This is a genomic window from Proteus sp. Marseille-Q3619, from assembly GCF_965283115.1.
The window spans coordinates 980,418-1,095,760 of the sequence record NZ_CBDIMP010000001.1 but is presented as its reverse complement, the minus strand read 5'-3'; the positions used below and the strand labels follow the sequence as shown (position 1 = coordinate 1,095,760).

Sequence of the window (115,343 nt, the reverse complement as noted above, 5' to 3'; positions counted from 1 at the left end):
TGGTTTAGGATGTTGGCGTATTAATTTACTGTGATGCCAATGAAGTAATAAGCCATAAGCGGGAGACCAATGACGTTGATAGAAAGGATCACAATGAGTGAGCATATTAACAGGGGTTAATACACTGCTTAACCATTCCCTTATTTCAGTCTGTTGGCACTGTTTTGAGCGACTATCATAGAGAAGAAAATAACACCCTTCCTCTTTACGACTTTCTAATGAATCTTTATTGGTATCATCGTCTGTTAAATGAATAGTTGAACAAACCATCTTGTTATTCAGTTCGGGAACTACCCAAATATCAATTTCATCTAATAATGCCCGCAAGCCAAAATAGCGATTAAAGGCCTTGATTTGCAGCTTATGTTTATCATTAGCGATAACTTGATAAGCGCCTGTGCCAATAGGGTGTTGTGCAAAAGAGGGAAGTGATGCCCATTCTTGCGGCAAAATAACAGCTTGTGGACTCCCTAATAACGTTGCAAATTGCTTATCGGCTTCGCTTAAGTAAATGTCGAGCACATAAGGTTGAGGCGAGGAAATTTGTTCTATATGGGCATAAAGAGGATTGCAGTGTTTCATTCTCATTAAAGAAGTGCTGATATCTTCAAGTGTAAGCTCTCGACCATGATGAAAATAGATAGAGGGACGTAAATAAAATCGCCAATGTTGCTCTGTGAGCATTTGCCAATGATGAGCTAATTCCGCTTCTACTTCCCCATTTTCCTCTTTTAGATGCACCAACGAATTGAATATTTGGCTCATTAAATGTAATTCAGAGCGCCTTAATGGTGTTCCTGGTAATAAATTTTTAAAGGGACGGTAGTAAATAATACGTAGTAATTGTTGACCGGGATGAAAGCTTTTTTCAATTTGTGAGAGCACCATTTGGCGTACAGAATCTTTATCACCCATTAGTGCTACAAGCTTTTCAATATCATTATCTTCTATCAGTCTTTCGGCGCGATTTTGTTGGATCTCAAGTGCGTTAGAATGAAAAATAAGCGTGGATTTTTTACCTCGACCGACTTCTGCTTGCCAATTTATCCAACCTATTTCTTGCATTTTATTTAATAAAGAGCGGACATGACGACGTGTGCAATGCAGGGTTTGTGCTAATTCTTGTAACGTTGTTTCGGTTGCTTTTCCCTGAAAGGCTTGCCATAAGCGAATAAATTGTAACTCTAAGCGGGGTGAAGTCATAAAAGAGGAAATCCATTGATAAAGTGATCAATTTTAATTTCCTTATATTAGACCGATAATGCCTGTGTTTAAAGTTAGCTCTCATGTTAGTTATCACAAATTACGAATACTGACAGACTCCCCCATTTGAGCATTCGGTGATTACCGGCCAGTGATACGGATCACTGGCTTTTTTATTTGAGCAAAAAAAAGCCGTAAATGAATTTACGGCAAGAATGACAAAGTAAACATCACAGAAAGTAGAAGAAGGTGAAAAAATTGCTGTAGTTAGCGCATAAAGGTGGGTTGTTTTGCCTCGTAAGCACTAATATCATCTTGGTGTTGCAGCGTTAATCCAATGCTGTCTAATCCTTCAATCATGCAGTGACGGCGAAATGAGTCGATTTCAAAAGAGAAATGTAATTCACCCGCTCTAACCTCTTGTGCCACTAAATCTACGGTAATTGGTGTACCAGCATGTTGTTTTACCCAATCAAATAATTGTGAGATTTCATCGTCACTTAATTTGATGGGCAATAATTGATTATTAAATGAATTTCCGTAAAAAATATCAGCAAAGCTGGGGGCGATAACGGCGTGAAAACCATAATCAGTTAATGCCCAAGGTGCGTGTTCACGAGATGATCCACAACCAAAGTTTTCTCGTGCTAATAAAATAGAAGCACCTTGGTAAATTGGCTGATTTAAAATAAATGTAGGATCAGGCTGAGTGCCTTCGTCATCCAAAAAACGCCAATCATGAAACAGGTGTTTACCAAAACCAGTGCGCGTCACTTTCTGCAAAAATTGCTTAGGAATAATGGCGTCGGTATCCACATTTGCTGCATCTAAAGGAACCGCAATACCCGTGTGTTGAGTAAATTTATTCATTATGTTCTCCTTTAAGATGCCACTGCAAATGTACGAATATCTGCAAAATGACCATTAATAGCAGCCGCCGCCGCCATTGCAGGACTAACTAAGTGTGTTCGACCTCCACGACCTTGGCGGCCTTCAAAGTTACGGTTGCTGGTAGATGCACAGCGTTCGCCTGGATTTAATCGGTCGTTATTCATGGCCAAACACATTGAACAACCCGGTAAGCGCCATTCAAAGCCTGCTTCAATAAAGATTTTATCTAAGCCTTCCGCTTCCGCTTGAGTTTTAACAGGCCCTGAACCCGGAACAACAATCGCTTGAACATGAGAGGCGACTTTATGACCTTTGGCTATTTCAGCGGCAGCACGTAAATCTTCAATACGAGAATTTGTACAAGAGCCAATAAAGACTTTGTCGATAGCGACATCTGTTAAGTTAACGCCTTCACTTAATCCCATATAAGCCAAGGCTTTTTCAGCAGATGCACGTTCAACAGGATCGTTAAAACTGTTTAATAATGGAACAATTTGGTCAATCGCAATGACTTGGCCAGGGTTGGTGCCCCATGTGACTTGTGGCGCGATATCGGCAGCATTGATAGTCACTGTGGCATCAAAGATTGCATCATCATCAGATTTTAAGGTTCTCCAATAAGTGACGGCTTCATCCCATGACTGATCTTTAGGCGCAAATTGACGCCCTTTTAAGTAGTCAAAAGTGGTGTCATCAGGTGCGACTAAGCCTGCTTTAGCTCCCATCTCAATTGCCATGTTACATAAGGTCATTCGACCTTCCATGCTTAATGCTTCAATGGCTTCACCTGCAAATTCAACGATATAGCCTGTACCCCCCGCACTGCCTAATTTGCCGATAATGGCTAATACGATATCTTTTGCCGTGATCCCAATGGCTGTTTTACCCTGAACTTCGATTTTTAATGTTTTAGCACGAGACTGTTTTAAGGTCTGAGTTGCTAAAACATGTTCAACTTCTGAAGTACCAATCCCAAAAGCTAATGAACCAAAAGCGCCATGAGTTGCTGTATGTGAATCACCGCAAACAATAGTCATTCCCGGTAAGGTTATGCCTTGTTCTGGTCCCATTACGTGAACAATTCCTTGATAAGGATGATTTAAGTCATACAACGTGACACCAAATTCTTGGCAGTTTTTCATCAACTCTTGCATTTGAATTCTTGCCATATCACCACAAGCATTAATATCTTTAGTTTGTGTTGATACGTTGTGATCCATCGTTGCAAAGGTTTTATTCGGTTGACGAACAGGGCGACCTTTTGTCCTTAATCCATCAAAGGCTTGAGGCGATGTCACTTCATGCACTAAATGTCGGTCGATATACAGAATGGGTGTTTCATCACTCACTTCTCTGACAACATGTGCATCATAAATTTTTTGATATAATGTTTTACCCATGTTATGCCCCTTCACGAATATATTGAGCGATACGATCACCCATTTCGGCGGTTGTGATTGCGTTACCATCACCCGCTAAATCTGCGGTGCGATAGCCTTTTGCTAATACTTGTGTGATAGCATCTTCAATGGCTTGAGCTGCATTATCTTCATTAAAGCTATAACGTAATAACAGTGCGGCAGACAGAATTTGTGCAATAGGGTTAGCAATGTTTTTACCTGCTATATCAGGAGCTGAACCTCCAGCGGGCTCATATAAGCCAAAGCGTTCTTCGTTAACACTGGCAGATGGCAACATTCCCATAGAGCCAGTGATCATTGCGCATTCATCAGATAAAATATCGCCAAAAATATTGGAGCACAGCAATACATCAAATTGAGAAGGATCTTTAATTAACTGCATTGTTGCGTTATCGATATACATATGCTGAATTTCAACATCTGGGTATTCTTTTGCGATCCCTGTTACCACTTCACGCCATAAAATAGAGCTTTGTAATACGTTAGCTTTATCAATTGAGGTTACTTTATGACGGCGTTTACGTGCTGATTCAAACGCAAAGCGTGCAATACGTTCAATTTCATAACGATGATAAATTTCAGTATCAAAAGCACGCTCTTGTGCACCTTCACCTTCACGACCTTTAGGTTGACCGAAATAGATACCGCCTGTTAATTCACGTACACATAAAATATCAAAACCACGTTGTGCAATATCGGCTCGTAATGGGCAGTAGGCTTCTAAACCTTCATATAAGCGAGCTGGGCGTAAATTGCAGAACAATTTAAAATGTTTACGTAATGGTAATAAAGCACCACGTTCTGGCTGTTCATTTGCAGGTAAATGTTCCCATTTAGGACCACCAACTGAACCAAATAAAATCGCATCAGCTTGTTCACAACCTGCTAAAGTATCTGCGGGTAACGGAGTACCATGATTATCAATGGCAATGCCACCGATATCGTATTCTTTTGTTGTGATATTGAGTGAGAAGCGCTCACTAACAGCCTTCATCACTTTTTGTGCTTGAGCCATGACTTCAGGGCCAATACCATCTCCGGGTAATACTGCAATATGATAATTTTTTGACATAATTAAACCGCTTCTTGTGTTGTGTGTTGTTTGCGTTTTTCTATTTCGACTTGCTCTGAGCGCCAAATGCTATTAATAACGTGGATCATGGCATTTGCTGATGAACCTACGATGTCAGTTTCTAAACCCATTCCATGAAATTTACGTCCTTGATATTCAACGACGATATCAACTTGCCCTAAGGCGTCTCTGCCTTCACCTTTAGCTGTTAATTGGTAAGTGACTAATTTCAACGGATAACCTGTTGCGCGAGAGATGGCTTGATAAACCGCATCGACGGGACCATTACCCGTTGCTGCTTCAGTAATTTCTTTATCACCATGAGTAATGCTGACACTCGCGGTAGCAACGGTTGATGAACCAGATTGAGTATTAAAATAATTCATTACAAACTCATCAGGCTCTTGTTGCTGTTGTCCCATAAATGCTAAAGCTTCCAAATCGTAATCAAAGACTTGGCCTTTTTTATCAGCCAAACGTAAGAAGGCAGAATATAAAGTATCCAAGTTATAATCTGTTTCACGATAACCCATCTCTTCCATACGATGTTTAACTGCCGCACGACCTGAGCGAGAAGTTAAATTCAGCTGCACTTCTTTTAATCCGATTGATTCTGGAGTCATGATTTCGTAGGTTTCGCGGTTCTTCAAAACGCCATCTTGGTGAATACCCGATGAATGCGCGAATGCATTGGAGCCAACAACAGATTTATTAGCATGAATTGGCGTATTACATAATTGGCTGACTAATTGGCTGGTGCGATAAATTTCTTTGTGATTAATCCGTGTCTGAACATTCATCATTTGCTCACGGACTTTTATCGCCATAATGACTTCTTCTAATGCGCAGTTACCTGCACGTTCGCCTAAGCCATTAATTGTCCCTTCGACTTGTCTTGCACCCGCTTGTACTGCGGTAATTGAGTTAGCGACCGCCATGCCCAAATCGTCATGACAGTGAACAGAAATAATAGCTTTATCAATATTGGGAACACGCTCAAACAAGTTGGTGATAATGCCACCAAACTGATAAGGCGTTGTATAGCCCACGGTGTCTGGAATATTAATGGTGGTTGCACCAGCATTAATTGCGCTTTCAACAATTCGACATAAATTATCGATATGAGTACGTCCCGCATCTTCGCAAGAAAATTCCACATCATCGGTATAGCGACGAGCACGTTTTATTGAGTTCACACCCATTTCAATAATATCTTCGAATGATTTCTTCAATTTATGTTCAGCATGCAATGCCGAGGTTGCTAAGAACACGTGGATACGAAAAGCTTCTGCGACTTTTAAAGACTCCGCTGCAACATCAATATCGTTATCAACGCAGCGTGCTAATGCACAAATACGGCTATTTTTGATTTCGCGTGCAATGGTTTGTACGGATTCAAAATCACCGGGAGAAGAAACAGGAAAGCCCGCTTCAATGATATCCACACCTAAACGCTCTAAAGCGTAAGCAATTTGTAACTTCTCTTTTACGCTTAAGCTCGCCTGCAATGCTTGTTCACCATCTCTCAATGTGGTATCAAAAATAATCACGTCATGGCTCATAATCTGTTCCTTTCTCTTTTTATTTGCTGTTTGCGCTCTCCCAGGTATAAAAAAACCCGCGACTAGCGCGGGTTTTCTCTCTAAGGGCTGGTGTGTTTCACTTTTTACCCATAAGCCGACCGCGCATAAAAGTTGCGAGTAGTAGTAGGCTTGATAGTAAAATTGCGTTTGACATGAAACATCCTTAGATAAGTTCTCAATAATCTGTATTTATTGATACCTAATACCAATAAAGATGTCAAGTGTTGGAATTTATTAATTCATTTGTCAGTATTATTTATAAATTTTTTATAGTGATTCTGGCTAATATCTAAATTTTTACTAATGATTATAACTATCAAGCATTCATTGATTGGGTTAATGTTCCATACGTTGTTTGAAAAAGAGTGAAATGAAAAATTAAACAATTGTTTGCTTTTTTTTTAATCAGCCAGTGGGTAGGGAAAAAAGAGGGTGTTAGGGGAGGAATAATTGACAAATGTGAGCAACGTTTTGAATGTAAGAATAAAAATCATTGTATTATAAAAGATAATAGATGTCGGATACCTATTTTAGGAATGAAAGTACATTATTTTATTATGATTTTTATCATACTTTGTTTTATTATTTGCAAGGCAGAAGGTAAAACAGGTTGTAATATATATTTATATAATCATTTTCTATACATGTAATTTTAATTTCAAAATTAATTTCTTATATGAAATATGTTTTTTTATTGATATGAAAATTATATGTTTAGTTATATGCATGGATGATGAATAATAAATTTTAATAAATAGTTTAAGTAATGGTTAAAGCTTATTTATTATTAATAATATATTTGTTAATAATATTTATTTGACTATTATGATAACATAGTGGAGTAAGAAATGACGGATTACACATCAGCAACAGTTACCAGCAGAGAATCAGCAGATATGCATTTACGTAATGTTGATCTTAATTTATTAACGGTATTTGATGCTGTTATGCAAATGCAAAATGTTACCCGTGCTGCACAAGTACTGGGCATGTCACAACCCGCAGTGAGTAATGCTGTATCTCGCCTTAAAGTTATGTTTAATGACGAATTATTTGTTCGCTATGGACGCGGTATTCAACCTACATTAAGAGCTAAACAACTTTTTGGCCCAGTAAGACAAGCCTTACAATTGGTTCATAACGAGCTTCCTGGAGCAGGATTTGAACCAGAACAAAGTGAGCGTATATTTAATTTATCTATTTGTAGTCCTCTAGATATAAAACTAGCACCCAAAATAGTTGAACAAATTAAAAATGAAACACCTAATATTAACGTTAATATTAAGTCTTATTTAAATAGCAATATAGAACACCAATTAAAATATCAAGAAGTTGAGTTCTTTATTAGCTATAAGGAATTTGAAAAAACTGAATTTCATTCACAACCACTATTTAATGACGAAGTTGTTTTAGTCGTTTCTAATAAACATCCTCGTATTAAAGAGAGTGTGACCCAAGAGATGTTATTAAATGAGCAACATTCCATTGTTTCTTTAGATGATATTGGTTCATTTAGTGCGCCTTATTATAAAGATACTCATTTGGAAGATTTAATCACTTATCAAGGAACCGATTTAAATAGTGTATTAAATATTGTATCTAGAACTTATTTAGTCGCTATTGCACCAAGATGGTTAGTTGAAAGTTATTCTGAGCAATTAGATATTAAAGCTGTGTCGTTACCTTGGGAAAAAACAGAGCGTCCTTGTTACTTGATTTGGCATGAGTCAACAGCGCGTGATAAAGGCCACTTATGGATGAAAAATTTATTAAGTGAAGTTTGTCAAAAATAGAGTGTTTTTGCTCATAATTAGTATTTTTTACTAATTATGCAGAAATAGTGGCAGATAACGTTAGCTATTCGGCTAATGACCAAAATGGCGTTTATGCAGTTAGGTAAACTAAATTGGATTGCTGTCACTATTTTTGCCCTTTCTTTGTAATAATGACTCTTATTCGTATTATACTGTGCTAAACCTATTTTTTTTCACTAATATTCTCCTCTCTATATTGTCATTGATTAAGTTATAACAATTACCTATTGTTATTTATCAGCTTTTCTTTTCAGCTTTTCATAAAAAATAAGATCATCATATTTAGTTTTCTCATGGTGATGAGATAGCTTTTTTTGACAAAACTTTTCATAACTCACAATTTTACAAATTTATGTAAAATTGAATTCCTTTATTTTGGTGGATCACTTAGACTTTTATTCGAGTCAGCGAACATGTGTAAGCTGAAATTGTAAGGGAGACATTTTCTCCATTTCGGTTTCATAACACGGTCGCTTTTCCATAAATAGCAGGAAAATTATGATAACTAATAATAATCTTCATGATTATCATATAATTAGAAGATTGCAGATGCAATTTTTGCACAGCGGGAATAAAATTGCTTATCGTCAGTGGGATGCTAAGCGCAATATCGAAATGTCTTGGGAGTTGGTTGAAAAGAAAACACGTGCGCTCTCAAATGCATTGTTAGAAATGGGTGTGGATATTCAAGAAAATATTGGGATCTTTTCTCAAAATACCATTGATTGGTCTTTAGCTGATATTGCTTCTTTGCAGCTACGTGCAGTAACTGTTCCTCTTTATGCAACAAGTAGTGTTGAACAAGCCGCTTACATTTTAAATGATGCGAATATTCGCATTCTTTTTGTTGGCGACCAAAAGCAATACGATATTGTTTCTGAATTATTAGCGTTATGTCCTCAACTTGAACATGTTATTGTGTTTAACTCTGATGTTGTGTTAAACGAAAATATACCTTCATGCTATCTGGAAAATTTAATTAACCAGTCAACATTTCAGCATGATGACGTGTTAAAACAGCGTATTAATGAATGCAATTTAGATGATCTGTTTACTCTGATTTATACATCAGGAACCACAGGTGAACCTAAAGGCGTTATGCTCGACTATACAAGTCTAGCATCACAACTTTATCTACATGATGAGCGTCTCTCGTTATCTGATAAAGATGTTTCTCTCTGTTTTTTACCTCTTTCTCACGTTTTTGAACGCGCATGGAGCTTCTATGTGATGCATACAGGTGCGGTTAACGTGTATTTGACAGACACTCATGCTGTCAGAGAGGCCATGAGTGCGGTTAAACCTACCGTGATGTGCGCCGTTCCTCGCTTTTATGAGAAAGTGTATAGCGCTATTCAAGATAAAGTGTCTCAAGCTTCAGTGTTTCGTCAATTTATCTTTAAATGGGCGATAAAGCAGGGTGAAAAACAGCGTGAAGCACAACTAAATCAACGTCAACAGGGCTTTATTTCCCGCTTATGCTATCGTTTTGCAGATAAAAAAGTGTTAAATCCAGTGCGCCAAATTTTAGGTGGGCGAGTTCGCTTTTTACCCGCGGCAGGAGCGCGTTTAGATGATGCTGTGATCCGCTTCTTCTTGGCTACGGGTATCAATATTAAATATGGCTATGGTATGACAGAAACCTGCGCCACAGTTTCATGCTGGGAAGAGAACAAATATAAATTAGGTTCTATTGGCACCCCATTGCCGGGCGTCGAAGTGCGTATTGGCGCAGAAAACGAAATCCAAGTACGTGGTAGCATTGTCATGAAAGGGTATTTCAATAAGCCTGAAGATACGGCGGATGCCTTTACAGATGATGGATGGTTACGTACTGGTGATGCAGGTGCACTTGATAGTGATGGCATGTTATTTATCACTGAACGTTTAAAAGATTTAATGAAAACGTCAAATGGTAAATACATTGCACCACAAATGATCGAAGGAACATTAGGGCAAGATCGCTTTATTGAGCACATTGCGGTGATCGCAGATACACGTAAATTTGTTTCTGCACTTATCGTACCTTGCTTTGATGCATTAGAAGAACATGCGCGTGCATTAAATCTAAAATATCAAGATCGTATGGAATTATTACGCCATACTAAAATTAAAGAGCTATTTGATGAACGTTTACGTGAAATGCAAAAAAACTTTGCAAGTTTTCATCAAGTTAAGCGCTTTACTCTTCTTGCTGATGGCTTTTCTATGGAATCGGGCGAATTGACACCGACATTGAAACTTCGCCGTAAAATTATTTTTGAACGCTATCGAAATGAAATCGAATTAATGTATCAAGATTAATTTTTATTGATGAAAAAGCACCTAAATGGTGCTTTTTTCTTTTGAAATTACTTATTGATAGATAACGATGATTGAAATAATTGATAAAAGACATAAACGGAAACGTTGACGCATACGGTTTTATCAGTAAATTGTGTTAAAATACAAACTCAGATCAGCATGATGACTGAAATTCATAGCAATATGTAATAAATAACACATTTAATAATTAAAAGAGGCTAATGTGAAACTGGATGAAATCGCCCGCTTGGCTGGTGTTTCACGAACAACAGCAAGTTATGTCATTAATGGTAAAGCGAAACAGTACCGTGTAAGTGACAAGACTGTTGAAAAAGTGATGGCGGTGGTCAGAGAGCATAATTACCACCCGAACGCTGTTGCCGCGGGATTACGTGCTGGTCGTACGCGTTCTATTGGTTTGGTTATTCCTGATTTGGAAAATACCAGTTATACCAGGATCGCAAATTACCTTGAACGACAAGCGCGTCAACGCGGTTATCAATTACTGATTGCCTGTTCAGAAGACCAACCAGACAACGAAATTCGTTGTGTTGAGCACTTACTGCAACGTCAAGTTGATGCCATTATTGTTTCAACAGCATTGCCGCCAGAGCATCCTTTCTATCAGCGTTGGGCAAATCGCTCATTACCGATTATTGCGTTAGACCGAGCATTAGAAAGTGAACATTTTATCAGTGTTGTTGGCGATGACTTAGAAGACGCCAAAATGCTGGCAACAGAATTAAAAGCATTCCCTTCGCAATCTGTACTCTATTTAGGCGCACTTCCTGAACTCTCTGTGAGTTTTTTACGTGAACAAGGTTTCCGTAATGTATGGAAAGATGATCCTAGAGAAATCACCTACCTATATGCAAATAGCTATGAACGAGAAGCTGCTGCGGCTGCTTTTTCTGAATGGTTAAATAACAATCCAATGCCTGATGCGTTATTCACTACCTCTTTCGCTTTATTACAAGGGGTTATGGATGTGACATTACAACGCAGTGGTCGTTTACCAACACAATTGGTTATTGCGACTTTTGGTGATCATGAGTTATTGGATTTCCTTGAATGTCCTGTTTTATCTGTCGCTCAACGACATCGTGATATTGCAGAACGTGTGTTAGAACTTGTTCTTGCGAGTCTTGAAGAAGAACAAAAACCGCAAGCAGGAATTACACGTATTCGTCGTGATTTATGTCGTCGAGGCAGTTTGGGACGTGCGCGTTAATTGATGTCGCTCTGTTGGTAATTATCTGCATTTATACTCATCCCTGTTTTATTAAATTAAAACGGGGATGTTTTATTTGATTTAAGAATGTCGAATTGCTTAGAGAATATTAAATTTGAGATTAATCTTAAGAGTTTTTTTACTATTTCTCTCATTTTACTAAGTTAGTCGATTGAATTTTGACATACCCATAAGTGATATTGCTTAAATTTAATGTGTAATTAATTTTATTTTGGGAAACTTAAGAAAAAAAGAAATAACTATCTTCATGATATTGAATTGTTTTTTTTCGTCTTGATGTTTTTGTTTATATAAAAGCAACCTCAAATTATTATGTTGGCTAAAGGTAAATGAACTGCAATAAATTAGTTTTTTATAATAAAAATCATGATTTACTTATTATGATTTCTTTATCTGGTTTTCTTCCTTGTAATCGCTATAAATAATTACTTTTCGTGATTAAAAATAGAATTTGAAAAATAACCTCTATTAATCATAGTGTTAATATTTCCTTTTTTCTTTTTGTCGATAATTTAAACATTCCAGAGTATCTACCAAATTACTGTAAATATAAATAAAGCTTCCTATATCTGGCTTGACAACGTTTTCATACCATCCGTAAACTCTATTTGTGGGGATTTGTGGGATAATGTGGTGTAAATTACAAAGCTGGGGGTAATGAGGATGTTTCGTGGAGCAACACTCGTTAATCTTGACAGCAAAGGGCGAATAACAGTTCCTTCCCGTTATCGAACAACGCTGAGTGAGATTTCTGAAGGTCAAATGGTTTGTACCATTGATCTCAATCAGCCATGTTTATTGCTTTATACCCTTCCAGAATGGGAAAAGATTGAGTTAAAATTAGCAGCTTTGTCCTCTATGAATCCTGCGGAACGTCGAGTTCAACGTTTGTTATTAGGTCACGCCAGCGAATGCCAAATGGATAGCGCAGGACGTCTTTTGTTAGCTAGCACGCTAAGACAGCATGCGGGGCTAACAAAAGAGGTCATGTTAGTCGGTCAATTCAATAAATTTGAATTGTGGGATGAACAGGTCTGGTACAAACAGATCGAAAAAGACATTGTAGCCGAGCAAACCTCACAGGAACCGTTATCGACACGACTATTGGATTTATCACTTTAAATAATGACAACGAATAATTTTAGTCATACCAGTGTATTACTGGATGAAGCAGTGAATGGCCTGAATATTAAATCTTCAGGTATCTATATCGACGGAACATTTGGTCGCGGAGGGCACTCTCGTCTAATTTTATCGCAATTGGGCGAACAAGGTCGCTTGATTGCGATAGACAGAGATCCACAAGCGATTGCTGTTGCTAATGAAATTGATGATGCTCGTTTTTCTATTGTTCATGGGCCGTTTTCAAATATTGAGCAGTATGTCACTGAGTTAGGTTTAGCAGGGAAAATTGATGGTGTATTACTGGATTTAGGTGTTTCTTCACCTCAACTTGATGATCCAGAACGTGGTTTTTCTTTTATGCGTGATGGACCTCTTGATATGCGTATGGACCCAACATCAGGGCAATCAGCCGCACAATGGCTGATGACAGCAGCAGAAGAAGACATCACATGGGTATTGAAAACTTTTGGTGAAGAACGATTTGCTAAGCGTATTGCTCGCGCCATTGTTGCACGTAACAAAACAGAAGAGCCTTTGACTCGAACCAAACAATTGGCTGATTTAATTAGCGACGCAAGCCCAGTAAAAGAACGACATAAGCACCCAGCAACACGTAGCTTTCAGGCAATTCGTATCTATATCAACAGCGAATTAGATGAAATTGAAAAAGCATTAAAAGGTGCTGTTTCTGTTTTAGCACCAGAAGGACGTTTGTCGGTCATTAGTTTCCATTCATTAGAAGACCGATTGGTGAAGCGTTTTATTCGAGATGAAAGTAAAGGGCCAGTTGTCCCTGCGGGTATTCCTCTAACAGAAGCGCAAATAAAAGAGTTAGGAAGTGCTCGCTTATCGAGTATTCACAAGATGAAACCGACAGGCGTAGAAGTTGAAGAAAATCCACGGGCACGAAGCTCTGTATTGCGTGTAGCACAACGTATTGAGGAATAAATGTCTACTGAACGACACTCATTACCGAGAGTTATAGGGCAGGATTTACTGCGTCATGGCAAATTACCTGTATGTTTACTGATTGCTGTGATTATTTCTGCGGTGTATGTCGTGACAACCGCACATAAGACACGTTTATTAACAGCAGAGAAAGAGCGTTTAGTGCTGGAGAAAAACGTATTGGAGATCGAATGGCGCAATCTCATTCTTGAAGAAAACGCACTGGCTGATCATAGCCGAGTAGAGCGTTTTTCAAGTGATAGTTTGGGAATGATCCATGTTGACCCAACAAAAGAGAACATTGTGGTTACTAAATAATTAAGGCAAGTATGAAATTTTCACGTTCGGCAAAAGCGAAAGCAAAGACAAAGTCAAATGCCAAACTACGCAAGCCTGAAGAAAAAACAGGATTTGTGAGTTGGCGTTTTGCGTTGCTTTGCGGTGGTATTGGTATCGCTTTAGCCGCGCTATTAATCCGTGTTGCCTATTTACAGATTATTAACCCCGATCCCCTTATTCGTGAAGGGGATATGCGTTCTCTACGTGTACAAAAAGTACCGACAGCAAGAGGCATGATCAGCGATAGAATGGGTAGGCCTCTTGCCGTTAGTGTGCCTGTTTTTGCCATTTGGGCAGATCCTAAAGTTGTATTAGATGCTAATCCCGATATGACGGATTCTCGTTGGTTAGCACTTGCTGATGCACTGAAAATGCCAGTGAATCACATCGAGCAAAAAATTGTCGCAACGCCTTCCGCTCGTTTTATCTATTTGGCTCGCCAAGTGAACCCTGAAATTAGTGATTATATTAGTAAACTAAAAATCACTGGGATTAATATGCGCCAAGAATCAAAACGCTATTATCCATCAGGCGAAGTAACTGCTCACATCATCGGTGTAACAAATATTGATGGTGATGGTATTGAAGGTGTTGAAAAAAGCTTTAACCAGTGGCTGACAGGTGCTCCTGGTGAGCGTGTTGTTCGTAAAGATGGTTTTAACCGTGTTATCGAGAATATCGCTCAAACAGACAGCCAAGCTGCTCATAACCTGATGTTAAGTATCGATGAACGTCTGCAATCTGTGGTTTATCGCGAATTAACCAATGCGGTTATTAAGAATAAAGCAGAGTCAGGAACCGCTGTTTTAGTTGATGTAAATACCGGTGAAGTGCTGGCGATGGCTAACAGCCCATCGTACAACCCAAATAATTTAACGGGAACGCCTAAAGATGCGATGCGTAATCGTGCTATCACCGATATTTTTGAACCAGGTTCTACCGTAAAACCGATGGTTGTGATGAGTGCGCTCCACAATCATATTATTAAAGAAAATAGTGTTATTAATACCGTTCCTTATCGTATTAGCGGGCATCAGATAAAAGATGTGGCGTTATATCATGAGCTTTCGATAACAGGAATATTACAGAAATCGAGTAACGTTGGTGTTTCAAGACTGGCGTTAGCGATGCCTGCATCTGAACTTGTGGATGTTTATTCACGATTTGGATTCGGGAAGCCAACTAACTTGGGGCTAGTTGGCGAAAGTAGTGGCATATTTCCAATAAAAAAACAACGGTGGTCCGATCTTGAAAGGGCCACCTTCTCTTTCGGATATGGGCTAATGGTAACGCCGTTACAGTTAGCGCGTGTCTACGCAACGATTGGTAGTTTTGGTATTTACCGTCCTCTTTCTATTACAAAAGTTGACCCTCCAGTACCGGGAACTCGCGTATTCCCTGAACCTGTGATGAGAACCGTCGTTCATATGATGGAAAGCGTTGCATTACCCGGTGGTGGTGGTGTGAGCGCGGCGATTAAAGGTTATCGTGTTGCGATTAAAACAGGGACAGCGAAGAAAGTAGGGCCAGACGGAAAATATATCAATCAATATATCTCTTATGCGGCGGGTGTTGCTCCAGCAAGTCGCCCTCGTTTTGCATTGGTTGTCGTAATCAATGAACCCAAAGCAGGGAAGTACTATGGTGGGGCAGTTTCTGCACCGGTGTTTGGCGCGATCATGGGCGCGGTTTTACGCACAATGAACGTAGAACCTGACGCATTGACGCCAGACGATAAAAATGAATTTGTGATTAAAAAAGAAGAGGATACAAGTGGCCGATCCTAACTTAAGTGACCTATTAGGGGCACTCGGGATACAAGCACCGTCATTGATGCTCAAAGACATGACACTCGATAGCCGAAAAGCGGCGAGCGGTGATCTTTTTATCGCCATCAAAGGTCATGAAACTGATGGTAGACGCTATATTCCTCAAGCAATTGCTCAAGGTGTTTCGGCGGTATTAGCGGAAGCACAAGATGTTGCAACGCATGGTGAAATCCGTGAAAGTCACGGTATTCCAGTTATTTACATTGATAATCTTAATGCGGAATTATCAAAGTTAGCGGGACATTTTTATCATCAACCTGCGGAAAAACTCAAACTGATTGGTGTTACTGGGACTAATGGAAAAACGACAACAACACAATTGTTAGCACAGTGGGCACAAGGTTTAGGTGAAACAAGTGCTGTGATGGGAACAGTAGGTAACGGACTTTTAGGTCATGTTGTTCCTGCGATGAACACCACAGGATCTGCGGTTGATATTCAATTAGAGTTACAGCAATTATTAAATCAAGGCGCGACATTGACCGCTATGGAAGTTTCTTCTCATGGTTTAGTTCAAGGTCGTGTGAGTGCATTGCCTTTTGTGGCGAGTGTATTTACGAATTTAAGTCGTGATCATCTTGATTACCATGGTGATATGGCTAACTACGAAGAAGCAAAATGGTTACTGTTTTCCACTCATTGCAGTGGTGAAAAAATCATCAATGCGGATGATGCCGTTGGTCAAAAATGGTTATCTCGTTTACCTGACGCTGTTGCCGTGACAATGGAAAATAAATTGCCACAAAATTGGCAAGGCCGTTTTGTTAAAACAACCCAGATTAATTATCATGATGCGGGTGCAACCATTCACTTTAGTTCTAGCTGGGGTGATGGTGAAATTGAAAGCCCATTAATGGGGGCATTTAATGTTAGTAATCTTTTATGCGCTTTAGCGACATTATTAGCACTTGAATATCCATTAGATGCGGTTATTAAAGCGTCATCTTCACTCACACCTGTTTGTGGCCGCATGGAAGTATTTAGTGCGGATAATCGCCCTACGGTTATTGTCGATTATGCTCATACTCCAGATGCTTTAGAGAAAGCACTTCAAGCTGCTCGTTTACACTGCACAGGTAAACTATGGTGTGTATTTGGTTGTGGCGGAGATAGAGACAAAGGTAAGCGCCCACTAATGGGAGCAGTCGCAGAAGAGCTGGCTGATAAAGTTGTTATCACCGATGACAACCCTCGTAGCGAAGAGCCACACGCTATCATCCAAGATATTCTTTCTGGTTTAATGGATCCCGGTCGTGCTATTGCCATTGAAGGTCGAGCTGAAGCAGTCACTAACGTGATCATGCAAGCCGATGCAAAGGATATGATTTTAGTCGCAGGTAAAGGGCATGAAGATTATCAATTAGTTGGCTCGCGCCGTCTTGATTATTCAGACAGATTAACCGTTGCTCGGTTGTTGGGGGTGATAGCATGATCCCTCTGTCTTTAGGAAATATTGAACAAATTAGCAAAGGCACATTGAGCCATATCGCTCAAAGCCAAGCGGACCAACTTATCATCAAATCGATTTCAACAGATAGTCGTAAAATTGATGAAGATTGCCTGTTTATTGCATTAGCGGGTGAGCGTTTTGATGCTCATGATTTTATTGCTGATGTAAAAGAAAAAGGCGCTGTTGCGGTGTTAGTTAATCGTGAGATTGATGTTGATTGCCCGCAAATCATTGTGAAAGATACCCATCTAGCAATGGGCGAAATTGCAGCACATATTCGTTCGCTAAGCCACGCCAAGATTGTTGCGTTGACAGGCTCTTCTGGAAAAACCTCCGTTAAAGAGATGACCGCTTCTATTTTGCGTCACTGTGGCGAAACCTTATATACCCATGGCAATTTAAATAACGATATTGGCGTACCTTTAACGCTTTTTCGTTTAACGCCAGAACACCGTTTTGCTGTTATTGAGTTAGGCGCAAACCATATCGGTGAAATTGCGTATACCGTAAATATGGTAAAACCAGATAGTGCATTGGTAAATAATCTCTTTTCTGCACATATTGAGGGATTTGGATCACTGGAAGGGATTGCACAAGCAAAAGGTGAAATCTTTACCCACTTAAAAGAGCAAGGTACAGCCATTATTAATCTGGATAGTAATGACTTACCTTTGTGGAAACACCATTTGAATGCGCGCCAAACGCAATGGTCATTCTCTTTATCAGCACAAGGTAAAGCCGATTTTTATCCATCAGATATCACGGTTAAGCAATTCACAACCAACTTCACGTTACATACCCCCGAAGGTTGTGTTGACGTCACTCTTCCATTACCGGGTCGCCATAATATTGCGAATGCTTTAGCGGCAAGTGCTCTTGCGCTATCTGCTGGGGCAACGCTTGAAGATGTTCGTCTTGGTTTATCGACATTAAAAGCCGTACCGGGAAGATTGTATCCTGTTGAATTAACAGCAGGAAAAATGGTGTTAGATGACACTTACAATGCTAACGATGGTTCGATGATCGCAGGCTTACAGGTTTTATCTCAATTACCGGGATATAAGATTTTTGTTGCAGGTGATATGGCTGAATTAGGTAAAGATTCAGAAAAATGTCACCGTGATGTGGGGCGTTTTGCTCAGAATGCCGGTATTGATAGTGTCTTTACTGTTGGACACCACAGCCATTTTATTAGTGATGAAAATCAAGGTGGTCAGCATTTTGCATTTAAAGCCGACTTACTTGCTCAATTAATTCCATTATTACAGCAGCATGATGTTGTTTCAGTTTTAGTAAAAGGTTCACGAAGCTCCGCGATGGAAGATATCGTGAACGCATTAAAGGAGTGCTTTGAATGTTAGTTTGGCTAGCCGAATATTTGGTTAAATACCATACATTTTTTAATGTGTTTTCTTATCTGACATTCAGGGCGATTGTTGGCTTATTGACGGCATTAATTATTGCGTTGTGGATGGGACCTCATCTGATTGCATGGTTACAAAAAATGCAAATCGGGCAAGTGGTTCGTAGCGAAGGACCTGAGTCTCACTTTAGCAAACGCGGTACGCCAACAATGGGCGGGATTATGATCCTGTTCTCTATCTCCATCTCCACACTACTATGGGCAAGATTAGATAACCCCTATGTTTGGTGTGTATTACTGGTTTTAATTGGTTACGGCGTGATTGGTTTTGTTGATGATTATCGCAAAGTAGTTCGTAAAGACACAAAAGGCTTAATTGCTCGCTGGAAATATTTCTGGCAGTCCGTACTCGCACTTGTTGTGGCATTTAGTATGTACGCAATTGGTAAAGATACGCCAGCAACACAGCTAGTCGTTCCATTCTTTAAAGATGTTATGCCTCAATTAGGTATGCTCTACATTTTACTGGCTTACTTTGTGATTGTGGGTACGAGTAACGCAGTGAATTTAACGGATGGTTTAGATGGTTTAGCCATTATGCCAACGGTATTTGTTGCTGCGGGTTTTGCATTAGTTGCATGGGCAACAGGTAACGTTAATTTCGCCAGTTATTTGAAAATTCCTTACTTAATGCATGCGGGCGAATTGGTGATTGTCTGTACCGCGATAGTCGGCGCTGGTTTAGGTTTTCTTTGGTTTAACACTTACCCAGCACAGGTCTTTATGGGCGATGTTGGTTCGCTTGCATTAGGTGGCGCATTAGGGACTATCGCAGTGTTATTACGCCAAGAGTTTTTATTAGTGATTATGGGGGGGGTGTTTGTTGTTGAAACACTCTCCGTTATTTTACAAGTCGGTTCATTTAAGTTGCGTGGTCAACGTATTTTCCGTATGGCTCCAATTCATCACCATTATGAATTAAAAGGCTGGCCTGAACCTCGTGTTATTGTCCGTTTCTGGATCATCTCACTGATGTTAGTGCTTATTGGTCTGGCGACATTAAAGGTGCGTTAAGATGGCAAATTATCAGGGAAAAAAAGTGGTTGTTGTTGGGCTTGGGATAACAGGCCTTTCTTGCGTTGACTTTTTTATCCGCCAAGGTGTTACACCTAAGGTTATTGATACACGCCAAAAACCAGGAGGCTTAGATAAGCTTCCTGTTGACGTTGAATATCATACAGGTAGTTTTCATCAAGCATGGCTTAACGATGCTGATTTAATTATCTCAAGTCCGGGTATTGCACTTTCGACACCAGAGCTTGTTGAAGCCGCAAATCATGGTGTTGAAATTGTTGGTGATATTGAACTATTTTGCCGTGAAGCCAAAGCGCCTATTGTAGCGATTACGGGCTCTAACGGTAAAAGTACCGTGACAACGCTTGTGGGTGAAATGGCAAGCGCAGATGGTATTCGTGTTGGAGTCGGTGGCAATATTGGTGTTCCAGCACTGACCTTATTAACCGAGCCTTATGATTTATATGTATTAGAGCTATCGAGTTTTCAACTAGAAACGACTCATAGCTTACAAGCCGCTGCTGCAACGGTATTAAATATTAGCGAAGATCATATGAATCGCTATCCGTTAGGATTAGAACAATATCGTGAAGCAAAACTGCGTATTTACGATAATGCTAAAACCTGCGTTTATAACGAAGATGATGCATTAACGCTACCTTTAGCGGGTAAAGATAATCGTTGTGTTAGTTTTGGTGTTGGACAAGGTGATTATCAGCTTGATAACACAAATCGCATTTTAAAAGTGAAGGGGGAAAAAGTCCTTTCAACGGCTGAAATGTACCTTTCAGGGCAGCATAACTATGCCAATGCATTAGCAGCATTAGCACTTGCTGATGCTGTGGGTATTTCTCGTAAAGCTGCAACCGAGGTACTGAAAACGTATCACGGTCTTGCTCACCGTTTTCAATTAGTTTATTTACATCAAAATGTACGTTGGATAAATGACTCGAAAGCCACCAATGTGGGAAGCACTGAAGCGGCATTACGAGGACTTGAAGTTGAGGGCACACTACACCTTTTATTAGGTGGTGATGGGAAATCTGCGGACTTCACTTCTTTATTGCCTTATATCAGTGGAGACAATATTCGTCTGTACTGTTTTGGGCAAGATGGACACGCATTGGCAAATCTAAGACCAGATGTCTCTTTATTAACAGTGACAATGGAAGAAGCCATGCGAGCCTTAGCTCCTTCTGTAAAATCAGGGGATATGGTGTTGCTCTCTCCTGCATGTGCAAGCTTAGATCAGTTTAAATGTTTTGAGCAGCGTGGTGATGAATTTGCACGTTTAGCAAGGGAGCTTGGCTGATGAGCGTATTCGCAATGCGAAGATTAAAACAGTGGCTAGTGGGCAGTTATCAAACTGAGAATACGGCATTTGTGCCGTATGATCGCACTTTGCTCTGGTTTACTTTCGGATTAGCGGTTGTCGGCTTTGTTATGGTGACATCAGCTTCAATGCCTGTTGGTCAACGTCTTGCAGAAGATCCTTTCTTATTTGCTAAACGTGATGGCATCTATATTGTTGTCGCATTTTGTATTGCGTTAGTCACCATGCGCATTCCAATGGCAATTTGGCAACGTTATAGCAGCTTAATGCTGTTTGGTTCGATATTACTTTTATTAGTGGTATTGGTGGTAGGGAGTTCCGTTAATGGTGCTTCACGCTGGATTGCGGTGGGACCATTAAATTTCCAGCCTGCTGAATTATCAAAACTTGCGCTGTTTTGTTATTTATCGAGCTATTTAGTCCGAAAAGTTGAAGAAGTGCGAAATAACTTTTGGGGTTTCTGTAAGCCGATGGGCGTGATGTTAGTACTGGCTGTTTTATTGTTATTACAACCAGACTTAGGAACCGTTGTGGTTTTATTCGTAACAACATTAGCACTGTTATTTTTAGCAGGTGCTAAAATTTGGCAGTTCTTAGCCATTATCGGTTCAGGAATTGCCGCTGTTGTTATGTTGATTATTGTTGAACCTTACCGTGTTCGACGTATCACTTCTTTCTTAGAACCTTGGGAAGATCCATTTGGAAGTGGCTATCAGCTTACACAATCTCTAATGGCATTTGGTCGTGGTGATTTGCTTGGACAAGGTTTAGGAAACTCAGTACAAAAACTAGAATATTTGCCAGAGGCACATACCGACTTTATTTTCTCCATTTTGGCTGAAGAACTTGGTTATATCGGTGTGGTTTTGGTGCTTTTAATGGTATTCTTCATCGCTTTTCGCGCGATGCAAATTGGACGACGTGCGCTGATCCTCGAACAACGTTTTTCAGGCTTTTTAGCTTGCTCTATCGGGATTTGGTTTACATTCCAGTCATTGGTGAATGTAGGCGCTGCAGCAGGCATGTTGCCAACAAAGGGATTAACCCTTCCTCTTATTAGTTACGGTGGTTCGAGTTTGATTATTATGTCAACTGCCATCGTGATGTTATTACGAATTGATTATGAAACACGTCTAGCACAAGCTCAGGCGTTTGTAAGGAGCCCGAAATGAGCGAGCGTAGACGCCGTTTAATGGTTATGGCTGGTGGTACTGGGGGACATGTATTCCCAGGATTAGCTGTTGCTCATTATCTACAATCTCAAGGTTGGGAAATCCGATGGTTAGGAACGGCAGATAGAATGGAAGCCGATTTAGTCCCTAAGCACGGTATCGAAATTGAATTTATTCGTATCTCAGGTTTACGTGGAAAAGGTATTAAAGCATTAATCGCAGCACCTATTCGTATTATTAAAGCGATTTTCCAAGCTCGCGCCATTATGAAGCGCTATCAGCCAGATGCTGTACTTGGTATGGGTGGTTACGTTTCAGGCCCTGGTGGTGTTGCCGCTTGGATGTGCGGGATCCCCGTTATTTTGCATGAGCAAAATGGTATCGCTGGATTAACCAATCGCTGGTTATCGAAAATTGCGAAACGTGTATTACAGGCTTTTCCGGGAGCATTTCCTAAAGCACCAGTTGTTGGAAATCCTGTTCGTGAAGATGTATTGGCACTTGAAGCGCCTTCAGTACGATTAAAAGAGAGAACAGGGCCTATTCGTGTACTGATCATTGGTGGTAGTCAAGGTGCTAGAATTTTAAATCACACCTTACCCGTAGTTGCAGGTTTACTAGGTGAACATGTTACAATCTGGCATCAAGCAGGAAAAGGTGGCGAAAGTGATACAAAAACACGCTATCAGAACGAATTAGCAAAAAATTCAGTTAAATCTGAATATAAAGTTACTGAATTTATTGATGATATAGCGCAAGCTTACCTATGGGCTGATGTTGTTGTGTGTCGTTCAGGTGCATTAACGGTCAGCGAAATTGCCGCAGCGGGATTACCCGCTATTTTTGTTCCTTTCCAGCACAAAGATAGACAGCAATATTGGAATGCACTGCCGTTAGAAAAAGCGGGTGCAGCGCGTATTATTGAGCAAAACGATTTAACACCAGAAGTCATTGCACAAACCCTGAAAAATTGGGATAGAGAAACCTTGTTAGCAATGGCAGAGAAAGCAAAAAGTGTTGCGATTACGGATGCCACAGAGCGCGTAGCGAATGTGATAATCGAAGTGGCAAAAAAATAAACGTAACTTGTAACCATTAACGTAGAGCGAAGAAGTAAATAGTGAATACACAACAACTGGCAAAATTAAGATCATTTGTGCCTGAAATGAGAAAAGTTAGGCATATTCACTTTATTGGCATCGGTGGTGCTGGTATGGGGGGGATTGCCGAAGTGTTGGCTAACGAAGGTTATGAAATCAGCGGTTCTGATTTAGCACCAAACGTAGTCACACAACAGCTCGTTGCCTTAGGCGCGACAGTCTATTTTAATCATCGCCCTGAAAATATTCGTGGCGCAAGTGTTGTTGTGGTTTCGACAGCAATCAGTGCTGAAAATCCTGAGATTATTGCAGCAAGAGAAGCGCGTATCCCTGTTATTCGTCGTGCTGAAATGCTGGCTGAATTGATGCGTTATCGTCATGGTGTTGCGATTGCCGGAACACATGGCAAAACGACAACAACAGCGATGATTTCAAATATTTATGCGCAAGCGGGTTTAGATCCTACTTTTGTTAATGGTGGGCTTGTTAAATCGGCTGGCACTCATGCTCGCTTAGGTTGCAGTCGTTATTTAATTGCTGAAGCTGATGAAAGTGATGCATCGTTTTTACATTTACAACCCATGGTTGCTGTCGTTACGAATATCGAAGCAGACCATATGGACACATATCACGGTAATTTTGACAATCTAAAAGAGACGTTTATTACCTTTTTGCACAATTTACCATTCTATGGTCGTGCAGTGATGTGTCTGGATGACGATGTCATTCGTTCTATTATTCCTAAAGTGGGTCGTTATATTACGACTTATGGCTTTAGTGAAGATGCTGACGTTCGTATTACACACTATGAACAAAAAGGTGCTCAGGGCTTTTTCACTATTTCTCGTGAAGGTATGCCAGATTTACAAGTTGTATTAAATGCACCTGGTCGCCATAACGCACTGAATGCAACAGCTGCGGTTGCTGTCGCCACAGAAGAAGGCATTGCTGACGAACATATTTTAGCCGCATTACTTAACTTCCAAGGTACTGGACGTCGTTTTGATTTCTTAGGTAACTACAGTCTTGAGCATGTTAATGGTCAAGAAGGTGAAGTGATGCTAGTGGATGATTATGGTCATCATCCAACAGAAGTTGATGCAACGATTAAAGCGGCGAGAGCAGGATGGCCAGATAAACGTCTAGTGATGATTTTCCAACCCCATCGCTATACACGTACTCGTGATTTATATGAAGACTTTGCAACTGTTCTCAATCAAGTTGATATTTTATTATTAACAGATGTTTATTCTGCTGGGGAAGCGCCTATTGCTGGTGCCGATAGTCGCTCACTTTGTCGAACAATTCGCCAACGTGGAAAGCTAGATCCTATCTGGGTTTCTGATGTGACTAATATTTCATCAATATTGGCGGGTGTATTAACAGATAATGATCTTGTTTTAGTTCAAGGTGCTGGAAATATTGGTAAAATAGCGCGTCGCTTAGCAGATACGAAATTACAGCCATCTTTCAGCGAGGATTAAGACGGATGTTTGAGCAAGTGAGCATCATTTATGGTGAAATGGTCAATAAAATAACTGTAATGATGGGGTGTTATGAGGAAAATAACACTGTATTAGCGGAAAAAATGATCGAGAATTCGCTTGCTCAAATCTGTGTTGAGAAAAAATTTCAGTTAAAAAGTAAGAAAAACGCAGAAAAATTCGCAATTTCTTCTTTTAAAGTAAATAATTCTCAACAGATTGAACAATTTAGTGATTTAATTATCAAACCTAAAAGTGTTCATAAAGTATATATATGTAGGAAAAGTATTAATCGCTGGAATATCGGACAAAAGGATGGGCGATTCTCTTGTTTAAACGTTGCTCAGGAGTTAGTGGGTTAATATGTCACAAGCAGCGCTAAATATAAAAGAACACAAAGAGAAGCAACATTCTGACAGACCGAGTAATGGTACTTATTTATCAGGATTAATCTTTTTCTTATGTGTGATTGCCACCATCATTTGGGGTGGAATACAAGTGGTTAACTGGATGAAAGACGCAAATCGTCTGCCAATCTCAAAACTTGTATTAACGGGTGAGCGACATTACACAACGAATGATGATGTACGTCAGGCCATTTTGTCTTTAGGACAGCCGGGTACATTTATGACACAGGATGTGAATATTATTCAGCAACAAATTGAACGTATGCCATGGATTAGGCAAGTCACTGTTCGTAAACAGTGGCCTGATGAACTTAAAATCCATCTGGTAGAGTATGTTCCCTTTACCCGTTGGAATGACACTTACTTTCTTGATAAAGAAGGACGTGTTTTCAGTCTGCCAACGCAGTTGGAAACCAAAGGAAGTTATCCTTTGTTATATGGTCCTCAAGGAAGCGAAAAAATGGTGTTGTCAGGTTATGTGGCAATGAGAGATCAGCTTCTTGCAAGTAACCTGAATTTAAAAGCAGCGTCAATGTCTGCCCGTCAGGGATGGCAATTAGTTTTAGACAATGATGTCCGATTGGAGTTAGGTCGTAAGGATAACGAAAAACGGATCGCTCGCTTTATTGAGTTGTATCCGATACTGCAACAACAAACAGATAAACGAGTTGATTACGTGGATCTGCGTTATGACAGTGGTGGTGCAGTCGGATGGGCTCCTTTATTACTTGAGAATGAATAAACAAGACGTGGCAGATGACACGATGAAGGCGAAGGCAGAACAATAATGATCAAAGCGACGGACAGAAAATTAGTAGTTGGTCTTGAGATTGGTACGGCCAAAGTAGCCACCCTTGTCGGTGAGATCCTGCCTGATGGTGTAGTGAATATTATCGGGGTGGGAAGTTGTCCATCTCGGGGCATGGATAAAGGTGGCGTTAATGATCTCGAATCCGTCGTAAAATGTGTACAACGGGCGGTAGATCAGGCTGAGTTGATGGCTGACTGCCAAATATCTTCAGTATATTTGGCGTTATCAGGCAAGCATATCAGTTGCCAAAATGAGATTGGTATGGTGCCAATTTCAGAAGAAGAAGTGACTCAAGATGATGTTGATAGCGTGGTTCATACCGCGAAATCCGTCAAAGTAAAAGATGAACACCGTGTTTTACACGTTATACCGCAAGAGTATGCCATTGATTATCAAGAAGGGATCAAAAACCCAGTTGGATTATCGGGGGTGCGTATGCAGGCTAAAGTTCATTTAATTACCTGCCATAACGATATGGCAAAGAATATTGTAAAAGCAGTTGAACGCTGTGGATTAAAAGTGGATCAACTGATTTTTGCGGGACTGGCTTCAAGTTTTGCTGTATTGACCGAAGATGAACGTGAATTAGGTGTGTGTGTTGTTGATATTGGTGGCGGTACAATGGATATCGCAATTTATACCGGTGGAGCATTAAGACATACTCGCGTTATTCCTTATGCTGGTAATGTAGTAACAAGCGATATCGCTTACGCGTTTGGCACTCCGCCAAATGATGCGGAAGCTATCAAGGTTCGTCATGGTTGTGCATTAGGCTCTTTAGTTGGTAAAGATGAAAATGTCGAAGTTCCAAGTGTCGGAGGCAGACCACCAAGAAGTCTGCAACGACAAACTCTTGCTGAGGTGATTGAGCCTCGTTATACCGAACTGCTCAATCTTGTTAATGAAGAGATTTTAAAAGTTCAAGAACAGTTACGCCAGCAAGGGATTAAGCATCATTTAGCCGCAGGTATTGTGCTAACAGGTGGTGCTGCACAGATTGATGGACTTGTTGAATGTGCTCAACGTGTTTTCCACACGCAAGTACGGATCGGTAAACCGTTAAATATTACCGGGCTAACAGATTATGCGCAGGATCCCTACTACTCAACAGCGGTTGGGCTCTTGCATTACGGTAAAGAATCTCACTTTGGTGAGGAAACTGAAACCGAGAAACGCTCTGCTGTCGGTGGTTTATTTAAAAAACTCACTGGTTGGCTAAAAAGAGAGTTTTAATAATCAGACAAATTTAAAAAGAGGTCGTTTGAGCAAGCGGCCCTGAGAAGGCACAAAACGGAGAGAAATTATGTTTGAACCTATGGAATTAACCAACGATGCGGTGATCAAAGTCATCGGCGTTGGTGGCGGCGGCGGTAATGCGGTTGAGCACATGGTTCGTGAACGTATTGAAGGCGTAGATTTCTTTGCAGTCAATACGGATGCTCAAGCGCTACGTAAAACAGCGGTCGGACAGACTATCCAAATCGGTAATGCCATTACGAAAGGCTTAGGTGCAGGTGCAAATCCTGAAGTAGGCCGTAATGCAGCAGAGGAAGACCGCGAAGGGCTACGTGCAGCACTTGAAGGTGCCGATATGGTCTTTATCGCAGCAGGTATGGGCGGTGGTACTGGTACTGGTGCTGCGCCTGTTGTTGCAGAAGTGGCTAAAGAATTAGGCATTTTGACCGTTGCTGTAGTGACTAAGCCTTTTAATTTTGAAGGCAAAAAACGTATGGCATTTGCGGAACAAGGTATTACTGAGTTATCAAAACATGTTGACTCATTAATCACTATTCCAAATGACAAGTTATTAAAAGTACTTGGTCGTGGAATTTCATTATTAGATGCGTTCGGCGCAGCTAATGATGTATTAAAAGGCGCAGTTCAAGGTATCGCTGAGCTAATCACTCGCCCAGGTTTAATGAACGTTGACTTTGCTGACGTAAGAACTGTGATGTCTGAAATGGGTTATGCCATGATGGGATCGGGTGCTGCGAAAGGCGAAGATCGTGCTGAAGAAGCAGCAGAAATGGCGATTTCAAGTCCATTATTGGAAGACATCGACTTATCTGGCGCGCGTGGTGTGTTAGTCAACATCACAGCAGGTTTTGACTTACGTCTTGATGAATTTGAAACAGTGGGTAATACCATTCGTGCATTTGCATCAGATAATGCGACTGTGGTTATCGGTACATCCCTTGACCCAGAAATGAATGATGAATTGCGTGTGACTGTGGTTGCAACAGGTATTGGTATGGACAAACGTCCAGAAATTACGCTGGTAACTAATAAACAGAATCAGCAAAGCGCAATGGAGAATCGTTACCAGCAAATGCAAAATAGCATGTCTTCTTTCTCTGCCGTAGAAGAAAGCAAGCCTGCCGCAAAAGCCGTTAACGAACAATCTACTCAGGCAAACAAAGAACCAGATTATTTAGATATCCCTGCGTTCCTGAGAAAACAGGCTGATTAATCGCCAAAAAGATTGGCATCTCCGCTTTTTGTGCTAAACTGTCCTGCCAATTATAAGTATAATGATTGGTAGGACGGATAACATTGCGAGATAAAATGATGATCAAACAACGGACATTAAAACGAATTGTACAAGCAACCGGTGTGGGACTTCACACGGGTAAAAAAGTTACGCTTACAATGCGTCCGGCGCCAGCAAATACTGGGGTCATCTACCGTCGTACTGACTTAAATCCACCGGTGGATTTTCCAGCAGACGCAAAATCAGTTCGTGACACTATGTTATGTACTTGCTTAGTCAACGAAGACGATGTGCGTATATCAACCGTTGAGCATTTAAACGCAGCACTGGCTGGTTTAGGCATTGATAATATCGTAATTGAAGTGAATGCACCTGAAATTCCAATTATGGATGGAAGTGCGGCACCTTTTGTTTTCTTGTTACTTGATGCAGGTATCGAAGAGCTTCGTACTGCGAAGAAATTCATTCGCATCAAAGAAACAGTACGTGTAGAAGATGGCGATAAATGGGCAGAGATGCGCCCATACAACGGGTTTAAATTAGATTTTACTATCGATTTTAATCACCCAGCCATTGATGCAAGTACGCAGCGTTATAAATTAGATTTCTCCGCTGAATCTTTTATGAGCCAAATTAGCCGTGCTCGTACATTTGGATTTATGCGTGATATCGAATATCTACAATCTAAAGGATTGTGTTTAGGCGGAAGCTTCGATTGTGCAATCGTAGTTGATGACTATCGTGTTCTCAACGACGATGGCTTACGTTTTGAAGATGAATTTGTTCGTCACAAAATGTTGGATGCAATCGGTGATTTATTTATGTGTGGCTATAACATTATCGGTGAATTCACCGCGTTTAAATCAGGTCATGCACTGAACAATAAATTGCTCCAAGCTGTATTAGCAAAAGAATCTGCGTGGGAATTCGTCACATTTGAAGACGAAGCGCAAATGCCAGTGGCATTCAAAGCTCCCTCAATGGTCTTTGCTTAATTCCTGCGAAGGAAAGCGCGTTAATTATCTCTAATTAACGTTCATCTTTGGCTGTACTTGTACTCTCTCCGGCAAGTGCAGCCAACCGTTCTAATCTCTCTCTTAATTTCTTTGGGCTTTTCTCAGCTAAATACTTCAATGATTGCGCACTTTCTAAACTTAAGTGACGTTTCTTTTTAGGCTCTTGTTCTTTTAATGATGATATTAAAGATCTTTTTTCCTGTTTTACGCCTAAAGACGGATTTATTTTGATGTCTATTGAGGATAAGGATGGTAAAATTTCTTGTCTCAATGCGGAAAGTAATGACGGGGTTTCATAACGTAAACGAGTTAACCAACTTGCGTTTGCAACTTCAATAATTAAAATAGCATTACGATAATTTGCGACACGGCACTTATCTCGTAAAGGAACGGGTAAAAGAGCCATGACGGCACGATTTAATTTTAGTAAAATCGTTGCGCGCTGTTGTATAAGTTGTAGTGTACTCTTGTTGGAACCTTCAAGTTCAATGAAGATTTTTTCCAATGATTGTGGGTAACTATCCCGCATAGATTTTGACTCCACAAAATAAAGATTAATGAGCAACGAAGGTTAATGAGTATTATAAGTTTTTGGCGACAGTTTGGCAGGCGATATTTTTGGTCGCATCTGCTTTTAGGGATGGTAGCAGCAGGTATCGGAATACCTTCGCTGTTGTCTGCTCATGCCGAAAATCCACAGCAAACAGATACTCCTTCTTCTCAAAACCGTCAAAGTCAGGCAATTATTGCGTTTGATAACTTATTCTTACGTCAAAGTGTACAGAATCCTGCTTCATCCTTCACCTTTAATTACTGGCAACAGCATGCAGTAAAAAATGTGATCAAACAGCTCTCTTTTGCATTCACCATTAATTCACCCGAATTGATGGTTAAAGCCAAAGATGAGCCGTTACCTGCTTCTAATGTTGCAGCGGTTATGCTTGATACGCTGTATGCCTTATTAACAGAGACTCCATCATCGGCACTAAGCCTCTTTCCTCTTTCTGGCTATGTTTTAGTACAGAATACAATTTCCTATCATACCGGATTATGGCTTGCACAAATCCGTGGTATTCGCGCAGGACCTTACCTAACAGCTTAATTGAGTCACTTAATCTAATAAGATTATGATTATCTCTGTTTATCAATAAAAACAGAGGCTGTTTTCGGCGTTTTACGCCATAAATGAGAATAAAGATTTATGTTAGGTAAAATTGTAACCAAAATTTTTGGTAGTCGTAATGATCGTTCAATCCGCCGTATGCGCAAGGTTGTTGCTGAAATTAATAAACTAGAGCCAGAATTTGAAAAGCTGACAGATGATGAGCTAAAAGCGAAAACAGATGAATTCCGTGAGCGCTTAAAAAACGGTGAGAAAGAAGAAGATATTTTACCAGAAGCGTTTGCAACAGTGCGTGAAGCCAGTAAACGTGTTTTTGGTATGCGTCACTTCGACGTACAGTTAATCGGTGGTATGGTTCTGAATGAACGTTGTATTGCAGAAATGCGTACAGGTGAAGGTAAAACATTAACCGCAACATTACCTGCGTACTTAAATGCGCTATCAGGTAAAGGCGTTCACGTTGTTACCGTCAATGACTACTTGGCACAGCGTGATGCCGAAAACAACCGTCCTTTATTTGAATTCTTAGGATTAAGCGTTGGTATCAACTTACCAAATATGGCGCCACCAGTAAAACGTGAAGCTTATAATGCTGATATCACTTATGGTACGAACAATGAATTTGGTTTCGACTACCTACGTGACAACATGGCATTTAGTCCACAAGAACGTGTTCAACGCAAATTACACTATGCATTAGTGGATGAGGTTGACTCAATCTTGATCGATGAAGCACGTACACCACTGATCATTTCAGGACCAGCAGAAGACAGTTCTGAACTTTATATCCAAATGAATAAAATCATTCCTCATTTGGTTTCTCAAGAAAAAGAAGACTCAGATACATTCCAAGGTGAAGGCGATTACTCTGTTGATGAAAAAACACGTCAAGTGAACATCACAGAACGCGGTCTGGTTAAAATTGAAGGTTTATTAGCAGATGCTGGCATGATGAAAGAAGGGGAGTCTTTATACTCACCGGCTAATATTATGTTAATGCACCATGTAACAGCGGCATTGCGTGCTCACGCGCTGTTTACCAAAGATGTTGATTACATTGTTAAAGATGGCGAAGTTATCATTGTTGACGAACATACAGGTCGTACAATGCAAGGTCGTCGTTGGTCTGATGGTTTACACCAAGCTGTTGAAGCAAAAGAAGGTGTGAAGATCCAAAATGAAAACCAGACATTAGCGTCAATCACATTCCAAAACTATTTCCGTTTATACGAAAAATTAGCAGGGATGACGGGTACTGCGGATACAGAAGCGTTTGAATTTAACTCTATCTATCGCTTAGAAACAATTGTTATCCCAACTAACCGCCCAATGGTACGTAAAGATCTGCCTGACTTAGTCTATATGAATGAGCAAGGTAAATTTGCAGCCATTATTGAAGATATTCGTGAACGTACTCAAAATGGTCAGCCTGTTCTTGTCGGTACCATTTCAATTGAAAAATCAGAAGAGATTTCTAAAGCGCTGACGAAAGCAAATGTTCACCATAACGTGCTGAATGCGAAATTCCACGCAATGGAAGCGGATATTATTGCTAACGCAGGTTTACCTTCAGCGGTAACTATCGCAACTAACATGGCTGGTCGTGGTACCGATATCGTGTTAGGGGGTAGCTGGCAAACTGAAGTGGCTAAACTGGAAGAGCCAACAGAAGAAAAAATTGAAGAAATCAAAGCCAAATGGAAAGAGCGCCATGATGCAGTATTAGCATCAGGTGGTTTACATATCATTGGTACTGAGCGTCACGAATCTCGCCGTATTGATAACCAGTTACGTGGTCGTGCGGGTCGTCAAGGGGATGAAGGTTCTTCTCGTTTCTATTTGTCTATGGAAGATTCCTTAATGCGTATTTTTGCTTCAGACAAAGTGTCTGGCATGATGCGTAAATTAGGGATGAATGAAACCGAAGCGATTGAGCACCCTTGGGTAACCAAAGCAATTGCAAATGCACAGCGTAAAGTAGAAAACCGCAACTTTGATATTCGTAAGCAACTGCTTGAATATGATGATGTGGCAAATGATCAGCGTCGTGCAATCTATACTCAGCGTAATGAATTACTGGATGTGGCAGACGTAAGTGAAACTATCGATAGTATTCGCCAAGACGTCTTCACTTCGATGATTGATAACTATATTCCACCTCAATCACTAGAAGAAATGTGGGATATTGAAGGCTTAACTGCATGTTTACAAAAAGACTTTGATTTAAATTTACCAATCAAAGAGTGGTTAGATAAAGAGCCAGAATTACACGAAGAAACATTACGTGAGCGTATTTTAGAAAAATCTATCGAAGTCTATAAAGCGAAAGAAGAGATCGTTAGTGCTGAAATGATGCGTAACTTTGAAAAAGGCGTGATGTTACAAACGCTAGACTCACTGTGGAAAGAGCACTTGGCAGCAATGGATTATTTACGTCAAGGTATCCACTTACGTGGTTATGCACAAAAAGATCCAAAACAAGAGTACAAACGTGAATCGTTCGCTATGTTTGCTAACATGTTGGAATCACTGAAATATGAAGTGATCAGCACACTAAGCAAAGTACAAGTTCGTTTACCAGAAGAAGTTGAAGAGTTAGAACGTCGTCGTCGTGAAGAAGCCGAGCGTTTAGCTAAACAACAACAATTAAGCCATGAAGTGACAAAAGAATCTCAAATGTCAGCAATCGATGGTCAAGTTGCTGCAGGTAAAAAAGTGGGTCGTAATGAACCATGTCCTTGTGGATCAGGTAAGAAATTTAAACATTGTCATGGTCAGTTAGGTTAATTTATTTTTCATAATAATAGCTGTGTAATGTACTGATTAAAAAAAGATCCACTTAGCCATAAGTGGGTCTTTTTTATTGATTACTGATCATACTTTACGTTCTATTTTGAAACGAACACATAAAAAAACCCCACTTATTATCCTAATAAGTGGGGTTTGGTTTACAAAAGAATAGGCATTACTCTTTTATAGGGTGTCTATTATTTTTCAGAAATAGACGATTTTGTGTTTACAGTTTCATTAACTTTAACAGGTGATTTTAATGACAAGTCACCACCTGCAAGTTGTTTCACTAAATCAACAGCAGATGATTTCAGATCAAGATCTGCACCTGCTTCATAGTGATGACCTTCAATATTGTTTAATTGAACGTTGCTACCGCTTAAATCAACCTGACCTTGCTCACTTTTAATTTCAGCACCTGTAAGTTTAGTTGTACCACTTACATTTAATGAAATGTCATTTTTGCTTGTTAAGGTTGTGGTTTGGGTAACGGCATCATTATCAATATGAGAAACTTTGATATCCGCATTCGCCGTATGGCCTTCAGCACCTGTTACGATATTTTTGATACCATTGCCTACTGTGCCAACACCTTTGTCGATTTTGGCTTTAGTTTCGCCGCTGATACCAGTTTTATCTGCAATGCTTGAAGAGAGTGAATTGTATTTATCAGAAATGACATCAGTGGCAGATTTAATTCCTGAATCAATAGTCTCTTTGATCGTATTTTCCAATAATGATCCACCTGCTTTGGCTGTTTTATCCACTTTGCTAGATTCAGGATCATTATTGTGGTTGTAACCCACATTTACATCGACATTAACGTGACGATCACTGTCTTTTTGACTAGTCACTGTAAAGTCACCGCCCACATTGCCAGTTACGTTATTTGCAGAAACATTGGCACCAGAAAGAGCGACGTTTTTATCACTATTTACGGTTAATGTGCCTGTTTCTACCGTTGCGTTTTGGTGTGTAGATTTTTGTTGATCTTCAACATTGACCAGTACTTTACCGCCGATATTATGGATAGAAGTGACTGGTTTCTCTTCAGTGACTTCTTTTGGTGTAGTCTTGGTCTGCTTTCCATTTAAGGAAATATCCGTTCCCCAATTGTTTTTGTAATCTGTTGACTGTGCTGACGTGATTGTCGTGTCACCCGATTGAGAGGTTAATTGTGCATCTTTACTATTAACTTGCGTACCTTGCAGATTAACGGAACTACCATTAACTGTTAAGTTACCTTGGTTAGTAATCATTCCACCTTCACGAGATATGGTTTTCTCATCTTGTTTACCAATAGCAAATTCAGCGCCACCTAAGCCATTGACAGAAGATGATTTTTCTCCCGTTTTTTGACCAAAGCCAGCTTGTAATCCACCAGATAAGTTTTTACCTGTTTCAGTACGTTGAGACTCAGTAGCTTGGAAATCAACTTTGTTAGTTGCAGTCAGAGAAACATCTTGTTCACTGGTTAAATGAGTACCTTGTAGAGTCAGATTATGACCTGACGTTAATTCGATACCTTGAGAGCCATTAACTGAACCCACTTGTGCGGTCGTCTGATCTTTTTGATGATTTGCACCACCAGCATTGAAGCCTCCACCATAGTTTTTACTGTCTGGTGTTGTGCCTACTTTGAGGTTTGCGCTGCCATTAACGCTATGTTGGCTTTCATTATGAGTATTAGTGGCTTGTGCCAGTGCTAAATCACCGCCAGCATTGATCACGGTTTTGCCATTTTGAGCATCAAACTGGGCACCTTCATAATGTGCTTCTTCACGTACATTAATGTTGATATTACCTTTTGAGTCAAATTGGCTACCTTTAGCTTGTGTTGTGGTTAAGCTTGTATCTGTGGTTTTACCTTCGCCTTTAATGGCAACGGTAATATCACTACCTGTTTTCGTGCTGACACCAACTTGACCACCACCTGTTGTTTCATGGAAAGACTCTTGGTGTTTGTTTTGAGCCGCTTCACTGGTGTGAGTATTTGCGGTTAGTGATACATCACCTTGTGTTGATTGGTAATGGGTACCTTGGTCACGTAAGTTGTTATTACTGTCAGAATTGATTTTACCCGCAGTAATTGATGTTGAAACCGCTTGGCTATCGCTTTGTGATTTCTGGCTACCGCCACCTTTAATACCGACTTCAACACCGACATTAGGTGCTTCTAAATTACTTAAGTTAGCAAGATTACTAATGGCATCTTTAAAAGTAACTTTTTTATCCATATCGGTATTGTTACCCGGTTTTGTGGTATCAATTCCGTCTTCTACTGCTTTTTTAATCGGTTTAGTAACACCACTGTAATCAAGATTAACACCCACATCGACACCGATATTTAAGGTATCTGTTTTAGATGTTGCACTGTCATTTGCCGCAAGATGATTAATATTTTCGCCTGATTCTTTATATGAACCGTCAACTTTGTGTGATGCACCTTGATGCGTTACATTATTGTTCGCAGTAATGGTTAAATCACCTGCAACTTGAGTTTCGCTACCTTTATTTTTGGTGATCTCAGTTGTTGTATGCTGTTTATCATATTGAAAATCAGCTTTAGAGCCCACTTTATCAACACCACCTGTGTAGCTAAAGCCACCTGAAATGGTTCTATCTGTGCTGTCTGTTTCTTTTTTGTTTTCTGTTGAAACAAAAGCAACATTGTCACCAGAAACAGAGGCATTACCTGCGGTTGTTTTTAAATCAGAACCTGCAAAAGTGACATCTTTATCCGCTTGAACTTTAACACTGCCGCCACTAATAGTAGATCCTACTTGTTCGGTTTCAGTGCTATTGTTTTTATTGGATGTATGAGTGATATGAAAACCTGCGCTATATTGCTTGTCTTCAACTTCTTTAGCATGACCGGTGATCTCTAATGATGTTTTTTCATCATTAATTTTTGTGGTCTGCTGTGCAGATTTAACGTTGATATCACCTAAAGATTCAATGCCTAACTCATCAGCACTTTTAATCAAGCTACCAATAACATTGACATCTTTCCCACTGATCACAGTTAATTGTGCATCAGAAACTAATTCACTGCCGGTTGAAACTTGTTGATTAGTTTCATTTTTATGGGAATTCTTAGTAATATTAAAGGCTGTGCCTGTACGCTCATCAGTTTTAGTGATGGTTTCGCTAATCGCATTATCAATAACAACATCACCTTGGGTTGTGTTAACAAAAGCCCCTTGGTTGCCTTTCACTTGGCTACCCGTGATTTTGACATTGTTATCTGCCGTAAGTAACAGTTGTCCGTCAGCCGTTAATTGTGTTGAATGGCTAACTTCTTGTTTGTTATTATTATTCTTATTATTACCACCACCGATACCACCCCAAACAACATGATTGTTGGTTACTGTTTTATCATTGTTGGTATTTTGAACATTAAGATTGATGTTCTCTTTAGCGTTAACAACAACATTCTCATTAGAATGTAATTTTGCACCTTGAGTGGTAACAGAGCCTTCAGCATTTAAGCCCAGCGTTTTACCTGCGGTCAGTTCACTCGCTTTTAAGGTTTCTGTTTGATGGCTATTGCTCCAGCTACCTGTTTCTAAACGAGAAGTATGGTTACGTTTATAGCCGTTTTCACTGCGACTTTCTTTTTCAATTAATCCATTGATATTAATATCTTTATTGGCATTAATTGCCAGCGTGTTACCTGCATTAACTTTGGCACCTTCAAGTGTTACATCACCTTTAGTTGCTGTTAATGTAGCACTATTTTTGGCATCAATATGGCTACCAACTTGCTGTACTAGCTCTTTTTCTTTAGTGACATCATATTGCCAAGAATAGAACCAACGATTGTCAGTATCTGTGTCTTTTTGTTGTAACTGTTTGCCATCAACAGTTAAATGAGCCCCTTGTAATAAAATATCATCACCCATTAAATCAGAGGCTTTGATTTGGTTTTTATTATCAGCGATTAAAGTGATGTTTTTACCTTTTAACTCTGTTTTTGTCAGAGTCTGGCTTGAACCACTGTTATTAACCGCGATACCACCACGGTAATTTTGATAGTTTTCACTACCATCTTTGTCGTAACTGTCATAACGAACTTGGCTATCCGTTTGAATATTGTCTGCTCTGACACTTAATTCGTTATCAGCAACAAATTTACCTGTTAATTTAACACCACTTCCTTCTGCGGTATTAATGATGCGGATACGACCCGATTGCATACTTCCAAAGAAATAGCTATCTAAGGCAGAAGCGGGTTTTTGTGATGAAAGAATATCAAAACGTTGAGAGAAGGTATTTTGACCCGTTAATGCAGAAATCTCTGCTGCTGTTATTTTACCTCGGCTATCAATGCGAGGTGCAATTAAATCTAAAAGGCCGGGCGCATATAATCCGTTTTTACCAATAGAAAGTAAATTTGTATTATTAAGCGTGCTATAACCTTTTAACTCACCGTTTTCAAACAGTGGGTTACCTACAACTAAAGAAGAGCGGCTGGTATTGATAAAACCACAACCATCACAGGTGATACCATTTGGATTAGAAAGTACATATTCCGCAGCGATACCAAAAACTTCTTGCTGGCCTAATAAGAACGAAGGATTACGACTAACAACTTCATTTAAAATTAAAGAAGCGGCTTGTCCATTTAAGTTACTATTGGCATTTAGCTGTCCAGCAAGCTGTGACTGTCCTGCCTCTAAAGAGTTGTTAAAAACAGCTCCGGGTTTACCTACATTAAAATCTTGATATTGGTTATGAGAGATACCTTCGTTATTTGGTGTAACGATATTAATGACTTGAGTGCCACCATTAACTGATGAAACATTCGGTCCTTGATTGCCCGCATCAGGAACAATACCGCCAGCATATGCATTTAGTGATACGAAAATAATCGCTAAAGATGCAGCAAGCCTACCCGAAGGAGAGAGCTTGAAGTTTTTTGATTTCATAGAGTTTTCTCCGTTTATTGCTATGAGTGTGAATCAAAATAAGTATGAAAATCTAACTAACACTTGAGTAGGGTCTTTGGTTTTATTGGAATTTGTTTGGTTGTAAAGCAAATGCCCCTTGGCAACTTCAATATCGAACTGTGCTTTTTGATATTGGAGGTTTAAGCCCGAACTTAGCCCATAGCCACTACGCCATCCTTCATAGTTACCATGTTGTTGAACACGACCAGCATCAAGACCAATTCGAGGGGTGATTGAAAATGTGTTTATCCGATAAGGATAAGAAAGCGTATTGCGCAAATAGCCGCCGTTATCGCCAGAAAGTGTGCTTTGATCAAAGCCACGGATTGCGTTTTTATCCGTTAAACTAAGCCATTCCACACCTGGTAAGGTGTCGGGGCTATATTGACCAAAGAAGGCGCTATTGAATAAAAATGTAGAATTCGATATAGCAAAACGATGTTGCCAATTGGCAAAAAGCTTAACTTTTGTAAAGCGATAGTCATTACCATTGCCAATAGCAACACGAGGTGACTCATCTGCACCAAACCAACCAATGGCTTTCTCAGCACTTAAATTAACGCTGATAACACCACTTGGAACAATGTGTAAATGGTTGATACCTAGCTCTACCGTTGTAAGAGCAGGGCTACTTAGATCAAGGCGGATTTGGCTGAAATAGTTGCGTATTCGTTTATGCGTTACCTGTATATTTAAGGCATCAATCTGTTTTTGACTACGATAAAAAGCGTAATCGCCCCTTAAACCAACTTGTGTGGTATCACCAGATAAACGTACGGTACGTGTTTGTAATGCTTGATGAAATTCATACTCGGAATAGCTACCAAAAGTACTGAATGTCAATGCACCATAAGGTAAAGAATAGAGTAGGGTGTAAGCACGATTAAAACGTGTATTGGGATTATCAGTGGTAATGCTGGCATTTAAGCTAACAAAATCAGATAACCCTAATGGGCTATCTAAGCTTGCATTCATTCTAACTAACCAGCGTCCTGAGTTTTTTTGCCCATAATTATCACTTGAAATATTTAGGTGCCACGGTGCTTGTCGCTGATTGGTGAGCTGAATAATAGAGCCACCTAATTGCGTACCAGGCAATATATCTAGTTTAACTTTATTCGATTGTAAGCGATTTGCTTGATCGAGCCCTTGATCCAATTTTGAAAGTTTAAGAGGCTCTCCTTCAATATGAGGGAAAAGTAATGCGGTATTAACGCCTCGATCGCCACCTTCTATTTTTTCAATAAAGCCTTCAATAACATACAATCCAAGTTGTTGCTCTTGATTCGGACGTAAAAATTGGACTCTGGCTGTGATATAACCATGTTGAAGATAGCGTTGGGTTAACTCTTTAATTAAACGGTTAACGTCAGCACTTTTTATACATTGCTCTGGTAATGATGTTAAGGAATCAAGATCTTTTTCATTAAGTAAAGTAATTCCTTGAACATAAACCCCATTAATAGGCAAACAATGTTCTGATTCAGTAATAAGTGTGGGGGTAGGTGAAACCTCTAATACATTTTCTTGAAGTTGTTGATAGCGATTTTGTTCAATAAGTTGATTTATTTCACGTTGGCTATCTTGTAATGCGCGCCGCGATTCTCCCATCGAGCCTAAATAACCGGCGTCATTTGCTGTTAATCCACTGGTTGAAAAACCACTTAATAGTGTTAATAAAATAACTTTTTTCTCATTTTACCTCAATATAAAGGTATTAATTCAAATATAAATAATATTGCTTAAATATAGAAAGATAATAATTAATGTTTTTATATTATCGTTAATTTTAGAATAATAAATACCGGCTACTCTCAATATGAAAAGAAATTAAAAATCGACGAAATAAAGATAAATTTTTATTTCTTTCGCTATTAAATAGCGACATAACTAAAATGATTGATATCTAAAATAGCATTACTTAAACAAATGATTCATTTAAATGGTATCTAGTGTATTGATTTTCATGGTTATAATCTTTCATGTTATTTTTTCTTCTTGCCTAAACTACCATCGATTCAGCTATGTTAATTACAATTTTTTCATTTTTTATAAAGAGAAAATAAATAATGAGAGGAGATTCGAAGATATAAAAAAAGCAGAATGCTAATTAGCTTTTCATTTGTTGGTTGGAAGTTTATTAATGTTTTATTCTGGAATAAATATTTCATGAATTATTATTTCATTTTAATGAATAAAATGATTAGCAAGAAAGTAAAAAGATTAGGATTTTATTGTTAAATCATTAATCATGATAAAAAGTATGGTTATTTAAATGCAACTTTCATTCTATGAAAATGCAATGTAAATACATGTATTACCACTTAATATTATCAATAAAAATTTAAGTTATAAAAAATAGTTTATTAAATAATAAAGTAAGTGATAGTGATCACGTTAATGTATCATTAATTATAAATAGTGTGATTTTTGTCCAAAATATACTATTGTTATATTACTAATCGTGTTTAACTGTTATATAAATTAGCGTGTAAATTGTACTATTTCCTGACGATAAGGGTTAAAGTATGTTCTCATCATTTAATGTTTTGATAATATTAAGAGGTTTCTTCAGATTGAAGAAATGGTTTAATATTGATTCTGAACTCGCCTTCTTCTTCCCTGAAAAATAATCCTTTTTTATATCCATCCAAAATAATTTAATACTCTTTTCCGTTTAATTTAAATGGGAAGGCTATTTTATTTATTTTTAATTTTATTATTTAATTTATATTAAAGGTATTATCATGGCTAAAAGAATCGTAGAACCATTCCGTATTAAAATGGTAGAGAAAATCCGTGTTCCTTCAAGAGAAGAACGTGAAGCTGCATTAAAAGAAGCAGGATATAACCCATTCTTATTACCAAGTCATGCTGTCTATATTGATTTATTAACAGACTCTGGTACTAACGCAATGAGTGATCACCAGTGGGCAGCAATGATAACAGGTGATGAAGCTTATGCAGGCTCAAGAAACTATTATGATTTAAAAGATAAAGCCAAAGAGTTGTTTAACTACGATTATATTATTCCTGCTCACCAAGGACGTGGTGCTGAAAATATTCTTTTTCCAGTATTATTAAAATATAAACAAAAAGATGGAAAAGCGAAAAATCCTGTATTTATTTCTAACTTCCATTTTGACACAACAGCAGCGCACGTTGAATTAAATGGCTGTAAAGCAATTAATATTGTGACTGAAAAAGCGTTTGATTCAGAAACCTATGATGATTGGAAAGGCAATTTTGATATTGCTAAATTAAAAGAAAATATTGCTAAACATGGTGCTGATAACGTTGTTGCCATTGTTTCAACAGTGACCTGTAATAGTGCTGGTGGTCAGCCTGTTTCAATGGATAATTTAAGAGAAGTTTACGAAATCGCAAAACAACACGGTATTTTTGTTGTTATGGACTCAGCGCGTTATTGTGAAAATGCGTATTTCATTAAACAGCGTGATCCTAAATATAAAAATGCGACCATCAAAGAAGTTATTTTAGATATGTATAAATATGCTGATGCATTAACAATGTCAGCGAAGAAAGATCCCCTGTTAAATATCGGTGGTTTAGTCTCAATTCGTGATAATGAAGAAGTATTCACATTAGCAAGACAGCGCTGTGTACCAATGGAAGGCTTTGTTACTTATGGTGGTTTAGCGGGTCGTGATATGGCAGCAATGGTACAAGGTTTAGAGGAAGGTACTGAAGAAGAGTATCTACACTATCGTATTGGTCAGGTTCAATATCTGGGTGATCGTCTACGTGAAGCGGGTATTCCAATTCAATATCCTACTGGCGGACATGCTGTTTTCGTTGACTGTAAAAAACTAGTACCGCATATCCCAGGTGATCAATTCCCAGCTCAAGCTGTGATTAACGCACTTTACTTAGAATCTGGTGTTCGTGCTGTTGAAATTGGTTCGTTCTTATTGGGGCGTGATCCTGCAACGGGAGAACAAAAACACGCAGATATGGAATTTATGCGTTTAACCATTGCGCGTCGTGTCTATACCAACGACCATATGGATTATATTGCTGACGCACTTATCGGTTTAAAAGAGAAGTTTAAAACGCTTAAAGGTCTCGAGTTCGAATATGAACCACCTGTATTAAGACACTTTACTGCTAGATTAAAACCTATCAAATAAATAATACTCCACAATAATAATGGCTCTCGTGCAATGCGGGAGCCCTATCCTTATTTCAGTAAGGACTAAAAAATGGAAAATAAGTCGGTAAATAAAGAACCCTCAATTATTGTAGGGGGATTTGTGTTGGGCGGCGCCATGATTGGTGCGGGAATGTTTAGCCTACCAACAATAATGTCTGGTGCTTGGTTTATTAACTCACTCTTTATATTATTTATTGTCTGTTTCTTTATGTTTCATTCGGGAATTTATATTCTTGAATGTATATCGAAATATGGCGCAGGAACAAACTACTTTCATATATCGAAAGAGTTATTACCTAAATGGGCGTGTTATCTCGCAAATGCCTCTTTGATATTTGTATTGTATATATTAATTTATGCTTATATCTCTGCTGCGGGTTCGATCATTTATGAAGCTTCATCATTATATGGCTTTAGTCTAAACCTTAGAGCGATATTCTTTGTATTTACCATAGTACTCGGAGCAACAATATGGTGGGGAGGCGCTTGTGCCAGCCGTTTAACCTCAATATTTTTATTTATTAAGATTGTTCTATTCGTATTAGCATTCTCGGGCTTATTCTTCAAAGCGAGAGGCGATTTATTATTTACTGCTACCTTTGAAGGCAAAAGTCAATTATATCTTTATCCTTTTATTTTTATCATCATTCCTTATGCTATAACCTCTTTTGGTTATCATGGTAATGTTTGTAGCCTTTATAAGCTTTATCATGAAAATGAAAGAAAGGTCGTGAAAAGCTGTATTATTGGTTGTGTGTTAGCACTGGTGATTTATTTGCTCTGGATGATTGGTACTATGGGAAATTTACCTCGTGAGCAATTTATTACCATTATCCAAAAAGGCGGTAACTTAGATGCCTTTATTGATTCTTTATACACTGTATTAAATAGTAAATATATTGAAGGCTTTTTATTATGGTTTTCTATTAGTGCCGTATTCTGTTCATTTTTAGGGGTTGCGATTGGTTTATTCGACTATATTTTAGCATCACTAAAATTTGAAGATAACAAAACAGGGCGCTTGAAATCTGGCGTTTTATGCTTCACTCCGCCTTTACTATTATGTTTACTTTTCCCTAATGGTTTCTTAATTGCAATTGCTTATGCAGGAACCGCGGCATGTGTATGGGCAATTATTTGCCCTGCGGTTATGGCGCTAAAAGCACGCCAGAAATTCCCAAACTCAGGCTTTAAAGTGTGGGGAGGCAATGGATTAATTTATGCTGTTATCGCTTTTGGTGCAGTGGGAATTATTTGCCAAACATTAGCACAGTTCGGTTTATTACCTATATATCGCTAATCAACCAAGATAATCAGGGAAAGAAAACCAGAGTAGCGCTATTGGATATACGTTATAATAACGTTAAGTTGTTATAATAACTGGACTATTCAATAGGTTGTCTATAATGGATAAAAAAAAGCTACATATTGCAGCGGGTATTATTTGTGATCAACACAATAATGTCTTTATCACCCAACGTCCTCTAAAATCGCATATGGGGGGATTTTGGGAATTTCCGGGGGGAAAATTAGAAGATAAAGAAACCCCAGAGCAGGCGCTAGTCCGTGAGTTACAAGAAGAAATCGGTATTGATGTAACACAATGCTCTCTTTTTGAAACGGTAGAGCATGATTTTCCAGATAGACACATTACGTTATCCTTTTTCTTAGTCACACAATGGGATAATGAGCCCTATGGTAAAGAGGGGCAAAAATTCAAGTGGATATCTATTGGATCGTTAAATGCTGATGATTTTCCGCCTGCTAACCGCACTATTGTGGCGTTATTGCAGAAGTAAGTAAAAGTAGAGTCGTGTTAAATAAGCGTTTATAAATAAAATAGCCACTCGATTGAGTGGCTATTTTTATGTTATTAATCAGAGTATTAAAAGTCTTTAGGCTCTTGTTGCGGAGCCTCGCTCCAATCATCACTGTCATTAATATCACTCTGGCTGGGAATACGTTTTGATTCATCCGCCCATTCGCCTAAATCAATAAGTTGGCAACGTTTACTACAAAAAGGACGATAAGGGCTGCTTTCATTCCAAACAACTTCTGTTTGACAGGTTGGGCATTTTACAATTAATTCTTCGCTCATTATCTCTCCTAGATTTCATTGGTGCGATTTATGCTCATATCAATAAACATAATGTTAGCAACAAGCAATCTCAAAAGGTAGCTCTAGAGGTACTGTTCCATTTTCACTATCAAGTGGTAAAAAGCGGATCGCATAGCGATTTTTATGCCCAGAGACTTGAGGATAGATTTGGTGATCAATGGCTATCTTAAGACGTAGCAATTCACCTTCTTCAGCGCTGTCTTGATAAAAACCACGGTGACTGAGCGCGGGCTTAAATGTATCTGATTGGCGAATAAGCATGAGCAAACTATTTAATGCATTTTGTAATGGCAATAAACCCGTTAACCAGCTTTGTAATCTTTCATCACGGGTTGTTTGAGGTAAGCTTAACCACAAATGTAATGCTGGCACATCAAAGTTACAGCATCCGCCAGGAATACTTAGGCGCTGTTTAACTAAACTGATGACTTTATCTTGTTTTAAATGCTGACCAATGCGAGGTGCTTGACTTAATACGGCTGCATTTTCAGCTAATTCATCAATAATTTGAGTGACAATCGCTTTATCAACATTAGGAAATGAAAGCCATTGCTGTAATTTTTTTTGTCTTTTTTCTAATTCTTTAAGTAATTCAGCGCGGATTTCGCCACGATCAAGTACTTCAATAAATTCTGATATCGCACGGAAAAACGAGAGTGCCGTGGGTAATGAATCAATTGCACTAAAACTGTTAATCTGAATCAATGAGTTTTCAATTCTAAGCCATGAACGCATTTTTTCATTGAGGGGATGTTCGAAGATGATTGTTGTGATGTCATCACTCATGGCAATTGTCCTGTAACGCTTGTTGAGCTAATTCTAAGTAATGCTGATGGAGTTGCTTAACTTTTCCAATCATATTTTGGCTATTATCGTGATTTTCAATAATATCATCAGCGACGGCTAATCGTTCCTGTCTTTGAGCTTGAGCTTTTAAAATATTGAGAACTTGCTCTCGACTTACGCCATCTCGTTTCATGGTTCTTTCTATTTGCTCTTCCTGTGTAACATCAACAACAAGAACGCGAGAGGCGAGATGCGTTAATTTATTTTCAATTAATAATGGAACAACCCAAATAAAGTAGGGCGCTGTAATTTGCTGTATCTGTTTTTGAGTCTCTTGCTGTATCAATGGGTGAAGAAGATTGTTAACCCAAGTTTTTTCTTCATTATTTTCAAAAATAATCTGGCGCAGCTGTGCTCGGTTTAACGAGCCATCGGGTAGCAAAATGCAGCCACCAAAATGCTGATGCAATGCATTTAGTCCTAAGGAGTTCGGCTCTACCACTAATCGAGCAATAATATCAGCATCAACAAGAGGTACACCTAATGAGGCAAAAGCATTAGCAACGGTAGTTTTACCGCTGCCTATTCCGCCTGTAAGAGCAACCGTATAAGCCATTTGTGTTTATCTGTTTTTAATGAATTAAAATTTACTATTAGTCCAAGTATTCTAAAGCCTAATTTTGTTTTTATCACAAGATAATAACTGCAATATTTGGGTTTTATTCGGTTATTATGATAGATGATTTTCTGCTACCCTGACACCCTACCTCATAATATGTAATAGAATTGCCATCAATCAATAAGTTAGTGCAATACAGAGTAACAGCATGTTACTCATAAAACTTGTGATTCACTGTATAGTATCACCTAACTGTAATATAGGAAGATACATAGCAATGATTAATGTGCCAATAATCAATGCAATGACCGTCATTAGCATTGGTTCTAACCAAGCACTTATTGTCTTTAATTGCTCATTGAGTTGATGATAAAACCAATCACTCAATTGTTGGCAAAAATAGAGCAACTGTCCTGAGCTTTCAGCACAAATAATAAACTGATAACAAATAGGTGTAAAAAGAGGCTCATTCTTCATAAATAAGCTCAACGATTTACCTTGCATAATGTGATCACTCATTTGAGAAAGGATTCGCTTATAAATAGGGTGTGTAAGTTGTTCTGTTCCTATTTTTAAGCTTTGTAATAAAGGTAATCCTGCTTGTTGTGTAATACTGATTATCTGAAAAATAAGATGTAGCTGCTGATATTTTAAAAGTTTACCTAAATAGGGAAGATGAAGAAAGAGAGCTTGTTCAGCAAAATAAAAGGGTGATAAAGAATAACGAATCAAACGATAAATAAATATTAACCCGATAAAGATAAACACTATCATGCAGATATAATCAGTAAGCCATTGTGAAAAATCAATAAGGGCGAGTGTTAAAAGAGGAAGTTCTGTATTAAAGGCGCTGTATAAAGATTGATATTCAGGTAAAACATAGAGCAACATAATACTGGTAATAAAAACTAATACAGTCAGTAAAAAAATAGGATATTTAAAAGCTTTTTTGATTCTTTTTACAATCTCTCGGTGTTTTTTTAACTGTATTATTTGCAGAGTAATCACTTCATCTAACTTTCCACTTTCTTCACCAATAAAAACAAAACGACTTAGTGAGGTTGGAAAATAAAGTGGATAGCGATTTAATTGTTTAGAAAGTGAGCCTCCTTGCATTAAGTTAAAAATAATATCTTCTAATACACATTGCCAATGTGAGTAACGACATTCATTTTTTAATAGTGTTAATGCAGGAAGAAGTGCTAAACCAGAACGAAGTAATAAAGCTAATTGTTCGAATAATTGAATTCGATATTGTTTATCAGCATCTTGAAATAAAACGATTTTATATAAACGGATTTTTATGGGAACTTTTTGTTGTTGAGTTAAGTTAATAAATGCTTCGTTATTAGAGGACGCCAGTATTTTTCCAGTGCACCATTCTCCTTGATAATTTAATGCATCATAGCGATAAATTAGCTGTAATCTCATTCAATATCTCCTAGCGTTTGATAAACCTCCTCAAGTGTTGTTATGCCTTGTTTAATTAATGAAAAACCTGAATAGAGTAGATGATAAAGGGATGAGTGTGTTTGCTTTGATGGTTCAAAGCATTCATAGATAGCCGTTCTTCCGTTATAGCCTGAACAGCATTGCTGGCAACCAACAGCTTGCCAATTTGGTAATTCGACCTCTTCTTTATTTATACTAATATGCTGTTTATTGGATAAGCATATTTTACAGTGAGGGCACAAACAACGAACTAATCGTTGTGAAATAATTAAACTAACACAGGAATGAATAAGATCTTTTTCAATCCCTAAGTTATATAGACGCATTAATGTGGATGACGCCGAATTAGTATGTAAGGTTGATAATACAAGGTGCCCTGTTTGCGCTGATTTTATTGCCATTTCAGCAGTAGATTGGTCACGTATCTCACCTACCATTATAATGTCAGGATCTTGGCGTAGTAATGCTCGTAATATTGTCGTAAATGAGATCCCTGATTTTTCAGAAATTTGAATTTGATTAATACCTTTTAGAGGTAATTCAATCGGATCTTCAACACTATTTATATTTAGGTTCTCTTTATTTAAATAGTGTAAACAACTATACAAAGTGAGTGTTTTTCCGCTTCCCGTTGGCCCTGTGACTAAAATCATTCCTTGCGGTAAATTTAAATATTTCTTTAATAGCGTTAAATGCGAGGGTTGAAAACCTAGATGATTTAATTCTGGTTGTTGTAAATTATTTATAAGTCGTAAAACAACTTTTTCACCATACAGCGTGGGGAGTGTCGCTATTCGTATTGAATAGTTTTTTTCATTATAAGACCAACTAAATTGCCCATCTTGAGGTAACCGCTTTTCTGCAATATTTAAGTTAGCAAGTACCTTTAATCGAGTGACTATTCCTTCAGAGAATTCATCTGGAGGAGATGATAATAGATATAAGTGATTATCTATTCTGGCGCGAATTCTTACACTGGTTTGTTGAGGCTCTATATGTAAATCAGAGACGCGTTTTAAAATACTTTCACGTAATAAATGCTCAATAAATTCTGTTGCAGAGTGTGTGATATCCATTCTTCACCTCTTTATACTTTTTGATTTATCTGCGTTGTCTTCAATATTTAAAGTGTGTAATAGGAACACTTAATATAAGTGCTCCTTTATATCTAACGCACTAATATGATTTTAAAATCTCACTGCACTGTTTTTGCAACGTAAGATTTGCTGCTGAACATTGTGTTTTCCATACTGGAATAAGGTCGTTAACTCCTTTCTCTGGCGACATTGTGATCGTCAGACCATCAAGTTGTGATTTTCCGGTTGCACTAATCACACCGTTTAACACATTAATATCGGACAAATATCGACTACGAAATTGTTGCGGCATAAAGGTTGAATCAGAATTACAGTGTTGAGGATCGTTTTCATAGCGACATAATTCTATCGCAGAACGATAGGGCGACAGTGTTTGCAATACATCGGTTAATGCTGCTTTTTGGATATAACCTTGATAGGCAGGAATAGCAACAGAGCTTAAAATCGAGATGATAGCAATCACAATCATAAGCTCCATAAGGGTAAAACCATTTTCATTAGAGTGATAATTAAGTACATTCATTTAGCGTCCTCCTTGAGTAATAAACACTAGTAGTATGAAAAAAAAGGACTTTATTGGCGAATAGATAAAATAAAATTTGAGTAAAATATCGAAAAGAAAAAGGAGAGATACATAGTTAATCTTTATTATTGAGGGAAAGTTCGCATTTATTGATGAGTATGCGTTAATAACATTATTGATAATGGCTAAAACAAAATAAAAGAGGGTTGATGTGGAAATTAAACAAGGTTGGCTAATCGATGCTAGACAAGTTCCTTCACCTAATCATGATAAGAGACCCGAAGGTGAGCAGCCTTCTTTATTAATTGTTCATAATATCAGTTTGCCTCCTGGCCAATTTGGTGGACCTTATATTGATCAGCTTTTCACCAATACATTATCAGAGCAAGACCATCCTTTTTTTAGTGAGATTGTTAGCTTAAGAGTGTCGGCTCATTGTCTTATTCGTCGTGATGGAGAAATTGTGCAATATGTGCCTTTTACTGAGAGAGCATGGCATGCTGGTGTTTCTTTATATAAAGGCAGAGAAAAATGTAATGATTTCTCTATTGGTATTGAGCTTGAAGGTACTGATGAATGCGATTTTACCCAGCAGCAATATCAACAATTAGTGAAGATAACTCAATCGCTTATTACTCTTTATCCTGCTATTGAAGAAAACATTACTGGGCATAGTGATGTTGCACCAAATAGAAAAACCGATCCAGGACCTCACTTTGATTGGGCTTATTACCGCAGTTTGTTAACAAAATAACCACCCAAATTGAATTTAAAGCTACTAATTATGAATTTAAATTCAAAATAATATTGCTGTCACGCTTCAGTTTGACTGTTTATGTGTTTAAAAAACGTTAAAAAATTTATTTTTAGCGTTTCTGTGTAATGCGATCTAGTTATCAATTTTGATGAATTTTTAAAATAATTTGTTAAAATTTGCAGGTTTTTATGATTTCGCTCAACAACTGTATGGACAGTTAGTGAATACTTTGTTACTTTATTATTCGTTATATTAAATTGGTATTACCAATTGACAACTCAATCACTAAGGTAATAGTTATCCAATAATGGCTTCCAGCAATATGGCTTATACAAAAATCCGCCAACCTAAGCTTTCTGATGTTATTGAGCAACAGCTTGAACATCTGATTTTAGAAGGTACTCTGCGCCCAGGCGAGAAACTCTTACCTGAGCGTGAACTGGCAAAACAATTTGACGTATCTCGCCCTTCATTGCGTGAAGCAATCCAAAAATTAGAAGCTAAAGGATTTTTACTCCGTCGCCAAGGCGGTGGTACTTTTGTTCAGCATAATCTCTGGCAAAGTTTTAGTGATCCTTTAGCTCAACTGCTTAGCGGGCATCCCGAATCTCAATTTGATCTTTTAGAAACTCGTCATGCACTGGAAGGTATTGCTGCATATTACGCTGCATTACGTGGTACTGATGAAGATCTTGAACGTATCAAAGCTAGCCATGATTGCATTTTGAAAGCCCATGAAGAGGGTGATTTAATCGCTGAGTCTGAAGCTGTATTGCAATATCAATTAATTGTTACGGAAGCTGCTCATAATGTCGTTTTATTGCATCTATTACGATGCATGGTGCCAATGCTTGAGCAAAATATCCGCCAGAATTTTGAGTTTCTTTACACTCGTAAAGAGATGTTAACAGCAGTAAGTGAGCATCGTAGTCAGATTTATCAGGCTATTATTAATAGAGAGCCAGAAGCTGCGCGTGAAGCATCACATCGCCATTTGGCCTTTATTGAAGATGTTTTGTTGGATATGAGTCGTGAACATACTCGCCGTGAGCGCTCTTTGCGCCGGCTACAACAACATCCTGATTTATTTTAGTAGCACAGATCCTGACCGCTGAGTCTGTACTATCTATCGCCCTGTGATTTTCAGGGGAAGCGGTAATAACAGCAGGGCCTATCTTCCCGTCATATCAGATGGGTAGAACGGGAAGATAGGCTCCCATAACCATTAAAAACAGATAACAGATAAGGAATACACCATGTCAGATATGCTGAAAAATGACGTGGATCCGATCGAAACTCGCGACTGGTTACAAGCGATCGACTCGGTCATCCGTGAAGAAGGTGTTGAACGTGCACAGTTCCTGATTGATCAGGTATTAAAACAAGCCCGTAATGGTGGTCTTAATATCGCTTTAGGCGGTTCTGTACACAGTGATTATATCAATACCATTCCTGCTGAAGATGAACCCGCTTACCCTGGCAATCTGGAATTAGAGCGTCGTATTCGTTCTGCTATTCGCTGGAACGCAGTAATGATGGTTCTGCGTGCATCCAAAAAAGATTTGGAACTCGGCGGACACATGGCGTCATTCCAATCTTCTGCAACTTTATATGAAGTGTGCTTTAACCATTTCTTCCGTGCGCAAAATGAAACTGATGGTGGCGACTTGGTTTACTTCCAAGGTCATATCTCCCCAGGTATCTATGCACGTGCATTCTTAGAAGGTCGTTTAACAGAAGATCAATTAAACAACTTCCGTCAAGAAATTGGTGGTAAAGGTTTATCTTCTTATCCGCACCCTAAATTAATGCCTGAATTCTGGCAGTTCCCAACAGTTTCTATGGGTCTGGGGCCACTATCTGCAATCTATCAGGCTAAATTCCTGAAATATTTAAATCATCGTGGCTTGAAGAACACCACTGCACAAACTGTGTATGCGTTCTTAGGTGATGGTGAAATGGACGAACCAGAATCTAAAGGTGCTATCACTATCGCTGTTCGCGAAAAATTAGATAACCTGTGCTTCGTTGTTAACTGTAACTTACAGCGCCTTGATGGCCCTGTGACAGGTAACGGTAAAATTGTTAACGAACTAGAAGGTATCTTCGCAGGTGCTGGCTGGAACGTTATCAAAGTGATGTGGGGCGACCGTTGGGACGAACTGCTGCGTAAAGACACTTCTGGTAAACTCGTTCAATTAATGAACGAAACTCTGGATGGTGACTACCAAACGTTTAAATCTCGTGATGGTGCTTACGTTCGTGAACACTTCTTCAATCGCTACCCAGAAACTGCTGCATTAGTTAAAGACATGACTGATGACGAGATTTGGGCATTAAACCGCGGTGGTCACGATCCGAAGAAAGTCTTTGCTGCATTCCAAAAAGCAAAAGAGACTCAAGGTAAACCAACTGTTATTTTAGCTCAAACCATCAAAGGTTATGGTATGGGTGAAACGGCAGAAGGTAAAAACATCGCTCACCAAGTTAAGAAAATGAACATGGATGGCGTTCACCATTTCCGTGATCGTTTCAATATTCCTGTTGCTGATGAGCAAATCAAAGACCTGCCTTATATTACTTTTGACAAAGAGTCAGAAGAGTACAAATACCTACACGCACGTCGTCAGGATTTAGGCGGTTATCTACCAGCTCGTCGTCCACGTTTTGAAGAAAAACTGGATATCCCAACACTGGAAGATTTCAGCCAATTACTGGAAGAACAATCTAAAGAGATTTCAACAACTATCGCATTCGTTCGTGCTCTGAACGTGATGTTGAAAAACAAATCTATCAAAGATCGTTTAGTTCCAATTATTGCTGACGAAGCACGTACTTTCGGTATGGAAGGTCTGTTCCGTCAAATCGGTATTTATAGCCCGAATGGCCAACAATATACGCCTCAAGACCGTGAGCAAGTTGCTTACTATAAAGAAGACGTTAAAGGTCAGATTCTGCAAGAAGGTATCAACGAGCTGGGTGCTGGCGCATCTTGGTTAGCGGCTGCAACATCTTACAGCACTAACAATCTGCCAATGATCCCATTCTATATCTACTACTCAATGTTTGGTTTCCAACGTATTGGCGACTTATGCTGGGCAGCAGGCGACCAACAAGCACGTGGTTTCTTAGTAGGTGGTACTTCAGGTCGTACAACACTTAACGGTGAAGGCTTACAGCACGAAGATGGTCATAGCCATATTCAATCGCTGACTATCCCTAACTGTATCTCTTATGATCCAGCATTCGCTTATGAAGTTGCTGTTATCGTGCAAGACGGTTTAGAGCGTATGTATGGTGATAAACAAGAAAACGTTTATTACTACATCACTACACTGAACGAAAACTACCATATGCCAGCAATGCCAGCCGGTGTTGAAGAAGGTATCCGTAAAGGTATCTACAAACTGAAATCACACGAAGGTGCGAAAGGTAAAGTTCAGTTACTGGGTTCAGGTTCTATCCTGCGTCACGTTCGTGAAGCAGCAGAAATCCTGTCTGCTGAATACGGTATTGGTTCTGATGTTTATAGCGTAACTTCATTCACTGAATTGGCTCGTGATGGTCAAGATTGTGAACGTTGGAACATGCTGCACCCATCAGAAACACCACGCGTACCTTACATCGCTCAAATTATGAATGATGCGCCAGCTGTTGCGTCTACTGACTACATGAAATTGTTCGCTGAACAAGTTCGTACTTATGTACCAGCAGATGATTACCGCGTATTAGGTACTGATGGTTTCGGTCGTTCTGATAGCCGTGAAAACCTGCGTCACCACTTCGAAGTTGATACTTCTTATGTGATTGTTGCTGCATTAGGTGAATTAGCTAAACGTGGTGAGATTGATGTGAAGGTTGTTGAAGAAGCAATCAAAAAATACAACATCAACCCTGAAAAAGTAAACCCACGTCTGGCGTAAGAGGTAAAGTGAATGTCTATTGAAATTAAAGTCCCAGATATCGGTGCTGATGAAGTTGAAGTCACCGAAGTGATGGTGAAAGTGGGTGACCGTATTGAGGAAGAACAATCCTTAATCACCGTAGAAGGCGATAAAGCGTCTATGGAAGTCCCATCACCACAAGCGGGTATTGTTAAAGAGATCAAAATTTCCGTGGGCGATAAAGTCCAAACGGGTTCTCTTATCATGATTTTTGAAGCAGAAGGTGCCGCGCAAGCAGCACCAGCACCAGCTGCAGCACCTGCAACAGCTGCGCTGAAAGAAGTTCACGTTCCAGATATCGGCGGTGACGAAGTTGAAGTTACTGAAGTAATGGTAAAAGTGGGCGATAGCGTTGCTGAAGAACAATCACTGATTACTGTTGAAGGCGACAAAGCTTCAATGGAAGTGCCAGCACCATTTGCTGGCGTAGTGAAAGAAATTAAAATTGCAACAGGTGATAAAGTGAGCACAGGCTCTCTTATCATGGTATTTGAAGTTACAGGTAGCGCACCTGTTGCTCAAGTGGCACCAGCACAAGCTCCAGCGGCATCTGCACCAGCAGCATCTGCTGTGAAAGAAGTGAATGTTCCAGATATCGGCGGTGATGAAGTTGAAGTTACTGAAGTGATGGTGAAAGTAGGTGATTCCATCTCTGAAGAACAATCTCTGATCACAGTTGAAGGTGACAAAGCTTCAATGGAAGTGCCAGCACCATTTGCAGGTGTGGTTAAAGAGATCAAAATTGCAGTGGGCGACAAAGTGAAAACTGGCTCACTGATCATGACTTTCGAAGTTGCCGGTGCAGCGCCTGTCGCTCAAGCACCAGCAGCAACCGCGCCAGCGCCAGCAAGTTCTGCACCAGCAGCACCGGCTAAAGCACAAGCGACTGCGCCAGCTGCGAAAGAAGAGTTTGTTGAAAATGATGCTTACGTTCATGCAACACCAGTTATTCGTCGCTTAGCGCGCGAATTCGGTGTGAATTTAGCGAAAGTAAAAGGTAGTGGTCGTAAAGGTCGTATCTTACGTGAAGACGTTCAGTCTTACGTGAAAGAATTAATTAAACGTGCTGAATCAGCGCCAGCTAATGCAGGTGGCGGATTACCTGGCATGTTACCTTGGCCGAAAGTTGACTTCAGCAAGTTTGGTGAAATTGAAGAAGTTGAATTAAGCCGTATCCAGAAGATCTCTGGTGCTAACTTAAGCCGTAACTGGGTGATGATCCCTCACGTAAATCTGTTTGATGAAGCAGATATTACTGAGGTTGAAGAATTCCGTAAGCAGCAAAATAAAGAAGCAGAGAAGAAAAAACTGGATGTTAAGATCACGCCATTAGTCTTCGTAATGAAAGCAGCAGCGAAAGCGCTGGCAGATATGCCTCGTTTTAACAGCTCTATCTCTGAAGATGGACAGAAACTGATCCTGAAAAAATACATCAATATCGGTATCGCAGTAGATACACCTAACGGTCTTGTTGTTCCTGTTTTCAAAGATGTTAACAAAAAAGGCATTATCGAACTGTCTTATGAGTTAGCTGAAGTTTCTAAGAAAGCGCGTGCAGGTAAACTGACAGCAGCAGATATGCAAGGCGGATGTTTCACTATTTCTAGCCTTGGTGGTATCGGTACTACCGGTTTTGCACCAATCGTTAACGCACCAGAAGTTGCGATTATGGGACTTTCCCGTTCTTCCATGAAACCTGTATGGAATGGTAAAGAATTCGTACCACGCTTGATTTTACCAATGTCACTATCTTTCGATCACCGTGTGATCGATGGTGCTGACGGTGCTCGATTCATCACTCTGATTAATCAGTACATGAGTGATTTACGTCGTTTGGTAATGTAATTTTAAAACCGGTGCTTAGCGCCGGTTTCTCTGATTACAGTGATGGGTTTTACAGTCATACATCTTAGGTTGTGAGATCCGTCATGTTAGAGCGCTTTTCAGTTTATTAACATTTCTGTAAACTGCATGCGGTATGTAAGTCTCGGTGTTAAATATGGATTATCGTCTGACTCGCCGGACAAATAAATAATGAGGTCACGATGAGTACTGAAATTAAAGCACAGGTAGTGGTTCTCGGTGCAGGCCCTGCGGGATATTCCGCGGCGTTCCGTTGCGCTGACTTAGGTTTAGAAACAGTTTTAGTTGAACGTCACTCTACTTTAGGTGGTGTTTGTCTGAACGTGGGTTGTATCCCTTCTAAAGCGTTACTCCACGTTGCTAAAGTTATCGAAGAAGCGAAAGCATTGTCTGAACACGGTGTTGTATTTGACGCACCAAAAACAGATATCGACAAAATTCGCATCTGGAAAGATAAAGTTATCTCTCAGTTAACGGGTGGCTTAGCGGGCATGGCTAAAGGCCGTAAAGTTACTGTCGTTAATGGCGAAGCACGATTCACTGGTTCTCACACATTGTCTGTTGAAGGTGCTGAAGGTGCAACTACCATCACTTTTGACAATGCAATCGTTGCTGCCGGCTCACGTCCAATCGAATTACCATTCATTCCACATGAAGATCCTCGTGTATGGGACTCAACAGATGCACTGCAACTGAAAACCGTACCAGAGCGTTTACTGGTTATGGGTGGCGGTATCATCGGTCTGGAAATGGGAACGGTTTATCACTCTCTGGGTTCTCAGATTGACGTAGTTGAAATGTTTGATCAGGTTATTCCTGCTGCTGATAAAGACGTGGTTAAAGTATTTACCAAACGTATCAGCAAGAAATTTAACCTGATGCTAGAAACCAAAGTAACTGCGGTTGAAGCAAAAGAAGATGGCATCTACGTAACAATGGAAGGCAAAAAAGCCCCAGCAGAACCACAACGTTACGATGCAGTATTAGTTGCTATCGGTCGTGTACCTAACGGTAAACTGTTAGACGCGGGTAAAGCAGGTATCGAAGTTGATGATCGTGGCTTTATCCATGTTGATAAACAAATGCGTACTAACGTACCTCACATCTTTGCTATCGGTGACATCGTTGGTCAACCAATGCTGGCTCACAAAGGTGTCCATGAAGGTCACGTTGCAGCAGAAGTTATCTCTGGTAAGAAACATTACTTCGATCCTAAAGTTATTCCATCAATCGCTTATACTGAACCAGAAGTTGCATGGGTTGGTATGACTGAAAAAGAAGCGAAAGAGAAAGGTGTTAGCTATGAAGTGGCTTCTTTCCCTTGGGCGGCATCAGGCCGTGCAATCGCATCAGATTGTGCTGATGGTATGACTAAACTGATTTTCGACAAAGAAACTAACCGTGTTATCGGTGGTGCAATTGTTGGTTCTAACGGTGGTGAACTGTTAGGTGAAATCGGTCTGGCAATTGAAATGGGTTGTGATGCTGAAGATATCGCATTAACTATCCACGCTCACCCAACGTTATACGAATCAATTGGTATGGCTGCGGAAGTATTTGAAGGTAGTATCACTGACCTGCCAAATCCAAAAGCGAAAAAGAAAAAATAAGCGACTCGTTTACTGAAAACAGTTTACTAAAGTTGTTTAAATGATAAGGGCTAAGTTCTTTATAGAACTTGGCTCTTTTTTTATGGTTTCTATTTAGAATATGACTGTTTTGTGAAGACTCATATCGATTATTATGTGCATTAGTCGTTTATTTAACCGTTAATTTCACTTTAGTGCTAATTTGGGCATTAAAAAAACTATAAAAAGTGTGGTTATTAACCCAAATCTTGGTTAAAAGTCTCTGTTATATATTTTGTTTAAGTGTTTTAATCTGAATAAGTGGATATTTGAATCTGATTAATGTTACTTTTATGTGAACGAATTAACATCGTGTTGAAGATTTGCTATGCTGATAGCCCTTAGCTGGGCATAATTTTACAATCTCTTATGTTTTATGCGAGCAAAAGATCCTCTGACCTGGCATCCTTCAACAGACAGGGTGCAGACAGCCGGGTTATACAAAATGACAAAGAAGCGAGGAGACAGTCGTGCTAGAAGAATACCGTAAGCACGTAGCAGAGCGTGCAGCTGAAGGTGTCGTTCCAAAACCTCTCGATGCCACACAAACAGCCGCACTTGTTGAGCTATTAAAAAATCCCCCTAAAGGTGAAGAAGAATTTCTTCTTGATTTAATTGTTAACCGCGTTCCACCCGGAGTTGATGAAGCTGCCTATGTTAAGGCGGGCTTTTTAACTGCCCTCGCGAAAGGCGAAACCACATCACCTCTTATCACACCAGAAAAAGCTGTTGAATTATTAGGCACAATGCAAGGTGGCTATAATATCCATGCATTAATTGAGTCTCTGGAAAATGATAAGTTAGCACCAATTGCAGCCAAAGCGCTTTCTCACACATTACTGATGTTTGATAACTTCTATGATGTTGAGGAAAAAGCAAAAGCAGGCAACGTTTATGCTAAGCAAATTATGCAATCTTGGGCTGATGCACAGTGGTTTACTGAGCGCCCTGCATTAGCGGAAAAAATTACTGTTACCGTATTTAAAGTCACTGGTGAAACTAATACCGATGACTTATCTCCAGCACCTGATGCTTGGTCCCGCCCTGATATCCCATTACATGCTTTAGCAATGTTGAAAAATGCGCGCGAAGGCATTGAGCCTGACCAGCCGGGTAGTGTAGGCCCAATTAAACAAATTGAAGCATTAAATAAGAAAGGCTTCCCACTGGCTTATGTTGGTGATGTTGTTGGGACTGGCTCATCACGTAAATCAGCAACTAACTCTGTACTCTGGTTTATGGGAGACGACATTCCGTTCGTTCCTAATAAACGAGGTGGTGGTGTTGTTCTTGGCGGCAAAATCGCGCCTATCTTCTTTAATACTATGGAAGATGCGGGAGCACTCCCAATCGAAGTCGATGTTTCTAAATTAAATATGGGTGATATTATTGATATTTACCCATACAAAGGTGAAATTCGTAACCATGAAACGAATGAGTTACTGGAAACCTTTGAGCTGAAAACTGAAGTATTAATTGATGAAGTGCGTGCTGGTGGTCGTATTCCATTGATCATTGGTCGTGGATTAACGTCAAAAGCGCGTGAATCGCTAGGTTTACCGGTTAGCACATTGTTCCGTCATGCTAAACCTGTTGAAGAAAGCAACCGTGGATTCTCTTTAGCACAGAAAATGGTCGGTCGTGCTTGTGGTCGTACAGGTATTCGCCCTGGCGAATATTGCGAGCCAAAAATGACCTCTGTGGGTTCACAAGATACTACAGGTCCAATGACCCGTGATGAGCTAAAAGACTTGGCGTGTCTTGGTTTCTCTGCTGATTTAGTGATGCAATCATTCTGTCATACCGCGGCCTATCCAAAACCAGTAGATGTTACAACACATCACACCTTACCTGATTTTATTATGAACCGTGGCGGAGTTTCACTGCGTCCTGGTGACGGTATTATCCACTCATGGTTAAACCGCATGTTACTGCCTGATACTGTTGGTACAGGCGGTGACTCACATACTCGTTTCCCTATTGGTATCTCATTTCCAGCAGGTTCAGGCTTAGTGGCTTTTGCTGCGGCAACAGGAGTAATGCCATTAGATATGCCAGAATCTGTTCTGGTACGTTTTAAAGGTGAAATGCAACCGGGTGTGACACTGCGTGATTTAGTTCATGCTATTCCTTATTACGCGATCCAAGACGGTTTACTGACAGTTGAGAAAAAAGGTAAGAAAAATATTTTCTCTGGTCGTATTCTTGAGATTGAAGGCTTACCAGAGCTTAAAGTAGAACAGGCATTTGAGCTTGCTGACGCATCAGCAGAGCGCTCAGCAGCAGGTTGTACGATTAAACTGGATAAAGCGCCTATCATTGAATATCTGCAATCTAATATCATCTTACTGAAATGGATGATTGCTGAAGGTTATGGCGACCGCCGTACTATTGAACGTCGTATTACATCAATGGAAAACTGGCTGAAAGATCCTCAATTACTTGAAGCTGATGCAGATGCAGAATATGCGGCTGTTATCGAAATCGATTTAAATGAGATCAAAGAGCCAATTTTATGTGCGCCGAATGATCCTGATGATGCACGTCTGCTCTCAGAAGTGGCAAACAGCAAAATTGATGAAGTATTTATTGGTTCTTGTATGACCAATATTGGCCACTTCCGTGCTGCGGGTAAACTGCTTGATCAGCATAAAGGTCAATTACCAACACGTTTATGGGTTGCACCACCAACAAAAATGGATGCAGCACAATTAACGGAAGAAGGCTATTACAGCGTCTTTGGTAAGAGTGGTGCGCGTATCGAAGTACCGGGTTGTTCATTGTGTATGGGTAACCAAGCACGCGTTGCTGATGGTGCAACAGTGGTTTCAACATCGACACGTAACTTCCCTAATCGTTTAGGTACAGGTGCGAATGTGTATCTTGCTTCTGCGGAGCTTGCCGCAGTTGCGTCATTATTAGGTCGTTTACCTGAGCCACAAGAGTATCTGGACTTTATGAGTAAAGTGGATGAAACTGCAGAAGATACTTATCGCTATTTAAACTTTGACCAACTAGAGCAATATACAGATAAAGCAGACCAAGTTATTTTCCAAACAACGGTATAACGATTAATTTATTGCTTTAAAGTATTTTATATGAACAAACGGGAGGCAAATGCCTCCCGTTTTTTGTTATTTTTGTCATAATAAGAATAAGATATTTTTTATCAAAAAGTGGCAGCTTAATAAGGGGCGTACACCATGGATTATGAATTTCAGCGAGATCTCACTGGCGGTATACTAGCCCGTTTTTCGATGGATCATGAAGCAATAGGCTATTGGCTGAATGATGAAATTCAGGGCGATATTAGTCTGATAGATCAAATTCTTGAAGAAATGGAAGGTATTAAAGGTAGTGAAAGACAGTGGGAATTAATCGGTAAAGAATACAGCCTTTCTATTGATGACGAAGAAGTAATGGTAAGAGCAAATACATTACATTTTGAAACAGATGAAATGGAAGAGGGCATGAGTTATTACGATAACGAGAGTATTGCTTTTTGTGGGCTAGATGATTTCGCTACTATGCTACAAAAATACCGGTTATTTATTCTGGAAAATAGAAAAAATTAACAAATCCTATATATTTTTGGAATAAATCTGCCACAATATACTATTGAATTACTCTTCTTTTTATTACGTTTTTAAGTTTAAAAGGTGGTCTAATGAATGAATTACCTGCTAGTTTAGATGAAGCAACGGGTTGGTTTGTCGCCAATCAAGATCTCTTTATTCAGTATGCAGTCAATATTGTTGCCGCATTTTTGATCCTATTTATAGGTTTATTTGTGGCAAAAATGATTGGAAAAGGTGTTGCTAGAGTTTTAACGTTACGTCATATCGATGCTACTGTCGTGACATTCTTATCTGTTTTAGTGCGTTATACCGTTGTCGCTTTCACTTTAATTGCAGTATTAGGCCGATTAGGTGTACAAACGGCTTCTGTTATTGCTGTATTAGGTGCGGCTGGTTTAGCGGTTGGTTTAGCTTTACAAGGCTCACTTTCAAACTTTGCTGCTGGTGTGCTTATTGTTATTTTCCGCCCAATTCGTGCAGGCGAATATGTGATTATAGGGGCTGTGGAAGGTACCGTTAGAGATGTCCAAATTTTCTCAACGACTTTGCGCTCAGCAGATGACAGAATTATTGTTATCCCAAATAGTAAGATAATCAGTAGCGAAGTGATTAACTTAACGAGAGAGCCTGATCGCCGCACTCAAATCATTGTTGGTGTAGCGTATGATGCTGACATTGATACGGTAAAAAAAGTATTAGGTGATGTCGTTGCTAAAGACAAACGTATTCAACATGATAAAGGCGTGACTATCCGTTTACATGAAATGGCACCGTCTTCATTAAATTTTGTGGTACGAGTGTGGACAAAAAATGATGATGCGTGGCCTGTCTATTGGGACTTAATGGAAGACTTTAAACGTACATTGGATGCGAATAAAATTGGTATTCCATTCCCACAAATGGATGTCTATATGCATCAAATACAAAGTGCGACGACTAAAGCAGAATAGTCACACTAAAATAGATGATTTAGAGCCACGTTAATAACGTGGCTTTTTTGTATTTATTGCCATTAGTTTTTCTTATTATCAATAAGAATGATTCATTTCCTCTAATATCAAAACCCCTCTATTATTCATCCAATATTAAACGAATAATTATTAGGATATTTTGCATGTTCACAACTTTTTTTCAGGGGTTTTTATTAAGTACAGCAATGATTTTACCAATAGGGGCTCAGAATGCCTTTGTTTTACAACAAGGAAGTAAAAAGCAGTTTCATTTGATGAGTGCATTTTTATGCGCTTTAAGTGATGTTATTTTGATCTCGGCAGGTGTCTTTGGTGGAAGTGCTCTACTTAGCCAATCAGAAATACTTTTATTACTGATCACTTGGGGTGGAGTCGCGTTCTTATTATGGTATGGCTGGAATGCATTTAAAACTGCTTTTTCAAAAGATATTGAATTGTCACAAAGCGAAAATCAGGTAAAAAGCCGTTGGCGTGTGATCGTAACATTAGTTGCCGTAACATGGCTTAATCCTCATGTTTATTTAGATACTTTTGTTGTGATAGGTAGTATTGGCGGGCAATTAACGTCAGAACTTCGTCCTTGGTTTACATTTGGTGCGGTATTTGCCTCTATAAGCTGGTTTTTTGCGTTATCACTCTTGGCAGCTTGGTTTTCCCCAATATTAAGCAAAGCGCGCGCTCAACGTATTATTAATCTGTTTGTAGGATGTATAATGTGGTTTATTGCTATTCAATTAGCTGCACAAGGATGGAAAACACTCTTTTAATCTTAAAGAACTTTACATCAGATATGCTAAGGTGCTTCTTAGCCATAAAAGATGGTCTTAAATTTTATTATGTCGGGGGTTTTTGTGAAATTAAAAGCAATTGTATTAGCATCCGTGTTTACGCTGGGATTACCTTCTTTTGCATTAGCGGCGTCTGAGCCAGAAGGGCCTCATATCACAACATCGGGTAATGCGACAATTAAAGCCGCTCCTGATATGGCAACATTAAATATTCAGGTTAACGAAAGAGCAAAAGATGCAGCTCAGGCTAAGAAACAAGTTGATGAGCGTGTTGCAAAATATTTTGCCTTCTTAAAAGAAAATGGTGTTGTTAAAGAAGATATTGATGCTGCTAATATCCGTACTCAACCAAACTATGAGTACGATAAAAAAGCAGAGCGTTCAGTGATTAATGGTTATACCGCAACACGTACTGTTAATGTTAAAATTAAGAAATTAGAACAGCTTAATACGTTGTTTGATGGCGCATTAGCAGCTGGTTTAAATGAGATTAATAACGTTGAATTTGGTGTCAATAATCCAGAACAATACAAAACAAAAGCACGAGAAGTTGCGATTAAAAATGCAATTGATCAAGCAACGTCAGTAGCAAAAGGTTTCGGTGCAGATTTAGGTGCTGTTTATAGCGTGAGCTATCGTGCGCCAGAAGCCACACCTTATCCAATCGCACAAGTGCGCATGGATGCAATGGCATTAAAAGCACAAGCACCTGCTGCTGTGCAAGAAACCTATGAACAGCAAAGCATTGAGTTTAAAGATTATGTTGATGTGGTTTTTGAATTAAAACGCACTAAATAATCATGTGGTGATAAAAACAAATAGGCTTCAATATGAAGCCTATTTTTTGTGTTAATAAGATGAAATAGCGTATTACTCTTCATCCTGTTTTAAAACTTTACGGCCAAAATCAATGAGTGCGTCTGTCACTTTTCTCATGGTTCTACTTTCTGGCGCAAATCGGTGCCAATAAAGCATACGTCGCTGGCAAAGCCCTGGCGTTAAATCAACCAATTCCCCGCTTTTTAGTTCATTAGCAATTTGCAGATGAGGGATCATACAACAGGTTGAACCTTGTTTAGCTAATTGCACAAAGGCTTCAGATGAGTTCACAATATGACACGGCACACTACCGGGTGATAAGCCGAAATTTTGTTGTAAAAATGCCTGATGCATATCATCAAGATGGTCAAATGCGACTGCTGGCGCTTTTAATAACGAAGATTTTGTTACGCCATTGGAAAAGTAGCGTTGAGCAAAGTCAGGAGAAGCAACGAATAGGTAATCGAGAGCGCCTAATTGATCGACAAGGCAACTTGGCAGTGCTTGTGGCTGAATACTAATTGCACCAACGACTTCGCCTCGTCTTAATCGTTCTTGAGTGCGAGTTTCATCTTCCACTTGAATATTGAGACGAATAGGCAGTTGCGTTAAGACGGGATGTAAAGCGGGCAATAACCATGTTGCTAAACTGTCAGCATTCACCGCCAAAGAGAGTAAAAGAGGCGTAGAACCGCTATTTTCATCACCTAACCATTGTTCTTCAAGTAATTCTACTTGATGCAATAGCGCTAATAATTTTTGTCCTTGCTCAGTGGGTTGAGGTGGAACAGTTCTGACTAATAGCGGTTGCCCGAATAAGTTTTCTAATTGTTTGATACGCTGTGAAACGGCAGATTGTGTAATACATAACTTTTGCGCGGCTCTTTCAAAGCCACGTTCTCGAATGACGGCATCAAGGGCTTGCAATGCTCGATAATCAGGGCGTTTCATTAACAGACTCTCTTCGATTTTATATTCTATTGCTTACTATGCCATATTTTTCGTTGTAATGAGTTAAAATGTTGCTTCTCAGTTTTTGATGTGTCTCGTGCTAGTTTTGAATGCGATATGCTATTCTTAGTCCATTAACGTGATAAATAAGGTTTTTTAAATGACTCAGGATGAATTGAAAAAAGCAGTAGGTTGGGCGGCGCTTGAATATGTAAAACCAGGCACGATTGTGGGTGTCGGTACTGGCTCTACGGCTTCTCACTTTATTGATGCATTAGCAACAATGAAAGGTCAAATCGAAGGCACTGTTTCAAGTTCAGAAGCATCAACTGCAAAATTAAAAAGTTACGGCATTCCTGTTTTTGATTGTAATGAAGTTGACTCTTTAGACATTTATGTTGATGGTGCTGATGAAATTAACCATCACATGCAAATGATCAAAGGTGGCGGAGCAGCATTAACCCGTGAAAAAATTATCGCAGGTGTAGCGAAAACATTTATCTGTATTGTTGATGAATCTAAACAAGTCGACGTATTAGGTAAATTCCCACTACCAGTAGAAGTCATTCCAATGGCGCGCTCTTATGTTGCTCGTGAATTGGTCAAACTGGGTGGTTTACCTGAATATCGTGAAAATGTGGTAACGGATAACGGTAACGTTATTTTAGACGTTCATAACTTAACTATTCTTAATCCTATTGAACTGGAAAACAAAATTAACAGTATTCCAGGTGTTGTAACCGTAGGATTATTTGCTAACCGTGGTGCGAATGTTGTTTTAATGGGTACCTCTGAAGGTGTGAAAACCATTAAGTAATTCTTTTTAAGATAGGTAGCGATGGCTACCTATTTTTTAAATTATTTTAGAAACTGCAAATTCAGTGATATATATCACACGACAGTTATATCTCTCTTTAAAATCCTGCCATTTTCAAAGTCAAAATCATTTTACTCGGTAGAAAATCGCTTTCTTTACCGCTTATTCTGTCATCACAGCAATCGGTTGTATTGCCACAAAATCTATTTTTGTTATGTTGTTGAGACAGGATTTTGTTTTTCATTAAATGTAATAACGATAGGGCAGGGTAAATGGTCAAAGTATCTTTGGAAAAAGAAAAAATAAAGTTTCTACTCCTCGAAGGTGTGCACCAAAGTGCAGTAGAAAATTTAAGAGCTGCGGGTTATACCAATATTGAATATCACAAAGGTGCATTATCGGACGAAGAATTAAAAGAAGCTATCCGTGATGCACGTTTTGTTGGTCTTCGTTCCCGCACTCATTTAACGGAAGAGATTTTTGCTGCGGCTGAAAAATTAGTTGCAGTGGGGTGCTTTTGTATTGGTACCAATCAGGTTGATTTAGAGGCTGCTGCCCGTCGTGGTATTCCTGTTTTCAACGCACCTTTCTCAAACACCCGTTCCGTGGCTGAGATGGTGCTTGGCGAATTACTGTTATTATTGCGTCGTATTCCTGAAGCCAATGCGAAAGCCCATCGTGGTGTTTGGGATAAACAAGCCAAAGGCTGTTTTGAAGCACGAGGTAAAAAACTGGGTATTATTGGTTATGGTCACATTGGCACACAATTAGGTATTTTAGCCGAAAGTGTGGGTTTAGATGTTTATTTCTATGATATTGAAAACAAACTGCCATTAGGTAATGCAACGCAAATTCGTCATCTCTCTGAACTGTTGAATATGTGTGATATTGTCAGCTTACATGTGCCAGAAACACCATCAACCAAGAATATGATTGGACATGAAGAAATTCAGCGCATGAAGCCGGGAGCAATTCTTGTCAACGCTTCTCGTGGTACGGTGGTTGATATTCCTGCATTGGCTCAAGCGTTAGAATCAAAACATTTATCTGGTGCTGCGGTTGACGTATTCCCATCAGAGCCGGGTGCGAATAACGATCCTAACGATCCGTTTGTTTCTGAACTTATCAAATTTGACAATGTGATATTAACACCACATATCGGTGGTTCAACTCAAGAAGCGCAAGAAAACATTGGCTATGAAGTTGCGGGTAAATTAGCGAAATATTCAGATAACGGCTCTACATTATCTGCTGTTAATTTCCCAGAAGTATCACTGCCAAGCCACGGCGACGATGTAAACCGTTTACTGCATATTCATGAAAACCGCCCAGGTATGATGAATAGCATCAACAAAGTGTTTACTGAAGAAAATATCAACGTAGCCGCGCAATATTTACGTACGTCAGGTAACGTGGGTTATGTTGTGATCGATATTACAACACAAACGAAAGCTCAAGCTGAGTTAGTGTTACAAAAAATCAAAGCATTACCGGGAACAATCCGCGCTCGTATGCTTTACTAATTATTAATAAATTATTCGTAATATATTGAAGGCTCGAAATATCGAGCCTTTTTTGTATCTTTTAATCTTTATTTATTGAATTTGTTGCTGCCATAATTGGTAATAGAGTGCTTGGTTTTCTAATAAATGGGAGTGAGAGCCTTCTTCTAATACCTGCCCTTTATCTATTACATAAATATAATCTGAATGCGCTAATGTATTAAGACGGTGTGCAATACTTATTACGGTTCTGTTTTTACAAATTTGAGGTAAATTCGCTAAAATTTGTGCTTCAGACTCATAGTCTAATGCAGATGTTGCTTCATCTAAAATAAGAATACGTGGATTAGTTAATAAGGCTCTAGCAAGTGCAATACGCTGGCGTTGCCCGCCTGATAAATTAGCGCCTCTTTCTCCTACTTGTGTATTAAATCCTAAAGGAAGTTGATTAATAAAATCTAAAGCGCCAGCAAGTCGAGCCGCTTCTGTTATTTCTTCTTCACTCGCATTCGGTTTTGATAAATGAATATTTTCAAAAATAGAGCCACTAAATAAAAAGCTCTCTTGTAAAACGATACTCATGCTTTGGCGTAGAGATAAAGGATCAGCGATAGCTAAATCCATGCCATCAATATAAATTTTTCCTTGTTGGGGCGTATAGAAACGTTGAATTAAGCGAGTAAGAGTACTTTTTCCTGAGCCAGAACGCCCTGTAATACCAATAAATTTCCCTGCTGGAATAGATAAAGAAAGTGACTCAATAACATCAGGTGTCTTGTCTGTGTAACGAAAATAGGCATTTGAAAAAGTAATGCTCCCTGTTATTTTAGGAACGGTAGCTAATCCTTGGTATTGGTGTTCTGTGGGATTACTTAAAATATCACCAATACGGCGCAAAGAAATGGATGTTTGTTGAAAATCTTGCCAACATTGCGCTAAACGTAAAATAGGTTGTGTAATATGGGCGGCAAATAAATTAAACGCGATAAGTTCACCTACGGTCATTTGTGCATTAATAATGAAATTGACGCCTTGCCATAAAATAATTGCAGTAGTGATCTTATGAATAATAAAAATAAATTGCTGAGCGAATAACGCTTTTTTAGCACCTGAAAAACGTTTATTGATGTGATCGGTCAACTTGTATTGCCACTTTTCTATAAAATGATTTTCTGTCGCCGTCACTTTAATGGTTTCTATGCCATTTATCGCTTCTGTCAGTAGACTAATATTATCTGCGTTGGTTTGATATTCTTGCTTTACCCAATAACGAATGATAGGTCCTAGAATAAGCCAAAATATAAAATAAAGAACTAAAGAACTAAAGAACTTAATGTTATCCACGTTAAGGTTGATGAATAAATAAACATCACAAAGATAAACACAGCAATAAAAATAAGATCAAGCACCATCATCAATGCTGAACCAGTAATAAATTGTCTGATATGTGAAAGCTCTTGTATACGAGCAATGATTTGTCCAGATGGGCGTTGAGTAAAAAAATGACTCGGTAAGCGGACGAGATGTTGATACGCTTTTCCTGAAAATTCAGCACTTAATTGACAAGATATAAATGCATATAACTTATCTCGCAAAAAAAGATATATGGGTTCCGTGATAGCAATTAAGACGAATAGACAGCCAAATAGATGTAAATTAGATAAATTTCTCCCCGTTAAAACGGTATCGATAAATTTTTCAAAAATAATGGGATTCACTAGAGCAAAAAGTTGAATGCAACAAGATAAAATAAAAAACAGGAATAATGATTTTTTCTGCTTTAGTATAGAAGGAATAAACCAATTTAGATTAAATTTTGATAATGATGAAGAGGGCTCTTTAGCAATAAGTTGTAATGTATTAAGCTTTTTTCTTTATCAATGATATGTTCGGTTTTTATATTATTTTTAGGATTTATAATAATTAATGTTTTTTCTTTTATTTTTTTTAATATATACCAAGAATCATTTATTTCTATAAGGGTATCTATAATAAGATGCTCATTATAATCGAATAAGCAGAAATCACCTTTTAATTCTAAAAGTTTAATGGCTTCAAGAATATCCCATTTATTAAGATGATCTTCTTTACCCAGAAAATGAATAACTTGCTCTTTTTTTATCTTTCCACTTTGTGTTTTTGAAAAATAAATTAGTCCATCAATAATTGATGAGTGATATTTTTTTCTTTCTCTAAATTAATATTATTCATGATATTCAGCATCTTATTATTTTTCTGTTAGTGCGTTATGACGGTAAACTTCTATTGGGCTTAAGAAATAGTCAATAACACGACGTCTATCGATAATAATTTCAGCGATTAAAGACATTCCTGGAGCAAGGTTATATTGTTGATTATTGCTTTCTATCATTTGCGTATTTAGTTCAATTGTTGCGGGATAAACTAAACCTAGCTGTTCATGTTGAACGGAATCTCTGGCGATATTAGTTATATTTCCTTCTAAGGTGCCATAACGAGTGTAAGGAAAAGCATCTATTTTTATCATTGCTTTTTGCCCTACATGAATAAAACCAATATCTTTATTGAGAATATTAACTTCTGCTATATTGTGCTGATTATCAGGGATTATCGTCATCACTTGTTGTGATGGTTGTAAGATACTGCCAAGTGTGTAATTTGTGATTTGTTGTACAGTACCAGCAACGGGAGAACGGACGATTTTTAGCTGTTGTCGTTTTTGGGCATGATTAAGATTTTGGCTATAAATTAATAGTTCACTTTCATACTGTTTATATTTATCATGCCATTCTAATTTTTTCTGCTTCTCCAAATTATCTAAATTTTCATTTAGTTTTTTCTCTTGACTCTTAATAAGTTGATATTCAGCATTCTTAATTGTAATGACTCGGTTTATTTCTAATAACTCTTTTTCATTTTCTAGATATTCCATTTGGCTAATTATTTTTTTATAAAGAGCTTTTTCTTAAGAATAAAACGTTGTTTAATATTTTCCTTTAATATATTTAATGATAATAGTTCATTATGGATCATGGTTTGATTTTTATTATTAACCTCGATTTCGGCATCAATTAAATTTATATTACTTTCAAATTCATCTTTTTCTTTTTGGTAACTGATAAGAATGGATTTTTTTGTTTTTTCATCTAATTTATTAAAATGATAAAGTTTTTGTGGAGATGTTTCTTGGCTTAATGCTTGATAACGAAGTTTAAGTAACAGCAGGCTATCTATTTTTTTCTGTATTCCCTTAACTTCCTCATCAACACCCAGTATATCGAGTGTTAATAATGCATCACCTTGATTTACTTTTTGTCCCTCTTTTACATGAAGGACAGCAAGGCGGCTATGCTCATAAATTTGAATAACTTGAGAATGCCCTGCAACAATAAGTTTACCTGTTGCAGATGATTGCACATTTAATTTACCTAAATAGGCCCACATAAGAAAAGCGATAACACTGAATGAAATAATTGACGCAATATAACGACTATATGGCGTTAAAGGTTTTTCAATAAGTGCAATATGATTAGGGTAGAAATCATAATTAATATTCTTTTTATTACGATGAAATACTTTAGAAAGTGCAGATTTTATATTTAGGTTCATACTCAACATCCTTGTTGACGTTGCCAAAGTTTTTTGTAGTGGCTATTTTTTGCAATTAATTCCTTATGTGTTCCTTCTTCAATAAGGTTGCCTTTTTCCAACACAATAATACGATGGCAAGTTCTCACCGTTGAAAGTCGATGAGCAATAATGATAACGGTTCTCTCTTTTGCAATAAGAGGAAGGTGCTCTTGGATAATAGCCTGAGATTCATCATCTAATGCGCTGGTGGCTTCATCAAAGATTAAAATTTTAGGCGAAGATAATAAGGCTCTTGCAATCGCAATACGTTGGCGTTGTCCTCCTGATAAGGATTGTCCTCCCTCTGCAATAATAGTGTCATAACCTAATGGTAGTTTTAAAATAAATTCATGAGCACCCGTTAGTTTTGCTACGTAAATAACGTCTTCTAAAGAGGCATTTTGTCGAGTGAGTCGGATATTATCAAACACACTGAGATTAAATAAAAAATTTTGTTGTAGAATAATACCTATTTGCTGGCGTACTCTATTTAAATTAAGTTGTGAAAGAGGAATATTATCAAGTGTGACATGACCTGATTGTGGAATATAAAGACCTGAGATCATGCGTGCTAAAGTACTTTTTCCTGATCCTGATGTTCCAACAATACCAATAATTTCATGTCTTTTTATATGTAATGAAATATTATTTAAAATAGCAGGCGTATGATTTTGATAATGAAAACTGACATTATCAAAGGTAATTCCCCCCTTAATATTTGTTTCTAATATTGAACTATTTTGTTCTTTAGGAAGGTTAAGTATATCTTGTAAGTTGTAGATTGCTGTTTTTGTTTTGATATATTTTCCCCAAACATCAATAGCTGTCGCTAAAGGTTGTAAGCAATAGCCAAGTAGCATCGTAAAAGCAATAAGCTGACCTATTGTCATTGAGAGCGAAATAACTTCACAAGCTCCTACCCATAAGAGTAGTGCAACTGTTGTTTTATTTATAAATGACACAATAAAGCGAGATAAATTATCAATATTTTGAAGCTTTTCGCTTTCACCTGTTAGTTTATGTATTTGTGTATACCATTGTTGTGTAAATCTTGGCTCAAGAGAAAGGCTTTTAATTGTCTCAATACCACCTAAGCTTTCAGTAAGAAAGGCAGTATTGACTGCAACTTTTTGATAAAGATGCTGAACTGCAAATTCTATTTTTGGGGCAAGTAATTTAGCTAAAATAAGATAAAGAGGAATTGTCGAAATAAATATTAATGTTAGCTTTAGCGATAATATTGCCATTGCAAATATAAATAAAAAAATAAAAGAAGAATCAACAAATAACAGTAACAGTGTTTTTGTTATAAATTCTCGTATAATATCTAATTCTTTTATTCGAGCAACAATGGCACCGGTTTGACGTGATTTAAAATAGCCGATAGGAAGTCTAAACAAGTGTTGAGCGAGTTTTAGACTTAACATTATATCAATTTTATTTGCTGTGTGTTGATAAATATATTCTCGAATTCCTTTTAGTGTCCCTTCTAGAATAGCAATAAAAATTAAACCAATAATTAAAACATCTAGTGTTGATAGAGACTGATGGATAATCACTTTATCCATAATAATTTGTATTATAAAAGGCGATGTGAGCATTAATAGTTGAAGAATGAGTGAGTAAAAAAGAATATTTATAAAGATAAGTTTGTATTTCTTTATTACTGTAAAAAACCATGAGAGACTAAAAAATGGATTTTCTTTAAAGCAAAGGTAATAACATTGTGTAATGTTTAATGAATTGAATTGGCTTTGACTTAGATTTTCTGTTTTATCTGTTTGCAGATTATAAATCAGATATGTGTTTTCATTTTTTTTTAATAATATAAATGTGTTGTTTTTATTATCTAAAAAAATAATGTGATGTTCTATTTTTTTAAAATAAATGATTTTTTTGTTTTTTTTAGTTTAAATTGATGTTCATTTTCTAATGAGTTTATAGTAGAGTCTTTTTTTATTTCTATTTCTCTCTTTTTAGTTAGATTGATAATAATACTAATACTTTTTATTAGGTGACTTTCTGTTTTATTATCCATGACAATAAAATACCTTTTGTATAGCTGAAAAATATAAAAAGGTATTTAATATTATTTTTTTTATCAAAAATATAAAAAAACACAGATGATAATTATTAATCTTAATCTAGTACTAATACAAAACTAAAAATGCCAGATCTTTTCTGGTGTAATAATTTCAGGTAATGGCACATCCCAATTTGCAATAGTAAGGTGAGCAACTTGTTGGCAAGTATGCGCTAATCCCATTGGGTAAAATGATTTTTGTTGCCAGTTTTCTAGTGTTCTATCGTAAAAACCGCCCCCCATACCTAATCGTTGACCTTGTTCATCAAAAGCTACTAACGGCGTAAAAATAATATCAATACTAGAGATAGGAATCACCATGTTCACATTTAAAGGCGGCTCTGAAATATTAAAGCGATTTTTTACTAATGTAGTAGACGGTGTGTAGCGTAAAAAAAGGAGGTGATGGCGATGAAAGGGATGCAATACAGGTAAGCAAACTTGTTTATTTAATGCCCATAGCTGGGAGATCAAAGGTGATGTATCAATTTCACCATCAAAAGAAAGAAACAGTGCAATCGTCTGCGCTTGTTTGATTTTAGGGTGAGTAAGAACTTGCTCGCATAGTTTTAGCGCAGCGTCCTGCTGTTGCTCTTGAGTGAGTAAGCGTCTCTTTTGGCGGATAGACTTGCGTATTTCATCTCTTTGCTGAAAAAGTGAGGCTTCTATCATTCATCAACCCATCAGTAAGTCGTTAGTGTTAATGATGAAGTATCATTAACATCAATTTATTACACTTTAGAGGTAAAAAAGAGAAAAGCCAAGATTGGATAAGGGAAAAGGGTATAAAAAAAGTTCTAAACATTAAGCATTTATAAAATACTCAGTGTTTAGAACTTAAATGGAGGTCTCCAAGATGCCGCCGCAAGCTGTAACCCTTGAACCCATGGTCCAAGGTGAACATAGTGTTGCTACCATTAGGCTGCCTGAACGAATCGGGTATGCTCACAAGCAACAGATCACCACGTTCTATGTGTTTCGAATATCGGCTCAGGGGACTGGCCCGCTGGCAAACATCTCAGAGAAATTTGGTGGGTGCGTTAAGCACCTTATCTATGAACTATTGTATTATTTTAATTGTAGAAAGCAACCTATTATCTGTGAATTTCGTGGTGTACGCGTGCTTTCTGAACAAATCTACTTCGCAGTTGAAAAAGTGCGATCATGATGCTTGCCTTGATCGTGTAAAGCTTGTTCAATGGATTGTTGTAGCATTTTTATCTTCTCTTCCATGTTGTAGGCATAGTCTCTGGTTTTTAACTTTTCTTCTGCCAACTCATGACTCATATTTAATGCCACGATAAAAATTAAGTGCTCTGTGTTGGAAACACCACTGCGTTCTTTGAGATCTTGTAATCGTTGTTCCAGTTCAGCAGCAGAAGCCAGTAAAGCATCTCTTTGTTCTGGTGGGCAATTGACACGTAATGAGCGCCCAAAAATTTGAAGATCAACGGGTTGTGCGGACATGATTCCTTCCTGACATAAAATCTGTGCTACGTGTTTAGTAGTGTATACGGTTATAACGCTGTATTAAACGCTATTACTGCAAAAATTCCAATGATTAACATGGCTTAACTGGTACAGCGACTTCTATTGATGGTAGCATATCTTGAACTATTCCCCTAAATGCGACGTTTATTCTTATGTCAAAACAGAACACATTACCGAATTATCAAACTATTGATGCATTATTACAGCAACATACAGTACCTTTAACCGCGGCTGAAATGCATGGTTTGATTACAGGATTTATTTGCGGTGCAGTGCGCGATAACAGTTGGAAAACCTTATTACACGATCTGACTAATGAGGGTTTAGCTTTTCCTAAAACGTTATCAGAGCCACTTGAAGAGCTTTATCACATCACCTATGAACAGCTCGATGACAGTGTGTTCAACTTCTCTATGTTAGTACCTGACGAATCTGAATCTGTTTTTCTAAGAGCCGATGCCCTTGCTGGATGGGTTAATCATTTTCTTTTAGGTCTGGGTGTTGCTCAACCTAAGTTGTCTGATCATAAAGAATTGACCGAAGTGATTACTGATTTGCGTAATATTGGTGCGCTAGGTTATGAAGAAGACGAAAACCAAGAAGAACTTGAAGATGCACTTGAAGAAGTCAGTGAATATGTAAAAGTATCCGTTCAACTTTGTTATATCACTTTTGTCGCACCAAAAGACAAAGGAAATGACAAACAAAATGAGCAACGTGTACTACATTAATTTCATCATTAATTAGATAACCATAAAGATAAATGAAAGACAGGAGTGGGTATGAATAAGCAAGAATTTTTATCCCGTCGTCAGGCATTATTAGCTCAAATGAAGCCTGCGAGTGCAGCTATCTTTTTTGCCGCACCACCAGCGCAACGTAATGCCGATAGTGAGTATCCTTATCGCCAACATAGTGATTTCCTTTATCTAACTGGTTTCAGCGAGCCTGAAGCTATTCTTGTGCTGATTAAAAGTGATGAAACACATAATCACAGTGTGCTTTTTAATCGCGTTAGAGATTTAACCGCTGAAATTTGGTTTGGTCGTCGCCTTGGACAAGAAGCTGCACCTGAAAAATTAGGTGTTGATAAGGCGCTACCTTATGAAGATGTTGGTGAGCAACTGTACCAATTATTAAACGGGTTAGATGTTGTTTATCATGCTCAAGGTGAATATGCGTTTGCTGATGAGATAGTCTTTGGTGCATTAGACACCTTAAGAAAAGGTTCTCGTCGTAACTTAAAAGCACCACAAACTATCATTGATTGGCGTCCAATTGTTCATGAGCAACGCCTATTTAAATCTGATTTTGAACTTGAATTACTGCGTAAAGCCGGAAAAATTACCGCATTAGCACATACGCGTGCGATGCAAAAATGTCAGCCGGGTATGTATGAATATCAACTTCAAGGTGAGATTGAACATGAGTTTACCTCTCATGGTGCGCGTTTCCCTTCGTATAACAGTATTGTCGGCAGTGGTGAAAATGGTTGTATTTTGCACTACACCGAAAACGAAACCAAAATGCGTGATGGGGATTTAGTCCTTATTGATGCAGGCTGTGAATATGAAGGTTATGCCGGTGATATCACCCGTACTTTCCCTGTTAATGGTAAATTTAGCCGTCAACAACGTGAAATTTATGACATAGTCTTAAAATCCATCAATGTTTCTTTGGAATTGTACAAACCTGGTACAAGTATCAAAGAAGTCACTGAGCATGTCGTGTATATCATGGTCGAAGGACTGGTTAAACTGGGCATTATGCACGGTGAAATCGAGCATCTTATTGAGACAAAAGCTTATCAGCGTTTCTTTATGCATAGCTTAAGCCATTGGCTAGGTCTTGATGTTCATGATGTTGGACATTATGGCACGGAGCGTGACCGCATTTTAGAACCGGGCATGGTACTGACCATTGAACCGGGACTTTACATTGCGCCAGATGCAGATGTGCCACAAGAGTATCGTGGCATTGGTATTCGTATTGAAGATGACATTGTTATCACGGAAACAGGCAATGAGAATTTAACGGCATCTGTCGTTAAAGATCCTGATGAAATTGAAGCTCTGATGGCAGGAAAAATTTAAGGCTAAAATCAGCATGAATGTGATTATTGTGGGTGGTGGAATGGCAGGTGCGACATTAGCACTTGCTCTCTGTGCATTAAATAAAGGTAAGATTTCAATTTCGTTAATTGAAGCAAGAGAGCCTGACAATGGGCACCCTGGGTTTGATGCAAGAGCCATCGCATTAGCACATGGAACAGCGAAACGGTTAGAGCAAATCGGGCTTTGGTCAACATTAAAACCTTTTGTCACTCCCATTAATCATGTTCATGTCTCTGATAAAGGTCATTGTGGTTTTGTTAATATTCATGCACAAGACTATGATATCTCAGCACTGGGTTATGTTATTGAATTGCATGATGCTGGGCGTCAGCTTTTTGCTAAGTTAAAAAAACAATCTAATATCACGCTTTATTGCCCCGCTAAAGTTGAACAAGTTCAACGTAATATCGATTCTGTTGAGGTAACACTTGATGATGGTTCGCAATTATCGGGTGATTTACTGATTGCTGCTGATGGTACTCATTCACCTATTGGTCACCAGTGCCATATTCAATGGCAACGAGAGCCTTACCATCAAGTGGCAGTGATCGCTAATGTCAAAACAGAAATTGATCCTCAAGGCAAAGCTTTTGAGCGTTTTACGGAGTTTGGTCCATTAGCCATGTTACCAATGAGTGAAGGGCGTAGCTCATTAGTATGGTGTCATCCTATTGAAAAATTGGATGAAGTTTCACAGTGGGATGATGAAACAACTATCGCACATTTACAGCGTGACTTTGGCTGGCGTTTAGGAAAGATAGAGCATATTGGTAAGCGAAATTGCTACCCTTTAGCGCTACAAAAAGCTAATCAAATTATTGGTCATCGTTTAGCGTTAGTTGGAAATGCCTCGCAAACACTTCATCCTATTGCAGGACAAGGTTTTAACCTTGGTTTACGTGATGTTATGGCTCTCGCCAATACGATCACCCAAGCGATTAATGCCAATACTGATATTGGTAGTTATCGAGTACTCTCTCAATATCAACAACTTCGCCAACAAGATAGAGAAAAAACAATCTCTATTACTGATGGGTTGGTGAAAGTGTTTGCAAATCGTTGTGTGCCACTGATTGTTTCTCGCAACTTAGGGCTAATGACGATGGAATTACTCCCAATGATGAGAGATAAATTGGCGCATCAAACACTTGGCTGGACAGACTAGAGCGTGTTGATCTTTGATGGTCAATTTTTATTCGAATTAAATATAATCGCTTTTTAGGATACTTTTATTATGAAATCATTTGATGTTGTTATTGCTGGTGGTGGAATGGTTGGGCTTGCATTAGCCAGCGGATTACACGGGTGTGGATTACGTATAGCGATAATAGAAAATCACCCAGTAACGACGCTTTTTCACCCACAAGATGATTTTTCATTACGCGTATCTGCTATTAATACAGCCAGTGAAATGCTGCTGAAAAAACTAGGTGTTTGGGAAAATTTGCAAGCATTACGAACAGCACCTTATCAAGGCATGGAAGTTTGGGATCAAGATAGCTTTGGCCGTATTGAGTTTTCAGCACAAAAAGAAGGATTCAGTCACTTAGGCTCTATTATCGAAAATAACCTTATTCGTGAAGTGCTTTGGCAAAAATGTGAAAGCCATAGTGATATTACCTTCTATTCATCAACACAAATTGAGCGTGTAGTGTGGGGGGAAAACGATGCTTTCATTACCCTTAATGATGGCGAAATGTTAACCGCAAGACTTGTTGTGGGCGCTGATGGTGCTAATTCATGGCTACGTAAACATGCTGATATTCCACTGACGTTTTGGGACTATGAACATCACGCATTAGTTGCCACTATTCGTACCGAGCAACCTCATGAAAATGTTGCGCGCCAAGTTTTTCATGGCGAAGGTATTTTGGCATTTCTGCCTCTTTCTGATCCTCATACTTGTTCTATTGTTTGGTCTTTACCAAGCAACCTTGCTGAACGTTATAAAAGCGCAGAAAAAAGCTTATTTGAGCGCACATTGGGTGTGACCTTTGATATGCGTTTAGGTCAATGTGAATTAATAAGTGATCGCATGACCATACCATTAACAGGTCGTTATGCTCGCCAATTTGCCGCTCCTCGCTTAGCGTTACTAGGCGATGCTGCTCATACTATCCACCCTTTAGCTGGACAAGGTGTTAACCTTGGTTTTATGGATGTCGCAGAGTTAATTGGTGAAATTCGCCGCTTAAAAGCTGAAGGTAAAGATTTTGGTGAATATCTCTATTTGAGACGATTTGAACGCCGCCGCAAACATGCAGCCGCGGTGATGTTGGCAAGTATGCAAGGATTTCGTGAACTTTTTGCTGGCAATAACCCTGTTAAAAAACTGGTTCGAGATATCGGTCTTTCGTTAGCGGATAGTTTACCGGGGGTAAAACCTAAGTTACTTGAGCAAGCAATGGGACTTTCTGATTTACCTGAATGGTTAAGTAATAAAAATTTCACTTCAGTTGAAAAAATCTAATTTCTCTCTTATTTCACATTACTTTTATTTATATCTGACTGAAGAAATAGAACTAAAAAAATCTATTTTTTCAGTCTATTCTTTGCACTAATTCCCTTTTTTCAGTAATTCCTCGCTAAAAATGAGCGCTGATACGCATAATTGCAATCATTAGTTCTGCATACCCATATGTCTACATTATGATTAGGAGACACAATACCCTATTTTAACTTATGGTTTATTTTTTCTCACAATGCTAAGTTCAAGGGGATGGTATCGTTTGCGTTGTACGTTAATTGCTCGTATTTGTTAAATCAATGTTTAAAAATAAACTTAAGTTTGAGATTAACACTATGATTTCAAATCAAGTTTAATTTTATATTTAACAAATTACGTTCTCTGAATAATCTAAAGTAAAAGTAGAAAGAGGGAAGAATGGCAAAACAGACTCCGTTGTATGATGAGCACGTAGCCTGCGGTGCTCGTATGGTCGATTTTCATGGTTGGATGATGCCTTTGCATTATGGCTCCCAAATAGATGAACATCATATTGTACGTCGTGATGCAGGTATGTTTGATGTTTCTCATATGACCATTGTTGACTTACATGGCTCACAAGTTAAAGATTTTCTACGTTATTTATTAGCGAATGATATCGCTAAACTCACCGAAAAAGGTAAGGCGCTTTATACCGGTATGCTAAATGCATCAGGTGGTGTAATTGATGATCTTATCGTCTATTACTTTGATGACTCTTTCTATCGTCTCGTTGTGAATTCTGCTACTCGTGAAAAAGATCTCGCGTGGATTGAACAACATGCTTCAGATTATGTGGTTAATATCACTGTTCGTGACGATTTAGCATTAATCGCTGTTCAAGGTCCTCATGCACAAGAAAAAGTACAAAGCTTATTAAGCGAAGCGCAACGCCAAGTTGTTTCTGCTATGAAGCCTTTCTATGGTGTAGAGCTTGGAGACTTATTTATTGCCACAACCGGCTATACCGGTGAGGCTGGCTATGAAATCGCCATGCCAAAAGAGCAAGCCGTCGATTTTTGGAAAAAATTATTAGCTGTGGGAGTTAAACCCGCAGGATTAGGTGCAAGAGACACATTACGCCTAGAAGCGGGAATGAACCTCTATAGCCAAGAGATGGATGAAACGATTAATCCACTTGAAGCAAATATGGGATGGACGATTGCATGGGCACCAGAAGATCGTCAATTTATTGGTCGAGAAGCATTAGAAAAATTACGCGCAACAGGCACAGATAAACTTGTTGGTCTTGTAATGCGAGAGAAAGGTGTGTTGCGTGCTGGCACTGCCGTACACTTTACTGATGATTTAGGTGAGTTAAGAGAAGGTATTATTACAAGTGGTACTTTTTCGCCTACATTAGGCTTTAGTATTGCATTAGCAAGAGTTCCAGCAGGTATAAAAGATAGCGCAATTGTATTAATGCGTAATCGTGAGATGCCAGTAGAAGTGGTAAAACCTGGTTTTGTTCGTTCAGGTAAAGCATTGGTATAACACGTACAATTATTTTAAATGGAGAGTAAGGTCAATGAGTCAAATACCTAGTGAATTAAAATACGCACAATCTCATGAGTGGATCCGTTCAGAAGGCAATGGTGAATACACTATCGGTATTACTGAACATGCACAGGAATTATTAGGTGACATGGTGTTTGTTGATCTACCAGAAGTGGGTAGAGAAGTCGCAGCTGGTGATGATTGTGCGGTAGCGGAATCAGTAAAAGCAGCATCAGATATTTACGCACCATTATCGGGTGAAATTATCGCAGTAAATGAAGAGTTAGATGGTTCTCCAGAACTGGTGAACAGTGCGCCTTACGGAGAAGGTTGGTTATTTCGCATTAAAGCAAATAATGAAAGCGAATTAGATGACTTACTTGATGCCGCCGGTTATCAAGAACTGGTAGATAGCGAAGAGTAAAACGAAGCGCCCCGTCAAATCAATGTCGGGGCGTTTTTATTTGTTAGCTTGTTATCGTAATGCTATCTCAACGCGCTTTAAGCCTTGTGCTATTTACCTATCCATTCATAGTGAATTCAGGAAATTACTTGCAATGACACAGACTTTAAATCAGTTAGAGTATCGCGATGAATTTATTCGTCGCCATATTGGCTCATCACCAGAACAGATTAAAGAGATGCTCAGTGCTGTTGGCGTCTCCTCATTAAATGAATTAACTCAAAAAATTGTTCCAGATAATATTCAATTAGAAACACCACCGAATGTGGGTGCAGGGGCAACAGAGCAAGAAGCCTTGGCTGAATTAAAAGCGATCGCCAGCCAAAATAAACGTTTTACTTCTTACATTGGAATGGGTTACGCACCTTCTGTATTGCCTCCTGTGATTTTGCGTAATTTATTAGAAAATCCAGGTTGGTATACCGCTTATACACCTTATCAGCCAGAAGTTTCTCAAGGTCGTCTAGAATCACTATTGAATTTCCAACAGGTTACAATTGATTATACAGGAATGGATCTCGCTTCTGCATCGTTGCTAGATGAAGCAACGGCCGCAGCTGAAGCAATGGCAATGGCAAAACGTGTAAGCAAACTGAAAAATGCGGATCGTTTCTTTGTCGCTGATGATATTCACCCTCAAACCTTAGATGTTGTCAGAACTCGTGCAGATACTTTTGGTTTTGAGGTTGTTGTTGATAAAGCTGAAAAAGTATTAGAGCTTGAAGGTGTCTTTGGTGTGCTATTACAACAAGTCGGCACAACGGGCGAAGTTCATGATCACAGCAAGTTATTAGCCGCACTAAAAGAGCGCAAAATAATTACTAGTGTTGCCGCTGATTTAATGGCGCTGGTGGTTCTCACTGCGCCAGGTCATCAAGGTGCTGATATCGTATTAGGCTCAGCGCAACGTTTTGGTGTCCCAATGGGTTACGGTGGCCCACATGCGGCATTCTTTGCTTGCCGTGATGAATATAAACGTGCGATGCCGGGTCGTATTATTGGTGTCTCTCGCGATGCTGCGGGTAATCGTGCATTACGTATGGCGATGCAAACGCGTGAACAGCATATTCGTCGTGAAAAAGCGAACTCGAATATTTGTACATCCCAAGTTTTACTTGCCAATATCGCGGCTATGTATGCGGTTTATCATGGGCCAGAAGGGTTAAAAACCATCGCTCAACGTATTCATCGTTTAACGGATATTTTAGCTGCGGGTTTACAACAAAACGGTATGGTATTACGCCATAAAACTTGGTTTGATACATTAACGATTGATACCGCCGATAAAGCCGCTGTATTACAACGCGCTAAAGATGCCGAAATTAACTTACGTACTGATATTGTGGGTGCTGTAGGTGTAACACTAAGCGAAATTACAACGCGTGAAGATGTATTAAAGCTTGTTGAAATTATTAGTGGTAAAGCATTAACTGGTGATATTGATGCACTTGATAAACAAGTTGCCTCCTCATCAGTATCAATTCCTGCTTCTATGCAACGTAAAGACACTGTGCTGACACATGAAAACTTTCATCAGTATCACAGTGAAACAGAAATGATGCGCTATATGCATCGTTTAGAAAATAAAGACTTAGCATTGAATCAAGCGATGATCCCATTAGGATCATGTACGATGAAACTTAATGCTGCCGCTGAAATGATCCCTATTACATGGCCTGAATTTACAGAGCTACATCCATTCTGCCCAGCCTATCAAGCGAAAGGCTATCAAGTGATGATTGGACAACTATCCAATTGGCTTGCTGCATTAACGGGTTATGATGCGATGTGTATGCAACCAAACTCGGGTGCGCAAGGTGAATATGCGGGCTTATTAGCGATTCGTCGTTATCACCAAAGCCGTGGTGAAGGTGCGCGACATATTTGCTTGATCCCAAGTTCAGCACACGGTACTAACCCAGCTTCTGCTCATATGGCAGGCATGACAGTGGTGGTGGTCGGTTGTGATGATAACGGCAATATCGATATTGCAGACTTAAAAGCCAAAGCAGAAAAACATCAAGCTGAACTCTCTTGTGTGATGGTGACATACCCATCAACGCATGGTGTTTATGAAGAAGGTATTCGTGAAGTCTGTGAAATCATTCATCAATATGGCGGACAAGTTTATCTTGATGGTGCCAATATGAATGCACAAGTGGGGATCACAACACCGGGCTTTATTGGTTCTGATGTTTCTCACTTAAACTTACATAAAACCCTCTGTATTCCTCATGGTGGTGGTGGTCCAGGAATGGGGCCTATTGGCGTGAAATCACACTTAGCGCCATTTGTACCAGGTCATTCTGTTGTTGAAATGGAAAATGTCACTACACAAGGTGCTGTTTCTGCGGCTCAATTTGGTAGCGCTTCAATACTACCGATTAGTTGGATGTATATTCGTATGATGGGTGCACAAGGGCTTAAACAAGCAAGCCAAGTGGCAATCTTAAATGCGAACTATATCGCACAACGTTTGAAAAATGATTATGACATTCTTTATGCTGGCGCTGATGGTTATGTCGCACATGAATGTATTATCGATATTCGCCCATTAAAAGCGAATTACGGTATCAGTGAAATGGATGTAGCTAAGCGTTTAATTGACTATGGATTCCACGCTCCAACCATGTCATTCCCTGTTGCGGGTACATTAATGATTGAGCCAACAGAGTCTGAAAGTAAAGTTGAAATTGATCGCTTTATTGAAGCGCTGCTTTCTATTCGTGCTGAAATTGCACAAGTAGATAAAGGCGTATGGCCAATTGATGACAATCCATTAGTTAATGCACCTCACACACAATATGAATTAGTGCAAGAGTGGTCACATAGTTATAGTCGTGAATGTGCGGTGTTCCCAAGTGAAGCAACGAAACAAAGCAAATATTGGCCAGCGGTTAAACGTCTGGATGATGTGTATGGCGACCGCCATTTACATTGTTCATGTGCGCCAATTAGTGACTATGAATAAGCTTTAATCTAGCTATATTCTTAAATTTAAATACCGATGGTTAAGTTAGCCATCGGTATTTTTTATTTAATAAATTCAGCATTGAATCGATTACTTCAGCCAGCCTTTTTTCTGTGCCTCTAATAATTGAGGGTAGAGATATTGCCAAAATTCAGGCCACTGTTTTTCAATAAACAGATTACGCGCTAATACTTGCTCTAAGCGGATATTATTTTCGACCCAGCTTTGACCTTCATTATGTAAATTCATCAGCATTGGCATGGTGCGATCAAGAATATTAGCAAACTGAGATTCTGGTGTTTCAGCCGCATCATATTCCAGCCATAAATTGAGGAAATATTCACTTTGTGGAGAAGGCAATAAAGAGAAAATACGTTTTGCGGCTTTTTGCTCGTGCTCTTTAATCGCTTCTCGAGCGGCAACGTCATAAACCATCACATCGCCAGCATCTATTTCAACGATATCGTGAACAAGGGCTAATTGAATAGCTCGTCCCATATCAATGTCACCCGCGTAAGGCTGAAAACTCATTGCTGCAACGGCAAAGTGCCAACTATGTTCTGCGGTATTTTCGGAACGACTATTGTCTAATACATTATTTTTACGATAAACACGTTTTAGTTTATCTAACTCCATAATAAAGTTAATAGTATCAGAGAAGGGGCCAAATGCCCCTTTTGGTAATTGTGTCATAAAAGTCCGTATTGGTTATGATAAATAAGAATTACTCTTCTTCTAAAGAATAAGGCAGTGGTTTAATGGATAAACGACTGATGTTATCGTCTTGAACTCGAAATACACTATCTAGCTCCATATCGTTATTCATAACAACTTCAGCCAAAATAGTATTATCAGCCATACGTACAGCGCTTAATACCGTTCCTGTTTTACGCCATTTATCTTCGCCTAATTGCCATTCAACGCTACCACCAATCTCAGGCAATTCAGTACCACCACCTGATAACAAATACATAGCACGTTTATTTGCGCCTCTGAATTTCGCACGAGATACCATCTCTTGCCCGGTATAACAGCCTTTTTTAAAGCAGATACTCAGTGGTAATGCTTGCAGATTTGTTGCTTGAGGTAAGAATTGCTCAATATTTGGAGTATCAATAACAGGATATCCAGCCTCAATATCTAAGGCTAACCATTGCTCACTATCACTGGTTTCTGCTTTTAATGTTGTTGCAAGATTTTTTGCCGTTTCTTCGTCTGTTACGATTAAAAAGCGTTCAGTAGGTAAAGGTAATTGCAGAATATAAGTATTATCGTGATTAACCACTTCGTTTGCTTTACGAGGGATATTTGGAAAGTAATCTGCTAATGCAAGAGCAGCACCTTGCCCTGCTAATCCTAATAAAACGCTATCTGTATTTTCAGCTAAGGTTACTTTTGAAAATACAGCATATTTTTTTAATTCAGCAAGTTGTTTTTGTGCGACATTTTTACGCAAAATATAAGCGAAACCGTCTTGCTGGTGGAATAAGCGAAGTGTACTCCACATTTTACCTTTTGCTTCACAGTGTGCAGACAATGTATGTGTTGTTGTTGGAAGTGCTGCAATATCCGTTGTTAGTTGACCTTGTAGATATTTTTCACTGTCAGCACCTGTTGCTGTTATCAGTGACCATTCATCTAAAGAAACCAGTGTTAATGGCAAATTGATTGCTGCATGAGGGCGTTTAGCCTGAGTAGAATTTTGAGTCATGATGTCACCAGCTATTAAATTAATCAGATACATCAGTTATGGTAAAAGAGTGGCAAGACAATGCAAGTCATTATTATTTTTAACGCACAGAAAATGAACTTGATAAATAACAAATGAAAGCGTGTTCAATAGGTTGTCTATGAGACTAAACCTGCAAACTGTGATCATTTTGATGTTAAAAATTTTGCGATAAGACTATTATCAATGCTAGGAAGAAATAGTGGTATTTCTTGATTTGAACAATGTAAAGAGCAGAGTATGACTATCGATATAGAGAATAAAGCACGAATTAACTGGGCATGTCGTCGTGGAATGCGTGAACTGGATATTTCTATCATGCCTTTTTTCGAGAATGAATACGATACGCTATCTGATAACGATAAAGCGCTTTTTGTTCGTTTACTAGAGTGTGCAGATCCTGATTTATTTAACTGGTTAATGAATCATGGACGCCCTGATGATGATGCGCTCTATTATATGGTGAAATTAATCCAAGATCGCAATAAAGCTAGAATGGCGGAGATCGTTGATGAATATTAATAAAATAGATTATCAAATCAGCGATAGATTCAATAGTAATTAAGATTGATTAAGAATGACGCTTTTATTTTCTCATCAAATAAAGGCGTTTTTATTTTTTATATAGAAATTTAATAATATTAATGACACTCTAAAATTTACTGAAATAAAAAATATAGTTGCGTTAAATTTGCGCACTACCTCTAAAAATGATCGCTTAAATCGCCTTTTTTTGATATTTTTCGCTTTATACTTAATAAATCAGGTATGCTGACTTTATTAAAACAGCGATTAAGAAAGAATAGAAATTTCGTACTTATTATTAAGTTATATTTTTTTGAACACATATTAAATCGAAAAAGTAACAATAAATAATTAAGCTAAAATATAAGATAAACTATTTGCAAGGTTAAGGAAGAAGTTACATTATAAATAGGTTGGTCTTTATTATCTTTAACTTATTTATATTCGTATAGAATTATAGCAGGAGTTAATATAACTCGTGATTTTATGGAAATCGCACCTCACAGTATCATGGTTTACTCAACTCTTCTCAACAGTTGCTTATGTTGCCTTTGAGATCGGTTTACTGTTGTATCCATGGCCTCCTGATTTTATTTATGTTTGGGTTCCATTGTTACTTTTCTTGATAGGTAGTTGGTATTTCACACAAAAGAATATTAGTCGTATCAAAGGGGATTTTATTTTACTGAATGGCAACCGAATTCAATGGAAACTGCATGAATGGCAAATAACAAAACGCCCTTGGATCAGCCGTTTTGGTGCTCGAATAACGTTAACCTCTATTCTAAATAAAAAGCAAATCACGTTATGGGTTGCTTTTGATAGTATGACTGAAAATGAGTGGCGTAACTTTTCTCAGTTATTGATGCAATATCCAGATATTTAATATCTGGATATTAAATTTATAAATTTTCTTCTACTTCACGTAGAATTTGCATACACCATTGTGATAAACGTTCATCAGTTTCTTCAAACTGGTTTACGTCATCTAATGCAAGACCAACAAAATGTTTACCATCATCAGATAAAGGTTTTGGGCTGACAAATTCATACCCATCAACAGGCCAGAACCCAATAAACTTAACACCACTTGGTAATAAATGATGGTAGAGCATACCCAGCGCATCAAGAAACCATTCGCTGTAATCAACCTGATCACCCATCCCATACATTGCAATAAGCTTATTTTTTAAATTTAATGTCGGCAATGTATCCCAAATATTGAGCCAATCTTCTTGGATCTCACCAAAATCCCAAGTTGGAATACCTAAAATAAGGATGTCATATTGTTCCATAAGTGTGATATCACACTCTTGAACATTATGAAGATCAACGAACTCTTCACCGAGAATATCACGAATTTTTTCTGCTGCCATTTCGGTGTAACAAGTGCTGGAACCGTAAAATAGACCAATTTTCATAAAGATTTTTAGGATATTTTTGCCAATAAAGGTCACTATTGTACCAGAAAAATTTTTTTATAAGGCATAATGTAAAGGCGATAAGCTAAAGAGAGGGAGAGTAAGACTGTGTCACAAACCAAATTATCGACAAAAAAGACAACTCATATCAATGAAGATACTGATATTATCATTGAACAATTTCTCGACAATATTTGGTTAGAGCAAGGCTTATCTGCAAATACGCTCAGTTCTTATCGCTTAGACTTACAAGCATTAGGACAATGGCTTGCACATCACGAATTAGACTGGTTATCAGTCACTACTTTGGATTTGCAATCCTTTCTCGCAACGCGTTTAGATGAAGGCTATAAAGCCAGTAGTGCCGCGCGTCTACTCAGCACAATGCGTCGATTATTCCAGTATCTGTATCGTGAAAAATTACGTTTAGATGACCCAAGCTCATTACTGTCAACACCTAAGCTTCCTAAGCGTTTACCAAAAGATTTAAGTGAGCGACAAGTTGATGATTTACTCAATGCCCCTTGTATTGATGAGCCACTTGAATTGCGCGATAAAGCAATGCTTGAAGTCCTTTATGCATGTGGGCTTCGTGTTTCTGAATTAGTGGGATTATCCCTCTCTGATATCAGCTTACGACAAGGTGTGCTACGTGTTATTGGTAAGGGCGATAAAGAACGATTAGTTCCTTTAGGTGAAGAAGCTATTTACTGGCTGGAGCAATATCTGCAATATGGAAGACCCACTTTAATGCAAGGAAAAACAGACGATATTGTTTTTCCTAGCTTAAGAGGGCAAAAAATGACACGCCAAACATTTTGGCATCGGATAAAACATTATGCTGTGATAGCAGGGATCGATACGGAAAAACTATCACCTCATGTGTTGCGTCATGCATTTGCGACACATCTCTTAAATCATGGAGCAGACTTGCGTGTTGTACAGATGTTATTGGGGCACAGTGACCTCTCTACAACACAGATTTATACCCATGTTGCAACAGAACGCTTGAAAGCGCTTCATCAGCAACATCATCCAAGGGGATAGCCGCTAAAGAGCAGGCGTTAAATAGGAATTCAAATGAAAAAGAAATTATTCTGGTTGCCAATATTATTAAGCATGGCGTCAATGTCCGTGCTTGCTGACAATGCCTCAATTGAAGCGCAACTGGCTAAAATGCAAATTAAAGCAGAAAGTATTCAACCTACACCGATTGTTGGGTTAAATGCGGTGTTATCAGACAAAGGCATTTTTTATATTACAGATGATGGTAAGTATCTAACCGCGGGCCCTATTTATAATATCAGTAATGGTGAGCCAGTCAGTATTGCCAATCAAATTATTATGAAAAAAGTAGATTCACTTAAAAATGAAATGATTGTCTATAAAGCACAAAATGAACGTCATGTGATCACTATTTTTACTGATATTAGTTGCCCCTATTGCCAAAAACTTCATCAAGAAGTACCCGAATTGAATAAACAAGGAGTGACAGTACGCTATTTAGCGTTTCCTCGTAATGGCATTAGCAACAATATTGTGAGCAAAGAAATGAATGCTGTGTGGTGTAGTGGCTTCCCTAATAAATCATTAGACAGTGCATTTAAGGGTGACAAAATTATTGCGATTGATGATTGCAAAAAAATCAATATCAATGAACATTTTAAATTAGGCACCATGATGGGGATCCAAGGCACACCTGCTATTGTATTACCTAATGCTAGTATTTATGGTGGATATATTTCTGCACAAAACCTTGTTGAATTATTAGATAAAAAAGAGAAGTAATTACGTTTTATGGTCACTATTGAACCGACATTACGTCGTCGAATTGCACAGGTAACTCAATTACCAGATCACTTAGATCCCTTATTACGACAAATTTATGCTAATCGTGGAATAACCTCTGAAGTTCAACTAGAACGATCGTTAAAAGGCTTACTTCATTATCAAGCATTAACAGGAATAGAAACGGCAATTTCATTACTGATTGATGCATTACAGCAACAATCTCGTATTGTTATTGTTGGCGATTTTGATGCTGATGGTGCAACAAGTACCGCACTTGCGATTAAAGCATTACGCCAAATGGGATTTAAGCAGGTTAACTATCATATTCCTAATCGCTTTGATGATGGTTATGGTTTAAGCCCTCAAGTTGTTCATGACGTTGCTAAAAAAGGGGTTGATCTCATTATCACTGTGGATAATGGAATTTCCTCTTTTGAAGGTGTAGATGCGGCTCATGAATATGGTATTCGTGTCCTCGTTACCGATCACCATTTACCAGGACAAACCTTACCTGCCGCAGATGCGATTATTAATCCTAATCTGACAGATTGTTCTTTTTTATCTAAATCATTAGCAGGTGTTGGCGTTACTTTTTATTTAATGACGGCATTAAGAGCTGAATTAGAAAAACAAGGCTGGTTCGAGCAACAAAACTTAGCTCGCCCTAATATGGCGGATTTTCTCGATTTAGTTGCACTAGGCACAGTGGCAGACGTTGTTCCTCTTGATGAAAATAACCGTATTTTTGTTTATGAAGGATTACGCCGAATTAGAGCTGGACGTTGTTGTGTGGGTATTAAAGCGTTAACAGAAGTGTCTCGTAAAGAACTATCTCAATTGGTTAGTAGTGATTTAGGTTTTTCTTTAGGACCTCGCTTAAATGCAGCAGGGCGCCTAGATGATATGTCGGTGGGGGTTGCTTTACTCTTAACTGACAATATTGGTACTGCTCGTGAAATTGCCAATGAACTTGATGGATTAAATCAAACTCGGCGTGAAATTGAAGCGGGAATGCAAGAAGAAGCCTCAACCATTTTTCGCCAATTTATGGGCACTCAACATGATTTACCTAATGGTTTAGCGATATATCATCCCGAATGGCATCAAGGCGTTGTGGGTATTTTAGCCTCTCGTATTAAAGAGAAATTGCATCGTCCTGTTATTGCGTTCGCACCTAGTGGTGATGGTCTGTTAAAAGGCTCTGGTCGTTCAATTAGTGGCGTACATTTGCGAGATGCCTTAGAGCGATTAAATACATTAAATCCGGGTTTGATGGTGAAATTTGGTGGGCATGCAATGGCAGCAGGGCTTTCACTTGAAGAAGATAAATTCCCGTTATTTCAGCGTCATTTTTCGTCTTTAATGGCAGAGTTGGTTTCTGACGAGCAATTGCAAGGCGTTATTTTATCTGATGGTGAGCTAACAGAAAACCAGCTATCACTACCAATTGCTGAAATGCTAAGAGAAGCTGGTCCGTGGGGGCAAGCTTTTCCAGAGCCTTTATTTGACGGTAAATTCACGTTATTACAGCAACGTATTGTGGGTAGTAAGCATTTAAAAATGATGCTTCAGCCCGTAAATAGCCATCTTATGATTGATGCTATTGCCTTTAATGTTGATATTAATATGTGGCCTGATAACAGCATTAAAATGGTTGAGCTAGCGTATCGATTAGATGTGAATGAATTTAGAGGGCAACGTAATGCTCAATTGCTTGTTGAGCACATTTGGCCTTGTTAATGCGAATAAATTAAACAATTTACCGTGATATAGAGAGTAACGTTGTTATGGTAACAACTATCTGATAGACAGTTGTATATAAATGCTATAAACCCGCTGATATATCCGTTACAATATGCGGTTCAAAATTTATTCCAATTGTTTTTGAAAACAACATAAAGACGAAAAAATATGTTTGAAATCAACCCCGTAAAACACCAAATTGAAGAAGTCTCTGAAAGAACGAATGTTCTCAGGGGGTATCTTTGACTATGATGCCAAGAAAGAGCGTTTAGAAGAAGTTAACGCTGAATTAGAACAACCTGATGTATGGAACGAGCCAGAAAGGGCACAAGCATTAGGCAAAGAGCGTTCATCTCTTGAGGCTATCGTAGAAACAATCGATCAGTTAGAGCAAGGACTAGAAGACGTTTCTGGTTTACTTGAATTAGCGGTTGAAGCTGATGACGAAGAAACATTTAACGAAGCTATTGCTGAATTAGATGGTTTAAATAAAAAGCTTGAGCAATTAGAATTCCGTCGTATGTTCTCTGGTGAATATGACAGTGCGGATTGCTACCTTGATTTACAAGCGGGCTCTGGTGGTACAGAAGCGCAAGATTGGGCAAGTATGCTGATGCGCATGTACTTACGTTGGGCTGAATCAAGAGGCTTTAAAACAGAAATTATTGAAGAATCTGACGGTGATGTTGCAGGATTAAAATCAGCGACTATCAAAATTATTGGTGAGTACGCTTATGGTTGGTTACGTACAGAAACAGGTGTTCATCGCCTAGTTCGTAAAAGCCCGTTTGACTCAGGTGGCCGTCGCCATACCTCATTTAGTTCTGCCTTTATTTACCCTGAAGTTGATGACAATATTGATATTGAAATCAATCCAGCTGATTTACGTATTGACGTTTATCGTGCTTCGGGTGCGGGTGGACAGCACGTTAACAAAACAGAATCTGCGGTTCGTATTACCCACGTTCCAACAGGTCTTGTTACTCAATGCCAAAACGATCGCTCTCAGCATAAGAACAAAGATCAGGCAATGAAGCAGATGAAAGCGAAGTTATACGAGCTGGAAATGCAGAAGAAAAATGCAGACAAGCAAGTAATGGAAGATAACAAGTCCGATATTGGCTGGGGTAGTCAAATTCGTTCTTATGTTCTTGATGATTCACGTATTAAAGATTTACGTACTGGTGTGGAAACGCGTAATACACAAGCAGTATTAGACGGTGATCTTGATAAATTTATTGAAGCTAGCTTAAAAGCGGGCCTGTGAGGAAAAACATGTCGCAACAGCAACAAGGTGCGGAGCAGGCACCTGATTTAAATAACGAACTGCAAACACGCCGCGAAAAATTATCCGCTTTACGTGATAATGGTAACGCATTCCCAAATGATTTCCGCAGAGATGCGCTGTCTGACGAATTACATCAAAAGTATGATGCAATGAGTGCAGAAGAGTTAGAAGCAGCAAATGTGGAAGTTTCTATTGCAGGTCGTATGATGACTCGCCGTATTATGGGCAAGGCATCTTTCGCTACATTGCAAGACATGGGTGGTCGTATTCAGCTTTATGTTTCTCGTGATGATTTACCAGAAGGTATCTATAACGAGCAATTTAAAAAATGGGATCTCGGCGATATCTTAGGTGCTCGCGGTCGTGTTTTCAAAACGAAAACGGGTGAACTAAGTATTCATTGTCACGAAGTGCGTTTATTAACGAAAGCACTACGCCCATTACCAGATAAATTCCACGGTTTAGCTGACCAAGAAATGCGTTATCGTCAGCGTTATTTAGATCTGATTTCTAATGAAGAATCGCGTAAAACTTTCCAAATTCGTTCACAAGTCATGGCGGGTATCCGTCAATTTATGGTGAACAAAGGCTTTATGGAAGTTGAAACGCCAATGATGCAAACCATTCCTGGTGGAGCGAGTGCGCGTCCGTTCATTACCCATCATAATGCGTTAGATATCGATATGTATCTACGTATTGCACCTGAATTATATTTAAAACGTTTAGTTGTGGGTGGTTTTGATCGTGTATTCGAAATTAACCGTAACTTCCGTAACGAAGGTGTATCACCACGTCATAACCCAGAGTTCACCATGATGGAACTCTATATGGCGTATGCAGATTACCGCGACTTGATTGAGTTAACTGAAGAATTATTCCGTACATTAACTGAAAATGTACTGGGCTCTTCATTAGTGAAATATGGTGATCAAGAGTTTGATTTTGGTAAACCTTTTGCCAAATTAACCATGAAAGAAGCTATCTGCAAATATCGTCCAGAAACCGTAATGGCTGATCTTGATGATATGGATAAAGCGGTTGCTATTGCTCAATCTATTGGTATTAAGATTGAGAAAAGTTGGGGCTTAGGTCGTGTTCAGTGTGAAATTTTTGAAGAAGTTGCAGAAAGCCACTTAATTCAACCAACTTTCATCATTGAATACCCAGCAGAAGTTTCTCCACTGGCTCGTCGTAACGATGATAATCCATTTATTACTGACCGCTTCGAATTCTTTATTGGTGGTCGTGAAATTGGTAATGGTTTCTCAGAACTAAATGATGCACAAGACCAAGCAGAGCGTTTTGAAGATCAAGTTCGCCAAAAAGAAGCGGGTGATGCAGAAGCAATGTTCTTCGACCATGACTATATCACGGCATTAGAACATGGCTTACCGCCAACTGCAGGTTTAGGTATTGGTATTGACCGTATGGTGATGTTATTTACTAACAGCCATACTATTCGTGATGTTATTTTATTCCCGGCAATGCGCCCTAATAAATAATTGTTATTTTAAATAACTGTTATTTTAAATAAATGGTTAATTAGCGAATAGCATTAACGAATATCAATATAGTTATAAAGCCACCGAAAGGTGGCTTTATTGTTTTTTAAAACAAATGGTTATCTTTTTTTTGATGATTAAATAATCATTTAAATAAGAAGGGGATTGTCGTTCAATCAAGGAGGCGTATAATCAAAAAAATCGAATGCGGGCGTAGTTCAATGGTAGAACGAGAGCTTCCCAAGCTCTATACGAGGGTTCGATTCCCTTCGCCCGCTCCAACTTATTTTTTCTTCAAATATACTCTCAATATTGACCATTCAAAATTTATCTTCATTTAGCTAATTTAAGAATATTCTAAACCTTATTTTCCCCTTCAATTATCCTTTTATCTCTTTAATACTTCTTATTTGTTTTTCAAGTCACTAATTTTATAGTTTGTTGATTTTAAATGAATTTATTATTCTCATGTCAAATTATAAAAAATGATAGATAAGTAACATTTTTACTTCCTTCATCTAACTCTTTTTATGTATAGAAAATAAAAAACTAATTTATAAAAAACTTTAGTAAAAAATTAAAATAAATTGAAAAAGTGTCGATAAAAGTACATTACGCCCTATTGGGCTTACTTTATCTTGTTAGTTGAGAAATTCGATGCGGAAACTTCGTAACATTACTATTCGTCTGATGATGTTAGTCATACTGGGGACTTTATGTGTGCTATTTGGCGGTGTCAGTCTTTATAGCGCATGGGCGCTAGAGCAAATATCCAAAGGCAATCAATCTGATAATCAAATAATAAAACAAATGGCTGCACTCAGTCAGGGAAATGATCAGTATTTTCGATTCACTTCTCGATTAAATCGTCTCGTTGAGGAAAAAGCAGAAGGCAAAGACGTCGATTTTACGCAAGTACAATTGGCGATGGAAAATATGGGAAAACAGATCTCGTATATGAAATCTGTTTCTCCAGGGCCGATGGATGAAAAAGTATCAAAAGAACTAATGGACGTATGGCAAGCACTTTTTGAACAAGGAGTAAAAAAGCAGATGGAATTAGCGCTCAATGGCACTATAGAGCAATATGTACATCATGCAAAAAATGTAACACCTGCGTTGAGTCGAGAATTAGGTAATGTGAGTGAAAACTTTAATAATGCCGCAAATATAAAAATTGATAGTACGATTGAAGAAGTGGATAACCTTATTGAGGTGACACAAATTGTTATTATTATTAGTGTCATTTTAGGAGGGATTATTCTGCTCCTCACTGATCGTTATTTAGTCGCTATGTTACAAAAACCACTCGAAAATATTCGCCAACATTTTGTGAAAATTACAGAAGGTGATCTGAGTCAGTCACTAGAACCTTTTGGTAATAACTGTGCTGGGCGATTAATACCGTTATTAAATGATATGCAAAATAGTTTGCATGAAGCGGTAAGTACGATCCGAATGGGAAGTGATAGTATTTATCGTGGCGCATCTGAAATAGCCAAAGGGAATAACGATTTAGCTTCTCGTACAGAAGAGCAAGCAACGGCATTAGAGCAAACAGCAGCAAGTATGGAAGAGATAACAGCTGCTGTTAACCAGAACATGGAACATGCTTATCAAGCGAGAGAGTTGGCTGAAGTTGCATCAGTGACTGTTGAAAAAGGCAATGAATTAGCTGAATCTGTTGTGACAACAATGGACGGGATTTCTAATAGTTCAAGTAAGATTGCAGATATCATCAATGTCATTAACAACATTGCGTTTCAAACAAATATACTCGCTTTAAATGCGTCAGTGGAAGCGGCAAGAGCAGGGGCTCATGGTCGAGGATTTATGGTTGTCGCCAATGAAGTGCGTAATTTAGCAGGAGATAGTGCCAAAGCCGCTAAAGAGATTGAAGTCCTTATTGCTGATTCCACAGCGCGTGTAAAAAAAGGTGCAAAATTAGTGAGTGATATGGAAAACACGATGGAAGACATTTTGACGGGAGTTAAGCAGGTAACGTCAATAATGAAAGAAATCACTATTGCATCTGAAGAGCAAAGTAAAGGTATTGGCCAAGTGAGTGTAGCTATTACTCAAATGGATGGTGTAACACAACAGAATGCTTCTTTAGTTGAACAAGTTTCAGCGGCAGCTATTTCATTAGAAAGACAAACCGAAGAATTACAGTTATCGGTACAAAAATTCAATCTTGCTCATCGTTGATATAGCAAATATTCAGAAAGTGTGTGTCTAAGGTGGTAAGTTTTTACTCTTTAGACGCATAAACATAATAAATTTAAAATTTAAATTCTTATTATTCGTGCTTTTATTTAAAATTAGAAATAAGTTTAACTTGGTCACTGATTGAGTATTGAAAGGATAATGGTTTATAAATTTTCTCATGAGGAACAGAAAATCATTATTAAAATTAAGTGAGCCATAAATAATAATGTTATTTCGTTTATACTCAATCAATTAAAAAGTACTTTTTATTTCAACTTTCATAATCAATCAATGATTATGTTAAAGCTTTAAGCGATTTGATTTTTAAAGATGTAGATATAAATCCTCTCTAATATAAATAATAATAGAGAGGGCGATAAAGAATGTTGCTTTAATGTTTAGAGTATTTTTTATATACTGTTCGGTCTTGCTTATAATATTTTGGTATTGAGGATGATCGATATAAGCATCATTGATGGTCTTATTTATATCGTGGATCGCTATTTCTTTTTGTTTATCTGTCAAAGTCAATAACAAGGCTTTTAGAACTACTTTTACTGCTGCAATTTCATACTCTATATTGACAATTTTTTTCCATAAGATCCTCAAAAGAACGACAATTTATTGCTGTGTGATAAATTATTTTTATATTAATTAATTGTTTATTTAAATCCAAGAAAAAATTAAATTGATAAAAGAATATACAACTTTATCGCATTTTTCGTTAGAACAGTAACTGTGAGGATATTTGAGATGTAGGAAATAGACACTCAGTAAATTTAACTTAGCGTTGTGTTAATGAAAGAAAAATCACAGTATATCCTATACAAAATAATCAATAGGATACTATTAGTACCCTATAAGAATTAGGGGATAAATTTAATAGCAATAGAAAATATCGTTTTCATTAGGTTTGAATAAGCTTTTTCACATATTGCTCAGTTAAGTTAATAACTTCATTAAGCTGAGGGTATTTGTTAGATGTATCCTCAAGCACTATAGATATATTGCCCAACATATCTCTTCGTTGTTTATCATTTAGCGTGGAAAGTAAAGATTTGATAACAATTTTTAGAGCAGCAATTTCACATTCAATTTCTTTTAAATTTTTATCCATGATTTATCTGCCAGTATTTAATGGATGAATAATATAGATAATTTTTTTGTTTATCACAATTATAGAAGCATATTATTTAGATATGTATCGCACATTATGGCTAACGTTCTTACCTAATATAAATTATTAAAAATAATTATCAAATTTTAAGTTTTATATGTGGTAGTAGATTGAAGTCTATTGATATTTTCTGACTTTAGAACGAATAAGATAAATGATTAAATTTGATCTCAAGCCCGATTCTATTTAAATCACTTTATTTTTGGTTGTATAATAAACAGTTTTTAATTGTAATAATAAAGTATATCTTTTAAAGATAATCTATTTTTGTCTTTTGTTATTAAATGTTGAAGTGAGCAAGATTATTATCACTTTTTATCTATAAAATGTTAAAACTTTTATTTGTCAGTAGAGATATTATAACCAAATAAATTAAATTAACTTTGATGTTTAAAAAAAGAGCTTATGTTTTTCACATAAAGCTCTTTTTAGTTTATTTGATTATTGATTATTGATTATTGATTATTGATTATTTTGCTTTACAAAAGCCACGTATGCATCAACCCAGTTTTGCATAAAAGTTGCTGTTTTCTCTGAAAACTGCCCATTCTCAACCATTCCGTCATACCATTTTAGATAACATTCAGGTTGATTTAGAGTCGGCATATTTAAGAAGGCTAACGAATTACGTAAATGCTGTTGAGCTATTGCCGTACTAATATTACCAATTGAAACACCAATAATACCGGCTGGAATTTCATTCCAAGCATTCGTTCCATAAGGGCGAGAAGCTTGGTCTATCGCATTTTTAAGTACACCAGGTATTGAGCGGTTATATTCTGGTGTGACAAAGATGATACCTTGGCATGCTTTTATTTGTTGTTTGAAATCGATAACAGAAGAAGGGGTATGACTATCATCATCTTGGTTATAGAGAGGAAGAGCACTAATATCGATAAACTGACAGGTAAATTCTTGAGGAAATAACTTAATTAAAGCATGTGCTGTTTGTTTATTAAACGAATCTTTTCTTAAACTACCGACAACGATACCAATTTTAAAATGACTCATCTTAGTTCTCCTATTTGGAAGGATAAAATGAATATCAATACCGATATTAGATATTCATTTTTTGATTTTATCTCGGTATTAAAAAACAGCAACAAAATATAAGGGTATTTTTTACACGTAAATTACGTAAATAAATGATAAAATTAGTATTATTATTTTTATTATTATCTGGTATTATTCCATCAATATAAAAAACGATCAGTTTATATGACAACATTTTTACTCAATAAATCCGATATTCAATATTTGATGTATTTAGTGTGATGTAAGTAGTGTTTTAAGAAAAAATAAATGAAATGATAGAAACACTCATTGCAACCAAGGGTGTTAGCCTATTTATTTAGTATGCAGTAGGTAATAGAAAATTATAATAAAATGGCTTAAAATGCGACAACTCATATGCTCTTATTTAAGTCTGATCGGAATTAAGGAAAAATGATGTCCTTATTACAAAATAAAAAGAATGTCCTCGCTGTATTTATGGCAACCAGCGTCCTCGCCCTATCTGGGTGTGCGTGGACTGATCACACTCGTCCAATTGAAACGCCAGCGCTAACACAAACCACACAGCCTGTAGCAACTACTCAACCAGTGGCTGTTGCACAACCGCTTTCTATGGCGCCTGCAGCAGAGCCTGCTGATAATGGCGTAGATGCAAGAAAATTGGGGCTAGCACCACAAAGCGCTTGCATCAAACAACTTGATTCTTTGAAAACTTTTTCTCCATCTGACTATCAATCCATGATGAGCTCATTTAAAGAAATTAGCGAAATCAATGCGATGTACCGTAGTGTTCAAGGTACAGCAAGTAAAGATAGCTTAGATTTATTGAAAATGAGTATTGAATCAAAAACAGAAGTTTTATGTGCAAAAGTTCGCTATTTGTCGATTATGTCAGTTAATTCGACATTAAAAAAATTAGGTGAATAATTACTATGAAATTAAAGCAGAGTGTTTGTCTCGCTTTTATGCTGTTTCCAACACTATCGTTTGCCAATAATGAGTTTAATTCTGTTATTGAAGATTTTGACCGTTATTTTGAAACGCAAGAGCCAATTAAAATTGAGCCTAAAACATCTGCTACAATTTCATCGTCAACGAGAGCTGGTCAGGCTAATCGTGGAGTAAACCGCACCACAACAGCGACTCAACAAACAAAACCAGAGCAACGAGTTAAACCTTCTACGCGAGCTAAAACAGATAATCAGGCAGTCGAACCTGTTAAGACTCCTGATATCACGCTGGCAGAAAATTGCCCTGTGTTACCCGCCAGTTATTCAAAATTAAAGAGTGATTACACTCGTTATTTAACGCCGTTGCTTTCATTTGTTCCGATTAAACCACAATTTACACCAGAGGATCTTAATCGTTATAGCTACCGAAATAATGCAACGGTTTATAACCCGTTAGCTCTTTATTCAAAAGAGAGTTATACAAGGTCTCAACGTAATGACAACTTCTTGTTAGATATTATTCCAGGAACATTTTATTCTGTTACGGCCATCCCTTTTCACTTTGCATATCAGTTCAATCGCTCTGTACTCGATCATAAACAACCTCTTTTTAATAAAGAGCTATTAAATCGTTTAGCTGATACGAGAAATAAATACCAAAGGTTGTATCAAAAATACACTGAACAGGCAGCTATAACAAAAGAGCATTTGGAAAAACTTCAAAATGCCAATAACCAAATTAAACAACTCGAATTGACGCTGGCTGAAACAGAAGAAAAATTAGCTACGGCGAATAACTTACTTACTGATGACTCGTTAAAACAAGCTGTTTCCAAGCTACAAAGTGATTTGGAAACAATAAAAAAAGAGCGTGACTTATTAGTTAAGCAATTAGCCGAAAAAGAGAACGTATTACAAGCTACAACAGTAAAAAATACAGAGTTAGCAAAACAGCAACAAGATTTTGAAAAACAAGCAGGAATACTTAAAAGCTTAGAGGCGAAATATACTCAGCTTGATCAAGAAAAAGAGCAATTAGAATCTCAGTATCAACAGGCTCAGGCTCTGTTAAAAGATGATAGCGCCAAAAAAGAGATTGATAAATTACAAAGTTCACTTGAAAGCATAAAAGTAGAGCAAGAGAAGTTAATTAGCCAATTAAATGAAAAGCAGGCACTACTTGCTAAAATTGAACAAGAAAAAGAAGCTATACAAGCTCAGTATATTGAATCTCAGCAATTGCTGAATGATAACAATAAGCAAAAAGAACAAGAATTAGCTAATTTAGAAGCAGCAAAAAATAAAGAGATAGCAACATTAGAAAATTCGTTATCAACAATAACGACTGAGCAAGATAAATTAACGAAACAACTCACAGATGTACAAAATCAATTAGCAACAATAAAGAAAGAGAAAGAAGATGTGCAGACTCAATTTGCACAGGCTCAACTTTTGCTAAAAGATGACTCTGCGAAAAAAGAGATAGATAAATTACAAAGCACATTATTGAAGATCACGTCAGAACGTGAAGATTTATCTAAAGAACTTGCATTAAAAGTAGCAGAAGCAGAAAAGCAACAAGATGCTAATAGCAAACTTGTTGAGGAACAACGTAAAGAAATAGCACAATTACAAACACAGGTTGAAAAAAATAATCAGGAACAAACTCAACTTAATAAAACGCTTTTAGCTGTCCAGCAACAAAAAGAGCAGGCAGATGAAAAACTAAAAGCAATTCCAGAATTAAAATTACAGTTAGATAATAAAATAACTGAATTAGCTGATCTGAAAAAGAGCTTATCTGCGGGTGAAAAAGCCGTTGATAGTTTAATTACTGATAAAAATAATCTGATAGCTAAGTTAGAGAAAGCGCAAAGTGAGCTATCGAATAAATATCAAACATTAGATACACAATTTAAAGAGAATAATATCGCATTAGCTCAAGTCACCACGAGCAAAACAGAAAGTGAGAAAACGTTAGCATTGCTAGAAAAACAACTCTCTGAAAAGCAAAATACGACAGATAAGTTGAGTGCTCAATTAGCTGAAGCGAAAGTACAATTAGAAAAACAAAATACAGAAAGCACACAGCAAATTAGTACATTAAAGCAACAGCAAACAGAATCTATTGCTAAATTAAATGAGCAAATTAAAGCAAAAGATGCTGAATTAGCGAAAGTTAATACAGATACTAGTAATATTTTAAAAGAAAATAAAACGCTAAAAGAGCAGCTTGAGAAAATGGCGGGTGAAGGGCAAATGATTGCAGGGCAACTTGCTTATGCTTATTCGATTATTGGAAAAGATAATGCCCAGCGTAATAAATCCATTTTATCTGAGATCCAAAAACAGAATTACATACAATATGACGACAATACCTATTTTAAAATTTTAAAACAGGGTAAACCCGTTACATCAATTGCGGGCAAAACAGTTGTATTTACTATGCATGAAGAGCTAACGGATGGTACTGTGACGCTTAATTATGATAAAGCTAAGCCTCTTATCTTGCCTTATCGCCAATTACCACTACCATTGAATACCTTTATTGCCAAAGCAGGCATCAATGGTAAAGCTAAAATTTATATAAAACCAGGTGGTGGCTATGGGAAAAATGGTGTTCCAGGGCAAGTGCCTCCAGAGTCCATGTCTATTGTGACAATTGAAATCTTAGATATTAAATAGAATAATTAAAAGTTAACATCAGCTCTTCTCTTTTTATTTAGAGAAGAGCTGAAATTTTATTATCGCCATAAAAATTCATCGTTCTTTAAGCAAAGATCTCTTTCTAATAACCAAATTTTTAAACTTTGACAATTTTCAGGATTTTCAGGAATACTGTTTAAAATATTCCATAGCGGTTTTATCAATTCTGAGTGTGGTGTTACACCTTGGATATAATCTAGTGTGTTATTAATTTCAAGATTAAATACCGGTTCATTTTTCCAATTCTCTAAAAGTAACTTAATATCTTTTTGTAGTAGATCATTAATCACAATTAGTCGGACTTTATCTGCATTTAGTTTGATATTGATGTCATCTAAAGATAAAAAAGAATCACTTGTATTTGATAGCTGTTTTCTTTCGAATGACTTAATATTTTCACACTGCTTAATTTGAGACTCTAGCTCTCTTTTAGTTTTATAAAGTGTGAATAGTTGAGGGGTAATATGCTGAACCCACCAAATAAATAGAGGCTTTATAACAGCTTGAATTAAGCGCATATGTTCATTGATATTGACAGTAGCTCTCAATGATTTATCCCAATCCATTGGGGTTAACGTAGAATTTGCTTGTTGCGTATGAAATGAACGTGCCACGCTAACAACATCACGAATTTCTTCTTTAGTGATATCAACAAAACAGTATTTTTTTCGTAAAAACCAAGTGGATTGCAATAAATTGTCTAAGCTTTCACGACATAATACTCGAGATAATATTTTTATCTGATGTGCATTAACATCACATTCAGTGTCGCCGTTTTTATTAGACTGCAAAGAAAACTGTAGATCAAACAAATCATCTACAGTTTTTTTATCGCTGGTTGCCATCATTTTTTTCAGTAAAGCTAAATAGTCATAATAATGGGCTTGTGGGGTATGTTTATTTTCTTTGATCACGATATAGAACTCACTCATAAGAATAAATTTCAAGTATTCTAACTATGAATGACTTTTAGATATTATGATATTCGGTCGGATTTTTTATAATTTTAATCTGATGTTTCTCGCTTTACTTGGTGTCATATTAAAACGACGATGATAACTTTGTGTAAAGTAAGATTGGCTTGAAAAGCCTGACTCCATAGAAATATCAACAATACTCATTTCAGTAGTCAGCAATAGTTGATGTGCGTAAATAATTCTTCTTTCGCAGATCCATGTTCTTGGTGATGTGCCATAGACGTGGTTAAAAAGCTCTTTAAATGTTGTTAACCCCATACCAAATTCACGGGCAAATTGTTTTAGCTTCCAACTTTTTAAATGATTTTTTTCCATAAATATTTTCAAGCGATCAACTTGGCGATGACTGAGTTGACGCAATAATGCCATTAAATCTGACCCTTGTTCTGTTGACAGTAAAAGAATTAAAAGCTCTTCAATTCGTAACCGTGTGAACGCTTCAGGGCAGGATTGGGCGGTGAGATATTCAAAACCATTGCTACAAAAGTGAATAAGAGGAGAGTTTTGAAAACAAATAAAGGCACTAGAAAATTCTTCATCCCTTGCTATATTACACAAAATATCGTTGTATTTTGACATGAAATCTCTTAAGAAATCATCTGAAAGGGGTATCGCAATAATCTCTACAGGATCGGTACCTTGTGTTTTTAATGTGTAATTGCCCTGTTGTAAAAAAAGAACTTGATCTTGGTTTGCTGTGATTGTATCCGTACAGTTTTGCAAAATAAGTGTGTTTTTCCGAATAAGGAAGAGGGCTTTTTGTTCATTTTCTAGTATTTGATATTGTGGATAGAAAAAAGATTTTTTTTGAATCGCACAATCGTTTTGATTTTTTTGTCACATTGCATTGTATTCATAATTCGCCCAGAAATTATTATATGAGTATCACTGTATTTTTATAATGATAAATATAAGAACATTTATAAAAACACTTCTTTATTATTGAGTGCTATTAAAAATAAAAAGGAGACTATTTTCTTTAATTTGATGATGTTTTTTTTTAGATATTAGACACTGCATTTTGTTTTGCTAATTTAAGATAAGTCATTTTGTTAATTTAATGGGGTTTGGTATAAATTGCAAAAGAAAATTAAATAAGAAAAAATTTTTATTTTAGGCAATAAAGAATGGTAAGTGCATTTGTGTAATCAATAATTTACACTTATTTTTTAAAGTATTAAAGTTTATATATAACATGGAGTTATTCTTACTTAGTTTTCTTTACAGTGTAAATAAATAATAGATGAATTTAAAAGATAGGTATAATCATTGTTTTTTATTGTGGTTATTTTGTTGTTTGATTGTTATGTTTTATTTGAAAAGATAAAGTTATAAAATGTAAGTTAAAACTAAAAAAGAAAACTAGTTTTCCCTGTTATATTAACATAAGTTATAAAAATGGATAAGTAAAGATTAATGTTAACAAAAAATAAACATAAATCTCACACTTAAATCTGATTTCTTCTTGGTAATTTTTCATTTCCATTTTTACTGTGACAGATGTCTCATATTTTTATTTTGAAAAATTAGATTGTTCTGCGGCTTTATAATAAATATTTTTGAACAATATTTTTATAAAAAAAGAATATAAGTATAAAATGTTAATTTTTAATGCGAAATATTTATCTAGATAAGTGTTTGCTACTCATAATTTATTTACATTAAAGTTTGGTGATTAAAATAGATAATCTTTGTGTTTAATTAAATATTATTTAGTCTAAGGAACAAATCAAAAAACTAAAAGGTAATAATAGGCTTATTGCTGGCATTATGCTTGCCATCTATTTATTAGAATGGTGAATGCATAAGTGTATTTATTGTCAGGGAGATAAGGATATAGCTAATTATGGAGAATAAGCGAACACTGCGAAATATTATATTCAGCGGGATATGGATAATTTGGACTCTTGCCTTAATTGCTTTTTGGCGTTATCAAATGGCAGGCGAATTTTTGATTATTCTAATCCTAATTTTTAGCATTATTATTTATTATATGACGTTGAGGTTAAAAAAAACCGCTATGTTTAGTCGTAAAACTGAAACACCAAAAGCAGCAGAGCCTGTTGCACCAGTAATAACAGAAGAGAAAAAACCGATGCCAGAGCAGAAATTATACACGATTATTGCAAAAGGAACGGTATTCCAAGGCGATATTAATGTTGAAGGCGATATCCAAATTTGGGGTAAAGTAGCTGGTAATATTAATGTCAAAGATGGCGTTATTCGTGTTATGCATGCGGGACAAGTTGAAGGCGAATTAGCAGCACCAGATATTATTATTGACGGTTTTGTAAAAGGAATTTGTGCTGCTAATAACCTAGATATTTTAGAGCATGGTGAATTACGTGGTACGAGCCGTTGTGGCAGTATGTCTATTAAGCGTGGTGGTATTTTTACTGGGCAATCAGAGCAAGTTGAACATCAAGCAAAATCAGTTGCTCAACAACGCGTTGTTTCAATAAAAGAAAGCTCTAATGCAAATAAAGATAAAGTTGTTGCTCCAGTAGAAAACCAACTAAAAGAAAACAAAAAATAAAGTACCATTTTTCTTTTCATTGTTCGTTGCTTATCCTATTTTATCGCTATTATCTTAATTTTATATAAACAGAGAATAACGATGAATTTAGATACTCCCAGACTACACCTAAGAGAATGGCGTGAGAGTGATAAAGCGCCATTTTTTTCTGAAATCAACTCTTCACCTGAAGTGATGCGCTATTTTCCTTGCACTTTATCTCAATTAGAAAGTGATAATATGGTTGAGGTTATCCGTGAAAAATTTGTTCAACAAAATGGATGGGGAATGTGGGCAGTTGAATTAAAAGAGACTCAAGAATTTATTGGTTTTGTTGGATTAAATATTCCAGCAGCGCCTTTGCCATTTAATCCCTGCATAGAAATTGGTTGGCGGATTGCGAAAAAGTTTTGGCGAAAAGGTTATACTTATGAAGCGGCGTTAGCTGTATTTAAATTTGCTTTTGAGACTTTGGAGTTAGAGGAAGTTGTTGCTTTTACCGCGGTTTCAAACCTTCCATCTCAAGGTGTAATGCAAAAACTAGGTATGCATCAGTCTGATAATTTCTTTCATCCAGCATTAGATAAGACCCATCCTCTCGCTGAGCATGTTTTATACCGCTTGAAGAAATCCGATTTTACTTTTCAGTCGAACGAATAGTGCGTTTTTTTTCAGGAAGTGGAGGAACAGGTTTTTTATCGTCAATAAGATGGCGTATTGCTAAGATTGGATGATAAATTAACATTCGTGGACCAGCCCAACGCATGATTTGTTTCATTGTTTCTCGTTTTGCTGGTTGGTAACAATGGATAGGGCATTGTTTACAAGCGGGTTTGTCTTCACCATAACGACATTTATCTAATCGGTTATAGGAATAATTGATTAATTTTTGATAATAATCTGAGTCAGCTTCAGGATGTGAATGAGCATAAAGGTGAACCATTTTTTGAATGGTTTTTTTTTCACGATTTATTCTTTTTCCTGACATACTTTTCTCTCTTAGTTGTATGTTGCATTTGTTATGCATCTTATCATTAAGCCGATAGAGACGCTAAAATATTATTTAATGCGTAATAATAAAAAATTTACTAAAAAGGCTTTTCTTTTTTCTTAGAATATAATACTGTATTTATATACAGTCTATTTGCCTTTAAATGGTGAAACCAATGCGTGTGGAAATTTTATTTAATAAACAATCTAAGATAACCGACTCATTATTTCCGCTCTTAGAACACGAACTGAGAAAAAAGATCATTCCAGAATATCCAGATATGCAGTTTCGTATTGCCTTTAGCAGCATGAATTCGATTCAAGTTACAGGCATAAAAGATGAAACGAAGCATGAACACATAATGGAACTTATTCAAAGCGTTTGGGAAGATGATGGCTGGTTGCAAACAGACGATGAATAAAATGTAGTAAATAAAGTAATTACGATTGTCAGAACGAATTGGCTTTTTATTTGTTTATATAAAAAGCCAATGATATAGAAAAGGAAATCACTGGCAATCGAGCTTTAAAACTGTATATCTATCAATGATGACAAATCTTATTTTCACTCGTTGTAAATCCACCTTCTGCTGGAATAAATTTACCTTTCCTTTCTAAGAAATCAACTAATTCAGTCGCTGTCATATTTTCAGCTGAACAAGTATGAAAACGTGAGTCATTGCCGAATTGTTTATGGATAGCATCAATTAGCGATGTTTTAGTAAATGCAGTCTCTGAAGAAAGGATCATTTGCAAAACTTCATGACCATGTATTGATGACATATTGAGCCCCTAAAAAATAAAAGATACATTAATTATGCATCTTTATGGGGTAGTATCTTTGTTTTTAATCATAAAAAGCGATGACAGATTATCATCGCTTAAAAAGAGCCTTATTTTTCACATCGTTGAAGTATTTTTTGCATTTCATCTTTAAGATGAAGCTTTTCTTTTTTTAGTTTGGCAACTTCATCGTTATAGCCAGCTCCGTTAGGACCTTCTAATTTAGCAATTTCTTGATCGAGTCGATGATGTTTATCGTAGAGAGCTTCAAAGCGGGGATCACTATTTCTTAATTGAGAAACAAGGGCTTGTTGATCTGAGAACATATAACCTCCTATGAAAAGAAATTGGGTCTCTATTTCAGTATAATCATAGATAGCTTATCTGCACGGTGATGTATCACAAATTTACATTTCATGAAAAAACGTGATTTTTCTTTTTAAAACATTCAGAATTATCCACTCATAGTACTATTTACTAAGATGTTAGCATTCAAGCACTAAAAATATTAGTATTCAGATAATGAGCAATAAAAACATCTGACTAATTTTGTTAACGGCGAAGTGTTCGCTGTAAAAATGGAGAGAGTGATGAACAAAGTAATATTATCTTTAGTAGCCGCAATGTCTTTATCTGCGTGTGCACAAGCTACTGACAGTTTAGATAAAGTTGCACCTTATCCTAAGGCTCAAGAAAATCAAGTTCGTCATGTTATCGAATTAGAGAAAAAAGATAATGAAAGCAATTACCAAGTTGAATTAATTATTGGTAAAGAACTTAAAGTAGATTGCAACCATCAGTGGTTTGGTGCGGATTTAGATGAAAAGAATTTAGAAGGTTGGGGTTATAGCTATTATGTTGTTGGCGATTTAAATGGCCCAATGTCAACAATGATGGGATGTGCTGACAATACGAAAAAAGATGCCTTTGTACAGGCAAATATGGGATCAGATGCCTTTATCCGCTATAACAGCAAATTACCTATCGTTGTTTATGCACCAAAAGATGTTGATGTGAAATATCGCATTTGGTCAGCGGCTGAGACTACTCAAGATTCAGTTAAAAAATAACAGTCAATCTGATTTAAAATAGACCATCATTTGCTAAAAAGCCCTTTGTTGTTGAGACAAAGGGCTTTATTGTTATTTAAGCTAAATATTAACGTATAACTAAAACTGACATTTTGGCATGGCGTACAATTGATGATGCTGTTGAGCCTAATAAATAAGAGGAAACATTAGGTCTATGTGACGCAATCGCAATTAAATCAGCATCAATATGGCGGGCATATTCTAAAATTTCATCTTTTGCGTTACCAACACCAACATTACATATAATTTGCTCATCAGGAATTTTTGCATCTTTAATCATTTCTTGTAGTGCAACAAAAGCAAGACGAGTACGTTCTGACGAGTCTTTGAATTTTTCAGGAATAGCAGCAAACTCGATACCAAAGAAAAGTTCAGCATTAGGAATAACGGTGAGGAAGTGGATCTCAGGTTTACCCACCTTTGCTATTTGTTCAATGTGAGCGATTAGTTCCTGAGAAAGTTCATCTTCTAAAATATCAATGGGAACTAGGATTTTCTTATACATTACAAACCTCACTTAGCGTTAGTTTAAAATATTTACCATTATCGCCTAATAGTAAAAAATAGCTGTGATCTGTGTTTTAAATAAGAGTGAGAATGATTATTTACTACTTTACATTATTAAGCATTAAAAATTAAAAACAGTCTGAAATAATATTAACAATATAATGAAAATAAGTTATATACCTTAACTCGTTGACAGGGAAGCAATTAATAATGTCATGTTAAAAATAAATTTCTCTTTTTCTCATTAAAAATAGAAAATGCATAAAAGAATGATTATCAATTATATTATTGTTCTGTATCTATAAGATTTTATTGATAAAAATAAGAGACAGAAAGATTTAAATATGGCATATTAATAGACAATGACATCTCAATATGATGTCTGGACAGCAATCTTAGTCCCTAAACTGGATTGTTATTCAGAGTCGTCCTTTATCCTCACCAATGAGTTATGGAACCTGAAATAACCTATGGAACTCTATTTATTTATGGCAATAGAGTAGGCTATTTAAAACCAAATAAGATTATTATTATGACACATAATCACATTGATGATATTGAGTTGGATCGGGCTGATAATAAGCAGTCTGAAAAATTTAAGGCAGCTAAGAAAAGCACGTTAGTGAGTGTTTTTGTCAATATCATTTTATCCATTTGGCAAATTACAGTGGGCTTTTTTTCACACTCTCAAGGTTTAATTGCCGATGGCATTCACTCACTCTCTGATCTTATTGCTGACTTTGTTGTTTTAATTGCCAATAAAGGTAGTCAGAAACAACCTGATGCTGATCATCCTTATGGGCATTTTCGTTATGAAAATGCGGCATCACTTATTCTTGGGACGATTTTATTAATTGTTGGTTTAGGAATGGTGTTTTCTGCCATTCATAAAATTTTAGATCCCTCTACTATTCCTGAAGTTCATAGTGTTGCTTTATATGTGGCTTTACTTGCATTAGCTGCTAAAGAAGGATTATTTCGCTATATGCTTGCTGTTGCAAAAAAAGTGGACTCAAATATGTTAGTCGCAAATGCTTGGCATGCGCGTTCTGATGCAGCTTCTTCATTAGTTGTTGCGATTGGTATTATCGGAAGTTTGGCTGGATTTAAATTTTTTGACCCATTAGCAGCATTAATTGTCGGACTATTTGTCGGTCGTATGGGATGGCGTTTTACTTATCAAGCTCTACAGGATTTAATGGACAGAGGGGCTGATAAAGAGACGCTGGAAGAGATTAAACAGATGCTGGTTTCAACTCCAGGCGTGCAAGGCGTTCATGATTTAAAGACGCGTCGTTCAGGTGATTATTTACTCGTAGATGTACATCTTGAAATTAAAGGTGATCTCACCGTTAATGAAAGTCACGAGATTGTTGTTAATGCACGTAATAAGGTTTTGCAAAATAAACAGATCTTGAGTGTGATGGCTCACGTTGATCCTGCTTAAACTGATTTGCACATCTAATAAAAAAGGTAATGATAGATTTTCATTACCTTTTTTGTATCTAAAAAAACGCTATTTACTATTTTAGAAATTGACGCAGTTTTCTTTTATGTGATCACTTAGCGCCGCAATCAGATTATCTACTGCACATTCAGCCATCGCATAGCGAGTCTCTTTTGTTGCAGAGCCTATATGTGGAACAGCAACGACATTCTTCATCGTTAATAAAGGTGAAGATGAAGATAGAGGTTCTTTTTCAAAAACATCAAGTCCAGCACCTGCGATCTCTTTTTGTTCTAATGCATGGATTAGTGCCAATTCGTCCACCACAGCTCCGCGCCCTGCATTAATTAAATAAGCGTCAGGTTTCATCATCGAAAATTGTTTCTGTCCCATTAAATGATGCGTTTCTGGTGTTAATGGTAACGTGATACAGACGAAATCTGATTGCTGTAATAAGGTCTCTAAAGTGCAATGCTTTGCAGTAAATTTATCATTTACTTCTGTATATTCTGTACGTGAGTGATAAAGAATATTCATATTAAAACCAAAGTGTGCGCGCTGTGCTAAAGCTTTGCCTATTCTCCCCATTCCAATAATACCCATGGTTTTATGATGAACGTCAGTGCCATACCAATCAGGTGTGATACCTTTGATCCATAAGCCTTGTTTAATATTATCAGCAAGTTCAGGAATACGTCTTGCTACGGCAAGTACTAATCCCATCATGGTATCTGCGACGGTGTCTGTTAATACGGTTGGAGTATGCATTAGTTTAATATTACGTTTAGTGAGTGCATTAACGTCAACATTGTCATAGCCAACAGAAACCGTTGAAACGGCTTTTAAATGAGGTGCTTGATTAATAAAATTTTCATCGATGTTGCCACCAGCACCTAAGAGTCCTGACGCATTTGCCAATGTGGAACGAAAATCATTAGAGTCTAAAGAGAGCGTTTTAAATTGTTTGATATCAGCAAAATCAGCTAGTTTTTTGTACAGTTTTTCAGGAAGATCTTGATATAGCACGACAATCGGTTTCATTATATTTTCCTTATATACTCGTCATACTTCAAACTACAGCGTTGTTGACTGGGTTCACTCGCATTAGTCACATACTTCAATACTCGTCATACACTGCGTTCATTCGCACTAGTCACATACTAATGTATGCTCCTAGCAACTCATTTACTTGTCGCCTAGCTGTGCCTTGAATTATTTAGAGTATATATTCAACGTGTTTATTAATGGTGATTATTGTATGTAGTCGTTGACTCGTTTTTCCCCGAATTATTTAGAGGGGAGTGTTCTTACTCCGCTTAAACATATTAGCGAGGAAGTTAATAAGGTATGATAAAACCCATTGAATGTCAGTTTTATCATATAATTAGCGCATTAAATGAGATGTAATCGTTTACTTTTAATGTGTATTATTTTTAGTGTTAAGGCGAGATATAGTGTTACTTATTCTATTGGATTACTGTAATACAATTTTAAATTAGGATGTTGTATAAAAATTTAAAGCGCGCCAAAAGAGTGTAAACGTTTACACTAAATGTCGGTTTGATCACGAAATGATTTTGTTGATCTTGCTAAACTCTGTGTCAGTGAACAGAAACCGTCTTGCGCTTTTCCTTTGAATCAAAAGAGGTGAATGTGGAAATATTAGTGACAGGTGGTATGGGATATATCGGTAGTCATACTTGCGTACAAATGATTGAAGCAGGCATGACACCGATTATTTACGATAATCTTAGCAATGCGAATGAAGAAGTACTTAATCGTGTTGAAGCCCTAACAGGTAAACGCCCTCTGTTTTATAACGGTGATATTCGTGATGAGCAGCTATTAGCATCAATTTTTGCTAAGCATTCTATTCAGTCTGTTATTCATTTCGCGGGATTAAAAGCGGTTGGTGAATCCGTCCAGAAGCCAATTGAATATTATGACAACAATGTTAATGGCACATTGGTGCTCGTACGTTGTATGCGTGATGCGGGCGTAAAAAGCATTATTTTTAGCTCATCTGCAACTGTTTATGGTGATCCGCAAGCGGTTCCTATCACTGAAGATTCGCCAGTAGGGGGTACGACTAACCCTTATGGTACCAGTAAATATATGGTTGAGCGCATTTTATCTGACTTATTTATTGCTGATGAAAGTTGGTCTATTAGTTTGTTGCGTTATTTTAACCCAGTAGGGGCGCATCCATCAGGTACGATGGGGGAAGATCCTAAAGGTATTCCAAATAACTTAACCCCTTATATTGCTCAAGTGGCAATTGGTCGTCGTGAACAAGTGGCTGTTTTTGGCGATGATTACCCGACAAAAGACGGTACCGGTGTTCGTGATTATATCCATGTTATGGATCTGGCAGATGGTCATATCGCAGCATTAAATGTATTAGGTAAAAAAGCGGGCTTACATATTTATAATTTGGGAACAGGTAACGGTACTAGCGTGATTGAAATGATTGAAGCATTTCGTAAAGCTAGCGGTAAACCTATTCCTTATCAATTACAAGCTCGTCGTCCTGGTGATATTGCAGAATGTTGGTCAAGCCCTGCAAAAGCAGAGAAAGATTTACACTGGAAAGCCATTCGTTCAATTGATGATATGGCTGCGGATGCTTGGCGTTGGCAGTTACAAAACCCAAATGGTTATCTGAAATAAGACGTAAAGTATTCAGATAATCTTGAATAAATAAGAGAGAAGGCTATGTCGAAACTGATTTTTGATCCTGTTGAACATCCTCATCGTCGTTATAATCCGTTAACTGGCCAGTGGATTTTAGTTTCACCACATAGAGCGAAACGACCTTGGAATGGCAAAGATGAAAAGCCTCAGATTGCGACACTTCCCTCTTATGATCCTCACTGTTATTTGTGTCCAAATAACACCCGTGTCTCTGGCGATAAAAATCCAGATTACACAGGAACGTATGTCTTTAATAATGACCATTCTGCGTTGTTGCAAGACGAATATCATATTGAGCCTTCATCAAATCCTTTATTTCAAACTCAAGCAGTAAGAGGAATTAGTCGAGTTGTCTGTTTCTCACCTGATCATGGAAAAACTATTCCTGAATTATCCGTCAGTAGCTTACGTAAAATCGTTGATACTTGGGATAATCAAATAGAAGAACTCAACAAAGAATATCTTTGGGTTCAAGTATTTGAGAATAAAGGCGAAACGATGGGATGTTCTCAACCTCATCCTCATGGGCAAATTTGGGCGAGTGATTTTTTACCTAATGAATTAGCGCGAAAAGATGCACAATTAAAAGCTTATTTTGAAAAATACGGGCGAAATCTATTAATCGATTATGTCGATGCTGAATGTAAAGATGCAAGTCGTACCGTAGTTGAAACTGAGCATTGGCTGGCGGTAGTACCTTATTGGGCTTCTTGGCCTTATGAAACGATGTTATTACCTAAAGCGCATATTCGAAGAATGAGTGAATTAAATAGTGCTCAGCGAGATGATCTTGCTATTGCAATGAAAAAATTAACAAGTCGTTATGATAATTTATTCCACTGTTCTTTCCCTTATTCAATGGGATGGCATTTTGCGCCTTCTTTTAAAGATGATAGAAATATCGATCATTGGCAATTACATGCGCTTTATTATCCGCCATTATTACGTTCAGCCACGGTGCGTAAATTTATGGTGGGATATGAAATGCTGGCAGAATCGCAAAGAGATCTAACGCCAGAACAAGCCGCGAATAATTTACGTCAAGTAAGTGACATTCATTATAAAAAGCAACGTTAATGACCATGCAATATAGCAAGGTATTTTAATTAATCTGCTTTTTGCGCACGAAATAAATTAAATCAAGCATCTTATTATTTACATAATGATGTGGTGGGTTTTTTATACCCCTCATCCTTCAAGTTGCAGAGGTGTTGGCTACGCTCAGCTACCCGAATCACATACATGAGTATGCTCATCGGGATATCTTTGCTTGCCGCCTATCTGCAACTCAAATGATTTTGAGTATATTACTTAATTTTAAGCTAAGGATTTATTATGCAGGCACTTATTAATAATGTGACTCGTTCATTTTCATCTATTTTTGGTTACGCACCTACACATTTTATTCAAGCGCCTGGTAGGGTAAATCTTATTGGCGAACACACTGATTATAATGATGGGTTTGTTTTACCTTGTGCAATTAACTATCAAATGGTCGTTGCCGCAGCAAAACGAGAAGATAATATTATTCGTGTCATTGCTGTTGATTACCAAAATGAAGTTGATGAATTTAGCCTCGATAATACCATTGAGTTTTTACCTAATAAAATGTGGGCTAACTACGTTCGAGGTGTTATTCATTTTCTACAACAAGATAACTATTCTTTTCATGGTATGGATATTGCGATATCCGGAAATGTCCCTCAAGGCGCAGGGTTAAGTTCTTCTGCTGCGTTAGAAGTCGCCATTGGTCAAACGCTTAAAACACTTTATCAATTACCTATTAGCCAAAAAGAGATTGCATTAAATGGCCAAAAAGCAGAAAACCAATTTGTGGGTTGTAACTGCGGCATTATGGATCAGCTTATTTCGGCTTGTGGTGAAGAGAATCATGCACTATTAATTGATTGTCGTTCATTAGAAACGTCGGCAGTGACAATGCCCGAAAATATGGTTGTGATGATTATCAATACTAATAAAAAGCGTGGGTTAGTTGATAGTGAGTACAATACTCGTCGCCAACAGTGTGAAGAAGCTGCTCAGATTTTAAATGTAACTGCATTAAGAGATGCCACATTAGAGGATCTACTTGCTAAAAAAGCATTAATGAGCGACGTGGTTTATCGTCGGGCTCGCCATGTTATTACTGAAAATAGCCGTACATTAGAAGCGGCTGACGCCTTGCGTGAAGGTAATTTAACAACATTAAGTCAACTGATGATGCAATCACATCACTCAATGCGTGATGATTTTGAAATTACAGTCAAGGAGGTTGATTCATTGGTTGAAATTGTGAAATCGGTGATTGGTGATCGTGGTGGTGTAAGAATGACTGGTGGTGGATTTGGCGGTTGTGTCGTAGCATTAGTGACACCAGATTTAGTTGATAAAGTCATTGACTCTGTTAAGGCGCAATACGAAGCTAAAACGGGATTAAAAGAAACTATCTATGTCTGCTCTGCAAGCCAAGGAGCGGGCTATTCGGAGGCAAAATAATGGCGACTAATGAGCTTCGTTTTCTTGAACCTGAACAAATGACAGCACAACCCGCATCAGATGGAAAACCTGCGCAAATAGTAGTGCTTAAAAATCGTTTTGGTATGTCTATCTCTTTAATGGATATTGGTGCGACTTGGTTAACCTGTATTGTACCAGTTAATGGATATCGTCGAGATGTGTTATTAGGCTCGGCGGATATGAATGCCCATAAACAACAAACCGCGTATTTAGGTGCAACGGTTGGGCGTTTTGCTAATCGCATTGCAGGGGCAAAATTTGTATTAGAGGGGCAAGAATATAAAATTAGTGCGAATGAAGGTAAAAATACCTTACATGGT

The 115,343-nt window shown here is 37.8% G+C and carries 97 protein-coding genes, 1 tRNA gene and 1 other RNA gene (2 of these 99 cut by a window edge); 64 read left to right on the top strand and 35 right to left on the bottom strand.

Translation table 11 applies throughout. The features are described 5' to 3' along the window. The 5 genes from sgrR to leuA all read right to left on the bottom strand — a co-directional run. Positions 1–1,203 carry the 5' portion of an HTH-type transcriptional regulator SgrR gene (gene sgrR, locus ACWPWK_RS05100; RefSeq protein ID WP_109371170.1) on the bottom strand. Its footprint begins 477 nt before the window's first position, so the window shows 1,203 of its 1,680 coding nt (coding positions 1–1,203); its start codon is at positions 1,201–1,203; its stop codon lies beyond the left edge, outside the window. 267 nt (positions 1,204–1,470) lie between these two features. Beyond that, positions 1,471–2,076, bottom strand: a complete 606-nt coding sequence (leuD, locus tag ACWPWK_RS05095; protein WP_109371168.1) for a 3-isopropylmalate dehydratase small subunit — start codon at positions 2,074–2,076, stop codon at positions 1,471–1,473. An 8-nt stretch (positions 2,077–2,084) separates the two neighbouring features. Further along, positions 2,085–3,494 carry a 3-isopropylmalate dehydratase large subunit gene (gene leuC, locus ACWPWK_RS05090; RefSeq protein ID WP_109371166.1) on the bottom strand — a complete coding sequence of 470 codons (1,410 nt, stop codon included), beginning with the start codon at positions 3,492–3,494 and terminating at the stop codon, positions 2,085–2,087. Between the two features lies 1 nt (position 3,495). Beyond that, positions 3,496–4,587 (bottom strand): 3-isopropylmalate dehydrogenase, encoded by a 1,092-nt coding sequence (leuB, locus tag ACWPWK_RS05085; RefSeq protein ID WP_109371164.1) that lies wholly within the window; start codon positions 4,585–4,587, stop codon positions 3,496–3,498. Between the two features lie 2 nt (positions 4,588–4,589). Beyond that, positions 4,590–6,149, bottom strand: a complete 1,560-nt coding sequence (gene leuA, locus ACWPWK_RS05080; RefSeq protein WP_109371162.1) for a 2-isopropylmalate synthase — start codon at positions 6,147–6,149, stop codon at positions 4,590–4,592. 869 nt (positions 6,150–7,018) lie between these two features. Here leuA and leuO point away from each other — a divergent pair. From leuO to lpxC, 19 genes are all read left to right on the top strand, one after another. Then, the gene (gene leuO, locus ACWPWK_RS05075) at positions 7,019–7,963 is read left to right on the top strand and encodes a transcriptional regulator LeuO (protein WP_109371160.1); all 945 of its coding nucleotides are present in this window, start codon (positions 7,019–7,021) and stop codon (positions 7,961–7,963) included. A gap of 519 nt (positions 7,964–8,482) precedes the next feature. After that, positions 8,483–10,288, top strand: a complete 1,806-nt coding sequence (locus ACWPWK_RS05070; protein ID WP_109371158.1) for an AMP-dependent synthetase/ligase — start codon at positions 8,483–8,485, stop codon at positions 10,286–10,288. 223 nt (positions 10,289–10,511) lie between these two features. After that, the gene (cra, locus tag ACWPWK_RS05065; protein WP_109371156.1) at positions 10,512–11,519 is read left to right on the top strand and encodes a catabolite repressor/activator; all 1,008 of its coding nucleotides are present in this window, start codon (positions 10,512–10,514) and stop codon (positions 11,517–11,519) included. Positions 11,520–12,203: 684 nt separating this feature from the next. Next, the gene (gene mraZ / locus ACWPWK_RS05060) at positions 12,204–12,662 is read left to right on the top strand and encodes a division/cell wall cluster transcriptional repressor MraZ (RefSeq protein ID WP_075670769.1); all 459 of its coding nucleotides are present in this window, start codon (positions 12,204–12,206) and stop codon (positions 12,660–12,662) included. Between the two features lie 3 nt (positions 12,663–12,665). Further along, complete coding sequence (gene rsmH, locus ACWPWK_RS05055; RefSeq protein ID WP_109371154.1) at positions 12,666–13,613, top strand: 16S rRNA (cytosine(1402)-N(4))-methyltransferase RsmH; 948 nt, start codon at positions 12,666–12,668, stop codon at positions 13,611–13,613. Further along, positions 13,614–13,931: a cell division protein FtsL gene (gene ftsL, locus ACWPWK_RS05050; protein WP_109371152.1), complete on the top strand. Its 318-nt coding sequence runs from the start codon at positions 13,614–13,616 to the stop codon at positions 13,929–13,931. It begins immediately after the preceding gene. A gap of 11 nt (positions 13,932–13,942) precedes the next feature. Next, complete coding sequence (gene ftsI / locus ACWPWK_RS05045) at positions 13,943–15,739, top strand: peptidoglycan glycosyltransferase FtsI (RefSeq protein ID WP_109371150.1); 1,797 nt, start codon at positions 13,943–13,945, stop codon at positions 15,737–15,739. Continuing rightward, on the top strand, positions 15,726–17,213 hold the full coding sequence (gene murE / locus ACWPWK_RS05040; protein WP_109371148.1) for a UDP-N-acetylmuramoyl-L-alanyl-D-glutamate--2,6-diaminopimelate ligase: 1,488 nt from the start codon (positions 15,726–15,728) through the stop codon (positions 17,211–17,213). Before ftsI ends, murE begins: the two co-directional genes overlap by 14 nt. Beyond that, positions 17,210–18,592 carry a UDP-N-acetylmuramoyl-tripeptide--D-alanyl-D-alanine ligase gene (gene murF, locus ACWPWK_RS05035; protein ID WP_109371146.1) on the top strand — a complete coding sequence of 461 codons (1,383 nt, stop codon included), beginning with the start codon at positions 17,210–17,212 and terminating at the stop codon, positions 18,590–18,592. Before murE ends, murF begins: the two co-directional genes overlap by 4 nt. Beyond that, positions 18,586–19,668, top strand: coding sequence for a phospho-N-acetylmuramoyl-pentapeptide-transferase (mraY, locus tag ACWPWK_RS05030; protein ID WP_023581493.1), 1,083 nt, complete (start codon positions 18,586–18,588; stop codon positions 19,666–19,668). Before murF ends, mraY begins: the two co-directional genes overlap by 7 nt. A gap of 1 nt (position 19,669) precedes the next feature. Further along, positions 19,670–20,980 (top strand): UDP-N-acetylmuramoyl-L-alanine--D-glutamate ligase, encoded by a 1,311-nt coding sequence (gene murD / locus ACWPWK_RS05025; RefSeq protein ID WP_109371144.1) that lies wholly within the window; start codon positions 19,670–19,672, stop codon positions 20,978–20,980. Continuing rightward, entirely contained in the window at positions 20,980–22,173 is a 1,194-nt protein-coding gene (gene ftsW, locus ACWPWK_RS05020) for a cell division protein FtsW (protein WP_109371142.1), read from the top strand. The genes murD and ftsW overlap by 1 nt, the downstream gene beginning before the upstream one ends. Further along, positions 22,170–23,252, top strand: coding sequence for an undecaprenyldiphospho-muramoylpentapeptide beta-N-acetylglucosaminyltransferase (murG, locus tag ACWPWK_RS05015; RefSeq protein WP_109371140.1), 1,083 nt, complete (start codon positions 22,170–22,172; stop codon positions 23,250–23,252). Before ftsW ends, murG begins: the two co-directional genes overlap by 4 nt. A gap of 41 nt (positions 23,253–23,293) precedes the next feature. After that, the gene (murC, locus tag ACWPWK_RS05010; protein ID WP_109371138.1) at positions 23,294–24,757 is read left to right on the top strand and encodes a UDP-N-acetylmuramate--L-alanine ligase; all 1,464 of its coding nucleotides are present in this window, start codon (positions 23,294–23,296) and stop codon (positions 24,755–24,757) included. Positions 24,758–24,762: 5 nt separating this feature from the next. After that, positions 24,763–25,119 carry a hypothetical protein gene (locus tag ACWPWK_RS05005; RefSeq protein ID WP_109371136.1) on the top strand — a complete coding sequence of 119 codons (357 nt, stop codon included), beginning with the start codon at positions 24,763–24,765 and terminating at the stop codon, positions 25,117–25,119. A gap of 1 nt (position 25,120) precedes the next feature. Continuing rightward, positions 25,121–25,906, top strand: a complete 786-nt coding sequence (gene ftsQ, locus ACWPWK_RS05000) for a cell division protein FtsQ (protein ID WP_023581498.1) — start codon at positions 25,121–25,123, stop codon at positions 25,904–25,906. A 45-nt stretch (positions 25,907–25,951) separates the two neighbouring features. Continuing rightward, positions 25,952–27,208: a cell division protein FtsA gene (gene ftsA / locus ACWPWK_RS04995; protein ID WP_098942190.1), complete on the top strand. Its 1,257-nt coding sequence runs from the start codon at positions 25,952–25,954 to the stop codon at positions 27,206–27,208. 70 nt (positions 27,209–27,278) lie between these two features. Next, a complete protein-coding gene (ftsZ, locus tag ACWPWK_RS04990; RefSeq protein ID WP_023581499.1) occupies positions 27,279–28,445 on the top strand; it encodes a cell division protein FtsZ in 1,167 nt (388 codons plus the stop codon). 98 nt (positions 28,446–28,543) lie between these two features. Continuing rightward, positions 28,544–29,461, top strand: coding sequence for a UDP-3-O-acyl-N-acetylglucosamine deacetylase (lpxC, locus tag ACWPWK_RS04985; RefSeq protein ID WP_036913397.1), 918 nt, complete (start codon positions 28,544–28,546; stop codon positions 29,459–29,461). 34 nt (positions 29,462–29,495) lie between these two features. Here the strand turns inward: lpxC and ACWPWK_RS04980 are convergent, their stop codons facing one another. Then, entirely contained in the window at positions 29,496–30,011 is a 516-nt protein-coding gene (locus tag ACWPWK_RS04980; RefSeq protein WP_109371134.1) for a DUF721 domain-containing protein, read from the bottom strand. 45 nt (positions 30,012–30,056) lie between these two features. On the opposite strand from ACWPWK_RS04980, the gene secM reads away from it, so the two are divergent. Further along, positions 30,057–30,584 carry a secA translation cis-regulator SecM gene (gene secM / locus ACWPWK_RS04975; protein ID WP_109371132.1) on the top strand — a complete coding sequence of 176 codons (528 nt, stop codon included), beginning with the start codon at positions 30,057–30,059 and terminating at the stop codon, positions 30,582–30,584. Positions 30,585–30,683: 99 nt separating this feature from the next. Continuing rightward, positions 30,684–33,392 carry a preprotein translocase subunit SecA gene (gene secA, locus ACWPWK_RS04970; RefSeq protein ID WP_109371130.1) on the top strand — a complete coding sequence of 903 codons (2,709 nt, stop codon included), beginning with the start codon at positions 30,684–30,686 and terminating at the stop codon, positions 33,390–33,392. Positions 33,393–33,592: 200 nt separating this feature from the next. Here the strand turns inward: secA and hpmA are convergent, their stop codons facing one another. Both hpmA and ACWPWK_RS04960 read right to left on the bottom strand, forming a co-directional pair. Further along, on the bottom strand, positions 33,593–38,326 hold the full coding sequence (gene hpmA, locus ACWPWK_RS04965; protein WP_109371128.1) for a calcium-independent hemolysin HpmA: 4,734 nt from the start codon (positions 38,324–38,326) through the stop codon (positions 33,593–33,595). A gap of 33 nt (positions 38,327–38,359) precedes the next feature. After that, a complete protein-coding gene (locus ACWPWK_RS04960; RefSeq protein WP_454208442.1) occupies positions 38,360–39,958 on the bottom strand; it encodes a ShlB/FhaC/HecB family hemolysin secretion/activation protein in 1,599 nt (532 codons plus the stop codon). 917 nt (positions 39,959–40,875) lie between these two features. Between ACWPWK_RS04960 and tnaC the strand changes: the two genes are divergently transcribed. The 4 genes from tnaC to mutT all read left to right on the top strand — a co-directional run bounded on the left by tnaC (position 40,876) and on the right by mutT (position 44,320). Beyond that, the gene (gene tnaC / locus ACWPWK_RS04955; protein WP_071788547.1) at positions 40,876–40,980 is read left to right on the top strand and encodes a tryptophanase leader peptide; all 105 of its coding nucleotides are present in this window, start codon (positions 40,876–40,878) and stop codon (positions 40,978–40,980) included. Positions 40,981–41,094: 114 nt separating this feature from the next. Beyond that, positions 41,095–42,498, top strand: a complete 1,404-nt coding sequence (locus tag ACWPWK_RS04950; RefSeq protein ID WP_075670808.1) for a tryptophanase — start codon at positions 41,095–41,097, stop codon at positions 42,496–42,498. Between the two features lie 72 nt (positions 42,499–42,570). Then, the gene (locus tag ACWPWK_RS04945) at positions 42,571–43,821 is read left to right on the top strand and encodes an aromatic amino acid transporter (protein WP_109371124.1); all 1,251 of its coding nucleotides are present in this window, start codon (positions 42,571–42,573) and stop codon (positions 43,819–43,821) included. Positions 43,822–43,927: 106 nt separating this feature from the next. After that, a complete protein-coding gene (gene mutT, locus ACWPWK_RS04940) occupies positions 43,928–44,320 on the top strand; it encodes an 8-oxo-dGTP diphosphatase MutT (protein WP_109371122.1) in 393 nt (130 codons plus the stop codon). An 86-nt stretch (positions 44,321–44,406) separates the two neighbouring features. Here mutT and yacG read toward each other — a convergent pair whose 3' ends face one another. From yacG to ppdD, 6 genes are all read right to left on the bottom strand, one after another. Next, the gene (gene yacG / locus ACWPWK_RS04935) at positions 44,407–44,619 is read right to left on the bottom strand and encodes a DNA gyrase inhibitor YacG (protein WP_088494938.1); all 213 of its coding nucleotides are present in this window, start codon (positions 44,617–44,619) and stop codon (positions 44,407–44,409) included. Positions 44,620–44,673: 54 nt separating this feature from the next. Further along, positions 44,674–45,426, bottom strand: a complete 753-nt coding sequence (gene zapD / locus ACWPWK_RS04930) for a cell division protein ZapD (protein ID WP_109371120.1) — start codon at positions 45,424–45,426, stop codon at positions 44,674–44,676. Further along, the gene (coaE, locus tag ACWPWK_RS04925) at positions 45,419–46,042 is read right to left on the bottom strand and encodes a dephospho-CoA kinase (RefSeq protein ID WP_109371118.1); all 624 of its coding nucleotides are present in this window, start codon (positions 46,040–46,042) and stop codon (positions 45,419–45,421) included. Before coaE ends, zapD begins: the two co-directional genes overlap by 8 nt. A gap of 234 nt (positions 46,043–46,276) precedes the next feature. Further along, on the bottom strand, positions 46,277–47,476 hold the full coding sequence (locus tag ACWPWK_RS04920; RefSeq protein WP_109371116.1) for a type II secretion system F family protein: 1,200 nt from the start codon (positions 47,474–47,476) through the stop codon (positions 46,277–46,279). Next, positions 47,473–48,573: an ATPase, T2SS/T4P/T4SS family gene (locus ACWPWK_RS04915; protein WP_109371114.1), complete on the bottom strand. Its 1,101-nt coding sequence runs from the start codon at positions 48,571–48,573 to the stop codon at positions 47,473–47,475. The genes ACWPWK_RS04920 and ACWPWK_RS04915 overlap by 4 nt, the downstream gene beginning before the upstream one ends. A gap of 100 nt (positions 48,574–48,673) precedes the next feature. After that, a complete protein-coding gene (gene ppdD / locus ACWPWK_RS04910; RefSeq protein WP_109371112.1) occupies positions 48,674–49,117 on the bottom strand; it encodes a prepilin peptidase-dependent pilin in 444 nt (147 codons plus the stop codon). Between the two features lie 211 nt (positions 49,118–49,328). Here ppdD and ampD point away from each other — a divergent pair, with 211 nt between their 5' ends. From ampD to ACWPWK_RS04860, 10 genes are all read left to right on the top strand, one after another. Beyond that, on the top strand, positions 49,329–49,871 hold the full coding sequence (gene ampD, locus ACWPWK_RS04905) for a 1,6-anhydro-N-acetylmuramyl-L-alanine amidase AmpD (RefSeq protein ID WP_109371110.1): 543 nt from the start codon (positions 49,329–49,331) through the stop codon (positions 49,869–49,871). Between the two features lie 325 nt (positions 49,872–50,196). After that, complete coding sequence (pdhR, locus tag ACWPWK_RS04900; protein ID WP_109371481.1) at positions 50,197–50,967, top strand: pyruvate dehydrogenase complex transcriptional repressor PdhR; 771 nt, start codon at positions 50,197–50,199, stop codon at positions 50,965–50,967. Positions 50,968–51,130: 163 nt separating this feature from the next. Further along, positions 51,131–53,797 (top strand): pyruvate dehydrogenase (acetyl-transferring), homodimeric type, encoded by a 2,667-nt coding sequence (aceE, locus tag ACWPWK_RS04895; protein ID WP_454208436.1) that lies wholly within the window; start codon positions 51,131–51,133, stop codon positions 53,795–53,797. A 12-nt stretch (positions 53,798–53,809) separates the two neighbouring features. Next, positions 53,810–55,663 (top strand): pyruvate dehydrogenase complex dihydrolipoyllysine-residue acetyltransferase, encoded by a 1,854-nt coding sequence (gene aceF, locus ACWPWK_RS04890; RefSeq protein ID WP_109371106.1) that lies wholly within the window; start codon positions 53,810–53,812, stop codon positions 55,661–55,663. Positions 55,664–55,863: 200 nt separating this feature from the next. Further along, the gene (gene lpdA / locus ACWPWK_RS04885) at positions 55,864–57,291 is read left to right on the top strand and encodes a dihydrolipoyl dehydrogenase (RefSeq protein WP_109371104.1); all 1,428 of its coding nucleotides are present in this window, start codon (positions 55,864–55,866) and stop codon (positions 57,289–57,291) included. Between the two features lie 488 nt (positions 57,292–57,779). Further along, positions 57,780–60,377, top strand: coding sequence for a bifunctional aconitate hydratase 2/2-methylisocitrate dehydratase (gene acnB, locus ACWPWK_RS04880; RefSeq protein ID WP_109371102.1), 2,598 nt, complete (start codon positions 57,780–57,782; stop codon positions 60,375–60,377). Positions 60,378–60,512: 135 nt separating this feature from the next. Then, positions 60,513–60,884, top strand: coding sequence for a YacL family protein (locus ACWPWK_RS04875; RefSeq protein ID WP_100159097.1), 372 nt, complete (start codon positions 60,513–60,515; stop codon positions 60,882–60,884). 92 nt (positions 60,885–60,976) lie between these two features. Beyond that, entirely contained in the window at positions 60,977–61,837 is an 861-nt protein-coding gene (gene mscS / locus ACWPWK_RS04870) for a small-conductance mechanosensitive channel MscS (RefSeq protein ID WP_109371100.1), read from the top strand. 164 nt (positions 61,838–62,001) lie between these two features. Next, positions 62,002–62,625, top strand: coding sequence for an arginine exporter ArgO (gene argO / locus ACWPWK_RS04865; protein WP_109371098.1), 624 nt, complete (start codon positions 62,002–62,004; stop codon positions 62,623–62,625). A gap of 84 nt (positions 62,626–62,709) precedes the next feature. Beyond that, positions 62,710–63,444, top strand: a complete 735-nt coding sequence (locus ACWPWK_RS04860) for an oxidative stress defense protein (RefSeq protein WP_109371096.1) — start codon at positions 62,710–62,712, stop codon at positions 63,442–63,444. A gap of 72 nt (positions 63,445–63,516) precedes the next feature. Here ACWPWK_RS04860 and ACWPWK_RS04855 read toward each other — a convergent pair whose 3' ends face one another. Next, positions 63,517–64,416, bottom strand: a complete 900-nt coding sequence (locus ACWPWK_RS04855; protein WP_088494952.1) for a LysR family transcriptional regulator ArgP — start codon at positions 64,414–64,416, stop codon at positions 63,517–63,519. 160 nt (positions 64,417–64,576) lie between these two features. Here ACWPWK_RS04855 and rpiA point away from each other — a divergent pair, with 160 nt between their 5' ends. Further along, positions 64,577–65,233 (top strand): ribose-5-phosphate isomerase RpiA, encoded by a 657-nt coding sequence (gene rpiA / locus ACWPWK_RS04850; RefSeq protein WP_072063358.1) that lies wholly within the window; start codon positions 64,577–64,579, stop codon positions 65,231–65,233. A gap of 272 nt (positions 65,234–65,505) precedes the next feature. Then, a complete protein-coding gene (gene serA / locus ACWPWK_RS04845) occupies positions 65,506–66,756 on the top strand; it encodes a phosphoglycerate dehydrogenase (protein ID WP_109371094.1) in 1,251 nt (416 codons plus the stop codon). A gap of 72 nt (positions 66,757–66,828) precedes the next feature. Here serA and ACWPWK_RS04840 read toward each other — a convergent pair whose 3' ends face one another. The 8 genes from ACWPWK_RS04840 to zapA form a co-directional block, all read right to left on the bottom strand. Next, a complete protein-coding gene (locus ACWPWK_RS04840) occupies positions 66,829–68,079 on the bottom strand; it encodes an ATP-binding cassette domain-containing protein (protein ID WP_454208430.1) in 1,251 nt (416 codons plus the stop codon). Then, positions 68,049–68,453, bottom strand: coding sequence for an ABC transporter transmembrane domain-containing protein (locus tag ACWPWK_RS04835; protein ID WP_454208428.1), 405 nt, complete (start codon positions 68,451–68,453; stop codon positions 68,049–68,051). The genes ACWPWK_RS04840 and ACWPWK_RS04835 overlap by 31 nt, the downstream gene beginning before the upstream one ends. Positions 68,454–68,962: 509 nt before the next feature. Continuing rightward, positions 68,963–69,646 (bottom strand): HlyD family type I secretion periplasmic adaptor subunit, encoded by a 684-nt coding sequence (locus ACWPWK_RS04830; RefSeq protein WP_244184995.1) that lies wholly within the window; start codon positions 69,644–69,646, stop codon positions 68,963–68,965. An 8-nt stretch (positions 69,647–69,654) separates the two neighbouring features. Continuing rightward, on the bottom strand, positions 69,655–70,323 hold the full coding sequence (locus tag ACWPWK_RS04825) for a putative HlyD family type I secretion protein (protein ID WP_244184994.1): 669 nt from the start codon (positions 70,321–70,323) through the stop codon (positions 69,655–69,657). A 2-nt stretch (positions 70,324–70,325) separates the two neighbouring features. Continuing rightward, positions 70,326–71,945 carry a peptidase domain-containing ABC transporter gene (locus ACWPWK_RS04820; RefSeq protein ID WP_454208426.1) on the bottom strand — a complete coding sequence of 540 codons (1,620 nt, stop codon included), beginning with the start codon at positions 71,943–71,945 and terminating at the stop codon, positions 70,326–70,328. Between the two features lie 560 nt (positions 71,946–72,505). Then, positions 72,506–73,099 carry a 5-formyltetrahydrofolate cyclo-ligase gene (locus ACWPWK_RS04815; protein ID WP_454208424.1) on the bottom strand — a complete coding sequence of 198 codons (594 nt, stop codon included), beginning with the start codon at positions 73,097–73,099 and terminating at the stop codon, positions 72,506–72,508. 172 nt (positions 73,100–73,271) lie between these two features. After that, positions 73,272–73,455, bottom strand: a non-coding RNA gene (gene ssrS / locus ACWPWK_RS04810) — 6S RNA. A gap of 109 nt (positions 73,456–73,564) precedes the next feature. Next, positions 73,565–73,894, bottom strand: coding sequence for a cell division protein ZapA (zapA, locus tag ACWPWK_RS04805; RefSeq protein WP_023581530.1), 330 nt, complete (start codon positions 73,892–73,894; stop codon positions 73,565–73,567). A gap of 176 nt (positions 73,895–74,070) precedes the next feature. On the opposite strand from zapA, the gene ACWPWK_RS04800 reads away from it, so the two are divergent. From ACWPWK_RS04800 to gcvP, 7 genes are all read left to right on the top strand, one after another. Further along, complete coding sequence (locus ACWPWK_RS04800) at positions 74,071–74,649, top strand: YecA/YgfB family protein (RefSeq protein ID WP_109371086.1); 579 nt, start codon at positions 74,071–74,073, stop codon at positions 74,647–74,649. Between the two features lie 51 nt (positions 74,650–74,700). Next, complete coding sequence (pepP, locus tag ACWPWK_RS04795) at positions 74,701–76,011, top strand: Xaa-Pro aminopeptidase (RefSeq protein WP_109371084.1); 1,311 nt, start codon at positions 74,701–74,703, stop codon at positions 76,009–76,011. A gap of 13 nt (positions 76,012–76,024) precedes the next feature. Next, positions 76,025–77,197: a 2-octaprenyl-6-methoxyphenyl hydroxylase gene (gene ubiH / locus ACWPWK_RS04790; protein WP_109371082.1), complete on the top strand. Its 1,173-nt coding sequence runs from the start codon at positions 76,025–76,027 to the stop codon at positions 77,195–77,197. 69 nt (positions 77,198–77,266) lie between these two features. After that, positions 77,267–78,502 (top strand): FAD-dependent 2-octaprenylphenol hydroxylase, encoded by a 1,236-nt coding sequence (gene ubiI / locus ACWPWK_RS04785; RefSeq protein ID WP_109371080.1) that lies wholly within the window; start codon positions 77,267–77,269, stop codon positions 78,500–78,502. Between the two features lie 414 nt (positions 78,503–78,916). Further along, a complete protein-coding gene (gene gcvT / locus ACWPWK_RS04780) occupies positions 78,917–80,011 on the top strand; it encodes a glycine cleavage system aminomethyltransferase GcvT (protein ID WP_109371078.1) in 1,095 nt (364 codons plus the stop codon). A 34-nt stretch (positions 80,012–80,045) separates the two neighbouring features. Continuing rightward, positions 80,046–80,438 carry a glycine cleavage system protein GcvH gene (gene gcvH, locus ACWPWK_RS04775; RefSeq protein ID WP_100159082.1) on the top strand — a complete coding sequence of 131 codons (393 nt, stop codon included), beginning with the start codon at positions 80,046–80,048 and terminating at the stop codon, positions 80,436–80,438. A 133-nt stretch (positions 80,439–80,571) separates the two neighbouring features. Beyond that, positions 80,572–83,448 carry an aminomethyl-transferring glycine dehydrogenase gene (gcvP, locus tag ACWPWK_RS04770; RefSeq protein ID WP_454208420.1) on the top strand — a complete coding sequence of 959 codons (2,877 nt, stop codon included), beginning with the start codon at positions 80,572–80,574 and terminating at the stop codon, positions 83,446–83,448. A gap of 90 nt (positions 83,449–83,538) precedes the next feature. Here the strand turns inward: gcvP and ACWPWK_RS04765 are convergent, their stop codons facing one another. Beyond that, entirely contained in the window at positions 83,539–84,141 is a 603-nt protein-coding gene (locus tag ACWPWK_RS04765; RefSeq protein ID WP_099074840.1) for an HD domain-containing protein, read from the bottom strand. A 31-nt stretch (positions 84,142–84,172) separates the two neighbouring features. Next, positions 84,173–85,159, bottom strand: a complete 987-nt coding sequence (ygfZ, locus tag ACWPWK_RS04760) for a tRNA-modifying protein YgfZ (protein WP_109371074.1) — start codon at positions 85,157–85,159, stop codon at positions 84,173–84,175. A gap of 264 nt (positions 85,160–85,423) precedes the next feature. Here ygfZ and sdhE point away from each other — a divergent pair, with 264 nt between their 5' ends. Both sdhE and ACWPWK_RS04750 read left to right on the top strand, forming a co-directional pair. Next, positions 85,424–85,699, top strand: a complete 276-nt coding sequence (sdhE, locus tag ACWPWK_RS04755; protein WP_454209235.1) for an FAD assembly factor SdhE — start codon at positions 85,424–85,426, stop codon at positions 85,697–85,699. A 481-nt stretch (positions 85,700–86,180) separates the two neighbouring features. Further along, positions 86,181–86,588 carry a protein YgfX gene (locus tag ACWPWK_RS04750; RefSeq protein ID WP_109371072.1) on the top strand — a complete coding sequence of 136 codons (408 nt, stop codon included), beginning with the start codon at positions 86,181–86,183 and terminating at the stop codon, positions 86,586–86,588. A gap of 16 nt (positions 86,589–86,604) precedes the next feature. On the opposite strand, the gene fldB is transcribed toward ACWPWK_RS04750, so the two are convergent. After that, positions 86,605–87,123: a flavodoxin FldB gene (gene fldB / locus ACWPWK_RS04745; protein WP_088495999.1), complete on the bottom strand. Its 519-nt coding sequence runs from the start codon at positions 87,121–87,123 to the stop codon at positions 86,605–86,607. A 108-nt stretch (positions 87,124–87,231) separates the two neighbouring features. Between fldB and xerD the strand changes: the two genes are divergently transcribed. The 7 genes from xerD (at position 87,232) to ACWPWK_RS04710 (ending at position 95,655) form a co-directional block, all read left to right on the top strand. Then, entirely contained in the window at positions 87,232–88,170 is a 939-nt protein-coding gene (gene xerD, locus ACWPWK_RS04740; protein ID WP_109371070.1) for a site-specific tyrosine recombinase XerD, read from the top strand. Between the two features lie 33 nt (positions 88,171–88,203). Then, the gene (gene dsbC / locus ACWPWK_RS04735; RefSeq protein ID WP_109371068.1) at positions 88,204–88,911 is read left to right on the top strand and encodes a bifunctional protein-disulfide isomerase/oxidoreductase DsbC; all 708 of its coding nucleotides are present in this window, start codon (positions 88,204–88,206) and stop codon (positions 88,909–88,911) included. A gap of 9 nt (positions 88,912–88,920) precedes the next feature. Then, a complete protein-coding gene (gene recJ / locus ACWPWK_RS04730) occupies positions 88,921–90,654 on the top strand; it encodes a single-stranded-DNA-specific exonuclease RecJ (RefSeq protein ID WP_109371066.1) in 1,734 nt (577 codons plus the stop codon). Between the two features lie 171 nt (positions 90,655–90,825). Beyond that, positions 90,826–91,924 (top strand): peptide chain release factor 2 gene (gene prfB / locus ACWPWK_RS04725; RefSeq protein ID WP_109371064.1). Its coding sequence is split into 2 segments (ribosomal slippage): positions 90,826–90,900 and positions 90,902–91,924, totalling 1,098 coding nucleotides; the frame shifts between segments, so codons are not numbered across the junction. A gap of 8 nt (positions 91,925–91,932) precedes the next feature. After that, a complete protein-coding gene (gene lysS, locus ACWPWK_RS04720; protein ID WP_109371062.1) occupies positions 91,933–93,447 on the top strand; it encodes a lysine--tRNA ligase in 1,515 nt (504 codons plus the stop codon). 207 nt (positions 93,448–93,654) lie between these two features. Continuing rightward, positions 93,655–93,728 (top strand) — tRNA-Gly (locus ACWPWK_RS04715). 376 nt (positions 93,729–94,104) lie between these two features. Continuing rightward, positions 94,105–95,655, top strand: coding sequence for a methyl-accepting chemotaxis protein (locus tag ACWPWK_RS04710; RefSeq protein WP_109371060.1), 1,551 nt, complete (start codon positions 94,105–94,107; stop codon positions 95,653–95,655). A 907-nt stretch (positions 95,656–96,562) separates the two neighbouring features. Here the strand turns inward: ACWPWK_RS04710 and ACWPWK_RS04705 are convergent. Together ACWPWK_RS04705 and ACWPWK_RS04700 are read right to left on the bottom strand one after the other, a co-directional pair. Beyond that, positions 96,563–96,772, bottom strand: a complete 210-nt coding sequence (locus ACWPWK_RS04705; protein WP_109371058.1) for a sigma-S stabilization anti-adapter protein IraP — start codon at positions 96,770–96,772, stop codon at positions 96,563–96,565. Between the two features lie 522 nt (positions 96,773–97,294). After that, positions 97,295–97,843, bottom strand: coding sequence for an NADPH-dependent FMN reductase (locus tag ACWPWK_RS04700; protein WP_109371056.1), 549 nt, complete (start codon positions 97,841–97,843; stop codon positions 97,295–97,297). 438 nt (positions 97,844–98,281) lie between these two features. Here ACWPWK_RS04700 and ACWPWK_RS04695 point away from each other — a divergent pair, with 438 nt between their 5' ends. Both ACWPWK_RS04695 and ACWPWK_RS04690 read left to right on the top strand, forming a co-directional pair. After that, the gene (locus ACWPWK_RS04695) at positions 98,282–98,773 is read left to right on the top strand and encodes a hypothetical protein (protein WP_244184993.1); all 492 of its coding nucleotides are present in this window, start codon (positions 98,282–98,284) and stop codon (positions 98,771–98,773) included. Positions 98,774–98,778: 5 nt separating this feature from the next. Further along, a complete protein-coding gene (locus ACWPWK_RS04690; RefSeq protein ID WP_109371052.1) occupies positions 98,779–101,481 on the top strand; it encodes a sugar transporter in 2,703 nt (900 codons plus the stop codon). 59 nt (positions 101,482–101,540) lie between these two features. Here ACWPWK_RS04690 and ACWPWK_RS04685 read toward each other — a convergent pair whose 3' ends face one another. Both ACWPWK_RS04685 and ACWPWK_RS04680 read right to left on the bottom strand, forming a co-directional pair. Beyond that, complete coding sequence (locus ACWPWK_RS04685) at positions 101,541–102,416, bottom strand: T3SS regulon anti-activator ExsD domain-containing protein (protein WP_244184992.1); 876 nt, start codon at positions 102,414–102,416, stop codon at positions 101,541–101,543. Between the two features lie 84 nt (positions 102,417–102,500). Next, complete coding sequence (locus tag ACWPWK_RS04680; RefSeq protein ID WP_454208413.1) at positions 102,501–103,202, bottom strand: helix-turn-helix transcriptional regulator; 702 nt, start codon at positions 103,200–103,202, stop codon at positions 102,501–102,503. Between the two features lie 1,297 nt (positions 103,203–104,499). On the opposite strand from ACWPWK_RS04680, the gene ACWPWK_RS04675 reads away from it, so the two are divergent. Next, positions 104,500–105,015 (top strand): bactofilin family protein, encoded by a 516-nt coding sequence (locus ACWPWK_RS04675; RefSeq protein ID WP_244184991.1) that lies wholly within the window; start codon positions 104,500–104,502, stop codon positions 105,013–105,015. Positions 105,016–105,096: 81 nt separating this feature from the next. Beyond that, a complete protein-coding gene (locus ACWPWK_RS04670) occupies positions 105,097–105,654 on the top strand; it encodes a GNAT family N-acetyltransferase (protein WP_109371044.1) in 558 nt (185 codons plus the stop codon). Here the strand turns inward: ACWPWK_RS04670 and ACWPWK_RS04665 are convergent. After that, a complete protein-coding gene (locus ACWPWK_RS04665) occupies positions 105,632–105,982 on the bottom strand; it encodes a nitrous oxide-stimulated promoter family protein (protein WP_109371042.1) in 351 nt (116 codons plus the stop codon). The genes ACWPWK_RS04670 and ACWPWK_RS04665 overlap by 23 nt on opposite strands. Before the next feature lie 178 nt (positions 105,983–106,160). On the opposite strand from ACWPWK_RS04665, the gene ACWPWK_RS04660 reads away from it, so the two are divergent. After that, positions 106,161–106,406, top strand: a complete 246-nt coding sequence (locus tag ACWPWK_RS04660) for a DinI-like family protein (RefSeq protein WP_036934877.1) — start codon at positions 106,161–106,163, stop codon at positions 106,404–106,406. A gap of 121 nt (positions 106,407–106,527) precedes the next feature. On the opposite strand, the gene ACWPWK_RS04655 is transcribed toward ACWPWK_RS04660, so the two are convergent. Together ACWPWK_RS04655 and ACWPWK_RS04650 are read right to left on the bottom strand one after the other, a co-directional pair. Next, entirely contained in the window at positions 106,528–106,767 is a 240-nt protein-coding gene (locus tag ACWPWK_RS04655; RefSeq protein ID WP_023581559.1) for a YecH family metal-binding protein, read from the bottom strand. A gap of 110 nt (positions 106,768–106,877) precedes the next feature. Next, the gene (locus ACWPWK_RS04650) at positions 106,878–107,093 is read right to left on the bottom strand and encodes a DUF465 domain-containing protein (RefSeq protein WP_109371040.1); all 216 of its coding nucleotides are present in this window, start codon (positions 107,091–107,093) and stop codon (positions 106,878–106,880) included. Between the two features lie 252 nt (positions 107,094–107,345). Here ACWPWK_RS04650 and eco point away from each other — a divergent pair, with 252 nt between their 5' ends. Beyond that, entirely contained in the window at positions 107,346–107,837 is a 492-nt protein-coding gene (gene eco, locus ACWPWK_RS04645; protein ID WP_023581561.1) for a serine protease inhibitor ecotin, read from the top strand. Between the two features lie 88 nt (positions 107,838–107,925). Here the strand turns inward: eco and ACWPWK_RS04640 are convergent, their stop codons facing one another. Then, positions 107,926–108,363 carry a universal stress protein gene (locus ACWPWK_RS04640; protein WP_023581562.1) on the bottom strand — a complete coding sequence of 146 codons (438 nt, stop codon included), beginning with the start codon at positions 108,361–108,363 and terminating at the stop codon, positions 107,926–107,928. A 534-nt stretch (positions 108,364–108,897) separates the two neighbouring features. Between ACWPWK_RS04640 and ACWPWK_RS04635 the strand changes: the two genes are divergently transcribed. After that, positions 108,898–109,812, top strand: a complete 915-nt coding sequence (locus ACWPWK_RS04635; protein WP_109371479.1) for a cation diffusion facilitator family transporter — start codon at positions 108,898–108,900, stop codon at positions 109,810–109,812. A gap of 81 nt (positions 109,813–109,893) precedes the next feature. On the opposite strand, the gene ghrB is transcribed toward ACWPWK_RS04635, so the two are convergent. Further along, positions 109,894–110,853 (bottom strand): glyoxylate/hydroxypyruvate reductase GhrB, encoded by a 960-nt coding sequence (gene ghrB / locus ACWPWK_RS04630; RefSeq protein WP_109371038.1) that lies wholly within the window; start codon positions 110,851–110,853, stop codon positions 109,894–109,896. Positions 110,854–111,465: 612 nt separating this feature from the next. Here ghrB and galE point away from each other — a divergent pair. The 4 genes from galE to galM all read left to right on the top strand — a co-directional run. Continuing rightward, positions 111,466–112,482, top strand: a complete 1,017-nt coding sequence (gene galE / locus ACWPWK_RS04625) for a UDP-glucose 4-epimerase GalE (protein WP_109371036.1) — start codon at positions 111,466–111,468, stop codon at positions 112,480–112,482. A gap of 45 nt (positions 112,483–112,527) precedes the next feature. After that, positions 112,528–113,583: a UDP-glucose--hexose-1-phosphate uridylyltransferase gene (locus ACWPWK_RS04620; protein ID WP_109371034.1), complete on the top strand. Its 1,056-nt coding sequence runs from the start codon at positions 112,528–112,530 to the stop codon at positions 113,581–113,583. Between the two features lie 258 nt (positions 113,584–113,841). After that, the gene (gene galK, locus ACWPWK_RS04615) at positions 113,842–115,002 is read left to right on the top strand and encodes a galactokinase (RefSeq protein ID WP_109371032.1); all 1,161 of its coding nucleotides are present in this window, start codon (positions 113,842–113,844) and stop codon (positions 115,000–115,002) included. Next, positions 115,002–115,343 carry the beginning of a galactose-1-epimerase gene (gene galM, locus ACWPWK_RS04610; RefSeq protein WP_109371030.1) on the top strand. 729 nt of this gene lie beyond the right edge of the window, so the window shows 342 of its 1,071 coding nt (coding positions 1–342); the start codon lies at positions 115,002–115,004; its stop codon lies off the right edge, out of view. Before galK ends, galM begins: the two co-directional genes overlap by 1 nt.

Bases quoted from the DNA above. Each gene is read 5' to 3' on its own strand.
- leuC (WP_109371166.1), bottom strand. From the start codon at position 3,494: ATGGGTAAAACATTATATCAAAAAATTTATGATGCACATGTTGTCAGA.
- leuB (WP_109371164.1), bottom strand. From the start codon at position 4,587: ATGTCAAAAAATTATCATATTGCAGTATTACCCGGAGATGGTATTGGC.
- leuA (WP_109371162.1), bottom strand. From the start codon at position 6,149: ATGAGCCATGACGTGATTATTTTTGATACCACATTGAGAGATGGTGAA.
- leuO (WP_109371160.1), top strand. From the start codon at position 7,019: ATGACGGATTACACATCAGCAACAGTTACCAGCAGAGAATCAGCAGAT.
- ACWPWK_RS05070 (WP_109371158.1), top strand. From the start codon at position 8,483: ATGATAACTAATAATAATCTTCATGATTATCATATAATTAGAAGATTG.
- mraZ (WP_075670769.1), top strand. From the start codon at position 12,204: ATGTTTCGTGGAGCAACACTCGTTAATCTTGACAGCAAAGGGCGAATA.
- rsmH (WP_109371154.1), top strand. From the start codon at position 12,666: ATGACAACGAATAATTTTAGTCATACCAGTGTATTACTGGATGAAGCA.
- ftsL (WP_109371152.1), top strand. From the start codon at position 13,614: ATGTCTACTGAACGACACTCATTACCGAGAGTTATAGGGCAGGATTTA.
- ftsI (WP_109371150.1), top strand. From the start codon at position 13,943: ATGAAATTTTCACGTTCGGCAAAAGCGAAAGCAAAGACAAAGTCAAAT.
- murF (WP_109371146.1), top strand. From the start codon at position 17,210: ATGATCCCTCTGTCTTTAGGAAATATTGAACAAATTAGCAAAGGCACA.
- mraY (WP_023581493.1), top strand. From the start codon at position 18,586: ATGTTAGTTTGGCTAGCCGAATATTTGGTTAAATACCATACATTTTTT.
- murD (WP_109371144.1), top strand. From the start codon at position 19,670: ATGGCAAATTATCAGGGAAAAAAAGTGGTTGTTGTTGGGCTTGGGATA.
- ftsW (WP_109371142.1), top strand. From the start codon at position 20,980: ATGAGCGTATTCGCAATGCGAAGATTAAAACAGTGGCTAGTGGGCAGT.
- murG (WP_109371140.1), top strand. From the start codon at position 22,170: ATGAGCGAGCGTAGACGCCGTTTAATGGTTATGGCTGGTGGTACTGGG.
- ACWPWK_RS05005 (WP_109371136.1), top strand. From the start codon at position 24,763: ATGTTTGAGCAAGTGAGCATCATTTATGGTGAAATGGTCAATAAAATA.
- ftsQ (WP_023581498.1), top strand. From the start codon at position 25,121: ATGTCACAAGCAGCGCTAAATATAAAAGAACACAAAGAGAAGCAACAT.
- ftsA (WP_098942190.1), top strand. From the start codon at position 25,952: ATGATCAAAGCGACGGACAGAAAATTAGTAGTTGGTCTTGAGATTGGT.
- ftsZ (WP_023581499.1), top strand. From the start codon at position 27,279: ATGTTTGAACCTATGGAATTAACCAACGATGCGGTGATCAAAGTCATC.
- lpxC (WP_036913397.1), top strand. From the start codon at position 28,544: ATGATCAAACAACGGACATTAAAACGAATTGTACAAGCAACCGGTGTG.
- ACWPWK_RS04980 (WP_109371134.1), bottom strand. From the start codon at position 30,011: ATGCGGGATAGTTACCCACAATCATTGGAAAAAATCTTCATTGAACTT.
- secM (WP_109371132.1), top strand. From the start codon at position 30,057: ATGAGTATTATAAGTTTTTGGCGACAGTTTGGCAGGCGATATTTTTGG.
- secA (WP_109371130.1), top strand. From the start codon at position 30,684: ATGTTAGGTAAAATTGTAACCAAAATTTTTGGTAGTCGTAATGATCGT.
- hpmA (WP_109371128.1), bottom strand. From the start codon at position 38,326: ATGAAATCAAAAAACTTCAAGCTCTCTCCTTCGGGTAGGCTTGCTGCA.
- ACWPWK_RS04960 (WP_454208442.1), bottom strand. From the start codon at position 39,958: ATGGGAGAATCGCGGCGCGCATTACAAGATAGCCAACGTGAAATAAAT.
- tnaC (WP_071788547.1), top strand. From the start codon at position 40,876: ATGTTCTCATCATTTAATGTTTTGATAATATTAAGAGGTTTCTTCAGA.
- ACWPWK_RS04950 (WP_075670808.1), top strand. From the start codon at position 41,095: ATGGCTAAAAGAATCGTAGAACCATTCCGTATTAAAATGGTAGAGAAA.
- ACWPWK_RS04945 (WP_109371124.1), top strand. From the start codon at position 42,571: ATGGAAAATAAGTCGGTAAATAAAGAACCCTCAATTATTGTAGGGGGA.
- mutT (WP_109371122.1), top strand. From the start codon at position 43,928: ATGGATAAAAAAAAGCTACATATTGCAGCGGGTATTATTTGTGATCAA.
- yacG (WP_088494938.1), bottom strand. From the start codon at position 44,619: ATGAGCGAAGAATTAATTGTAAAATGCCCAACCTGTCAAACAGAAGTT.
- zapD (WP_109371120.1), bottom strand. From the start codon at position 45,426: ATGAGTGATGACATCACAACAATCATCTTCGAACATCCCCTCAATGAA.
- coaE (WP_109371118.1), bottom strand. From the start codon at position 46,042: ATGGCTTATACGGTTGCTCTTACAGGCGGAATAGGCAGCGGTAAAACT.
- ACWPWK_RS04920 (WP_109371116.1), bottom strand. From the start codon at position 47,476: ATGAGATTACAGCTAATTTATCGCTATGATGCATTAAATTATCAAGGA.
- ACWPWK_RS04915 (WP_109371114.1), bottom strand. From the start codon at position 48,573: ATGGATATCACACACTCTGCAACAGAATTTATTGAGCATTTATTACGT.
- ppdD (WP_109371112.1), bottom strand. From the start codon at position 49,117: ATGAATGTACTTAATTATCACTCTAATGAAAATGGTTTTACCCTTATG.
- pdhR (WP_109371481.1), top strand. From the start codon at position 50,197: ATGGCTTATACAAAAATCCGCCAACCTAAGCTTTCTGATGTTATTGAG.
- aceE (WP_454208436.1), top strand. From the start codon at position 51,131: ATGTCAGATATGCTGAAAAATGACGTGGATCCGATCGAAACTCGCGAC.
- aceF (WP_109371106.1), top strand. From the start codon at position 53,810: ATGTCTATTGAAATTAAAGTCCCAGATATCGGTGCTGATGAAGTTGAA.
- lpdA (WP_109371104.1), top strand. From the start codon at position 55,864: ATGAGTACTGAAATTAAAGCACAGGTAGTGGTTCTCGGTGCAGGCCCT.
- ACWPWK_RS04875 (WP_100159097.1), top strand. From the start codon at position 60,513: ATGGATTATGAATTTCAGCGAGATCTCACTGGCGGTATACTAGCCCGT.
- mscS (WP_109371100.1), top strand. From the start codon at position 60,977: ATGAATGAATTACCTGCTAGTTTAGATGAAGCAACGGGTTGGTTTGTC.
- argO (WP_109371098.1), top strand. From the start codon at position 62,002: ATGTTCACAACTTTTTTTCAGGGGTTTTTATTAAGTACAGCAATGATT.
- ACWPWK_RS04855 (WP_088494952.1), bottom strand. From the start codon at position 64,416: ATGAAACGCCCTGATTATCGAGCATTGCAAGCCCTTGATGCCGTCATT.
- rpiA (WP_072063358.1), top strand. From the start codon at position 64,577: ATGACTCAGGATGAATTGAAAAAAGCAGTAGGTTGGGCGGCGCTTGAA.
- serA (WP_109371094.1), top strand. From the start codon at position 65,506: ATGGTCAAAGTATCTTTGGAAAAAGAAAAAATAAAGTTTCTACTCCTC.
- ACWPWK_RS04830 (WP_244184995.1), bottom strand. From the start codon at position 69,646: ATGGAATATCTAGAAAATGAAAAAGAGTTATTAGAAATAAACCGAGTC.
- ACWPWK_RS04825 (WP_244184994.1), bottom strand. From the start codon at position 70,323: ATGAACCTAAATATAAAATCTGCACTTTCTAAAGTATTTCATCGTAAT.
- ACWPWK_RS04820 (WP_454208426.1), bottom strand. From the start codon at position 71,945: ATGCTCACATCGCCTTTTATAATACAAATTATTATGGATAAAGTGATT.
- ACWPWK_RS04815 (WP_454208424.1), bottom strand. From the start codon at position 73,099: ATGATAGAAGCCTCACTTTTTCAGCAAAGAGATGAAATACGCAAGTCT.
- zapA (WP_023581530.1), bottom strand. From the start codon at position 73,894: ATGTCCGCACAACCCGTTGATCTTCAAATTTTTGGGCGCTCATTACGT.
- ACWPWK_RS04800 (WP_109371086.1), top strand. From the start codon at position 74,071: ATGTCAAAACAGAACACATTACCGAATTATCAAACTATTGATGCATTA.
- pepP (WP_109371084.1), top strand. From the start codon at position 74,701: ATGAATAAGCAAGAATTTTTATCCCGTCGTCAGGCATTATTAGCTCAA.
- ubiH (WP_109371082.1), top strand. From the start codon at position 76,025: ATGAATGTGATTATTGTGGGTGGTGGAATGGCAGGTGCGACATTAGCA.
- ubiI (WP_109371080.1), top strand. From the start codon at position 77,267: ATGAAATCATTTGATGTTGTTATTGCTGGTGGTGGAATGGTTGGGCTT.
- gcvT (WP_109371078.1), top strand. From the start codon at position 78,917: ATGGCAAAACAGACTCCGTTGTATGATGAGCACGTAGCCTGCGGTGCT.
- gcvH (WP_100159082.1), top strand. From the start codon at position 80,046: ATGAGTCAAATACCTAGTGAATTAAAATACGCACAATCTCATGAGTGG.
- gcvP (WP_454208420.1), top strand. From the start codon at position 80,572: ATGACACAGACTTTAAATCAGTTAGAGTATCGCGATGAATTTATTCGT.
- ACWPWK_RS04765 (WP_099074840.1), bottom strand. From the start codon at position 84,141: ATGACACAATTACCAAAAGGGGCATTTGGCCCCTTCTCTGATACTATT.
- ygfZ (WP_109371074.1), bottom strand. From the start codon at position 85,159: ATGACTCAAAATTCTACTCAGGCTAAACGCCCTCATGCAGCAATCAAT.
- fldB (WP_088495999.1), bottom strand. From the start codon at position 87,123: ATGAAAATTGGTCTATTTTACGGTTCCAGCACTTGTTACACCGAAATG.
- dsbC (WP_109371068.1), top strand. From the start codon at position 88,204: ATGAAAAAGAAATTATTCTGGTTGCCAATATTATTAAGCATGGCGTCA.
- recJ (WP_109371066.1), top strand. From the start codon at position 88,921: ATGGTCACTATTGAACCGACATTACGTCGTCGAATTGCACAGGTAACT.
- lysS (WP_109371062.1), top strand. From the start codon at position 91,933: ATGTCGCAACAGCAACAAGGTGCGGAGCAGGCACCTGATTTAAATAAC.
- ACWPWK_RS04710 (WP_109371060.1), top strand. From the start codon at position 94,105: ATGCGGAAACTTCGTAACATTACTATTCGTCTGATGATGTTAGTCATA.
- ACWPWK_RS04705 (WP_109371058.1), bottom strand. From the start codon at position 96,772: ATGGATAAAAATTTAAAAGAAATTGAATGTGAAATTGCTGCTCTAAAA.
- ACWPWK_RS04700 (WP_109371056.1), bottom strand. From the start codon at position 97,843: ATGAGTCATTTTAAAATTGGTATCGTTGTCGGTAGTTTAAGAAAAGAT.
- ACWPWK_RS04695 (WP_244184993.1), top strand. From the start codon at position 98,282: ATGTCCTTATTACAAAATAAAAAGAATGTCCTCGCTGTATTTATGGCA.
- ACWPWK_RS04690 (WP_109371052.1), top strand. From the start codon at position 98,779: ATGAAATTAAAGCAGAGTGTTTGTCTCGCTTTTATGCTGTTTCCAACA.
- ACWPWK_RS04675 (WP_244184991.1), top strand. From the start codon at position 104,500: ATGTTTAGTCGTAAAACTGAAACACCAAAAGCAGCAGAGCCTGTTGCA.
- ACWPWK_RS04670 (WP_109371044.1), top strand. From the start codon at position 105,097: ATGAATTTAGATACTCCCAGACTACACCTAAGAGAATGGCGTGAGAGT.
- ACWPWK_RS04665 (WP_109371042.1), bottom strand. From the start codon at position 105,982: ATGTCAGGAAAAAGAATAAATCGTGAAAAAAAAACCATTCAAAAAATG.
- ACWPWK_RS04660 (WP_036934877.1), top strand. From the start codon at position 106,161: ATGCGTGTGGAAATTTTATTTAATAAACAATCTAAGATAACCGACTCA.
- ACWPWK_RS04655 (WP_023581559.1), bottom strand. From the start codon at position 106,767: ATGTCATCAATACATGGTCATGAAGTTTTGCAAATGATCCTTTCTTCA.
- ACWPWK_RS04650 (WP_109371040.1), bottom strand. From the start codon at position 107,093: ATGTTCTCAGATCAACAAGCCCTTGTTTCTCAATTAAGAAATAGTGAT.
- eco (WP_023581561.1), top strand. From the start codon at position 107,346: ATGGAGAGAGTGATGAACAAAGTAATATTATCTTTAGTAGCCGCAATG.
- ACWPWK_RS04640 (WP_023581562.1), bottom strand. From the start codon at position 108,363: ATGTATAAGAAAATCCTAGTTCCCATTGATATTTTAGAAGATGAACTT.
- ACWPWK_RS04635 (WP_109371479.1), top strand. From the start codon at position 108,898: ATGACACATAATCACATTGATGATATTGAGTTGGATCGGGCTGATAAT.
- ghrB (WP_109371038.1), bottom strand. From the start codon at position 110,853: ATGAAACCGATTGTCGTGCTATATCAAGATCTTCCTGAAAAACTGTAC.
- ACWPWK_RS04620 (WP_109371034.1), top strand. From the start codon at position 112,528: ATGTCGAAACTGATTTTTGATCCTGTTGAACATCCTCATCGTCGTTAT.
- galK (WP_109371032.1), top strand. From the start codon at position 113,842: ATGCAGGCACTTATTAATAATGTGACTCGTTCATTTTCATCTATTTTT.